A 110,664-nucleotide genomic window follows, 5' to 3' on the forward strand; every position below is an offset into this window, starting at 1 on the left:
GACGTCGACGGCGCCGTCGATCAGCAGGCCGGCCTCGCCGACGGGGATGTCGGGCGGTGAGAAGGCGACGGGGATCGTCACCTTCCCACTGCGCTCCACACGCACCGGCTGCCCCCCGGCCGGGACCATGCCCGGGGCCACGCCCACGTAGCGCTCGTCGCGGCCGTTGCGGCGCCAGTACAGAAAGCCAAGCAGCGGTGCGACCAACGCGGTCACACCCGTCGCCGCGCCCACGCCGATGGCCGTACGCCGGTTCTCGACCGTCGTGTTGGGCTCGAGCCGCGGCCCGGCCCCCGTGACGGCCCCCTTGGCGATCTTCACGCCGACCGACAGGTTCTGGTTCTGCGGCAGCGCGGCCTGCGTGAACGTCGCCCTGCCCCCGTCGCTCCTCTTCGACGTGCACGGCGTCTTGGACTGCACCGGCCCGGCGAAGCAGACGAGCTCCTTGGGCCCCTGCGGCACGGTGACCGTCGCGGAGACGTTGCTCATGGATGCCCGCCACTCGAAGCCGGTGACGTCCCAGTAGAGCTCGTCGTAGTCGGACGACTGGCGGGTCGCACCGTCGACCGTGTAGCGCAGCACATAGGTCTCGGTGCGGTCGACGTAGCGGTTCGGGTCGCCGACGCGGATCCGGAGCGTCGCGTCGGAGCCGTTGCGGGCCTGGGACGTCGAGTACATCGTCGGCGCCCCCGTCGGGCTGCTCACGGCGATGTCGCGGATCGCGTACACGGCGTCCTGCTCGTCGTCCCACCGCTCGCGGGTGACGAGGAAACGCTCCAGACCGTGGCTCGACGACGCGAACTCGTAGGTGATGGTCTCGGTGACGTCCATCGAACCGTCGGTGTTGACCGTGTACGCCGCGGCGAACGCGCTGATGCGGTCCCCAGTGGCGGCGAAGGCGGGCTGCGGCAGCGCGAGTCCGCCCGCGACGACGAGGACGAGTGCGGCCAGGAGCCTGGCGGCGCGTGCGAGCATGTCACTTCCTCCGCTGGCGAGCGGCCAGCGCGCGCTCGGTCTCGCGCACCGCGTCGCGCTTGCGGAGCGTCTCGCGCTTGTCGTACTCCTTCTTGCCCGTCGCCACCGCGATCTCGACCTTGGCGTACCCGTCGTTGAAGTAGAGCGACAGCGGCACGATCGTCACGCCCTTGTCCTGGAGCGCCTTCTCGAGCTTGCCGATCTCGCGGCGGTGGAGCAGGAGCTTGCGCGTACGCCGGGCCGTGTGGTTCGTCCAGGTGCCGTGCGAGTATTCGGGGATGTGGGCCTGGCGCAGCCAGACCTCCCCGTCGTCGACCGTCGCGAAGGCGTCGGTGAGGGTGCCGCGCCCCTGACGCAGCGACTTGACCTCGGTGCCCGTGAGGACCATCCCGGCCTCGAAGGTGTCATGGATGTGGTAGTCGTGCCGCGCCTTCTTGTTCTGCGCGATCAGCTTCTTACCGGTCTCCTTGGGCATGGCTCCACAATAGGGGGCCGCGCAACCGGATTGCCCACAACGCGGAACGGGCCTGGTGGAGCGGTCCTCAGCCCTTGTACCAGCTCATCGGGTTGGTGAGGTCGCCATCGAGCCAGACCATGTAGTGGAGGTGGCAGCCGGTCGAGTATCCGGTGGTGCCGACCTTGCCGATGACCTGCCCCCTCTTCACCCGGTCGCCGACGCCGACCGAATAGGAGATGGCGTGGTTCATGCTCGTCGTCACGTAGCGGCCGTCGACCTTGCCGTGATCGATGATCAGGCGGTTGCCGTAGCCGGCGTTGTAGTACCGCTCCTTCACCGTGCCGTCATAGGGCGCAATGATCGGCGTGCCGCAACCGGCGCCGAAGTCGGTGCCGTCATGCAGCTTCCAGTAGCCGAGGACCGGGTGGAGGCGCATGCCGAACTGCGATGTGATCGCCGAGCCGCTCGGATAGATGAAGCCGTGGTTCGCGGTGGCGCGCGAGGCGGTCATGTCAACCGGCGGGGCGGCCGGGGCCGGACCGGACTTGGGCGCAGGCGCCGGGGCGGGCACGGCCACCTTCGGCGCGGGGGCGGCGGCCTTCTTGTCGGCGGCCTGCTTCTCGGAGGCGGCCTTGTCGGCGGCCGACCTGGCCGCGGCGGCCTTGGCGGCCTCCGCCTTCGCGGCGGCCGCGGCGGCCTCGCGGGCCTTGCGCTCGGCGACCGCACGGGCGGCGTTCTCCGCCGCGATGCGGGCCTCCTCGGCTCGCTGGGCGGCAATGCGGTCGGAGATGCGCTTCTCGACCTCGTCGCGCTCCGACTGGAACCCGTGGACGGCGTTCTGGTCGGCGGCGACCTGGTTCTTGGCGGCGGCCTCCGCGGCCGAGTTGGCGTTCACCAGCGCTGCGACACGGTTGGCCTGGTTGCGGGCGGCCGACTCGAGCTGGGATTTCGTCGCCAGGTTCTGGGCCGCGGCCTCACGCTCGGCGGCGACCTGACGCTCGATCGAGGCCTGCTGTTCGCGGGCCTCTGTCAGCTTGCGCTGGGTCTCCTTGAGGCGGTCCATCTCGGCCTGGGTCGAGTCGAACATCGTGGTCGACCACTGCAGGCGGGTGCCGACCTGTCCGGTCGTCTCGCCGGTGAGCAGCATGCCCATGCCGACGAGACCGGTCTTCTGCTGGTACTGCTGGCGGACGACACGGCCCACCGTCGACTACTCCTCCGCAACGGCCTTCTCGGCCTCCGAGACGGCGGCCTTGGCCTTCTCGAGCTCGTTCTGGGCGGTCGCCAGCTTGTCGGCCATCTCGGTGTCGCGCTGCTTGGCGGCCGCCAGCTGCTGCTGCGTACGCGCCAGCTCGGAACGTGCGGCGGCCAGCTCGGACTGCGACTTCTGCAGCGCGTTCGCGGCGTCCTGAAGGGCCTTGTTCGAGGTATCGAGGTTGGTCCGCGACTGCTCGAGCTGGCGGTTCACGCGGTCCCGCTGGTCGTCGAGGTCGTCGGCGTTCGCCACGGGGGCGATGCCGACGAGGCCAACCGTCAGTACAGCCGCCGAGGCGACGAGTGCGCGCGTTCGCGTCCGGATGACGCTGGTGCGCGGGCCGCCGAAGGCGGAGGGAAGGTCCCGATGCACAGCTGGTCCCCAATCATGGTGGGAGAGTCTTACCTGCAGGTCAGACCCTCAGGTACTTACGAGTTGCGATCAACGTTGGGATTATTGACAGGAGCACGCCCACGACCGCAACCCACAACATGGCCCAACCCGCATGGGGCCAGCCGATCCAGGGTGAAGCCTTGAGCGAGACTTGAGCCTTTTCGATGATGAGGAAGTAGACCCCGGCGGCCAGAGTTCCGCAGGCCAGGGCGGCGCCGAACAGGGCCGCGACGAGCGACTCCAGCAGGAACGGCATCATGATGTAGAAGTTCCCTGCCCCCACGAGGCGCATGATGCCGATCTCCCGACGCCGGGCGAACGCGGCCATGCGGATCGTGTTTCCGATCTGGAGGGCCGCCGCCAGCAGCAGCAGCGCCGATGCCACGATCGTGCCCCATTTGAGGAATCCGAGCCACTCGAAGAGCTGGTCGAGCACCCGGTGGAGGTCCTGGACGGCCTGGACCCCCTGCATGCCCGACACCGCGGAGACGACGCCCTGGTATTCCTCGGGATTCTTCAGTTTCACCCGGAAGGATTCCTGCATCTGCTCGACCGTCAGCGAGTCCTGGATCGGGCTGCCCTCGTAGGCCTTGCGGAACTCGTCGAAGGCCATCTGCTTGGACTCGTAGAAGACGTCCTGGACCTCCGGGTTGGAGCGCAGGGTCTGCTCGATCGCCTGCTTCTGCGGCTCGGTCACGTCCTGGCCGGGGTCGCAGAAGTCGCCCTTGGTGTCCTTGGTGCACAGGAACACCGAGATCTCGATCTTGTCGTACCAGCGCCCCTTCATGAGGTCGACCTGCTGGGTGGCCAGCAGACCGGCCCCGAACAGGGACAAGGAGACCCACATCGTGACGATCACCGCGATCGTCATGGTGGTGTTCCGGCGCAGGCCGGACCAGGTCTCGGAGAAGATGTGACGCATTAGTCGGAGTCCCTCACTGATTCCCGTAGACGCCCTTGGTCTGGTCACGCACGATCTCGCCGTCGTCGAGCTCGATGACGCGCTTGCGCATCTGGTCGACGATCGTGGAGTCGTGGGTGGCCATGATGACCGTGGTGTCGGCGCGGTTGATCCGGTCGAAGAGCTTCATGATCCCCACGGAGGTCGCGGGGTCGAGGTTGCCCGTCGGCTCATCGGCGAGGATGAGCTTCGGACGGTTGACGAACGCGCGCGCGACCGCGACGCGCTGCTGCTCGCCGCCCGACAGCTCGTCGGGAAGGCGGTCCCCCTTGTTGCCGAGACCCACGAGGTCGAGGGTCTCGGGCACAGCCCGGCGGATGTGGCTGGTCGGCTTGCCGATCACCTGGAGCGCGAAGGCCACGTTCTCGTAGACGGTCTTGCCGGGGAGCAGGCGGAAGTCCTGGAACACGGTGCCGATCTGACGACGCAGCGCGGGGACCTTCCAGTTCGGCAGGCGGGACAGGTCCTTGCCTGCCACGTGGATCCGGCCCGTCGACGGGCGGTACTCACGCAGGATCAGCCGCGTGAAGGTCGACTTGCCCGAGCCCGAGGGGCCGACGAGGAAGACGAACTCGCCCTTGGCGATCTCGACGTCGATGTTCTTCAGCGCAGCGCGGCGCTGACCCTCGTAGGTCTTGGAGACATTCTCGAAACGAATCACTGGCGTCCACGGCCGAGCTCGACGTCACGCCCCCGGGGAAGAAAGGGGCATGCCCCCATCACGAGGACGCGCAGGGGAACGGCCTGCAGCGAGTCTAGGTGCCTGATACCACACCGCCCCGACATTTCCCGGCGGCGGGCGTGGCGCGGGATCAGGCCTCGGCGGTCTCGGACTGCTTGCGCCAGCGAATGCCGGAGTCGATGAACCCGTCGATGTCGCCGTCGAAGACGGCGTCGGGGTTGCCGACCTCGTGATCGGTGCGCAGATCCTTCACCATCTGGTAGGGGTGCAGCACGTACGAGCGCATCTGCGAGCCCCAGGAGTTGCCGCCGTCGCCCTTGAGGGCGTTCATCTCGGCCTCGCGCTCCTGACGGGCGCGCTCCAGCAGGCGGGCTTGGAGGACGCGCATGGCGGCGGCCTTGTTCTGGAGCTGGGACTTCTCGTTCTGGCACGACACGACCACACCGGTGGGCAGGTGGGTGATGCGTACGGCGGAGTCGGTGGTGTTGACCGACTGGCCGCCGGGGCCCGACGACCGGAACACGTCGATGCGCAGGTCGCCCTCGGGGATCTCGATGTGGTCGGCTTCTTCCACGACGGGCAGGACCTCGACGCCGGCGAACGACGTCTGGCGGCGGCCCTGGTTGTCGAACGGGGAGATGCGGACGAGGCGGTGCGTGCCAGACTCCACCGAGAGGGTGCCGTACGCGAACGGAGCCTTCACCGTGAAGGTCGCCGACTTGATGCCGGCCTCCTCTGCGTACGACGTGTCGTAGACCTCGGTCGGGTAGCCGTGGCGCTCGGCCCAGCGCAGGTACATGCGCATGAGCTTCTCGGCGAAGTCGGAGGCGTCGACGCCACCCGCCTCCGCACGGATGTTGACGACGGCGTCGCGCTCGTCGTATTCCCCCGACAGCAGGGTGCGGACCTCGAGGGCGTCGATGGCCGAGCGCAGGGAGCCCAGCTCCTTCTCGGCCTCGGCGACGGAGTCGGCGTCGCCCTCCTCCTCGGCCAGCTCGACGAGCACGTCGAGATCGTCCAGCCGCGACCGCAGGGACTCCACGCGCTCGAGGTCGTTCTGGAGGTGGGACAGCCGGGAGGTGACCTTCTGGGCGTTCTCCTGGTCGTTCCACAGATCGGGGGCGGCGGCCTGTTCCTCGAGCTCGGCGATCTCCTTGCGCTTGGCCTCGGGGTCGAGGACGGCCTCGATCGAGGTCAGGGCGCGGTCGAGGTCGGCGAGTTCGGAGGAGAAGTCAGTAGCCACGACGACGCACTCTACCCGTGGGACGCCTGTTCCCCCACCCCGAACACCACTAGGGTGCGTGCAGCGAACCCAGCGAGGAGACCATGTCACAGCCGGCGGCCACCCCCGAACCCACCCCATGGGTCCGCTCCCCCGCCGTGCGCACCGGCGTCTCCATCGGCATCGCCACGGGCCTGTACGCGATCAGCTTCGGCGCGCTCGGTGTGGCCAGCGGACTGTCGGTGCTGCAGACCGCGGCACTGAGCCTGCTCATGTTCACCGGCGGGTCCCAGTTCGCGTTCGTCGGTGTGGTCGCCGGCGGCGGCAGCGGGGGCGCGGCCACCGTCGCCGCGAGCCTGCTGGGTCTGCGCAACGGCGTCTACGGCATGCAGGTCAACGCGATGCTGCGACCACGCGGCCCGATCAAGATGCTCATGGCCCACCTCACCATCGACGAGTCGTCGGCCACCGCCGCGGCGCAGACGGAGCCCGACGAGCAGACCCGCGGCTTCTGGGGCGCCGGGCTGGCGGTGTTCGTCCTGTGGAACCTGTTCACCCTCGTGGGCGCGCTGGCCGGCAACGCCTTCGGCGACCCGAAGACGCTCGGGCTCGACGGCGCCGCCGTCGCAGCCTTCGTCGGGCTGCTGTGGCCACGGCTCCACGGGCGTGAGCCGGTCGCCATCGCCGTCGTGTGCGCCGTGATCACCGCAGCCGTCATCCCCGCGCTGCCGCCCGGCATCCCGATCATCGTCGCCGGCGCGGTCGCCGCGGTCTTCGGGTGGTTCGGGCGCGGGCCGGCCTCCGAGGGCCTCGAGCCGGATGTGGAGCTCCGATGAGCACCTGGACCTGGATCCTCGCCGCGTGCGGGATCGCGTACGCCACGAAGGGCGTCGGCTATCTGATCCCCCGACGGCTCCTCGAGCACGAGCGGATCATCCGCGTGGCGGGAACGATGACGATCGGGCTGCTGGCCGCCCTCGTGGTCATGAACACGTTCGCCACCGGGCGGCGGCTCACCATCGACGCCCGCGTGGTCTCGCTCGTCGTCGCGGTGGTCGCCTTCCGCCTCCGGGCACCGTTCCTCCTGGTCGTCGTGCTCGGCGCGGCCTCGGCGGCGCTCGTACGGCTCAGCGGGTGGGGCTGACCCTCACTCCGGCCGCGGAGCCGAGGCGAGGATCCCCCAGGCGCGTGCGCAGTCGGCCGCGATCTGCTCGATGAGGGCCTCGAGCCCCTCGAACCGCACGTTGCCGCGCAGGCGCTCCGCGAACGACACGGCGATCGGTACGCCGTAGAGCTCCAGATCGTCCCGATCGAGCACGTGGGCCTCGACCACGACCTCGGGTACGTCGTCGAACGTGGGGTTGGTGCCGACCGAGATGGCGGCGGGCCAGACCTCGGCGCCGGAGGTGTCGCGCCGCGTGACCCAGCCGGCGTACACGCCGTCGGCGGGTGCCGCGCGTCCGGCGGCCACCGGCAGGTTCGCGGTGGGGAACCCCATCTCGCGGCCCCGCTGATGGCCGACGACGACAGTCCCTGTGTAGTCGAACAGGCGGCCCAGGTGGCGTGCGGCCTCGGCCACGTCACCCTCGGCCAGCAGTCGACGGATGGTCGTGGAACTCGTCGCGTCGTCGTCGGTGGTGAGCAGTGGCAGCGCCGTGACCTCCCACGGCCCCAGCGCGGCGAGCGTGTCGGTGTCACCGGCGGCCCGGTGCCCGAAGCGGAAGTTCTCCCCCACCACGACGAAGCGCGGGTCGAGCGGCACGAGATGGGCCTCGACGAACTCCTCGGGGGTCTGCTCGGCCATCTCGGAGGTGAACTCGAGCACGACGACCTCGCCGGCGCCCGCCTCCTTCAGCAGGGCAACCCGGTCGTCGAGCGAGCACAACAGCTTCGGGGCCTTGTCGGGACGCACCACCGTCATCGGGTGGGGCCAGAACGTCATCACGACGAGGCGTACGTCGTCGGCGAGCCCCCGTGCGTACTCGATGACGGCGCGGTGCCCCCGGTGCACCCCGTCGAAGTTGCCGATGGCGACCACGGTGGGTCGGTTCACGTTCGTCCCTTTCGTCGACCGGGGCGATCGTAGCGCCGTACCCCCGCACCCCCGCATCGTAACGAGTGGGTAACGGACCGGTCTGGCGTGGACGGAGACCTGAGAGATCCCCAAGAATGCCCTCAGGACCCACAGAGGAGAGATGCCATGTCCCGCACGTCCCGGGCTGTCGGAGGTGCCCTCGTCGGCGCCTTCGCGCTGAGCCTGCTCACCCCGCTCGCGGCGCAGGCTGCCCCCAGCGGCACCGCGTCCGCCAAGCCCTCGGCCTCGGCCAAGGGCTCCAGCACGAACCCGTCGGCACGCCCGACCGCGACGTCGGGCCGGCCGGCGGCCACGCCGCAGGGGTCGGCCACCAGCTACGACGACCGCGTCATCTTCCAGTCGTTCTCACTGTTCCAGCCGAACGACGCCAAGATGTACAACAACTTCGCCGCCAACGCCCAGCAGCTCAACCAGTGGGGCATCACGGACATCTGGCTCCCGCCGCCCTACCGCTCGTTCGGCATGGCCCGCTACATGGAGGGCTACGCGATCGCCGACCGCTACGACCTCGGCGAGTTCGACATCAACGGCGACGGCAAGGTCGACCCGACGAAGTACGGCACCGCGACCGAGCTCAAGTCGCTCGTCGACCGATTGCACTCCAGCAACTTCCGGGTCCAGGTCGACCTGGTGCCAAACCAGATGATGGGCCTGTCCGGTCGCGAGGCCGTCGTCGGCACGCGTACCGACAACAACGGCAACCCCTTCGTCAACCGCGACGGACGCCGCACCGACTTCGTCGACCAGATCTACCTCCCCTACACCAAGGGCGGCGGCCCCGGCCAAGCCAAGTACGGCTCCATCAAGGAGTTCAACAAGAGCCACTGGAACGGCACGTCGCTGCAGCAGATCGGCTTCGGCGACACCCTCAAGGGCCCGGACGGCCGCCCCTACCGCGTCGACCAGCCCAACGCCGCCGACAACAACGTACCGGCCTGGCTGAACACCTCGCTCGGCCACAACACCGTCGACGGCTACCTGTCGGCCCACGACGCGTACGAGCTGTCCGCCGGGAACTGGCGCCCCTACCTCGTCAACGACCCGGCCTTCGTCACGTACGCGAAGGCGAAGTGCGGCTTCGCCGATGAGAACGCGGTGAAGAACGGCGCGGGCTCCACGTCGATCTGGGACTGCCGCGACGCCTTCGTCAACCGCCTGCAGGACTACCGTGCCAACCCCCAGGCGCTGCCCGGCACGAAGTACAACTACTGGGGCGAGGACCCGTCGCTGCAGAACATCGACAGCGGCATCGACGACCTCGACCAGGTGCGCTTCAAGGGCCACACCATCAACCAGGGCTTCGTCAAGAACGCCGAGTTCCTCGTCGGCAACGACTTCGACAACTCGAACCCGACCGTCCAGGCCGAGCAGCGCAACTGGGTGAAGTTCCTGCTCGACCAGTACAAGGTCGACGGCTTCCGCATCGACGCGGCCGGCCACTACGACACGAAGATCCTCGACATGATCTCCGCCGAGACCCGCGCGAAGTTCGGCGGCGACCCGGCGCGCTACATGGACTACCTGGAGACCTACCAGAACGCCCAGGGCAACCAGTACGTCGACGCCACCGGCAACCAGATCCTCCAGATGGACGCCTGGGGCTTCGCGGTCCTCCACGACTCGCTCAGCCGTGCCACCCATCCCGTGATGAACCTGTGGCGCTTCTCCGACGCTCAGCGCAGCGGTGACCGCACGAAGCCCGAGGGCGGCGACTTCCGTCCCAACTGGTCGTTCGTGAACAACCATGACCAGGAGAAGAACCTCGTCAACCGGGTTTTCATGGACCAGAACGGCATCCCCGCGAACACGCCGGGCTGCACCGGCGGCCCGACGAGGTGCCGGTCTTTCGACGCCGAGTGGACCAAGGAGAAGGAGAACCGCGCGATCCAGGTGTACAACGCCGACCTCGCCGCCCCCTCCTCCCAGAAGCGCTGGTCGCCGCGCAACGTCCCCGCGATGTATGCGGCCATCCTGACCAACAAGGCCACGACGCCGACCGTCTACTACGGCGACATGTTCCGCACCGACGGAGCGTACATGGCCGAGAAGACGCCCTACTACGACGAGATCGACGCGCTCCTCAAGGCCCGCAAGTCGTACGCCAAGGGTGAGCAGCGCGCGTACGAGTTCTCGGACAAGACGGCTGCCACCGTCCGTCTGGGCGCCGACCGCGCGACCGGGATGGCCACGGTCATCAGCACCGACCCCGCCGTCAACCAGACCGTCGTCGTCGACATGGGCCGCGACCACGCGAACCAGAAGTTCCGTGACGTGCTCGGCAAGTCGACCCAGGTCCTGACCACAGACGCCACCGGCAAGCTTGCTGTCCCCGTGCGCGGCTCGAACAACACCGCCGAGGTCAACGGCTACCTGGGTGTCTGGGCGCCGGTCGACAGCACGATCAACTTCCTGGTCCGTGGCGCCATCGAGGCCAAGTGGCAGACGGTCAGCGGCCAGCTCGGCGGCCCAACGACCCCGGAGTACTGCGGCATGCGCGACGGCGGCTGCTACCAGCACTTCCAGAACGGCTCGATCTATTGGTCGCCGGCCACCGGCGCCCACTTCGTGCGCGGCGCGATCTTCCAGAAGTGGGGGTCGCAGGACTGGGAGCGCGGATGGCTCGGCTACCCGATCACCGACGAGACCTGCGGGCTGAAGGACGGCGGCTGCTACCAGCACTTCCAGGGCGGCTCCATCTACTGGACGCCGGCCACCGGTGCCCGGTTCATCACCGGCATGATCAAGGACAAGTGGGCCTCCATGGGCTGGGAGAACTCCCGTCTGGGATATCCCGTCACCGATGAGTCCTGCGGGCTGAAGGGCGGCGGGTGCTACCAGCACTTCCAGGGCGGTTCCATCTATTGGTCGCCGGCCACCGGTGCCCACTTCGTCGTCGGCCTCATCAAGGACCGCTGGGCGTCGATGGGCTGGGAGAACTCCTTCCTCGGCTACCCGACCACCGACGAGTTCTGCACTCTGCGTGACGGCGGCTGCGGCCAGCACTACCAGGGCGGCTCCATCTACTGGTCGCCGGCCACCGGCGCCCGGGTCGTCACCGGCCTCATCAGGGATCACTGGGCCCGCAACGGCTGGGAGACCGGCCGCTACGGCTATCCGCTCGCCGCGGAGTCCTGCGGCACCGTGGGCGGCGCACGCCAGTGCACGCAGCCCTTCCAGGGCGGCACGATCACCTGGAACGCCAACCGCGGCACCTACTGATCCGTGCTCTGACCAGCACGACAGGTCGAGGGCCGGCATCCCGCACGGGGTGCCGGCCCTCGGTCCTTCCACGACCCTCGACGCCGGGTCGAGCGTTTGGTCACGGTTGGAGCACGGAGAGCGGTTTCCGTGCGGGGCGGGACAAGGATGTGAGCATCCACTGACCCGAGGAAAGACATGCGACTCCGTACCGCCCTGGCCCCCGTGGCACTGGCACTGGCGCTTCCCCTGCTGGGGTCGCCGGCCCACGCCGCGCCCACACAGACCCCGAGCCCGACCCCGGCGTCGACCGCCACACCCGGTCGCACGGCGACCCCGCGCGCCACCGCGACCACCACGACCACCACGCCGACCCCCACACCCACGGCGAGCACGGGTCTGCCGAAGGTCATCTGCTCGACGTGGAGGGGTCCTGTGGAGTCCACGAACTCGATCATCTGCAACATCACCGACGCGCAGGGTGTACGGGACAACGCCGACAGCTGGCTCACCCTCTACGAGATGCGTGCGGACGGACGCCTACTCAACGTCCCCGGGGCGACGACGACAAGCTCCCCCGACGGTTATCGCGTGACGTTCGCCGCTCTCGCCGGACGCAGGTACGTAGCCGTCGCCGTCTCCCACAACGTGCGATCCGAGACCGCGGAGATCACGGTCGAGGCCACCACCGATCCGGCGTTGCGCTGCCGCCCCGTGGACCACACGCCGCGGGCGACCGCGGTGGTCGGATGCGACGTGTTCGGCACCGGTGCGAGGGATCCCCGCCCCTTCTCGGTCAGGGACGAGGCGGGACGGGTCCTGGGCCAGGGCACCTCGACCCCCCAGGGGCAGGTCCTCGTCGAGTTCCCGACCGAAGGCCTGAGCGCCGCCCCCGCGCTCAGCATCTCGGCCGCGGACACCCCGCCGACTCCCATCGAGATGCGCCGGCTCGGCCCCGAGGGGTGGGCGGCACGGGTGACCTGCCAGCCGATCGTCGCCGGGGCCGATCGTCCAGCCGTGCTGAGCTGCCGTGTCACGGATGCAGCAGGTGCGGGGATCGGCGGCGTCCCCGTCCGTGCCGTCGGCGGCTTCCACACGCGTCGCCCGACGGTCGAGGACGTGGGGGAGGTCGGATTCGTCCCCAGGACGACGGATCCCGCTGGCTCGGTGCAGGTCCCGTTCCGGACGCCGATCCTCCCCGCGGGTGACTACCCGATCTGGGTCTCGGCCGGCAGCGGGACGCGGATCGCCCAGGGCCTCGCGCCCGCCCGCAGCACCAGTGACCTCTCGCCCCTCGGGCAGGCCACCAGGGCCGACGGGGACGGAGCCCCGCTGACGAACGAGATCTGCACGCCGACCCACTGCCGCCAGGACCTGGAGCAGGCCACCAACGTGGTGGTCGGCACGAGGTTCCATCGGCTCTCTGCTGTCGTCCGTGACCAGTGGTACGCCGCCGGTGGTGCAACCGGTCGGCTCGGGCTGCCGACCGAGACACGGCACTGCTACGGCGAACCCTGCACCCAGCGCTTCGAGGGCGGTTCCATCGCACAGCGCTTCTCCCCCAACCGGGCCGTGGCCGTCGTCGGCGCCATCCACACCCACTGGCAGGAGCTGGCCGCGGAGAAGGGCACGCTCGGGCAGCCCGAGGCCGGGGAACGTTGCGGTCTGAAGGACGCAGGTTGCTACCAGGACTTCACCGGCGGCCACGTGTACTGGTCGCCCGCCACCGGCGCCCACTTCGTGCGCGGCGCGATCTTCTCCCGGTGGGGAGCGCAGGGTTGGGAATGGGGGCCGGTGGGCTACCCGACGACCGGCGAGTTCTGCGGTCTTCCCGGAGGGGGGTGCGGGCAGCACTTCGAGCACGGCTCGATCTACTGGCACCACGAGGCCAGGGTCGTCGAAGGGGCGCTCCGCGACAGGTGGGCATCGCTCGGCTGGGAGCGGGGCTTCCTGGCCTACCCGCGCGGTGAGAAGTTCTGCGGTCTCAAGGACCTCGGCTGTGGGCAGCACTTCGAGGGCGGATCGCTCTACACGTCCCCGTCGACCGGCACCCGCTTCGTGCGCGGCGCGATCCACGACGCATGGGCCAGAGCCGACTGGGAACGTGGCCCGCTCGGGCTGCCGACGTCCGACGAGTTCTGCGGTCTGCGCGACGGTGGCTGTGCCCAGCGGTTCCAGGGAGGGCTCGCGTACTGGTCGCCCGGCAGCGGTGCCGCCCGCGTGTTCGGCGCCATCGGCGAGGCGTACGCCCAGCAGCGCTGGGAGATGGGCTTCCTCGGCTACCCGCTCGGCAATGAGCGCTGTCATCTGGTCGACGCCGGGTGCGTGCAGCGCTTCCAGGGCGGCACGATCTGGTGGTCACCGAGCACGGGGGCCCAGGTCGTGAGGGGCGCGATCCTCGAGAAGTACCTCTCCCAGGGCGGCGAGGCCGGTTCGCTGTGCTACCCGCGCGAGTGGGAACGGTGCGACGCGAACGGTTGCAGCCAGACGTTCGACTACGGGCGCATCGTGTGGAACCCGCGCGACGGCGCCCGGATCACCAGGCGCTGAGTCAGATGAAGACGGCCTCGGGCTTCGCCCCGGGGCCGTCCTCGCGTTCCGGCACGTAGAGGGCGAGGAAGCGGTCCTCGTGCATGATGGCGGTCAGACCGGTGATCTCGATGTCGAGGCGCTGCCCGTACGAGACCGCCTTCGCCGCGCGGTCGTCGACCGCGTACGTCGGGAAGCAGGCGGCTGCGACCTCGTCGATGCCGACCATGTCGACGGCATCGGTGTCGCCGTCGACGGGCTGTGCGCGTTCGAGGGTGAACGGCCCCACCGCGGTACGCCGCAGCGCGGTCAGGTGGCCGCCGGTCCCGAGGTCGCGGCCGATGTCGCGGGCCAGGGCACGGATGTAGGTGCCGGAGCTGCAGCGGACGCGCACGTCGGCGTCGACGACGCGTACGCCGTCGAGCTCGGCCTCGCGGACGTCGAGCAGCGTCAGCTCGTGGACCGTGACGGGCCGGGCCCTCAGCTCGACCTGCTCCCCCGCCCTGACCTTCGCGTACGCCCGCTCGCCGTTGACCTTGATGGCCGACACGGCCGTGGGGACCTGCTGGATGTCGCCCGTGTACGCCGGCATCGCCGCCGCGACCTGCTCGCGGGTCAGCGCGGGCGCACCGAGGGACTCCACGACCTCACCCTCGGCGTCGTCGGTGATCGTCGACCGGCCGAACCTGATGGTCGCGTCGTAGGCCTTCTCGGTCAGCATCAGGTGCCCGAGCAGGCGCGTGGCCCGGTTGACCCCGACCACGAGGACACCGGTGGCCATCGGGTCGAGCGTGCCGGCGTGCCCGACCTTCTTCGTGCCGAGCAGGCGTCGGCAGCGGCCCACGACCTGATGGGACGTCCAGCCGGGCTGCTTGTCGACGACGACGATGCCGGACGCGGTGGTCTGGTCGGCCACCGGGTCAGTCCTCGTCCGAGTCGTCCTGGTCGTCCTCGTCGTCGGCGAGCCCGTCCTCGTCCTTGTGACGGTAGGGGTCGGCCTCGCCTGCGGGCTTCGCGTCACGCGCCAGCGCGGCGAGCTCGGCGTCGTGGGCACGCGTGGCGGCGAGCAGCTCCTCGATCTGGCGGGCATTCTCGGGCATCGCGTCGGCCTGGAATGTGAGGATCGGGGTGAACTTCAGCCCGAGCTGCTTGCCGATCGTCGACCGGATCAGGCCCTTGGCCGAGTCGAGCGCGGCCTGGGTGGACGCCACGTCGGAGTCCTTGCCGAGGACGGTGTAGAAGATCGTGGCCTCCCGCGAGTCGCCGGTCACCTTCACGTCGGTGAGGGTGACGAAGCCGAGGCGGGGATCCTTGATCCGCCGCTCCAGCATCTGGGCGGTGATGACCTTGATCTGGTCGGCCAGCTTGAGGATGCGCGGGTTGCTCATGGGAACCCATCATTCCAGATCCGCGAAGGCTCCACCTCTCCGTGACCCAGGAGATACACCGGTTCCCACCGTCGACCGAACGGCGATGGCGCCCGCCCCCGACCGGGGACGGGCGCCGTCGCGTACGACCACCTCTATCAGCTGCGAGACTTCTCGCGCATCTCGAAGGTCTCGACGATGTCGCCGATCTGGATGTCGTTGTAGTTCGAGATCGTCAGGCCGCACTCGTAGCCCTCGCGGACCTCGGTCACGTCGTCCTTCTCACGACGCAGCGACGCGATGTCGGACTCGTAGACCACGACGCCGTCGCGGAGCAGACGCGCCTTGGCGTTGCGCCGTATGAGGCCGTCGATGACCATGCAGCCGGCGATCGTGCCGAATTTCGAGGAGCGGAAGATCTCGCGGATCTCCGCCTGACCCAGCTGGGCCTCCTCGTAGATCGGCTTGAGCATGCCCTTGAGAGCCGCCTCGATCTCGTCGATCGCGTCGTAGATGACCGAGTAGTAGCGGATGTCGACGTTCTCGCGGTCGGCCATCTCGGTCGCCTTGCCCTGGGCACGGACGTTGTATCCGATGATGACGGCACCCGAAGCAGCGGCCAGCGAGACGTTGGTCTCGGTGATCGCACCGACGCCACGGTCGATGACGCGCAGGGTGACCTCGTCGCCCACGTCGATCTTCGCCAGCGACTCCTCGAGGGCCTCGACCGAACCGGAGCCGTCGCCCTTGAGGATGAGCAAGAGCTCCTGGGTCTCGCCCTTCTCCAGCTGTTCGAACAGCTGGTCGAGGGTCTTGCGGCGGGCACCGATCGCCTGCATCGCGGCACGCTTGCGCGCCTCGCGCTGGTCGGCGATCTGTCGGGCCGTGCGGTCGTCGGGGACGACGAGCACGGAGTCACCGGCACCCGGCACCGAGGTCAGGCCGAGGACCTGAACCGGCATCGAGGGCGGCGCCTCGTCGACGTTGTCACCGCGGTCGTTGATCAGCGCGCGGACGCGGCCGTGGGCCGGACCGGCGACGATCGAGTCGCCGACCTTCAGGGTGCCGCGCTGGATCAGCATGGTCGAGACCGGGCCGCGGCCCTTGTCGAGGTGGGCCTCGATGGTCACGCCCTGGGCGTCCATGTCGGGGTTGGCACGCAGGTCGAGCGACGCGTCGGCCGTCAACACGATGGCCTCCAGCAGGTCGTCGAGACCCTGGCCGGTCACGGCGGAGACGTCGACGAACATCGTGTCGCCGCCGTACTCCTCGGCGACCAGACCGTATTCGGTGAGCTGACCGCGCACCTTCTGCGGGTCGGCCCCCTCCTTGTCGATCTTGTTGACCGCGACCACGACGGGGACCTCCGCGGCGAGCGCGTGGTTGAGGGCCTCGATCGTCTGGGGCATGACGCCGTCATCGGCGGCCACAACCAGAACCGCGATGTCAGTCGACTTGGCACCGCGGGCACGCATGGCGGTGAACGCCTCGTGGCCCGGTGTGTCGATGAACGTGATCTTGCGCTCGTTGCCGTCGACCTCGGTCTCGACCTGATAGGCGCCGATCGACTGTGTGATGCCGCCGGCCTCCTTGGCCTGGACGTTCGCCGAGCGGAGCTTGTCGAGCAGTCGGGTCTTGCCGTGGTCGACGTGGCCCATGACCGTGACGACCGGCGGACGCGGGGCGAGATCGTCCTCGTCGCCGTCGTCCTCACCGAACTCGAGGTCGAAGCGCTCGAGCAGCTCGCGGTCCTCGTCCTCGGGCGAGACGACCTCGATGTTGTAGTCGAGCTCGGCACCGAGCAGCTGGAGCGTGTCGTCGTTGATGGACTGGTTGGCCGTCACCATCTCGCCCAAGGCGAAGAGCACCTGGACCAGCGATGCGGCGTCTACGCCGATCTTCTCGGCCAGGTCGGTGATGGACGCGCCACGGCGCAGGCGGACGGTCTGGCCGTCGCCCTTGCGTACGCGGACGCCACCGGGTGCCGGAGCCTCCATCTGGTCGAACTCTTGACGACGCTGCTTCTTCGACTTGCGTCCACGGCGCTGCTGGCCGCCGCGACCGAAGGCACCCTGCGTGCCCGAGCCCCCGCGACCGCCACGGCCGCGGCCACCGCCACCACCGGGCGGACCGCCCATGGGGCCGCCGCCGAAGCCGGGGCGACCGGGGCCGCCGCCACCGGGACGGCCACGACCGCCGGTGCCGCCGCCGGGACGGCCACGGCCGCCCGGCGCGCCGAGCTGGGTCGACGAGTGCTTCGGCATCATCGCGGGGTTGGGGCGCGGCATGCCGGACAGGGCACCCGGACGCGGGCCCGGACGGGCACCGTCACCGGCGCCCTGACCGGCACCGGGGCGCGGCGCAGGACGCGGACCACCCGGACGGGCGTCGCCACCCTCGGGACGAGGACGGCGGGCCTGGGTGCCCATGCCCTGCGACGAGGAGAACGGGTTGTTGCCCGGACGCGGCGCGCCACCCGGACGGGGCGGGCGCGGTGAGGTGCCTGGCAGGCCACCGGTCGACCCGGGGCGGGGCGCCGGGCGCGGCCCGGGCGTGGGAGCACCGCCAGCCGCCGGCGAGGCCGGACGGGGCGACGACGCGGGACGCGTCTCGGGCTGGTTGGCCGTGCGGGGCTCAGGACGACCCGGACGCGCACCCGGACGCGTCGACTCGGTCGCACCGCCACCGGCGGCCTTGGGGACACGCGGGCCAGGTCGCGGACCCGGTGCGGGGGTGCCACCGGGCCGGGGCGCCGAGCCACCCGGCCTGGGGCCGGGCGTCCGGGAGGCCGGGGATGCCTGGGCGCCCGGCTTGGGGGCACCCGGCTTGGGTCCGGCCGTGGGCTTCGGCGTCGCCGGGCGCGTGGCGGGAGCCGGACGCGTCGACGGTGCCGACTCGGCGGGCTTCGCCGTCGACGTCGCGGGCTTGGGAGCCGCCGGTGCTGCCGGCTTGGCAGCGGGCTTGGAGTCGCCCGCCTTGTCGGCCTCGAGACGGTCACGCAGACGGCGTACCACCGGGGCTTCGATCGTGGACGATGCCGAACGGACGAACTCGCCCATGTCGTTCAGCGTCGCGAGAACCTGCTTGCTTTCGAGTCCGAGCTCCTTCGCGAGCTCGTAGACGCGGACCTTGGCCACTACTCTCCTTCAGGCCCGCGTGGATGCGCGGACCAGTTAGTTTTCGAACGTGCTCATTGCTGGTTACTCATCGAGTGGTCATGAGCGTCAGCCCACCTTCTGATCGATCCGCCCGGACGGGCGGAGTTGGTTGCCGGGCATGAGGACACGCCCGGAGCGCATCTGACAGTCTAACCCTTATCGCCGCTCTTCGCATGTGTGGCCACGCGCTCCGCGAGTCCGGCCTCCGGGACGGCGTCGGTGCGCAGCGCACGCTGGAGCGCACGCCGCTTGAGGGCGGTCTCCGCACAGCCGGCCACCGGGTGGAGGTACGCGCCTCGCCCCGGCCCCCGCGGGAACGCGTCCACGACGATCTCGCCGCCGCTCACGACCAGTCGGACGAGCTCGCCCTGAGCGGCCTTCCGGCGGCACCCCACACAGGTGCGGACGGGGTCGGCGTACGCGGGCTCGGGCTGCTGCTGCACTCCCCCAGCCAACCACAGCTGACACCGAACCACAGGTCGGGCACAGCGGCCCTCGAGCCTGCGGCGGCGTACTCCCGGAGCCGCAGGCACGGGCACAGCGGCCCTCGAGCCTGCGGCGGCGTACTCCCGGAGCCGCAGGCAGCGGCCCCCGCCGCCGGGGGCTCGTCTGCCGGGAAGCCGCGGCGGCGGCACAGGTCACGACAGCAGGCAGAACGCCTCGACGAGGTCGGTGCGGCCGGCGACGATGAGCTCGTCGCCCTGGTGGACGACGGTGTCCGCGCGGGCATAGGTGAAGTCCTCGTTGCGGCGCTTCATGCCGACGATCGTCACGTCGTAGCGCGAGCGGATGACCGACTCGGACAGCGGACGGTCCCAGGCCAGTTCGGGCGCCTCGGTGCGGGCCAGGGAGAACCCGTCGTCGAACTCGATGTAGTCGGCCATGTTGCCGGCGACCTGATGGGCCACGCGCTGCCCCATGGTCCGCTCGGGATAGATCACGTGGTGGGCGCCGACGCGCGCCAGGATCTCGCCGTGCTTGCGCGTGATGGCCTTGGCCCAGATGTCCTTCACCCCGGCCTGCGACAGCTCGAGGACCGTCATGATCGACGCCTCGATGTCGGTCCCGATCGCCACGATGGCCTGGTCGAACGTCGCCACGCCGATCTGGCGCAGCGCGTCCGGGTCGGTCGAGTCGAGCTGGATCACGTGGGTGATCTCGTTGGCGTACTTCTGCACGAGCGTCTCGGACTCGTCGACGGCCAGCACCTCCTGACCCATCCGGACGAGCTGGGAGGCGGCGGCGTAGCCGAACCGGCCGAGCCCGACGACCAGGACGGTGCCCGTGCGGGACTTCCTCTTCCTGTCACCCAACAATTGGTTGCTCCTCCGGGAGTCGATAGCGATGAGTGTGCCGCGTGACGGCCATGGCTGCCACCGCGGAGATCGGCCCGACACGGCCACAGAACATGAGGACCATCAGCGTGATCTTGGCCAGCGGCGGCATGAGCGGGGTGAGGTTCGCCGACAGACCAACCGTACCGAACGCCGAGATGGTCTCGAACAGCACCACGTCGAGACGGAAGTGGGTCGCGTGCAGGATGATGAACGTCCCCGAGGCGATCAGGCCGATCGCCAGCAGGGCGACCGACAGCGCCTGACGCATCGTCTCGCCGCAGATGCGGCGGTGCCCGACGACCACCTCCGACTCGCCGCGCACCTCCGACCAGATGACGTACGCGAGCAGGAAGAACGTGCCCACCTTGATGCCGCCCGCGGTGCCTGCGGAGCCGCCACCGATGAACATCAGCGCGTAATGGACCAGCAGCGTCTCGGGGCGCACCAGCGCGTAGTCGACGGTCTGGAATCCGGCCGTTCGCGGGAACACCGATCCGGCGACCGAGTTGAAGACCTTCTCCCAGACCGTCAGGTCGCCGATGGTCTGCGGGTTGCGCCACTCGACGAGCAGGAAGGCGACCCAGCCGGCCACCAGCAGGATCGCCGTACCGACGACCGTCAGGCGGGCGTGCACCGACCACGTCCGGAAGCGCAACAGCTTCCGGTGGCGTGTCAGCTCGAAGTACACGGGGAACCCGAGACCGCCGGCCGCCACGGCAAAGCACAGCGGCAGCAACACCATCGGGTCGTGGCGGAACGAGATCAGGTTGTCGCTGTACAGCGCGAAACCGGCGTTGTTGAACCCCGAGACCGCGTGGAAGATCCCGTGCCAGGCGGCGGTCCCCCAGTCAGGGGCGTACGCCCAGCGCAACCGCAGCGTCAGCAGGACCGCCACCACGGCCTCGGTGCCGAGCATGGCGACGGCGATGCGCTTCGGCATGGAGCGCACCTCGCCGAGGCTCGCGTGGGCCTCCGACGACGCGATGAGGCTCGTCGACAGCCCGACCCGGCGGCCGATGAGCAGCGCCACCAAGGTCGCCAGGGTCATCATCCCGAAGCCGCCCGCCTGGATCATCAGCAGGATCACGACCTTGCCGAAGGTGGTCCAGTGGGTCGGGGTGTCGACGGTCACGAGCCCCGTGACGCAGGTCGCGGACACCGCGGTGAACGCCGCATCGATCAGGTGGGTACGCCTTCCAGGCATCGTCGCCCACGGCAGCATCAGCAGGCACGTCCCCAGGGCGATCGCCGCCAGGAAGGCCAGCGGAACCACCCGCGCCGGGTGGGACAGTGACTTCACGAGTGGCCATGCTAGACCTGCGATCGCGCGGTCGTGCAAGTTCGGCAACCTACGCTGGAGGGGTGCTCAGCGAGATCTGGAACCGTGCGACCTCGGTGCAGCCCGTACCGTCATCGCAGCTGGTGGCCCTGCTCGGCCTCGTCGCCCTGGGCCTCGTCGTACTGGTCTGGCCGGTGACGCGCATGCTCGTCACGATCGTCCACGAGGCCGGCCACGCGCTGGTCGCGACGCTGACGGGACGACGCCTGACCGGGATCCGGCTCCACACCGACACCTCCGGCCTGACGGTCTCACGGGGCCCCGCCCGGGGCCCGGGCATGGTCGCGACGCTCCTCGCCGGATATGTCGCCCCTGGCCTGTTCGGGCTGGGGTCGGCGTGGCTGCTGTCGCGTGGCCACGCGATGGGGCTGCTGTGGGCCCTCGTCGTGCTGTTCGTGCTGATGCTGCTGAAGATCCGTAACTTCTACGGCCTGCTGGTCATGCTCGTGACGACCGCCGCGGTGGGCGCCGCGTCCTGGTATCTCGAGCCGGTGCACCAGTCCGCGGTGGCGTACCTGATCTGCTGGGTGTGGCTCCTGGCCGCGCCCCGACCGGTGCTGGAGCTGTGGCGACAGGGGACGAGGACGTCGGACGCCGGCCAGCTCGCCCGGTTGACGCACGTGCCGGCCGGCGTGTGGACGTTCCTGTTCGGGGCGGTGAACCTCGCCTGCCTGGTGGGCGGGTTCGCGCTCCTGGTCCCGGCAGTCCTCGCCTGAACGGCCCTCAGTCCTTCGAGGCGGGCTCGGTGTCGGGCTTGATGTCGATCCGCCAGCCGGTCAGGCGGGCGGCGAGGCGGGCGTTCTGGCCCTCCCGTCCGATCGCCAGAGACAGCTGGTAGTCAGGCACGACCACCCTGGCCGCGCGGGCGGCGGCGTCGACGACGGTGACGCTGGCGACCTTCGCGGGCGACAACGCCTGGCCGACGAACTTCGCCGGGTCCTCGGACCAGTCGATGATGTCGATCTTCTCCTCGTTGAGCTCGTGCATCACGGCGCGTACGCGCTGGCCCATCGGGCCGATGCAGGCGCCCTTGGCGGAGACGTCCTTGTTGTGGGAGACGACGGCGATCTTGGTGCGGTGGCCCGCCTCGCGGGCGACGGCCTTGATCTCGACGACACCCTGCTCGATCTCGGGGACCTCCATGGCGAACAGCTTGGTCACCAGGTTGGGGTGCGTACGCGAGACGACGACCAGCGGGCCGCGGAGCTCCTTGCGCACCGACACGACGTAGACGCGCAGGCGCTGCCCGTGGGTGTAGGTCTCGCCGGGGACCTGTTCGGCCGACGGCATGATTGCCTCGATCTCACCCAGGTCGACGCGGACGGTGCGCGCGTCGCGGTCCTGCTGGACGGTGCCGACGAGGATGTCGCCCTCGGCCGCGGAGAAGCGACCGTACTTGCGCTCGTCCTCGGCGTCACGCAGACGCTGGAAGATGACCTGACGGGCGGTGGAGGCGGCGACGCGGCCGAAGTCCTGGGGCGTGTCGTCGTACTCCCCGATGACGTTGCCCTCCTCGTCGGTCTCGGGGGCGAGCACCGTGACCTTGCCCGAACGGCGGTCGAGCTGGACGCGTGCACCCTTCACCGGGGCGTCGGTCTTGTCGTAGGCGTTGAGCAGCGCCTCCTCCAGTGCGGTGACGAGCACGTCGAGGGGGATCTCCTTGTCGCGCTCGATCGTGCGGAGCACGCTCATGTCGATGTCCATCAGTTGTCCTCCTCGGACTGGTCGTCGTCCTCGTCGACGACGTCGTCGTCGAGGTCCTCGTCGCCCGGGTCGTCGAGCTCGCCGGGCCTTGGCTTGCGGTTCATCTCCACCTGGACGAGGGCCTTGGTGATCTCGGCGTACGCGAGGGTCTCGCGGGTGTTGCCGCCGGACTTCTTGTCACGGGTGATCTCGAGGGTCACCGTCTCGTCGTCGCACGCGACGATGCGACCGGTGATCGGCTCGGTCTCGACGGTAGTGACCTTGACCAGACGCCCGTGGTTGCGACGGTAGTGCTTGGGTTCGGTCAGCGGGCGGGACGTGCCACGGCTCGACACCTCGAGGGTGTATGCCTGCTCGCCCATCGCGTCGGTCTCGTCGAGCTTCTCGGAGATGGCACGTGTGGCCTCGGAGATCTCGTCGAGGGTGGGGCCGTGGCCCTCGGGTCCGTCACCGTCGACGACAATGCGAAGCACCCGGCGGCGACCGGCCGGGACGTTGTCGAGCGCCTCGAGCTCGAGGTCGAACCGGGTCAGCAGCGGCTCCAGCAGCTCGGTGAGCGAGGAATCCTTCACGTGGCACCTCCGGGGGCCGATCCGATTGTGGGCTGAAGTTGTTCGCGCCAGTGTAGCCGGTGGGGTAGGTTTTCGGGGTGACCAGCCGCCGTCTCCTGCTCGCCGGGGGCGCCGCGTCCGCCCTGCTCGCGACCTCCGGGTGCTCGGTGTCCGACCCCCGGATGCGTGGGTTCGCGACCATCCCTCCCGTGGAGCCGACGCCCACGCCGATCCCCGGCCTCGCCGGTGTGGAGGCGGCGCTGTCCACCGAGGCCGAGCTGCAGGCCATGATGACCCAGCTCGCCGGCCGGAACCTCTCCCCCGCCGTCACAGCGACCGCCCAAGCGGCCGCCGCGGCTCACGGCGCCCACCTCCTGGCCCTGCGGGCACCCGATCCCGTCGTGCGCCCCACCGCCGAGCCGACCCCGGGGCGCGGCCAGACCGTGCGTCCCGCCCCCTCCCCATCGGTCCAGCTCCCCCGCGGGGACCGTGCCGCCGTGGTGCGTGCGGTCACCGACAAGCTGGCCGCCGCGGCCGGCGCCTACCGCAACTCGGCTGCGGCGGCCACGGGCTCGACCGCGCTGCTTTGGGCCTCGATGGCGGCGTACGCGTCGTCGACGGCGACCATCGTGGGCTCGGACGCCCCGCGCCCCGCCGCGCCGGCCGCCGCGAACCGGCCGCTGGAACCGTGGAGCGACGTCGAGGCCGCCCAGCAGGTCGTACGCCAGCTCCACGCGCTCGTCTATGGCTACCAGTCCGCCTACCCGGCGTTCCGGCGATCCGAGTCGGGCCAGATCTGGGACCTCCTCTACCGGCGCCGTGACCAGCGCGACCGGTTGACGGCCTGGCTGCGGGGCCGCGGCCAGAGCGTGCCGGCGGCCGAGCCGGCGTACGTGCTGCCGGTGCAGCCCACCGACCGCAGCCGCGCGGCCGAGCTGCTGGCGACGATGGAGCTGGCGTACCAGCCCTTCGCGGGCGCCTGGGTGGCCGCGGCGGCTGACCAGGTCCAGCGACGACAGGCGCTCGACGCGCTCGAGGAGGCGTGCCGGCTCGCGCTGCAGTTCGGCGGCCCAGCGCCGACGTGGCCGGGCTGGCCCGCCTGAGTCAGCAGGGGCCTGAGTCGGAGCAGGAGCGCCTGGGTCAGAGCAGCAGGATCGTGTCGTACCCGAGCTTGAGGACCAGCGCGCCGACGACGACCAGGAAGACGGTACGGACGAATCCGTTGCCGCGCTTGATGGCCGTACGCGCGCCCAGGAAGCCACCGCTCAGGTTCGCCGCCGCCATGAGCAGGCCGAGGGCGACGAGCAGCTCGCCGTGCAGGCCGAACACGACGATCGAGGCGACGTTGGTGGCGAGGTTGGCGATCTTGGCCTTGGCGCTGGCCTCGAGGAACCCGTAGCCCAGCACGGCCACCATGAGGATCACGAAGAACGAGCCGGTGCCGGGCCCCAGGAGGCCGTCGTACGCCCCGACCGAGACCCCGATGGCGGCCGCCGACCCGTAGTGCCGCAGCCCAGTGTGCCGGGGCTCGTGGACGAGGCCGAGCTCGGGTTTGAGCAGCGTGTAGGTGCCCACGACCAGGAGGGCGACGAGCACGATGGGGGTCAGCGCCGCCTTCGGGATCAGCCGGGCCAGCGAGGAGCCGATCGCCGAGCCGACGAAGGCGCTCACTACCAGGGGGACGACGGTACGCCAGTCCATCGCGACTCGCCGCGCGTAGGTGATCGTCGCCGTCAGGGTGCCGGCGGCCGACGAGATCTTGTTGGTTCCGAGCACGTACGGCGACGGCACGTCCTTCGGCAGCCCGATGAGCAGGCTCGGCAGCTGGATGAGCCCACCACCGCCCACCACGGCATCGACCCAGCCGGCGACGAAGGCCGCCACGACCAGGCCCGCCAGCACGTGGACCGGCACGGGTAGGGCGAACGGGTCGAGCTCCAGCAGGGTCAGCAGCACCCGGACAGTCTGACGCAGAACCGGTGGTCAGTCGCGCACGCGCCGCTGGATGGCACCCTCGATGGCCGCGGCGTACGCCGGGTCGGGCGGACGGGGGTGGAGCCTGCGCGCCGTGGTGACCGTGTACGCCGGACCGCCCTCGACGTCGGGCAGCCGCAGGACCGCGTCGTACTTGCCCCGCGTGCCGTCGGCCGACAGCGGCATCCCGGCTCGCCGGTGCTGCCCGGGCGCCAAGCCCTCGAGGCCCGGCCAGGCGCCGGCCACGAGGTTCTCGCTGGCGAAGATCGCGGCGAGGCCAGGCTCGTCGACGAGGTACGCGCGGCAGGCGGTCGTGACGCCGGCGGCCGGCGCGAGCCCGAGGAACGCGACGCCGCCGGCCCAGCGCCGGGAGCGGCCGCCGAACCAGCGGGGGTGGTCGAGGTCGAGCGGGTGGTGCGGGGGCGTGGGGCCGGGCAGGTGCCGGGCCAGCAGCGCCGGGTCGGTGTTCGACCCGTACGCCACGTACCACAGCCCGCTCAGGGCTGCACCGTCCCGCCCTGGTCCACGTCGGGGACGACGACCCGGCCGAGGGGGCCGGGGTTCCAGCAGACCTCCCACGCGAACCCGTCGGGATCGGTGAAGTAGCCGCTGTAGCCGCCCCAGACCCGGTGCTCGGCCGCGCGCACGTCGCGGGCCCCGGCCGCGCGGGCGGCCCCGAGGGCGGCGTCGACCTCCGCGGGCGTCCGCACGTTGTGGGCGAGGGTGATCGGGGGCGGGCCCTCGGCGGGGCGCGTACCGACCTCGGCGGCGAAGGCGTCGCGGTGCCAGAACGACAGCACGAGCCGCTCGCCCACCTGCACCATGACCACCTCGTCGCCGTCGTCGAAGGCGGCGCTCCAGCCGAGCCCGTCGAGATAGAACCGCCGGGTCGCGGCGAGGTCGGCGACCGCCAGGGTCACGAAGCTGAGACGCGGGTCCATGGGCACCATTCCAGCAGGTCGGGCGACCGGGGGGCGACCCGTTGGAGGGGGCGGGATCGTCGCCGGGCCAGACCCGGGGGGCCGCCCGCGCGAATCTTCCCGTCCGTCCCGGGAGGGTTTGTCGCTATGGTGCTCGCAGCCACCCCCGGCCCCCGGCGAAGGGACCCCCATGCTCAACCGTCTCGTGCTGCCTCGTGCTCACCGGCGCACCCGTCGGCCTGGCCACCGCGCTCGCGTTCGTGCCCACCCACGAGACGGCCGACGGCGGTTCGATCACCGCGCTCCCGGAGCGCGGCAGCTCCCTGCCCGCCACCGGCGGCCCGGTCGCGCGTGCCGGGGCCGTTCAGCCGCCGCCGAACCGGGCGGGGGTCAGCCAGGCGGCCCAGCGCGCCGGCCGGGCTCCGCAGTCCGCCGACCGGCCCTCGCAGGCAGCCGACCGGGCTCCGCAGGCCGCCGGCCCGGGGACCCAGCGGGCCGCGCAGGCGGCCCCGGGCGCCCCGGCCGCCCGTGAACCGCACACCCGCCAGCCGGACGCCCCGAGCAGCCCGGGCCAACGGGCTGGCGCACCCGCCCCGCAGGCCGCGACGACCCGCGCGTCCGCGCCCGCGGCCCGCGCGGCCGCCGCGAACGCCGACCCCGTCGACCCCGCCGGCTGGCGCCAGGACTTCTTCGACGGCTTCGACGCCCCGATCGAGTCCACCAGGTGGGGCCGCTACGGCTGGGACAACGGCCCGGTCGGCAACGGCGCCATGGGCACGCTGTCGGTGGACAACGTGTTCACCTCCGACGGCACGCTCAAGCTGCGCACGAAGTACGAGAACGGCCAGTGGACCTCGGGCGGCGTGTCGTCCGGCGACTTCTACGCGGTCTCGGGCGGACGGTGGGAGATCCGCGCCCGGTTACCACGGGCCAAGGGCATCGGCTACGTCTTCCTCCTCTACCCCAACGACGGCTCGTGGCCGCCCGAGATCGACATCGCCGAGGGCCGCGTCGACGGACCCCAGGTGATGGGGACCTACCACTGGGACGCCGACAACAAGCAGGAGTCCTGCTTCTTCGACAACCCCGACATGGGCGGGTGGCACACCTACGGCGTGACCATCGAGGGTGACCGGATCAGCTACACCTTCGACGGGAAGCCCTGGGGGGAGGTCCGCAACCCGAACGTCACCACGAAGAAGCTGTGGGTCGGCTTCCGGGCCGGGGCGATGGATCCCAACGGCTCGGCCAAGGCCTACGAGACGGTCGACGGGGGCAGGCCCAATGCCCTGACCCCCGCCGACAACGTCATCGAGATCGACCACGTGGCCCACTACACGCGGGCCTGACCGCACAGGCGCAGCTCACTCGCGGCCGGAGCTGATCCACCTCGGGTCGGTGGCGATGTTGCGGTCGCCGTGCACCAGGTCGGTGATCTGGTCCAGCCGCGCCACCGCGGCCTCGTCGAGCTCCAGCTCGGCCGCGGCGAGGTTCTCGCTCATCCGCTCGGCGCGCTTCGACCCCGGGATCGGCACGACGGGCAGGCCGAACGCCCGGCCCTTGGCGAGCAGCCAGGCGAGGACGACCTGCGCGTTCGTGGCGCCGACGCGCTCGGCGACCTCGGCGACGACGGCCAGCGCGGCCTGGTTGGCGTCCCAGCCCTCGCCGATCCGGCTCATGCGTCCGCGGGCATCGGCGGCCACCTGCTCGCGGGTCAGCGTCCCGGTGAGGAACCCGCGCCCCAGCGGCGAGTAGGGCACGAAGCCGACGCCGAGCTCGGCGCAGGCCGGCACGACGTTGGCCTCCACGTCGCGCGACCACACGCTCCACTCGCTCTGGACGGCGGCGATCGGGTGGATGGCGTGCGCGCGCCGCAGCTCGTCGGCGGTGACCTCGGAGAGGCCGAGGTGGCGCACCTTGCCCTGCTCGACGAGGGCGGCCATGGCGCCGATCGTGTCCTCCAGCGGCACCGTGGGGTCGGGCCGGTGCTGGTAGTAGAGGTCGATGGTCTCGACGCCGAGGCGGCGCAGCGACGCCTCGCAGGCCGACTGCACGTACGCCGGGTCGCCGTTCGTCGCCCGCCCGTCGGCCGGCTCGCGGCCGAAGCTCGTCGCGATGCCGAACTTCGTCGCGAGCTGGACCTCGTCGCGGTGCTGGGCGAGGAAGGGGGCGAGCATCTCCTCGTTCGTGCCGGCCGGTCCGGTCTCGCCGGGGCGCGGCTCGCCGTAGATGTCGGCGGTGTCGAGGAAGGTGATGCCGGCCGCGAGCGAGTCGGCGAGCGTACGCCGGGCCTCGTCGTCGGACGTGCCGCAGCCGTAGACGTGGGACAGGGCCATGCAGCCGAAGCCGATGGCGGAGGTGGTCAGTCCGGGCGCCAGGGTGGTCATGGGGATCTCCTTCGTGGTTGGGGAGGTTCGGGGGTCGGGGTGGGCAGGGGCGTCTCAGCCCTGCCACGTGCGCCGGACGCGGGCCAGCGTCGCCGCCAGCGGGTCGAGCTCGGCGAGGTCGGTGGGGTCGAGGGTGAGGTCGGCGGCCGCCAGGTTCTCCGCGAGGCGGTGGGGCTTCGAGGTGCCCGGGATCGGGACCACGTCCTCGCCGCGGGACAGCAGCCAGGCGAGCGCGACCTGGCCGGGCGTGGCGTCGTGGCGGCCCGCCACCGCGCGGACCACCTCGACGGCCGCGAGCGCGGACTCGAGGTTCGCCCGGCGCCAGCGCGGGAGGAACCGGCGGAAGTCGAACAGCGGCAGGTCGGTGGTGGCCTTCGGGTCGCCGGTGAGCATGCCGCGGCCCAGGGGGGCGTACGGGACGACGGCGGCGCCGACCTCGCGGGCCGCCTGCAGCGGGCCGCTCTCGATGCCACGCTCGAACAGCGACCACTCGCTCTGCAGCGCGGCGATCGGGTGGGTGGCCGCGGCCCGCCGCAGCTCGTCGGCGGTGCACTCGCTGATGCCCACCGCCCGCACCTTGCCGGCGGCGACCAGCTCGCCCATGGCGCCGATCGACTCCTCCACGGGCACCTTGGGGTCCACCCGGTGCAGGTAGTAGAGGTCGATCACGTCGGTCTGCAGCCGCCGCAGCGATCCCTCGACGTTGGTCCGGATGCTCGCGGGCCGGCCGTCGAGCCCGCGGGGCAGGCCGATCACCGGCCAGGTGGCGATGCCGGTCTTCGTGGCGATACGTACGCGGTCGCGGTGGGGCCTCAGCGCGTCGCCCACCAGCTCTTCGTTGGCGCCGCGGGCGTACATGTCGGCGGTGTCGAACAGGGTCACGCCCGCGTCCACGGCGGCGGCGAGCGTACGCCGCGCCGAGGCCTCGTCGGGGCGGCCGTACGCCATGGTCATGCCCATGCAGCCGAGCCCCATCGGGCCCACGGGCAGGTCGGCGATCCGTCGGTCTGTCATCGGTCCTCCTCGTTCTCGTCCCCGCGATGGACCTGCCCCGCGCGCGTGCGGTCGCTGAGGTGGCCGCCGTAGGTGGCGATCTTGTACTCCGTCGCCGCGAGCGACAGCTCGAGCTCGGCGATCTGGCGGCGGATGGTGTCACGGTGCTCGAACATCATGTCCAGCCGGTCGGGCACGGTCGCGTCGCCGCCCTCGATGAGCTCGACGTAGCGCTGCAGGTCCGCCATCCCCATGCCCGAGACGCGCATGCGCACCAGGAAGGTGAGGCGGCGCAGCGCCGCCGTGTCGTACGCCCGGTGGCCCTGCGCGTCGCGGCCGACCTCGACGAGGCCGAGCCGCTCGTAGTAACGGATGGCGTGGGCGCTGATGCCCAGCCGTTCGGCGACCTCGGCGATGCCGAGGGTGCCGGGCGTGGTCGGCTCGGGCAGCAGCGCGTTGACCTCTTCGATGGACAGCCGCCCCGACGCCAGGGCCAGGGCCATGTCGGCGACCTTCAGGTTCTCCATGTCCTCGACGCTAGGGGTTGGTGCGCGCTCGAACGCAAGCGTGGTCCACACCTTTTTTCCCGCGATCCCAGCGGCTCCTGCGACGGGGGGGGTCGGCCGGCCGCCGCGATGCCCGGGCCGCCGGCGTGCGACCATGCCCGCATGACGAGTGTCACCCTCACCGGCCCCGGCACCTCGCCTGGGCTCTCCGCGTACGTCGCGACGCCGTCCACCCCCGGCCCGTGGCCCGGGGTGGTCGTCATCCAGGAGGTCTGGGGAGTCGACGACGTCCTGCGTCGCCAGGTCGACCACCTGGCCTGCCTCGGGTATCTCGCGATCGCGCCGGACCTCTACGGCGACGGGGGCGGCCTGCGCTGCGTACGCGCGGTCTTCCGCGCCCTCACCGAGCGTCGCGGCCGGGCCTTCGCCGACATCGAGGCCGCGCGCCGCTGGCTCCTCGACGCCCGCGACTGCACCGGCCACGTGGGCGTCATCGGCTTCTGCATGGGCGGCGGCTTCGCGCTGGTGCTCGCAGGGCAGGGCGGGTACGCGGCGGCCGCGCCGAACTACGGGACCCTGCCGGACGACCTCGAGGTGCTGCGCGGCAGCTGCCCGGTCGTCGCCAGCTATGGCAGCAGGGACGTGGGCCTGCGCGGCTCGGCCCAGCGACTCGCGGGTGCGCTGGAGGAGTTCGGCGTCCCGTACGACGTCAAGGAGTACGCGCGGGCTGGGCACTCGTTCCTCAACGACCGCCCCAACGGTCCCCTGCCGCTGCGGCCGCTCGCGAAGCTGGTGGGCGTCGGTGCGGAGCCGGAGTCGGCGGCCGACGCGTGGGGTCGCATCGACGAGTTCTTCCACGTGCACCTGCGCGGGAGCGGGGTGACCGAGCCGGAACCCTCGTAGAGCCCTCCAGCTCGCGCCGGACCACGGGGCCAGGGTCCGCACGAACGGAGAAGTCCTGCCCGCCGCCCGCCCGCGACACTGGCGGCATGACCACACCGCAACCCGCCCCGGCCCGCCCGGTCGTCCGCGTCGCCGGCATGTTCGTCTCGCTCGACGGGTACGCCGCGGGCACGTTCGTCTCCCTCGAGCAGCCGTTCGGGGAGGCCATCGCCCTGACCCGGGGCTTCGACGGCCGCGCGATCCACGGGATCGACAAGGTGGACGACCTCACGTTCGACGACGCGATGACCAGCCTGTGGGGCCAGGGGATCGGCGTGGAGATCATGGGGCGCGGCAAGTTCGGGCCGCAGACGGGGCCCTGGACCGACGACGGCTGGCGCGGCTGGTGGGGCGACGAGCCGCCGTTCCAGACCCCGGTCATCGTGCTCACCCAAGACGAGCGCGCACCGATCGAGTTCGCGAACGGCACCACGTTCCACTTCCTCGACGCGTCGCCGGCCGAGGCGCTCGCCGAGGCCCACAGACTCGCGCCGGGCCGCGACGTCCGCATCGGCGGCGGGCCCACCACGGTTCGGGAATTTGTGGTCGCCGACCTCGTCGACACGATGCACCTCGTGGTCGTCCCCGTCACGATCGGCACCAGGAAGCGCCTGTTCGACGGCGACGTGGCGGCCGCGGGGTCCTTCGACATCGAGGCCGTGGTCTCGCCGACCGGCCGCACCCACCAGCTGTGGCGCCGCAGGCGGCCAACCCCTGCCCCGGCCGGCTGAACGGTGGGGGGTCGCTCCTTTGCCGCGATCCCCGGCCGCTGCGCCGACGGGCGGATACGCTCCGGGCATGCCTCCGCGTACCCTCTGGGCCCTCGTCGACCGCGCCGTGCGCCCCATCTCGGTCCAGCGCGCGGCCAGCTTCGTCCCAATGGGCACCTCGGGCGTCTGCGGTGCGCCGTGACGACGTCGCAACGCCCGGCCGCCCTGCTCATCGCCCTCACCTCCGTCGGGGTCGCCCCCCTCGCGATCGCGCGGCGGACCGCTCACCCGGGCGCCCGCGCGTCCAGCGCCAGTTGGTCGCCCCAGAAGACCGGCAGCCCGGGCCCGACCTCTAGGGCGACACGGCGCGCCAGCGCCCAGCCCCGGGCCACGTGCTCGTGCGGCAGATGCTCCTGCGTCCTCGGATCCCACCCCAGCGACTCGAAGGATTCCGCCCAGGCTGCAACCTCGTCCGCGAGGTCGGGGCTGAGCCCCAGCCGGTCCACGTCGACGAACTCGACGTCGTTCGCGCGCAGCAGCGTGAGGGGCGTGTAACCGGGGCTCACCAGCAGGCGGCTCCCAGGGCCGAAATCCTTCGCCATAACGACTCCTCTTGCCGGCCGAGCGCGGCGAAGTCCCGGTGCCTGTTGCACGGCGGTCAGCTTCGACTCCCTGCGCTCGCTCAGCCAACCATACGGCGCACCCCCGACGCGCCGACCCTGCTCGCCGACGCCTGGTTCGTCACGACCGCCGTGCTCGCCGCGCTGCTGCTGCGCGGACGCCGCGTCACGCCCGGCCGAACCCCCTGAGCACCGCCCGCACGTCGTCGTCGCCGGCCGTGGCGTCGCCCCCCAGGGCCTCCGCCGTCCGCCGGGCGAGCCGCAGTGCCGCGGGATCGGGTCCCGCCGAGTCGCCCGGCAGGTCCAGGTCGAGGTGGTGCACCGTCAGCTCGACCGCCCAGGTGGCGAGGAAGTCGCCCGTGGTCAGCACGTGGCCCTGGAACCGGACCGCCGCGTCCGGCATGGCCGCCGCGGCCCCCTCGAGCCCGGCGACCACCATGCCGAGGTGCTCCAGCACGTCGCGGGGGCGGGCGTACGCGCTCGCGGTCCGCCGGGTCCAGAGGATGCCGGGCACGGGGTCGTCGTCGGCGTCCGCGCCCCACGCCGTCCAGTAGGAGGCGGCGTCCACGGTGGGCCCGGCGTCGGTGAGCGCGGGCGTGCCGGCCAGCATCTCCTCCAGCCCGACGCGCACGTGCACGAGGCAGTCCAGCCGCGACCACCCGTACGCCCGGCTCGGGCCCAGCAGGGCGTGGTCGTCGAGCCGGTCGGCGGCGGCGAAGAAGGCGGCCAGCGCCCCAAGGAATGCCTTCCGGGCCTCGGTCAGGTCGACGGTGAGCACGTCAGCGCCCCACGACCACCACGGTCGCCTCGCCGTCGGGCACCAGCCGCACGGCCTCGTCCCCCGGCACGACGGTGTCGCGGAACCCCAGGTCCTCGTCCCCGAGCTGGACCCAGTCGCCCCCGTCGAACGACAGCCGAATCGCGCCGGTGACACGCATCAGCGTCCGGGCGACCCCGGGCAGGGAGCTGAACTCCCCCACGCCCTCGCAGGTCGCCATCGACAGCCGCCACCGGGGCTCGTCCCCGGCCGCCGGCGAGTCGACGAGCTCGCGGGTCAGTCCGCCGCCGTTGGCCCACGGCGTGGGCTCGACCTCGCTGCCGCGGACGATCCTCATGCCCGGACGATCCTCATGCCCGGCCGATCTCGGCCAGCACCTCGTCGACGGCGGAGTCGACGGAGACCTCACGCTTGTCGCCGGACTTCCGGTTGCGGACCTCCACGAGGCCGTCGGCCAGGCCGCGGCCCACGACGACCGACGTCGGCATGCCCAGCACCTCGGCGTCGGCGAACTTCACGCCCGGCGAGGCCTTGCGGTCGTCCAGGAGCACGCGTACGCCCTTCTCGACCAGCGCCTCGGCGATCTCGGTGGCCTTGGCCAGCACCTCGTCGCCCTTGCCGGTGGCGAGCACCTGCACGTCGTAGGGTGCGAGCTCGCGCGGCCAGCACAGGCCCTTGTCGTCGGCGGTGCCCTCGGCCACGCACGCGACGGCGCGGGAGACGCCGACGCCGTACGAGCCCATCGTCACCGTGACCTGCTTGCCGTTGGAGTCGAGCACCTTCAGCCCCAGCGCGTCGGCGTACTTGCGGCCGAGCTGGAAGATGTGGCCCATCTCGATGCCGCGGGCCAGCGTGAGCGGGCCGGAGCCGTCGGGGGCTGGGTCGCCCTCGCGGACCTCGGCGACGTCGAGGACGCCGTCGGGGGTGAAGTCGCGGCCGCAGACGAGGTCGAACACGTGCTTGCCGTGCTCGTTGGCGCCGGTGATCCAGCGGGTGCCCTCGACGACCCGCGGGTCGACGAGGTAGCGGACACGACTGGCGGCCTCGGGGCCCTCGAAGCCGGTCGTGCCGAGCGGGCCGGACGCGCCGGGGCCGAGGTAACCCTTGACCAGCAGCGGGTAGGCGTGGAAGTCCTCGTCGGTGAACGGCACGGCCTCGGCGGGCTCGACGGCGGCCGCGAGGCGCTTCGCATCGACCTCACGGTCGCCTGGTAGGCCCACGGCCAGCGGCTCACGCGTGCCGTCGGGGTGCTGCAGCATGAACAGCACGTTCTTCAGTGTGTCGGCACCGCTCCACCCGCGGTCAGGGAACTTCTCCTTGGCGACGGCGACCAGCGCCTCGATGGTCGGGGTGTCGGGGGTGTCCTCGACGTGGGCGGCGGGCGCGTCGTCGTACGCCACCGGCTGCGGCGCGGCGACCTCGACGGCCTCGACGTTCGCGGCGTACCCACCGGGTGAGCGCACGAACGTGTCCTCGCCGTTCTCGGCGACGGCGAGGAACTCCTCCGAGCGGGAACCGCCCATGGCGCCCGAGGTGGCCTTCACGATCACGTACTCGAAGCCGAGGCGGTCGAAGATCCTGACGTACGCCTCGCGGTGCTTCGCGTAGGAGGCATCGAGGCCGGCGTCGTCGACGTCGAATGAGTAGGAGTCCTTCATGACGAACTCACGGCCCCGCAGCAGGCCGGCGCGGGGACGGGCCTCGTCACGGTACTTCGTCTGGATCTGGTAGAGCGACAGCGGCAGATCCTTGTAGGACGAGTACAGGTCCTTGACGAGGAGGGTGAACATCTCCTCGTGGGTCGGGCCGAGCAGCATGTCGGCACCCTTGCGGTCCTGGAGGCGGAACAGGTTCGGGCCGTACTCGGTCCAGCGGTTCGTCGCCTCATAGGGCTCGCGCGGCAGCAGGGCGGGGAACGAGACCTCCTGGGCGCCGATGGCGTCCATCTCCTCGCGCACGATCCTCTCGACGTTCTGCAGCACCTGCAGGCCCAGCGGCAGCCACGAGTAGATGCCGGGCGCCACGCGGCGGATGTAGCCCGCGCGCACGAGCCAGCGGTGGCTCGGGACCTCGGCGTCCGCCGGGTCGTCACGCAGAGTGCGGACGAACAGCTGGGACATCCGGGCGAGCTGCCCGCTGGTGTGAGACACGACTGGCTCCTTGCGATCGAGGTACGCGCGTCACCCTAGCGCCCGGCCGGCGCCACCCGCATCAGCGCCCGTGGGCCGTCCCGCTCAGGCGAGGCGGTGGATCTCGACCGGTACACCGTCGGGATCGGTGACGACGAGCTTCTCGAGTGGCCCGTCGGCAGCGTACTCGGCCGCGAACCCGGCGGTTGCGAGGCGCTCGGCGACCGGCGCGAGGTCCCCGTCGGTCTGGAAACCGAGGTGGACCAGGGCCGGCGCCCCGACCGGCGACCGCTCGCCGTCGGCCTGCGGCGCACCCCACGGGGCGTGGAGACCGATCACACCACCGTCGGTGGGATCTTCCAGCGAGGCCCAGGCGTCGTCACCGTAAGTGCGCACGAAGCCGAAGCCCCCGAAGAACGCCTCGTCGGTGGCGAAGTCGGCCGACTCGCGGACGGCGACGACGTCGATCGGGTGCCGCTCGTACTCGGAGCCGCGATCGTCGGCGTCGCGCATCGACTCACGGACGAAGATGCCCCGGCCGGCCGGGTCCTGCAGCCCGCCCGATCGCTGCTCCCCCTCGTCGTCCCACACGACCATCCTGTGACCCAGGCCACCCAGGTGGTCGCGGGCCAGGTCGAGGTCGACGGTCTCGAAGCACAGCTGGGTCTGGCCCACCGGCGCGCGGCCGTCGCCCTGCTTGGCGTCGAACAGGGCCACCATGCCGCGGCGTCCCCACAGGATTGCGCTGCCGTCGGAGTCCCAGCGGACGGTCCGGTGGAGGCCCAGCGCCTCGAGGAACGCGAGCGTCTCGCTGAAGCGCCCGGTCGAGCGGTACAGGCAGAGCACGAAGTCAGGCGTGTTCACGGTTCCTCCTGGGATCGGCGTACGCGAAAGCCTAGCGAGTGGCTGCGCTCCGCCTCGAGGGCCTCAGTAGAGGATGGTCGCGAACTCGCCGACCTCGGCCATCCCGATGCGTCGATAGGTCGCGTGGGCGCGGGTGTTGAAGTCGTTGACGTAGAGGGAGACGGTCCCGAACTCCTCGCGGACCAGCTCGACCACCGCCGCCATAGCCGGCGCAGCCAGCCCCTGCCCGCGCAACTCCGGGTCGAGCCACACGCCCTGCACCTGGCCCACGCCCAGGCCGCAGGAACCGATGTCGCTCTTGTAGAGCACCCGCCGGCCGTCGTCGGAGACGATCCCGTACGCGTGGCCGTCGTCGATGAGGCGGGCGACGTAGGCGCGGTAGTGGGACTCGTCCCCGTTCGGGCACGGGCTGACCCCGACCTCCTCCTCGTACATCTTCACCGCCGCCACGAAGTAGGGCTCCAGCAGCGAGCGGTCGATTCGGCGTACGCGGGGGTCGGGTGCGACCGCCGGCGGGCCCTCGATCGCCATGACGGGCTGGCTGGCGCGCACCTCGCGCGCCCGGGAGAACGTCGCCCCCCAGCGATCCCCCAGCAGGCGGAACAGCTCGAGCGCCTGGGACGACTCCCCCACGATCGAGCCGCAGCGGCGTACGCCCTCGGCCTTGTCAACGAACGCGGCGAGGGCCTCGGCATGGGCGTTGACCGGCACCATGTTCGCGCCGGCATGGCAGATCGACTCCAGCTCGCGGCCGCGGAAGAAGCCCCAGATGGGACAGCCGAGCCGCCACCTCGACACGCCGTGCTGCAGCACGCGTGAGGCCACGAACACATTGGCGACGGGGTCGCCCATGAGCATCTCCAGGACCGCGTCGCGGTCCTGCTCGTCGAGCTGGCGTACGCGGGTGCGTCGCCCCAGCAGGGCCATCGTGGGCTCGATCCGGCGCTCAGGCCGTGACCGAGACCTCGGGCTCGCCGGACTCGGGCATCGTCTCGGCGATCCTCATGGCCTCCTCGATGAGCGTCTCGACTATGTCGGCCTCGGGCACGGTCTTGATGACCTCGCCCTTGACGAAGATCTGGCCCTTGCCGTTGCCGGAGGCGACGCCGAGGTCGGCCTCGCGGGCCTCGCCGGGGCCGTTGACGACGCAGCCCATGACGGCGACGCGGAGCGGGACCGTCAGCCCCTCGAGACCGGCGGTCACCTTCTCGGCCAGCGTGTAGACGTCGACCTGGGCGCGACCGCACGACGGGCACGAGACGATCTCAAGCTTGCGGGGCTTGAGGTTCAGCGACTCGAGGATCTTCGTGCCGACCTTGACCTCCTCGACGGGGTCGGCCGACAGCGACACGCGGATGGTGTCACCGATGCCCTGGCTCAGCAGCGCGCCGAAGGCCGTCGCCGACTTGATGGTGCCCTGGAACGCAGGACCGGCCTCGGTCACGCCGAGGTGGAGCGGCCAGTCGCCACGCTCGGCGAGGAGCTGGTAGGCGCGCACCATGACGACCGGATCGTTGTGCTTGACCGAGATCTTGAAGTCGTGGAAGTCGTGCTCCTCGAACAGGGAGGCCTCCCACACGGCCGACTCGACGAGCGCCTCGGGCGTGGCCTTGCCGTATTTCTCGAGCAGGCGCTTGTCGAGCGAGCCGGCGTTGACGCCGATGCGCAGCGACACCCCGGCGTCCTTGGCCGCCTTGGCGATCTCGCCGACCTTGTCGTCGAACGCCTTGATGTTGCCGGGGTTGACGCGCACGGCCGCACAGCCGGCGTCGATGGCGGCGAAGACGTACTTCGGCTGGAAGTGGATGTCGGCGATCACCGGGATCTGCGACTTCTTCGCGATGGCGGGCAGCGCCTCGGCGTCGTCCTGGCTCGGGCACGCCACGCGGACGATGTCGCAGCCGGCGGCGGTGAGCTGGGCGATCTGCTGCAGCGTGGAGTTGATGTCGGTCGTCTGCGTCGTCGTCATCGACTGCACCGAGATCGGGGCGTCGCCGCCAACGAGGACGTCACCCACGCGGATCTGGCGCGTCTTGCGGCGCGGGGCCAGGACGGGTGCGGGTGCCTCGGGCATTCCCAGGTCGGTCATGTGGCTCTTTCCTCTCTCAGAACAGCTTCACCGGGTCGATGAGGTCGGCCAGGATCAGGACGACACCCGACAGGGTGACGAACGCAAACACAACATAGGCGATGGGCAGCATCTTCGCGGTGTCGAGGGGGCCCGGGTCTGGCCTGCCGAACACCTTCGCCCCCACGCGACGCAACCACTCGGAGATCGCGCCGGCGATGTGACCGCCGTCGAGCGGCAGCAGTGGCACGAAGTTGAACAGGGCCACGAACAGGTTCACACCCCCGAGCAGGCTCATGAACGTGGCGACCTTGTCGGCAGCGGTGATCTGGTCGGTCGACGAGATCTCGCCGGCCGCACGGCTCGCGCCGACGATCGACATGGGGCCGTACGGGTCGCGCGGCTTGCCGCTGACCAGGTCAGCCGCGACGTTGTAGACCTTCACGGGGAACCGCGCCAGGGCGTACAACGACTGCTCGGTCATCGCGCCCATGTCCTTCAGCGTCGACACCGGCCCGCCGTGGACCTTCTCGGTCGTCGGTGTCATGCCGAGGAAGCCGGCCTGGACGCGCTTGCTCGGGTCGAGCTTGTCGGCGACGCCGGTGATGACGGTCTTCACCACGGGCAGCTCGACCCGCTGGCCGCCGCGCTCGACCACCATGCGGGCTTCGGCGTCGAGGTTGGCGCGGATGATCGTCTGCATCTGGGCCCAGTCGGTGACCTGCTGGCCGTTGAACGCCACGACGCGGTCGCCCGGCTGCAGGCCGGCCTGGAACGCCGGCGTCTTCGGGTCGGTGGGCTGGCACGTCTTCTCGTTGCGGTCGGCGGGGACCATGCACTCCTGCACCTGGGCGACGACCGGCTGGGGTCGCCACACGCCGTGGATGCTGGTGACACCCCACATGATGAAGAACGCCAGGACGAGGTTCATCACCGGGCCGCCGGCCATGATGATGAGCTTCTGCCAGGTCTTCTTCTGGTAGAACAGCCGCCCGTCGTCCTCGGGCCGGATGTCCTCCCACTCGGCCTCGCGAGAGGCGTCGATCATCGACGCCAAGACGTTGGACGAGCCGGACTTGACGTGGCCCTGCTTGTCGGGCGGATACATGCCGACGAGCTTCACGTAGCCGCCCAGCGGGATCCACTTGAAGCCGTACTCGGTCTCGCCGCGGCGCCACGAGCGGATCGTCCGGCCGAAGCCCACGAAGTACTGCGTGACCTTCACGTCGAACAGCTTCGCCGGGACCATGTGGCCGATCTCGTGGAGCGCGATCGAGGCCATGATGAGCGCGAAGAAGAGGATGGCGCCGGTCAAGTAGATGACGGTGTCCATGCGGTGCGGCTACTCCTGCGGCGTCGAGGCGAGCTGGGCGGCACGCGTACGCGCCCAGCGGTCGGCGGCCAGCACGTCGTCCATCGTGACGGCGTCGGGCCCGACCAGGACCGATCCTACGTCGCCGGTGGTAGCGCCCGACGCGTTCGCTTCGTGCTCGTCGACGACGCGGGCGATGGTGTCGACGATGTCGAGGAAGCCGATGGTGCCGGCGCAGAAGGCGTCGACGCAGGCCTCGTTGGCGGCGTTGTAGACGGCCGGGGCGGTTCCGCCGAGCTTGCCGACGCGGCGGGCCAGCGCCACGGCCGGGAAGGTCTCGTCGTCGAGCGGCTCGAAGGTCCAGGTCGCCGCCTTCGTCCAGTCGCAGGGGTACGCGGCGTTGCGCACGCGGTCGGGCCAGGTCAGGCCGAGCGCGATCGGCAGCTTCATGTCGGGCGGCGACGCCTGGGCGATGGTCGACCCGTCGTGGAACTCGACCATCGAGTGGATGACCGACTGCGGGTGGACCACGGGCACGATGTCGTCGAGGTCGATGTCGTAGAGCAGGCCCGCCTCCAGCAGCTCGAGGCCCTTGTTGACCAGCGTCGCGGAGTTGATGGTGATGACCCGGCCCATGTCCCACGTCGGGTGCTTCATCGCGTCCTCGGGGCGCTTGTCGACCAGTTGGTCGCGCGTCATGCCGCGGAACGGGCCGCCCGAGGCGGTGAGGATCACGCGGCGCACCTCATCTCGGCGGCCGGCGCGCAGGCATTGGGCGATCGCCGAGTGCTCCGAGTCGACCGCCACGACCTGGCCCTCGGCCGCGGCCTCGGTGACCAGGCGTCCGCCGATGACGAGCGACTCCTTGTTGGCCAGCGCCAGCGTGGTGCCGGCGGCGAGCGTGGCCATGGTGGCCTCGAGGCCCGCGGCGCCGGTGATGCCGTTGAGCACGACGTCGCAGTCCATCGCTGCGACCTCGGCCGCCGCGTCGGGCCCGGCGAGAATCTTCGGGAGGGTGACCTCGCCGGCGTTCCAGCCGCGTTCCTTGGCCTCGGCGTACAGGGCCAGCTGCAGGTCCTGGACGACGGTCGGGCGCGAGACCGCGACGACGGCCGGCTGGATGTCGAGCACCTGCCGGGCCAGCAGCGGGATGTTCCCACCGCCCGCGGCGAGCGCGACCACGCGGAAGTCGTCGGGCCGCGCGGCGGTCACCTCGAGGGCCTGGGTGCCGATGGAGCCGGTGCTGCCAAGGATCACGATGTCTCGCACCCGACCATCCTCTCAGGGCCGGGCCGGTTGGGGCGAACGTGCGCGCCCGGCTGCAGCCGCAGCCCTGGCGTTCCCAGCGGAAGACCTGCGACGGCCCCCAGGTGGACGACGGACGTGGTCTGCACGTGGCGCTCGAAGACCTGGCAGGACGCGGGCTCCCCAGCTCCCGTCGTCCCACGCTACGCCGCGGCGAGGCCGCGCGGGCCGGTCAGGTTCCCGCGGGAACCAGACGAGCAATGGGCATGGGATCCACGGCCGACGAGACCGATTCGCCGCGGGGGCGTACCTCGAGGTGGAGGTGGCACCCGTCGGGCGCGCCGAGGTCCCCGTTGTGGGCGACGGCGTCGCCCACCCGCACGCGCTGGCCGTCGCGCACGAGGACCTTCTCGACGTGGCCGAGCACGACGTCCCGGTCACCGGTGCGGATGCGGAAGGCCTTCGAGCCGTACGCCGACCCCAGGCCGCCCAGGACCACGGTCCCCTCGACCCCTGCCCTGAGCGGGACACCGCAGGGCATCGCCACGTCGACGCCGTGATGGAAGCCCTGCCGTCCGGGACATCGCGCGTCCGGCGCGTAGTACGGCGCGCTCGAGCAGCCGAAATCAATCATCGTGCGGTAGGCCCCGTCGTACCAGGGCGAGGTCACCGGCCGCTGCTCGCGGGCGAAGAACCGCCACCGCGGGCACGCCGCCGCAGGCACACAGCGGCAGCACCGCGACCAGGACCAGACCCGCGTACCTCATGCCCAGGAGCGTACGTGCCCACCGGACGAGTCTCGAACTTGAAAAATTGAACGCGTGTCGACGCTTCCGCCCGGCCACCGCGCATGGCTACTGTGCACCCACCATGTGAGGTGCCCAGCCATCGTCGGGCGCCCCTCACCGACGAGGAGATCGATGAAGTTCAACAACCTGCGCCGTGCCGGCGTCGTCGCCGCCGCTGCCGCCGTGATGGTGCTGCCGGCCGTCGCCGCCAACGCCTCCCCCAACGCCTCCACCCCGGTCCCGGTCGACATGTCCGACGGCCGCCTCATGAGCTACGTCGTCAACACCAAGGCCAACCCGGGCCAGGTGCGGCTCGCCGAGCGAGCCATCACGAAGTCCGGCGGCGCCGTCGTCCAGTCGTGGCCGCAGATCGGCGTAGTCATCGCCCACTCGACCAAGGCCGACTTCCTCAAGAAGGTCCGCGCCCAGAAGGCCGTCGAGTCGGCCGGCCCCACGCGTACCACCCCGGTCGTCGAGGGCACCCCCGGCCAGTCGAACGGCCACAAGGGTGGCGCGTCGGGCTACAAGAAGAAGGCCGAGATGCTCAACGGCGACGCCGAAGGCGCCGCCTCGCCCGCGGCCGCCGGCGACCCCATGGAAACCGAGCAATGGGACATGACGATGATCAAGGCCGACCAGGCCCACAAGATCACCGACGGCTCGCGCAATGTCCTCGTCGGTGTCCTCGACTCGGGCATCGACCCCGAGCACCCCGACCTCAAGCCGAACATCGATGTCGCCGCCTCGGTCAACTGCACCGGTGCCGGCCAGCCGTCGGCCAAGGGCTGGGAGCCCACCACCTCCGACCACGGCACCCACGTGGCCGGCACGATCGCCGCCGCCCGCAACGGCGTCGGGATGGTCGGCGTCGCCCCGAACGTCCGCATGGCATCGGTGAAGGTCGTCAGTGACGATGGCTTCATCTACCCCGAGTACGCCATCTGCGGCTTCGTCCAGGCGGCCGAGAAGAACATGGATGTGACGAACAACTCCTACTTCGTCGACCCGTTCGAGTTCTGGTGCGGCGACCAGGCCGATCAGGCCCCGGCCAAGGAGGCCGTGCGCCGTGCCGTGGCGTACTCGACCGGCAAGGGCGTCGTGCACGCCGCCGCCGCGGGCAACAACTACTACGACCTGGCCAACAAGACGACCGACGAGGGGTCGCCCAACGACTCCACGCCCGTCGAGCGCCAGATCAACAGCACCTGTCATGACATCCCCGCCGAGCTGCCGGGCGTCCTGACGGTGTCGGCGATCGACAAGTTCGGCGAGAAGGCTCCCTTCTCCAACTACGGCGAGGGCGTCATCGACGTCGGCGCCCCCGGCCGCGCGATCCTGTCGACCCTCCCCGGCGGCAAGTACGGCCCGAAGTCGGGCACGTCGATGGCCTCGCCGCACGCCGCCGGCGTGCTCGCGCTGCTCAAGTCGACCCACCCGGACGCCACCCCGGCCCAGCTGATCGACATGATCAAGAAGCAGGCGGACGACCACGCCTGCCCGACGGCCTACCCGACCGCCGACCAGCAGTGCACCGGCCCGGTCACCAACAACGGGTTCTACGGCGAGGGCATGATCGACGCCCTCGACGCCGTCACCCGATGACCTGACACCGTTCGCCGCGACGGCCCCGGGCTCCGGCCCGGGGCCGTCGCCGTCGGCGGGCCCCTGCGCTTGAATGGGTCCCATGACCCTCGAGATCGAGACCCTCGCGGCATTCGACCGCCACACCGCCACGGCGCGGTCGATGCACGGCTGGTTCGTCCAGTCGATCGACCTCACCGAGCGCACGACCGAGCTGGCCGACCTCGACGTCGCCGGCGCGGCGTTCCTGGGCTGCGACCTCGCCCCGGGGGTGGCGGAGACGCTGGCCGACCGCGGCGCGCTGCTGTTCCCCCGGATCCCCGACGTGCCGTTCGACCCCTACCGCGGCCACATCTACACCGCCGACGAGCTCTACGACGCGTTCCCCTACGAGCGCTCGCTCGACGCGCGCGTGTATGCGTGGACCCGCGCACAGGGGCGTACGCCGGGTGCGGCCGCCAGCCTCGCCACCGCCCTGCACGACCACGCGATCAGCGATGCCCTCGACGAGGTCGACGTCGACCACGGCCGGGTCGTCGGGATCATGGGCGGCCACGCGATGGCTCGCGACACCCCCGCGTACGCGAACGCCGCCCGCCTCGCCCAGCGCCTCGCCGCCGAGGGCCTGACGATCCTCACCGGCGGGGGTCCGGGTGCGATGGAGGCCGCGAACCTGGGTTCGTGGTTCGCCGGTCGCGATGGCCTGGACGAGGCGCTGGAGATTCTGGCCCGCGTGCCGTCGTTCCGCCCCGACATCGGGGCGTGGGCCGGTGCCGCCTTCGACGTGCGCCGGCGCTGGCCCGACGACCACGCGCCGGTGTCGCTGGCCGTGCCGACCTGGTTCTACGGCCACGAGCCGCCCAACGTGTTCGGCACCCACATCGCCAAGTACTTCGCGAACGCCCTGCGCGAGGACGTGCTGCTGCAGCGCTGCGGGGCCGGCATCGTCTACCTCGAGGGCGCCGCCGGGACCGTTCAGGAGGTGTTCCAGGCGATGACCCCGAACTACTATGCGAGCGACCCGGCCACGATCGTCCCGCTTGTGCTGGTGGGCCACGACCACTGGACACAGAAGCTGCCGGCGTGGCCACTGGTCCGGGCGCTCGCCGCCGGCAGGCCGGTCGAGCAGCACGTCCACCTCGTCGATTCCCTCGACGAGGTGGCCGACCTGCTGGCCCGCTGACCTACTTCTGCACCAGCCCGTCGGCGAGACCGAGCATCGTGATGATCTTCTCGGTGCGTGACTTCGCCTGTTTCAGACGGGCGGTGTCCCCCTTGCCCGCGGCAAGCTGCTCATTGACGAAGCCCACGCGAGCCGGCGACCCGGTGCTGTAGTGGGTGACCAGCGTCGGATACCACTCGGCCTCCTTCACCTCGAAGCCGCCGGTCGGCTTTTCGGCGAACACGAAGCGCGTCGTGATGCCCTCGTAGCCCATCGGCACATCGGTCTTGTGCTGGGCGACGAGGTTGCCCAGGCCATAGACCACCCACTTGCCGTTGACCTTGGTGATGGGCTGCACGACGTGCACGTGGTGGCCGTAGACGAGGTCCACGTCGGGTGAGGCGGTGAGCTTCTCGGCCAGCGACCTCTGCTGCTCGTTGGGCGCGTTCTGGTATTCCTCACCGCCGTGGACGGCGACCATCACGATGTCGGCGCCGCCCTGTCGGGCCTTCCTCGCCTGGCCGAGCAGATAGCTCGCCTCGATCGTCGGGACCGACCACTTCTTGTCGGTGGGGCGCGGGATGCCGTTGGTGTCGTAGGTGCCCTCGATGACGGCGATCTTCACGCCGGCCGCGGTCGTGAACACCGTGGGCGTGTCGGCCTCCTCCTTCGTCCGCGCAGTGCCCGCATGCCTCAGCCCACGCGCGTCCATCTGGTCGAGCGTGTTCTTCAGCCCGTCGAATCCCTTGTCGAGGCTGTGGTTGGAGGCCGTGGTGCACATGTCGTAGCCGATGGCCTTCACCGCGTCGAGCGTGTACGGGGGCGAGCTGAACGCCGGATAGCCCGAGTAGCTACCGCCCGGCTTCGACACCGGCACCTCGTTGTGGCAGATCGCGAGGTCCGCGCCCTCCACCACCGACCGGATGCCCGACAGCAGCGGCGTGAAATCGTAGTCGTCGGAGCCCCTGCGTCCCTGCCGAGCCGCGTCTTCCTTGGCCCCGAACCAGAGGGTGTTGTGCCACAGCAGGTCACCGTTCATCACCACCGACGCCGTACGCGGAGCCCGCGTGGGGGTCGGCGTCGGCGTGGCGACAGGTGCTGGGGCGGTCGACTTCGTGGCTCGACCCGTGGAGCGGGGCGCCGCCTCCTGCGTGGGGGTCGGCGTACCGCACCCACCGACCACCAGCACCGCTGCGAGCGCGGCGACGACGGGCTTCGTTCGGCCCATGAACAGTCCCCCTCCGGCGGGACTCCACGGATCCCGCCGCAGTGCATTGTGTTCGACGCAGGGTCACCGACCACCCATCAGGGGGTGTTGCTCAGATCACACCCATCGCCAAGACGGCGTCGGCCACCTTCGTGAAGCCGGCGATGTTGGCGCCCAGGACGTAGTTGCCCGGCTGGCCGTAGACGTCCGCGGTCTCCGCGCAGCGATCGTGGATGTCGACCATGATCTGGCGCAGGCGCTCCTCGGTGAACTCGAAGGCCCACGAGTCGCGCGAGGCGTTCTGCTGCATCTCCAGCGCCGAGGTGGCCACACCACCGGCGTTGGCGGCCTTGCCCGGGCCGAACAGGACGTCGGCCTCGTGCAGGATGGCGACCGCCTCCGGCGTGCAAGGCATGTTCGCCCCCTCGGCCACGGCTATGACGCCGTTGTCCACCAGCATCCGCGCGTGGTTCTCGTCGAGCTCGTTCTGGGTCGCGCACGGCAGCGCGATGTCACACGGCACGTCCCAGATCGAGCCCTCCGTCGCATGCTTCGCGTTGGGGCGGCGCTCGGCGTACACGCTCAGACGTGCCCGTTCGACCTCCTTGACCTGCTTGAGGAGCTCGAGGTCGATGCCGTCCTCGTCGACGACGAAGCCCTGGGAGTCGGAGCAGGCGACGACCTTTGCGCCGAGCTGCTGGGCCTTCTCGATGGCATAGATGGCGACGTTGCCCGAGCCCGACACCACGACGCGGCGGCCGTCGAGCTCCTCCCGGCGCGTACGCAGCATCTCGTTGGCGAAGATGACGGTGCCATAGCCGGTGGCCTCCGTGCGCACGAGGGAGCCGCCCCAGGTCAGGCCCTTGCCTGTCAGCACACCCGCCTCGTAGCGGTTGGTGATGCGCTTGTACTGGCCGAACAGGAACCCGATCTCACGACCACCCACGCCGATGTCGCCGGCGGGGACGTCGGTGTATTCGCCAAGATGGCGGTACAGCTCAGTCATGAACGACTGGCAGAAGCGCATGATCTCCCCGTCGGAGCGCCCCTTCGGGTCGAAGTCGGAGCCGCCCTTGCCACCGCCGATGGGCATGCCGGTCAGCGAATTCTTGAAGATCTGCTCGAAGCCGAGGAACTTCACGATGCCCAGGTAGACCGAGGGGTGGAAGCGGAGGCCGCCCTTGTAGGGGCCGAGCGCCGAGTTGAACTCGACGCGGAACCCGCGGTTGATCTGGACGCGGCCCTGATCGTCGGTCCACGGCACACGGAAGATGATCTGGCGCTCCGGCTCGCAGATGCGCTCGAGCACGGCGGCGTCGACGTACTGGGGATTGCGCTCGAGCACGGGGCCGAGCGATTCGAATACCTCGCGGACGGCCTGGTGGAACTCGGCCTCCCCGGGGTTGCGGTTGACGACGGTGTCAAAAGTGGTCTGCAGAGCGGCGTCCATCGCCAAACCCCCTTGGTGTTGTGTTTCTCGGGACGGAGTCGATCACCCGCGCTCGTCGGCGGCCAATTGTCCGCAGGCGCCGTCGATCTCCTGACCTCGCGTGTCGCGCACGGTGACGGGTACGCCGTGGGCCTCGAGGCGGCGTACGAATTCGCGCTCGTCGGCACGACGCGAGGCCGTCCAGATCGAGCCCGGCGTAGGGTTCAGCGGGATCAGGTTCACGTGGAACCAGCCCCAGTCTCCACGCTTCTTGAGCTCACGCGCCAGCAGGTCCGCCCTGTGGGCCTGGTCGTTGATGTCGCGGATCATGGCGTATTCGATCGACACGCGGCGCCGCGTCGTCGCTGCATACTCCCACGCGGCGTCGAGGACCTCGCCCACCCTCCAGCGGGTGTTGATCGGCACCAGGTCGTCGCGGAGCTCGTCGTCGGGGGCGTGCAGGCTGACGGCCAGCGTGACGGGTATCCCCTCGGTCGCGAGCTGCTTGATGCGGGGCACCAGACCGACGGTCGAGACCGTGATGCCACGGGCGGAGATGCCCAGCCCGTCCGGCTGCGGGGCGGTCAGCGTACGCACCGCACCGATGACCGCTGAGTAGTTGGCCATCGGCTCGCCCATGCCCATGAAGACGATGTTGTTGACCCGCCCAGGCCCGCCGCCGACCTCGCCGCGGGCGAGCGCGCGGAAGCCCGCCACGACCTGCTCCACGATCTCGGCGGTGGACATGTTCCGCTGCAACCCGCCCTGGCCGGTGGCGCAGAACGGGCACGCCATGCCGCAGCCGGCCTGGGACGAGACACACATCGTCGTACGCATGTGCCTCCCCTCTCCGGGTGTGCTGCCGTCGTCGTCGGCGAGGTCGTCGGGCGAGTCGCCGCGGCGGGCGTACCTCATCATGACCGACTCGACGGTCGCACCGTCATGGAGGCGCCACAGCGTCTTGACCGTCGTGTCCCCGTCGCAGGCGAGCGTGCGCACCGGGTCGAGCAGCTTCGGGAACAGCGTCTGGGCAAGCTGGTCGCGCATGGCCGCCGGGATGTCGGTCCAATCGACGGGGTCGGTGGTGAACCGTTCGAAGTAGTGCTTCGACAGCTGCTTGGCGCGGAACGGGGGCAGGCCGGCATCGGTGAGGGCGGCGGTGCGGTCGGCGGGCTCGAGGTCCGCCCAGTGGCGCGGCGGCTTGCCGCGTCGGGGGGCCTCGAACACCAGCGGCAGCGGCTTGTCGGTGAACTTGATCTTCTCGGTGATATCAGCCTCCGGGGACGAGTAGATAGAGGGCGAGCCAGGCGACGGGAGCGGCCACGAGCAAGGAGTCGAGCCGGTCCATCACCCCGCCGTGGCCGGGCAGGAACGACGACATGTCCTTGATGCCGATGTCGCGCTTGATGAGGGACTCGATGAGGTCGCCGCAGGCGCCGACGGCGACGAGCGCGGCGCCGAGCGGCAGCCCGCCCCACCACGCGACGCCGAACCCCCAGACGCAGAACCCGACGGCGGTGAGGATCCCGAACAGCATCGAGCCGGCGAAACCCTCCCAGGTCTTCTTGGGCGAGATACGCGGGGCCATCTTGTGCTTGCCGAACAGGACACCGGCGACGTAGCCACCGATGTCGCCCATGCACACCACCGCGATGAAGGTCACCACGCGCATGGTGCCCTCCTGCCCCGCCAGCATGAGGCTCACGAACGAGCCGAGCATCGGCAGGTAGGCGATGATCAGCATGCTGGCGGCCGCGTCGCGCACGAAACCGTCGGCGCCCCGTGGCATGCGCCAGATCAGAGTCACGAGCGCGGTGAGCCCGAGGAGGCCCAGCATGAGGGTGTTCGACGGGATGTCGATGCGGTGGTCGGCCTGGCCGGCGAAGTATGAGCCGGTGACGATGGCGATGGTGCCCAGGACGATCGGCACGATCTCCGCGTGCATCTCGAGCCGCTTGAGCGCCTTGTGGAGCTCAACCGAGCCGGCGGCGAGCGCGGCGGCCACCAGAAGCACGAAGCCCAGGTTCCACCAGGTCAGCGTGACCACGAGCGCGGCCGCCAGCGCGACGCCCACGCCGATGGCCGCCGGCAGGTTCCTGCCGGCGCGGCCATGCGTGGGCGCCGTCGTGGGGGTCGGTGTCCCGGTGGTCATGCGGACCTCTGCTCAGACCTCGAGCAGCTCGGCTTCCTTGTTCTTGAGGACGTCGTCAATCTGGTCGGTGTGCTTCTTGGTGGCGGCGTCGAGCTGCTTCTCGGCGCGGGTCACCTCGTCCTCGCCGACCTCCTTGTCCTTGACCAGCTTGTCCATCGCGTCCTTGGCGGTGCGGCGGGCATTGCGGACCGAGATGCGGGCGTCCTCGGCCTTGTTCTTGGCGAGCTTGGTGTATTCCTTGCGGCGGTCCTCGGTGAGCTCGGGCAGGGAGCAGCGGATCTGGTGACCGTCGGAGGCGGGGTTGACGCCCAGGTCCGCGTTGCGGATGCCCTTCTCGATGGCGGCCATCGTCGACTTGTCGAACGGCTGGATCATCACCATGCGGGCGTCGGCGACCTGGACGGTGGCGAGCTGCTGCAGCGGCATCGACTGGCCGTACGCCTCGACCATGATCTTGTTGAACATGCCGGGGTGGGCGCGGCCGGTGCGGATCGCGGCGAACTCCTCCTTCGCGTGCTCGACGGCGGCTTCCATCTTCATCTCGGCCTCGGCCATGATGTCGGCGATCAACGTGATCGTTCCTTCCGGGTGTTGCGCGGGGCTCCCCGCGGCGTGGTTGGCGGTCGTGCTGCGTGCGTCAGGCGTGAACCGTGGTACCGATCTTCTCACCCGCGACAACGCGGCCGATGTTGCCCTCGGTGTCGAGCGAGAAGAAGATCATCGGGAGGTCGTTGTCGCGGGCCATCGAGATGGCTGTCGCGTCGGCGACCTTGAGGTGACGGTTGAGGAACTCGTCGTAGGACAGGTCGTCGTATTTCTTCGCCTCGGGGTTGGTCTTCGGATCGGAGTCGTAGACACCGTCGGTGCCCTGCTTGCCCATCAGCAGCACCTCGGCGCCGATCTCGAGCGCGCGCTGCGCGGCGACGGTGTCGGTCGAGAAGTAGGGCATGCCCGAGCCCGCGCCAAAGATCACAACGCGGCCCTTCTCGAGGTGGCGCTCGGCCCGGCGCGGGATGTACGGCTCGGCTACCTGGCCCATCGTGATGGCGGTCTGGACGCGGGTGTCCAGACCGGCCTTCTCGCAGAAGTCCTGCAGGGCCAAGCAGTTCATCACGGTGCCGAGCATGCCCATGTAGTCGGCGCGGTCACGCTCCATGCCGCGCTGCTGCAGCTCCGCGCCGCGGAAGAAGTTGCCGCCGCCGACGACGATCGCGACCTGCACACCCTGGTTGACGACCTCGGCGATCTGTCTGGCGATCGAGGCGACGACATCGGGGTCGACTCCGATCTGACCACCACCGAAGGCCTCTCCGGAGAGCTTGAGGAGAACGCGCTTGTACGCCGGCATGGATTTCCTTCCGAGGGGCTTCAGTTGCTCAGACCATCATCCCGCACCTGCTGGGGATAGGCGAACCGGCGCTTCCGACGACGGCGAAGGGCGCCGCGGGGATCTCTCCCCGCGGCGCCCCGCGTACGTGTTCGGCGACCGATCAGGCGCCGGCCTCGAAGCGCGCGAAGCGCTTGACCTTGGCACCGGCGGCCTCGAGCTGCTGGCCGATGGACTTCTTGTCGTCGGTGATCGAGGCCTGGTCGACCAGGCAGACATCTTTGAAGAACGCGTTGACGCGACCCTCGACGATCTTCGGCAGGGCGGCCTCCGGCTTGCCCTCCTCGCGGGACTTGGCCTCGGCGACGCGGCGCTCGCCCTCGACGACATCGGCGGGGACCTCGTCGCGGGAAACGTACTGCGGACGCATCGACGCGATCTGGAGCGCGACCCCATGGAGCAGCTGCTCGTCGCCGCCCTCGGCCTCGACCAGGACACCGACCTGCGGCGGCAGGTCGGAGGCGCGGCGGTGGAGATAGAGCGTGGTCGGGCCTTCGAACCAGGCCGCGTCCTTCAGCTCGAGCTTCTCGCCGATCTTGACGGCCAGCTCGTGGACGGCCTCGGCGACGGTCTTGCCACCGTCGAGCTCGACCGCGTTGGCGGCCTCGACACCGTGCGCCTTGGCGGAGTCGACGGCCTTGGCGATGTCGTCGGCCAGCGCCATGAACTCGGCGTTCTTGGCGACGAAGTCGGTCTCGGCGGCGAGCTGGATCAGGGCGTTGCCCGAGGCGGCGACGAGGCCGTTGGAGGCCTCGCGGTCGGCGCGCTTGGCGGCCTTGGCCTGACCGCTCACGCGGAGGATCTCGACAGCCTTGTCGTAGTCGCCGTCGGCCTCGGTCAGGGCCTTCTTCGCGTCCATCATGCCTGCGCCGGTCGCGTCGCGGAGCTTCTTCACGTCAGCAGCGGTGATCGCCATCTGTGGTGTTCCTTGTCTGTGTTGCCTTCGCCAGAAGGTCGGTGAAATCTCGGTAGCGGTCAGGGACTGTGCCGCGGGCGGCATGGACTGGCCGCGGCCCGCGAGGGGCCGCGGCCGGGTGGATCAGTTGGCCTCGTCGGCCTTCGCCGCGGGCGCCTCGGGCGCCACCTTGCCAGCCTCGGCGGTGGCGTCGGCAGCCGGGGCCTCCTCGGCCCCCTCGGCCTTCTCGTCGGCCTCGGCCTCGTCAGCCTTGGGGGCCTCATCAGCCTTGGGGGCCTCGTCGGCCTTCGCCTGCTCGCCGCCGGCGAGGAGCTCGCGCTCCCACTCGGCCATCGGCTCGGCCTCGGCGGCCTGGCCCGACTCGCCGCCGCCGGAGCGGGCCAGAAGTCCCTCGGCCACGGCGTCGGCGAGGACGCGGGTCAGCAGCGCGACGGAACGGATCGCGTCGTCGTTGCCCGGGATCGCGAAGTCGACCTCGTCGGGATCGCAGTTGGTGTCGAGGATGCCGATGATCGGGATGCGCAGCTTGCGGGCCTCATCGACGGCGAGGTGCTCCTTCTTCGTGTCGACGATCCACACGGCCTGAGGCGTGCGGGCCATGTCACGGATGCCACCGAGGTCCTTCTCGAGCTTGATCTTCTCACGCTTGAGCATGAGGAGCTCCTTCTTCGTCAGGCCCGAACCGGCGACCTTGTCGAAGTCCATGGCCTCGAGCTCCTTGAGGCGCGAGATGCGCTTGGAGATCGTCTGGAAGTTGGTGAGCATGCCGCCCAGCCAGCGCTGGTTGACGTAGGGCATGCCGACGCGGGTGGCCTGCTCGGCGATGGCCTCCTGGGCCTGCTTCTTGGTGCCCACGAAGAGCACCTGGCCGCCCTTGGCGACGGTGTCCTTGACGAAGGCATACGCCTGGTCGATGTAGGTCAGCGACTGCTGCAGGTCGATGATGTAGATGCCGTTGCGCTCGGTGAAGATGAAGCGCTTCATCTTCGGGTTCCACCGACGGGTCTGGTGTCCGAAGTGGACGCCGCTCTCGAGCAGCTGGCGGGCGGTGACGACGGCCATGGCCGTTCCTCCTTCGGGCGCGCTCGCGCCCCTGTGGTTCTTCCGGCGCCGACCGTCGGCGCCGCCTGACGCAGTCGCCCCACGCACCGGATCACTCCGGACCACGCGCGGTGCCCCGCCCCCGGCGGGCATGACTGCATGCGAAGTCAGTCCGGATCGCCGGACTGCCGTCGGTCATCATACGTCGCGCGACGCCGCGAAGGCCAACCGAGAGATGTCCACAGGCCCGCTCGCCCCGGGTTGTCCACAGATCGCCTCCGCAGTGACCACCCGAGGGGTGTCACGGACCAATGTCGGGAGGTGATCCGACGAATCTTCTCCGTGTGCTGCGCCGCCGTGGCGCTCGTCGTCGCGCTCGTCGTCGCGACCGCACCGCCGGCGACGGCCACCGAGCTGCCGCCGTTGCCGCGGGGACGGCTGCCGATCATCGGCGGCGACGTGGTCCGGCCCTTCCAGCCACCGGCGAAGCGCTGGTTGTCGGGTCACCGCGGGGTCGACGTGTCCGGGCGCGCGGGCCAGATGGTGGTGGCCGCCGCCGACGGCGAGGTGGCGTACGCCGGCACGATCGCCGGGCGCCCCGTGATGGCCGTCGTCCATGGGGCGGTGCGCACGACCTACGAACCGGTCTCGGCGTCGGTGCCCGTCGGCACCCGGGTGCGCGCCGGCCAGGTCATCGGCGTCCTGGAGGGTGGCCACTGCCCCACCGCCGTGCTGCACGCGTGCCTCCACCTCGGTCTCCGTCTGGGCGACACCTACCTCGACCCGATGCTGCTGATCGGCGGCGGGGCCGGCGTACGCCTGCTGCCCGGGTCCGCGGAGGTGGGCGTCGCCGAACGGGTCCGCGAGCGGGCCGCTCCCCCACCGGAGCCGGCCGGCGACGGAACGTACGCGCGGGGCGGTCACGGGGCGGCGATCCCCGGCTCCGGACCCGTCACCTCGCGGTTCGGGATGCGGCTCCACCCTGTGTTGAAGGTGTGGAAGCTGCATGACGGCGTCGACTACGGCACCGGCTGCGGACAGCCGCTGCGCGCGATCCACGACGGGGTGGTCGAGGCGGCCTACTTCAACGCCGGCTACGGCAACCGGTTGATGGTCGACCACGGTGTCGTCGACGGCCACCGGGTGAAGAGCTCCTACAACCACGCCATTCGCTGGACGGCCTCCCCCGGCCAACGGATCACCAAGGGCCAGGTGATCGGGCTGTCGGGATCGACGGGCTATTCCACCGGCTGCCACCTGCACTTCATGCTGTGGATCGACGGCCGCCTCGTGGACCCGCTGACGTGGCTGGGCTGATCTCAGGCGCGCGGGTGGGCCTGCTCGAACGCGGCCCGCAGCCGTTCGTTGGTGACGTGCGTGTAGACCTGCGTGGTCGCCAGCGAGGCGTGCCCGAGCATCTCCTGCACGCTGCGCAGGTCGGCCCCACCCTCGAGGAGGTGTGTGGCCATGGCGTGGCGCAGCCCGTGCGGGCCGAGGTCGGGCGCCCCCTCGACGGCCCCGAGGGCGCGGTGGACGACGCGACGCACGACGCGCTGGTCGATGCGGCCGCCTCGCTCACCGAGGAACAGCGCGTTGCCGCTGGTGGCGACGACAAGCTCGGGGCGCAGCGCCAGGTAGGCCTCGAGCGCCTTCCATGCGGGGGCGCCCACGGGCACGGCGCGCTCCTTGTTCCCCTTGCCGACGACGCGCACGACCCGGCGGTCGTGGTCGAGGTCAGGCAGGTCGAGACCGCACAGCTCCGCGACGCGGATGCCGCTGGCATACAGCATCTCGAGCATCGCGACGTCGCGGCGCCCAACCGCACCGGGCGTCTCGGCGGCCCGGGCCAGCGCGCCGTCGAGCATCGCCGTCGCCTCGGCCCGCTCCAGCGTGGGCGGCAGGCGCTTGGCGAGCTTGGGCGACCTCAGAGTCTGGGCGGGGTTGGTCGGGATGCGCCCGGTGTCGCGGCACCAGGCGAAGAACACGCGTACCGCCGCGGCCCGGCGCTGCAGCGTGGTGCGCGCGGCACCGCGGGTCTGCTGGTTGGCCAGCCACGACCGGAGGGCGCGGACGTCGACCGACGACAGGTCGTCGTGGCCGAGCCGCTGCAGGTGGAGCAGCAGTCCCTCGAGGTCCCCCGTGTACGCGCGGATCGTATGCGCGGAAAGGTGGCGCTCGGCGTCGAGATGGCGCAGGTAGGTCGCGAGCAACGAGGCGTACGCCTCCCCCAGCCCCGCCTCGTCGTGATCCTCGGCCATGTCAACCATCATCTACGATGCTCGCATGACGACCGACATCGACGACCTGACCACGGGCGGCAAGGTCCGCCCGATCACCCGTTGGGGGACGCCGGTGATGCACAAGACCTGCGCGCCGGTCGAGAAGTTCGACGACGAGTTGCGCGACCTGGTCCGCGACATGTTCGCCACCCTCGATGCCGCCTCCGGCGTGGGCCTGGCGGCCAACCAGATCGGCGTCGACCTGTCGGTGTTCATCTACGACTGCCCGGACGACCAGGGCAACCACCACGTCGGCGTCATGTGCAACCCGACCGTCGAGCTGCCCGAGGGCAAGGACCGCCGTCTCGAGGCCGTCGACGAGGGCTGCCTCTCGCTGCCCGGCGCCTACCAGTCGCTGGCGCGTCCCGACCACGCGATCTGCCGCGGCCAGGACATCGACGGCAACGACGTCGAGATCGTCGGCACGGGGTTCTTCGCCCGCTGCCTCCAGCACGAGACCGACCATCTCCACGGCACGGTCTTCGGCGACCGGCTCTCGAAGCGCTCCCGCAAGCAGCTGTACGCACAGCACGAGGCGCTGGCCGAGCGCTACCTCGACGACTGGCCGATCACGCCGAAGCAGCCCGCCAGCTGAACCGCGCGGACGGGTCACGACTCAGCGCAGCGCATAGCACGCCACGGCCGCCGCGGCGGCGACGTTGAGCGAGTCGATGCCGGCCTGCATGGGGATCACGGCCACGTCGTCGGCGGCGCCGACCCACCGGTGGGACAGCCCGTCCCCTTCGGTGCCCAGCAGGATCGCCACCTTCTCGTCGGCCCCGATTTCGGCGGCCACCACGTGCAGCGGTCGGGCGTCGGGCGTCAGCGCGAGCGCCACGACTCGGAACCCGGCGCGCTGCAGCATCGCCACGGCGTCGGCCCAGTCGTCAAGCCGCGCCCAGGGCAGGGAGAACACCGCACCCATGGCGACCTTGATCGAGCGGCGGTAGAGCGGATCGGCCGCCCTCGGGGCGAGGAGCGCGCCGTCCCAGCCCAATCCCGCCGCACCGCGCAGGATCGCGCCCACATTCGTGTGGTCGACGATGTCCTCCAACACCACGAGACGGCGCAGCGCCAGCAGGTCGTCGACGGTGTGCCTGGTCTCGCGGTGCAGCGACGCGAGCGCCCCGCGGTGGACGTGGAAGCCGGTGACCTCCTCGGCGAGCGCCTCGGTGACGACGAAGACCGGCACGTCGGGCCAACGCTCGAGCACGTCGGCCAGCCCCGGCAGCCAGCGCTCGGCGAGCAGGAAGGACCGCGGGCGATAACCCGCCTCGAACGCGCGACGGATCACCTTCTCCCCCTCCGCGATGAACAGCCCGTGCTCGCTCTCGAGCGAACGGCGCAGGGAGGTGTCGCGCAGGCGTACGTAGTCGGCGAGCCGCGGGTCGCCCGCGGACGTGATGTCGACGCGCATCACTGCTGCATCAAGAAGTCGACGATGGCGATCACCCCGATGCCCACGATGACCACGCGGTAGACCACCGGCGGCAGGCGGCGGCCGACGCGCGCGCCGACCTGGGCGCCCACGATCGAGCCGAGGGCGATGGCGAGGGCCACCCACCAGTCGATCGGCGATCCCCCGCTGAACGCGACGACGACGAAGACGACGGCGGCGGTGCCGTTGACGACCGTCCCCAACCCGTTCTTGACCGCGTTGACGCGCGCCATGGACTCGTGCGGCAGGCCGATTCCGAGGATCGCCAGCAGGAGCACGCCCTGGGCCGCGCCGAAGTAGCCGCCGTACACGCCGGCACCGATCACGCTGGGGTAGGTCCACCAGGGCTCGCGGGGGTCGCCGCTTTGGTCCAGGGCCGCGTGCTGCGCGGCGACCTTCTTGGCCAGCCAGGGCTGCAGCACGACCAGCACGCAGCCCAGCCCGATCAGGATCGGGACGATGGCGTCGAACGCGGCCGACGGCAGCGTGAGCAGCAGGATCGCGCCGATCGTCCCGCCGATGAGCGAGCAGATGCCGAGCCGGATCATCCGCGCCTTCTGGGGGCGCAGCTCGGGCAGCATCGAAAAGGTGCCCGACAGGCCGCCCGCGGTCAGGCCGACGGAGTTCGACGTGTTCGCGACGACCGGGGGGATACCGAAGGCCAGCAGCGTCGGGAACGTCACCAACGTGCCCGAGCCGACGACCGTGTTGATCAAGCCGGCGGCAGCGCCCGCGAGGGCGATGACCAGGAACTCGACGACTCCCACGCGCTCAGCGGGCCGCGCGCGCCGACCAGCGGCCGGCGTCGTGGGTGATCGTGAGCGGCATGTCGAAGGTCTCCGACAACGTCTCGGAGGTGAGCGTTTCGGCGATCGGTCCGGCGTGGACGACCCGCCCCTCCTTGAGCAGGAGCGCGTGGGTCATGCCGGCCGGAATCTCCTCCACGTGGTGGGTGACGAGCACCGAGGCGGGGGCGTACGGGTCCTCCGCCAGCTCGGACAGAGTCGCGACGAGCGCCTCGCGCCCCGCGACGTCGAGACCGGCGGCGGGCTCGTCGAGCAGGAGCAGCTCGGGGTCGGTCATCAACGCGCGGGCGATCTGGACACGCTTGCGCTCGCCCTCGGACAGGGTTCCGAAGGTGCGGTCAGCCAGGTGGTCGACGCGCAGCTGCTGCATCAGCTCCAGAGCACGCTCGTGGTCCATGTCGTCGTACTCCTCGCGCCAGCGACCCATGACCGCGTACGCCGACGACACCACGACGTCGCGGACGGCCTCGCCCTTGGGGATGCGGTCGGCGAGAGCTGCAGAGGTGACGCCGATGCGCGGGCGCAGCTCGAACACGTCGACGGTGCCGAGCACCTCGCCCAGAAGCCCGGCGACGCCAGCGGTGGGGTGGATCTGGGCACCCAGCACCTGCAGGAGGGTGGTCTTGCCGGCGCCGTTGGGTCCGATCACCACCCAGCGGTCGGTCTCGTCCACCGTCCAGTTGATGCCGTCCAGCAGGGTGGCTCCCCCACGGACGATGCTGACATCGGCAAGATCAACGACTGCGGCCATGCGTTGCACACTACCGCTGGATACCTTGGGCGGGTGCCGGTACTCCCCGCGGTGCGGCTCACCGCCCACCTGAACTCCGTACGTCGTGCCCCCGCGAGCGCAGAGGTCGTCGCGCGCGCGGTCGTCGACGACGACGCCGCCCACCACGTCACCGACCCCGACGGGTTGGTCGGCCTCGACCCGATCCGTGCCAACGAGCTCGACCACGCGCTGGCCGCCGTGCTGCTGTTGCACCCCGGCGACTGGGTGCTGGCCCTCCCCCGCCCCGGGCACTTGCTGCCGCTCCGGGGGCCCGCCGTTCTCACCGCTGCCGCGCTGGAGGCCGGGGCCGCGGTCGTGCACGCCGACGGCGGGTTGGCCTGGGTGCCCCAGCGCGTCGGCCCCGCGATCCAGTGGCGCCTCCACCGGGCCGAGCGCCCCCTGCTGGCCACCACCCCGCAGGAGGCCGAGCGGCAGCTGTCCGAGACCGTGTTGCGCGCGACCCGAGCGCTCACCGAGCTCGACTTGGCCTCCGGGGCGCGGCCCGACCTCCCCGAGGCCGTGCTGCCGGCGGCGTACGGGGCTCGCGCCCAGCGCCTGGCCCATCGTGCGCTGCTGCTGCTCGAGGCGGCCGAGGCCGGCCTCGACGACGACACCGAGGTGCTCCACAGCCACGCGATCGGCGTACGCACGACGGCGCTGCGCGAGCTGCGCGACGCCGCCTCCGTCGCGCTGTGCGCGGTGGTGTCAGTCCTCACGCCCACCCACTAGTGTGGTCCCACCATGACCACCAAGAACTCTGGCCCGGGGGCCGTCTACGCCATCGGGGGCGCCGAGGCGAAGCTGCGCCGGCGTACCGTCCTCCGCTCGTTCCTGACCTCGGCGGGCGGGAAGAAGGCCCGCATCGTCGTCATCCCCACCGCCTCGTCGTTGGGCCACGAGGTGGTCGAGGTCTATCAGGCGGTGTTCACCCAGATCGGCGCCGCCGAGGTCGACTGGGTGCGGCCCGAGTCGCGCGAGGAGGCCGCCGACCCCGCCCTCGTGGCGAAGATCGAGAACGCGACGGGCGTGTTCATGACCGGCGGCAACCAGGTGAAGCTGTCGTCGATCATCACCGGCACCGCCGTCGGTGATGCCATCGTCGCCGCCCACCGACGCGGGGCGACCGTGGGCGGCACGTCGGCCGGCGCGTCGATCGTCGCCGACCACATGATCGCCTTCGGCGCGGCGGGCGCGACGCCCAAGCAGCGCATGAGCCACCTCTCGGTGGGCCTGGGCCTGGTGCGGGACGTGGTCGTCGACCAGCACTTCCAGCAGCGCAACCGCTACGGACGCCTTCTGGCGTTGGTCGCCCAGTCCCCGTCGCTGCTCGGCATCGGCGTCGACGAGGACACCGCCGCGGTCTTCCGCGACGGCATCATGTCGGTCGTCGGCCGCGGCAGCGTCACGGTCATCGATGGCCACGAGATGGTCTCCAACGCCCCCACGACCCACCAGGCCGCGCCACTCATGGTGTCGGGCGCCCGCCTCCACGTCTTCCCCGCGGGCGAGAAGTTCGACCTGACGACGCGCCGCCGTCACGTCGACGACGAGCCGCTGCCGGCCCACCAGCAGGAAGAGGTCGACCGCGCCAACGCCGACCTGCGCCAGCTGGCACGCGACATCAACTCCGAGGGCGCCAACCCGACGACCTACCGTCGCAACCAGCGACGCAGGAACCACTGACCTCCGCCCACCGGCTCCCCCAGGAGGACCGTATGACGCAGATCCCCACCACCGCGCAGGACGCGATCCGTCCCGACCTGACGATCATCTCCAGGCGCGTCCTGCGCGGCCCCAACGTCTGGCACTACAAGAAGGTGATCCAGCTCGTCGTCGACCTCGGCGTCCTCGAGCAGTACCCGACCAACCTCGTCCCCGGGCTCACCGACCAGCTCCTCGAGCTCGTGCCCGGGCTGATGAACCACACGTGCTCGCGCGGCCACCGCGGCGGCTTCGTCGAACGCCTCCACGAGGGCACGTGGCTCGGTCACGTCGCCGAGCACGTAGCCATCGCCCTGCAGCAGGTCGTCGGTCACGACGTACGCCGTGGCAAGACCCGCGAGCTCAAGGACCATCCCGGGCGCTACAACGTCATCTACGCGTACGCCGACGAGAACGTCGGCCTGGCCGCGGGCGACCTCGCGGTGCGCCTGCTCAACCACCTGATCTCGCCGGAGGACGGGTTCGACTTCGCCACCGAGCTCGAGCGCTTCATCGTGCGCGGCGAACGCACGGCCTTCGGCCCGTCCACCCAGGCGATCCTCGACGAGGCCGTCGCCCGTGACATCCCTTGGATCCGCCTCAACAACGCGTCGCTGATCCAGCTCGGCCAAGGTGTCAACCAGAAGCGCATCCGCGCCACCATGACGTCGAACACCTCGTCGGTCGCGGTCGACATCGCCTCCAACAAGGAGCTGACGCTGTCTCTGCTGTCGTCGGCGGGCCTGCCGGTGCCGAAGTCGGTGTCGGTGCGGACCGAGGACGACGCCGTGCGCACAGCCGACCGCCTCGGCTACCCGGTCGTCGTGAAGCCGCTCGACGGGAACCACGGCCGTGGGGTGTGCCTGAACCTCGGCTCGGAGGCCGAGGTGCGGGAGGCGTACGCCGTCGCCCACGCCGAGTCCCGACGCGGCGGGATCATCGTCGAGACGTTCGTGACCGGCAAGGACTACCGCTGCCTCGTCATCGACGGCAAGATCGCCGCGATCGCCGAGCGCGTCCCCGCCCATGTCGTCGGCGACGGGAGGCACACCGTCGCCGAGCTCGTCGAGGAGACCAACGCGGATCCCCGGCGCGGCGTGGGCCACGAGAAGGTGCTGACACGCATCAAGGTCGACCGCGCGGCCGTCGAGCTGGTGCGCGAGCAGGGCTACGCGATGGACGACGTGCCGCCGGCCGGCGAGATGGTGAAGCTGACCCTGACGGGCAACATGTCCACCGGTGGTGTCTCGATCGACCGCACGTTCGAGGCCCATCCCGAGAACATCGAGATCGCCGAAGAGGCCGCCCGCGTGGTGGGCCTCGACATCGCTGGCATCGACTTCATCGCCCCCGACATCACCCAGCCGGTCCGCGAGACCGGCGGCGGGATCGTCGAGGTGAACGCCGCGCCGGGCTTCCGCATGCACACACACCCGACGATCGGCGACCCGCAGTACATCGCCAAGCCAGTGGTGGACATGCTTTTCCCGCCGGGCACGCCGGCGCGCATCCCGATCGTCGCGGTGACGGGCACCAACGGCAAGACGACCACCAGCCGCATGATCTCGCACATCTTCAAGGGCATCGGCCGCAAGGTCGGCATGACCTCGACCGACGGCGTGCTCGTCGACGAGCGCCTCATCATCCGCGCCGACGCCTCGGGGCCGCGCTCGGCCAAGATGGTCCTGCAGAACCCGCGCGTCGACTTCGCGGTGTTCGAGGTCGCCCGCGGCGGCATCCTGCGTGAGGGCCTCGGCTACGAGCAGAACGACGTGGCAGTGGTGCTCAACGTCCAGCCCGACCACCTCGGGCTGGGCGGCATCGAGACCGTCTCCCAGCTCGCCGACGTGAAGCGTGTGGTCGTCGAGGCGGTCCCCCGCAACGGCTTCGCGGTACTCAACGCCGACGACCCGCTGGTGCGCCGAATGCGCCGCCACTGTGCCGGCCGCGTCGTGTGGTTCACCATGGCGAAGCCGGGCTCCGAGGTCCACGAGATGGTCGAGAACCACTGCCGCCAGGGTGGCCGGGCCGTCATGCTCGACTCGAGCGAGCTCGGCGACATGATCGTCGTCCGCGAGGGGCGGCGCTCCATGCAGATAGCCTGGACCCACCTGCTGCCGTCGACGTTCGGCGGGCGCGCGGTGATGAACGTCCAGAACGCCATGGCCGCCGCGGCGGCCGCGTTCGCCGCGGGAGCCTCCCTGCACGACATCCGCCAGGGCCTGCGTACGTTCTCCACGAACTACTACCTGGCGCCGGGCCGCCTCAACGAGATGCAGGTCGACGGCCGCACCGTGATCATCGACTACTGCCACAACCCGCCCGGGTTGCGGATGCTCGGCGACTTCGTCGACCGCACCGGCGAGCAGATGGACGCATCGACCGAGGTCGAGCGGGTCTCGCGCATCGGCGTGATCGCCTCGGCGGGTGATCGACGGGATGCCGACCTGGTGGAGATGGGCACCATCGCCGCACGCCACTTCGACACCGTCGTCCTCCGCGAGGACGCGAACCCGCGTGGTCGACGCCCGGGCGAGACGGCCGCGCTGTCGGAACGGGGCGTACGCGGGGCCATGGAGTCGGGTGAGGCACGCTGCCGCCAGGTCGAGGTGGTGCTCGACGAGCTCGAGGCCGTACGCCGAGCCATGGCCGTGTCGAACCCGGGCGACCTCGTCGTGCTGTGCGTCGACCAGCACGCGCAGGTCCAGTCGGCGCTGGAGAACTACTCGAAGCAGGCCCATCCCGGCGCCAACGAGGACGCCAGCGGCCTCGACAACCAGATCGCCGACCCGGATTTCAAGCCCGAGATCTGAGCCGCCGCGTCCGGCGAAGCCGCCCACGCACGACGCGGCCCCCGCCGGTTCGGACGGGGGCCGCGTGCGGGGCGATGGATCAGGCGTTCTGGACGTCGTCCTTCGCGTCCTGGGCGTGGGCCTGCACGTCCTGGGCGTGGGACTGGCCCTGCTCCTTCAGCGTGGTCGCCGAGTCGGCGGCCGAGTCCTTGACGTTGGCGACGGCCTGCTGCGCGGGCTCCTGCAGGTTCTCCTTCATCTCCTGCGCGACCTCCTGGGCCTGCTCCTTGGCCTGGTCGACGTACGGCTCGGCCCGGTCCTTCAGCTCGGCCACGGCACGGCGCTCGGGGCGCGTGGCCGGGGCGAGGCCACCGAGGAGCGCACCGACACCGAAGGCGATGAGGCCCGCGGCCAGCGGGTTGCCCTGCGTGCCGCGCCGGACCCTGCGCGGGGCGTCGGCGACCTGACGACGGGCGTCGTCCGCCGCGCGGTTCACCTGCTGGCGGGCGTCCTGGGCACGGTCACCCATCGACGGGCCCTGCGCGCCGACGCCCTGCTTGGCCCGCAGGTAGCCGGCGGCGTACTGGGCCTCGGCGGCGCGGTCGCGCCCGCGCCCCTGGTCATAGTCGTAGCTGTCGTCCGAGCCCATGATCTTCTCCTTCAGGTTCTGCGCGCCCTCGCGGATGCTGTCACCCGCCGAGGACACCTGACGCTTCGCGATGTTGCCGGGCTTGGCCTCGTCGGCGAGCGCGTTGACGTCGTCACTCAGGCTGGCGCGGGTGCGCTCGATGTCGCGACGGATCTCTTCGGGGTCGTTGCTGGTGGTCATGAGTTCTTGGCCTCCTCGCCCTTCAGGGCGTTCGGGATCTTGCCTACGGAATCAGCGGTGCGAGGAGCGCCCTCCACCTTGTCGAGATTGGACTTGCCCAAAGCGGCGAGGATGCCGGCGATGATCGCCCACACCACGGCCACGATGACGGCCGACCAGCCGAACATCGGCTTCTCGCCGTTCAGCAGGTGGGCGACGGCCCACCAAAGGGCGAACGACAGGAACAGCAGCACGAAATGTGCGGCCACGCCCGCGCCACCGAACATGCCGACGCCGGTGCCGGCCCGCTTCGCGGACTGGGCCACCTCGGCCTTGGCCAGGGCGACCTCCTGTCGCATGAGAGTCGAGACGTCGCGGCTGATGTCGCCCATCAGCGTGCCGAGGTCACGGTTGTCGCCCTCGGCCTGGCGCTCGTAGGAGCGGCCCGGCTCGTAGTTGACGCGCTCGCTCATCGACGGTCACCGAACCCGGGGGCCTGGTCGCCGTACGCGTCGCCCTGATGGTGCCAGGCCTGGCCCTGCGCGCCGGGCTCGGCCTGGTAGCCGGGGGCCGCCGCGGGGCGGTCGAACGACGATGCCTGACGCTCGTAGCCGGCCTGCGGGTAGCCACCCTGCGAATCGCTGCGGTAGCTGTCCTCGTATCCGAACGAACGGTCGTAGCCGCGAGGGTCGTAGCCCCGCTCGAAGCGGGCGTCGCGCCCGTAGAAGCCGCGCGGGTCGTCGCGGTCGTCGGAGGCCTCGGCCTGGAAGCCACGGGCAAAGCGGCCGACCAGCAGACCAGCCCCTGCGGCGATGGCGAGGAACGTCATGGGGTTGCGTGCGGCGTAGCGTTTCACGCTCTGGAGCATGTCCTCCGGTTCGTTGGCCTCGAGCCAGCGGGCGACGTCCTCGCCCCTGCTCGACAGCGTGCGGGCGACCTGCGAGGCCTGGCCCTGGTGCTGGCCGCCGTCGGCCATCTCGCCGACCTCGGCGGCGAAGGCACGTACGCCCTCGGCGATCCGCGACTGGCCGCCGCGGACCTGGCTGCGCGTCTCACCGAGCACGGTGTCCATGAGGCCACGGGCCTCCGCCTTGGCGTCATGCGCGACCCCGAGCGCCTCGGCCTTTGCCTGCTGACCGAGGTCCTGACCGGCTCCCACCGCGTGGTCCTTGAGATCGGCGGCGTGCTCCTTCGCTATCTCCTTGCGGTCGTCGCCGTGCGGGGTGTCGTGGGTGTTGCTCATCTCTGCTCCTGACTGTGGATGCGCCTACCCCTCCAACGTATCCATGTCGACTTTTCCAGCACCAGAGCAATCGACTTAGAACCTCGTGAAAAAAATCTCAGGAAGATAACGCGCGTGCGGGCGTACGCGCCCCGCCCCGCTCGAGAACCCTCAGCTCGTGGAACCGGGAACCACGAAGCCGTGAGCCAGAGCACCGTCGGCCACCAGCTCGCGCACCTGCTCCGGCGAGCACGGGCGTCCTCCCCGCCCCGCGACGTACGCCGTCATCTCCGCCTGCTGCTGATGGGTCATGAAGCCGATGACGTCCCCGGGCCGCGCCTGGGCGAGCAACGACTGCAGGCACGGCATCTCCGAGTCGTGGTACGCCGCCACCTGCTGGCCCGCCGCCGCGAGGCCGTGCGCGAACAGCTCGTTGATCTCGGACTGCTCACGCCCCCGCATGTACTGGTCCTTCTGGGCGACCTCGACGACCTCGCCGTTGAGGCCGGCCATCTCCCCCATGCGGACCGCGACCTCGTCCATCCGGTCGCCCGCCACCGCGATCTGCAGCAGCAGCCTCGCCCCGGGGTGCCGCAGGCCGTGGCAGATCTCGAGCATGGCGGCCAGACCGGCCTCGTTGTGGGCCATGTCGAACACGATCGTGACCCCGTCGAGCGTCCACAGGTTCATGCGACCGGGGTTGTCCCGCTCCGGGTCGAAGTCGATCAGGCCGGCGGCGACCTCGGCCGCGGTGAAGCCCAGCGCCAGCGCTGCCGACGAGGCGGCAAGCGCGTTCTCGACATTCGCCCGCGACAACCCGGCCAGCGTCATGGGCACGGCGGCGACCTCGACCACCGGGACCGGGTCGGCACCCGCGCCCTGCCAGCAGATCCACCCGTCGAGGACCGTGGTGAACCGGCCCCCCTCGTCCAGGACCATCCGCCCGTGCGGCGAGTCGGCGTCACGGCTGAACACCCACGCACGCGCCTTCGTCTGGCCGCGCATCGCGAACACCCGCGGGTCGTCGCCGTTGAGGACGCACCAGCCGTCGGCCCGCGTGATCGACGGCACGACGGCCTTGACCTCCGCGAGCTGGTCGAGGGTGTCGACACCGTCCATGCCGAGGTGGTCGGCGGTCACGTTGGTGACCACCGACACGTTGTTGTGGGTGACCCCGATCCCGCGGCGCAAGATGCCACCGCGCGCGGTCTCCAGCACCGCCAGATCGATCCCCCTCTCGGCCAGGACCATGCGGGCCCCACCGGGCCCGGAGTAGTCGCCGGCCTCCACGAGCTCCCCGTTGAGGAAGACTCCCGAGGTGGACGACCAGCCCACCGAGCGGCGGGCGGTGCGGGCGATGTGGCCGAGCATGCGTGACGCCGTCGTCTTGCCGTTGGTGCCCGTCACCGCGACCACGGGCACGCGGGGGCGCAGCACGCTCGGCGCCGCCCCACGCGGGGCCTCCGCGACCAGGCGTACGCCTTCCTCGATGGCCGTGACGACCCCTGCCGAATCTGCCGCGGCGTCGACGACGAGCCCCACCGCGGCCCCCAGTGCGCGTACGCGACCGCCGAAGCGCCAGGGAACGGCCACCACGAGCTGGTCGTCACCGGTGCCGAACCGTGCGCGGACGGCCAGCCGAGTCACCCCGGCGCCGCGCGCGATCAGGCGTACGGCGACCGAGACGACGCGTGCGGTGAAGCGCCGCCGCAGCTCCCCGCCCGGCTGGCCGGGGCGCGTCGAACGCAGCCCCAGCTCCGCGGCGAACGCCTTCGCCTGCGGCACCGACAGCGCCAGCAGCGCCGACGCGCCGATCGTCAGCTTGACCGCGGGGCGCGGGAAGTAGAGGTTCGGGCCTTCCAGGAACCGTGCCTCGACGCCCATCAGGCACCCATTGCGTGCAGGCCGCCGTCGACGTGGACCATCTCGCCGGTCGTCGCGGGGAACCAGTCGCTCAGCAGCGCGCACACGGCGCGGGCGGTGGGCCCAGCATCCGTCGGGTCCCAGCCGAGCGGCGCACGCTCCCCCCAGATGTCATTGAAGTCGGCCGCGCCCGGGATCGCCTTCTTCGCGAGCGTCTCCACGGGCCCGGCGGCGACCACGTTGGCGCGGATCCCCTCGGGACCCAGGTAGCGCGCCAGGTAGCGCGACGTCGACTCCAGCGCGGCCTTGGCCACGCCCATCCAGTCGTACGCGGGCCACGACACCCGGGCGTCGAACGTGAGCCCGACGACCGATGCGCCGGTTCCCATCAGCTCCTTGCAGGCCATCGTCAGCGAGGCCATCGAGTAGGCGGAGACCTGGACCGCCTTGGCGACGTCCTCCCACGGCGTGGTGAGGAAGTTGCCGCCCAGGGCGGTCTCGGGGTTGGCGAACGCGATGGAGTGGACGATGCCGTCCAGCCCGTCGACGTGCTCACGGATCTTCGCCGGCAGCCCCGCCAGGTGGCCGGGGTCGGTGACGTCGATCTCCAGCAGCGGCGGAACGGGATCGAGCTTCTGGATGACGCGGTTGGTCAGGCTCATCGCCCGGCCGAAGTTCGACACCAGTACCGTCGCACCTTCCTGCTGGGCGACACGGGCCACCGCGTACCCGATGGAGGTGTTCATGGTGACGCCGGCCACCAGGATGCGCTTGCCTTCGAGGATTCCCATGTCTTTTCTCCTGCTCTGCCGGGATGAGTCGTGTGCCGGCCGGGTCAGTGGCCCATGCCGAGGCCGCCGTCGACGGGGACCACGGCGCCGCTGATGTAGCCGGCCGCGTCGGAGGCCAGAAACTCCACCGCCGCGGCGATGTCGTCGACCTGGCCAAGGCGTCCGAGCGGGATCTGCGCCTGGTAGGCCTTGACCTGGTCCTCGGACAGCACGGCGGTCATGTCGGTCTCGATGAAACCCGGTGCGATGACGTTGGCCGTCACGTTGCGGGAGCCGAGCTCGCGGGCCAGCGAGCGGGCCATGCCGACCAGGCCGGCCTTCGAGGTCGCATAGTTGACCTGGCCGGCCGAGCCCAGCAGGCCGACGACCGAGGAGATGAACACGTAGCGGCCGAAACGCTTGCGCTGGAAGTTGCGTGCGGCGCGGCGGGCGACGTGGAACGAGCCCTTCAGGTTGGTGTCGACGACGCTGTCCCACGCCTCGTCCGGCATGCGGGCGATCAGGCCGTCGGCGGTGACGCCGGCGTTGGCGACGACGACCTCGACCGGGCCGAGCTTCTCCTCGACCTCGCCGAACGCACGGTCGACCGCCACCGCATCGGTCACGTCGCACTGCACGCCCAAGACACCCTCGGGCACGTCGCCGCTCCGGTAGGTCGCCGCCACCCGGTGGCCCGACGCCTGCAGGCGGGCGGCGATGGCACGCCCGATGCCCTTGCTGCCGCCGGTGATGAGGACGGTACGCGGGGTCTGGGTGGTCATGCGGGCTCCTGGTGCGGCTGGGTTCACGATGTGGCGGTCCTGCACCGCGCGAGGGCGAGCGGGGCGCGTGCGTTCACGTTACCGATTACCGATGAGTCACGAAAACACCGTCCGGGACGCGGCGTACACTGCCCGAATGGCAGTGTTCACGCGGACTCGGGCCGAAACCCCGGATGCCGTCATCACCACCGCCCGCCGCGGACGCTCGTCCGACCTGATGTCGCGGGAGGCGCGCTACGTGATGACGATGAGCATCCGCGTGCTCTGCTTCGTCGGGATGGCTCTGATCGGCGGGCCCTGGCGCTGGGTCCTGCTCGCCTGTGCCGCGTTCCTGCCCGGCATCGCGGTGCTGCTGGCCAACGCGATCGACAAGCGCGGCCAGATCACCCCGGTCGTCCACCACACGCCCTACCGGCCGGCGCTCGCATCCGAGCCGTCGCCCGGCCCGGACAGGCCGACGGTCCTCGACCACGAGGACTGACGCCGACGCCGATGTCGGCGATCAGCCGCCGATCGCCGACATCGGCCGGTCGGGCTGCAAAAAGCCTGGGTCGTCGATCCCGTGCCCCGGCAGCTTCACGGCCACCGCCCGCACCCACTGATCGGCGATCTCCGCATCGGACGCACCGGCACGCAGGGGCGTACGAAGATCGTTCTCGGTGCGCGAGAACAGGCAGTTGCGCAGCTGCCCGTCGGCGGTCAGGCGTACGCGGTCGCAGCTGCCGCAGAACGGGCGGGTGACCGAGGCGATCACGCCCACCCGGGCGTCGCCGCCGTCGACCCGGAACAGTTCCGCCGGCGCGCTCCCCCGCGCGTCGCGGTCGCCCGGCGCCTCGTCGAGCGTGAACCGCTCGCGCAACCGGGCAAAGATCTCATCGGCGGTGACCATGCCGTCGCGCGTCCAACCGTGCTGGGCGTCGAGCGGCATCTGCTCGATGAACCTGAGGTGGACGCCTTCGTCGATCGCCCACGCGAGCAGGCCGGCGGCCTCGTGGTCGTTCGTGCCGCGCATGAGGACGGAGTTGATCTTCACCGGGTCGAGACCGGCCGCACGGGCGGCCCGGACGCCCCCGAGCACGTCGGACAGGCGGTCGCGACGGGTCATCTGCTTGAACGTCGCGGGGTCGAGCGTGTCGAGCGAGATGTTGATGCGGTCGAGGCCGGCACGTGCGAGTTCGTCGGCGCGACGGGCCAGCCCGATGCCGTTGGTGGTCATCGCGATCTTGGGACGCGGCTCGAGCGCGGCGATATCACCGACGAGCCGGGGCAGGTCGGGGCGCAGCAGCGGCTCCCCGCCGGTCAGGCGCACGGTCGTGATCCCGAGGCTCTCGACGGCGATGCGGAGCAGCCGCAGGAGCTCGTCGTGGGTGAGCACGTCGTCGTGGGGCAGCCAAGTCAGCCCCTCGGCGGGCATGCAGTAGGTGCAGCGGAGGTTGCAGCGGTCGGTCAGCGAGACGCGGAGGTCGGTCGCGGTCCGGCCGTGCTTGTCCACGAGGGGCCGGGGCACCGGGCGCGCTCGGCGCGGATCGGGATCAGTCATGGGACGCCCAGTCTAGGCAGTGACGAGGGAGCCCGGTCCCCGGGGACCGGCGGGGCGGCCGACCACCGGTTGGGCGCCCGTGCGAGGATCGGGGGGCAGCCGACCCACGGAGGAACAGATGGCCACGGAGAACAAGACCCTGCCCGAGTGGCTGGAGGAGCTCTCGGGGACGATCGACACCGGCGGCTACCAGCTCGACGAGGACCAGATGCACATCCTGCTCGACCTCGCCCGCGACGCCGCCCAGAACGTCGTACGCCCCGCCGCCCCGCTCACCACGTTCCTCGTCGGGGTCGCCGTGGGCCGGGGCCAGTCCCTGGGCGCCGCTGCTGCACGCGCCACGGAGATCGCGCTCGCCAACGACGACGAGGTCGACGCGCCCTGATCCCCTCGCCCACCGCGTAGGGTGGACAGGTGCGAGGTCTGTGGAAGCGATGGGTCGCCCTAGTGGTCTTCATGGCCGTCCTCGGCGTCGTCATGATCAACCTCGGTGAGTGGCAGCTGCGCCGGCTCGACGAGCGACGTCACCGCAACGCCACGGTCGTCGCGAACCAGGCGCTCCCGCCGGCCTCATTCGCCGAGGTCTTCGGCGGCCCGATCAGCGACGACCAGCAGTGGCGACGCGTGACGGTCACCGGCGCTTACGACGCCCAGAACCAGTACCAGGTCCGCTATCGCTACAACAACGGCGTGCAGGGTTACGAGGTCGTCACCCCGCTGCGTACCGCCGACGGTCGCGCGGTTCTGGTCGACCGAGGATTCGTGGTGGTGCCGAGCGGTTCCCGCATACCCGACGTGCTGCCGGCCGCGCCCTCCGGCCAGGTGACGGTCACCGGCCACGTGCGCCGCAGCGAGCACGGCAAGCGCGGGGCGATCGACCCCAACAACTTCCAGGTGCGTTTGGTCAACGCGCCCGCGATCGGCAGGACGCTCCCCTATCCCGTGGTGGACGGCTACGTGTCGCTCACCGAGTCGTCGGTCCCGCAGGAAGGTGGGTTCGAACCGCTCGCGCTGCCCAAGCTCGACGAGGGCCCCCACTTCTCGTACGCGATGCAGTGGTTCCTGTTCACGATCGTCGGCATCGTCGGCGTGATCTTCTTCATCCGCGCCGACATCCGCGAGCGGCGCAAGGAGCGCGTGCTCCGCGCGGCCCGCGACGCCGCCGAAGCCGTCGAGCCCGCCAAGGCCGTCGAGCCCTCCGAAGCCGCCGGGGCCGGTACTGCTGGAGCGGACGACGCGGATGTCCCCGTGGAAACCGATCGTGATCGCTGACGTCGCCGACCTGCTGATCTGCCCGGCCTGCTCGGGCGATCTCGCTCTCGACGCCCGCACGCTCGGCTGCCCGGCCGGGCACCGGTACGACCTCGCCCGTCAGGGGCACGTGAACCTGCTCGGCCATGCCGCGCCTCGGCACGCCGACACCGCCGCCATGGTCGCGGCGCGGGTGGGCTTCCTCTCCCGCGGCCACTACCGGCCCGTCGACGACGCGCTCGTCGCCGCTGTCGGTCCCGCCGAGGTCGTCGTCGAGGCGGGCGCGGGTCCGGGGCTCCACCTGGAGCCCGTGATCACGGCCACCGGTGGTCGCGGTGTCGCGGGCGACGTCTCCGCGTACGCGTGCCGCCGCGCCGCACGCCTGCCCCGCATCGGTGCGGTGGTCGCCGACACGTGGGCCGGGCTGCCGATCCGCAGCGGCGTGGCCGATGCGGTGCTGGCGGTCTTCGCGCCGCGCAACATGGCGGAGTTCCGGCGGCTGCTCGCCCCGGGCGGCAGGGTCGTCGTGGTGACGCCGCGCGCCGAGCACCTCGCGTCGCTGCGCGCCGAGCTGGGGCTGCTGGACGTCGAGGCCGACAAGTTGGAGCGGCTCGACCTTTCCGCCGAGGGGCATCTGGAGCTGCGGTCCCGCGATGCCGTCGTCGCCGACCTCGATCTGTCGGCCGAAGACGTGCGCGACCTAGTGATGATGGGCCCGAACGCGTTCCACCGCGACGGCGAGGCGACCTGGCACCCGACGCGGACGCGGCTCGCGGTGGACGTCAGTGTGTACGCCTGATCAGCTTTTCTTCTTGCCGGACTTCTTCTTCTGGTCCTTCTTGGCGGACTTCTTCTGGTCCTTCTTGTGGGACTTCTTCGCGTCCTTGTCCGACTTCTTCTTGTCCGACTTCTCCCTCTTGTTCTCAGGGTCCTTGTTGCTCTTCGCGTCCTGGTCGTCCCTCTGATCGGATCTCTTCGCGTCCCTCTTGCCAGACTTCCCCGGCATCTCGGACTTCGCAGCCTTCCCGGCACCCTTCGCCCCGGTCCTCCGCGCCTGCTCGACCGTCTCGTCGACGGCCATGACGGGCGGATGGACCACGGGCGGGACGGGCTCTTCCACCTCCGGCCTCTCATTGCGCGGGAACTGGGCATCGGGCCCTACGACCACGGCGACCTCGTCGGCCGTCGCGCCCGTGCCGGTCTCACCGCTGCGGGCGGCGAGCTCGGCGCGTACCTTCTCGACCGCGGCCTCGGTGGCCTGACGGGCCGCGACCGCCTGGGCGCCCCGGGTGTCCCCGCCGCGGGTACGCAGCATCACGCCCGTCTCCTTCAGCAGCGCCTGGACGAAGCCGTACGAACGCCCCAGCTCGCCGGCCATGGACCGGATCGATCCCCCCGCCTCGTAGCGGGCGGTCAGCTCCGAGCTGAGCGCCTCACGGGCGGCGCCGGTGACGCGAGCACCCCGGGGAAGTCGTGCGGCCATGGAAGGTTCCCTTCGTCGATGCGTCAGGTTAACCCGTCAGAAGAACGTGGAGGTCCAAGGCACCCCGAGCGACTCGAACAGCGTGTCGGCCGTGGTCTGTGCGTCGGCCGAGGCCTCGATGCGGCCTGCGGCGACGAGCTGGCGCGCCGTGACCCCACCCAGCACCAGCGGCCCGAGCTCCTCGGCGGTGCAGCGGATGTCGGGGTGTTCGTCCGACAGCCGCACCGTGGCGGCCCCGCGTTCGACGGCAAGCTCCCAGATGCCCTCGGCGTGCCCCAGCGGGTCGGTCACGGCCAGCACGAGCCGCCCGGTGACCTCGGCGTACCCGCGCTCGGCCAGGAGACGCTGCGCATCGAGCACGCGCGTCCACAGCAGGTCCTTGCGACCGGTGACGCGGTAGCCGCGCGGGTCGGTGAGCACCCATGGCAAGACATCGTCGACAGGGGCAGCACCCCAGCGAACGCGCCGTGCCAGGTCGATCGAGGCGACGAGCTGCCACAGCGCGAGATAGGCGTCGGCGTCCAGCGCGAGGAACTCGTGGATCACCAGGGTCTCGCGGTTCTCGCCGTCGGGCCCGTACGCGACCCACCCGTCGACCTGCCCGTCGGTCCCCACGTGCACCGCGTTGCGGCGCCGGGTGTCGGGCTCGGAGGTCCGCGGGTCGATCTCGCCGGAGCACAGCTCGGCGTAGCGCGCCAGGCGGTCGATCGAGCCGAACCGCCGGGCGTGCAGGCGGGCGAACAGCTCGGTGCCGAGGCGGGTCGCGGTCGGCTGGTCCACTGCGTACGCGCGCCCGCCCGGCTCGTGACGCATGCCGAAACCATGGGAGGTGTCGACCTCGACCTGGTGGACATGGGTGGTGGGCCCGAAGCCGAAGCGCCCGTAGATGCTGCCCTCGGTGACGGTCAGCGCAGCGAGCACGTGGCCGCGGTCCTTGGCCTGGTGCAGCTCGTCGGTCATCATCGCGCGCAGCAGCCCACGGCGACGGTGCGTGGCGCGCACCGTGACATCGCTGATGCAGGTGACCGGCACCAGCGGCCCCACGTTCAGCGTCTTGTCGAACGTCACAAAGGTGGCCACGGGCTCGTCGAGTGCATACGCCGGGGCCTCGCTGTCACGCACTGCCCGCATGCGCCAGCCGTCGGCGTGTGCCTGCTCGAGGGCCAGCTGCGTCAAGCGCTGCGTCGGGGCGTCGGCGAGGAATCCTTGGCGCACCGCACGCAGCCAGGCGAGGGCCTCAGGGTTCTGTGCGGGGTCGGCGGACTGGACGGTGATCGTCTGATGCTCGAGGGTCACCCCTCGACCTTAGCCCCCGCCCCTCGACCTTGGCCCCGCCCGCCGGCGGAAGCGGGCAATCACCGCCCGACGGGTCAGGCGAGCGAGATGAGCTCGGCGTACTCGGGACCCCACAGGTCCTCCACGCCGTCGGGCAGGATCAGCACGCGGTCGGGGTCGAGTGCCTCGGCCGCGCCGTCGTCGTGCGTGACGAGGACGACGGCGCCGGCGTACGTCCGGATCGCCTCGAGTACCTCCGCGCGGGACGCGGGGTCGAGGTTGTTGGTGGGCTCGTCGAGCAGGAGCACGTTGGCGCCGGAGACCACCAGCATCGCCAGCGACAGGCGGGTCTTCTCGCCGCCCGACAGGACGCGGGCAGGCTTGTCGACGTCGTCGCCGGAGAACAGGAACGAACCGAGGATCTTGCGCACCTCGGTGTCGTTCATGTCGGGCGAGGCCGAGACCATGTTCTGCAGCACCGTGCGGTCGGTGTCGATGGTGTCGTGCTCCTGGGCGAAGTAGCCGATCCGCAGTCCGTGGCCGTGGATGACCTCGCCGGTGTCCGGGGTCTCGACGCCGGCAAGGATGCGCAGCAGCGTGGTCTTGCCCGCGCCGTTGAGGCCGATGATGATGACCTTCGAGCCCTTGTCGATGGCGAGGTCGACGGCCATGAACACCTCGAGCGAGCCGTACGACTTCGACAGGTCCTTCGCCATCAGCGGCGTCTTGCCGCACGGCTTGGGTTCAGGGAAGCGGATCGCGGCCACCTTGTCCTGGACGCGCTCCCCCTCGATGCCGGCGAGCAACTTCTCGGCGCGCTTGGCCATCTGCTGGGCGGCGACGGCCTTGGTCGCCTTGGCGCCCATCTTGGCTGCCTGGGTGAGGAGTTGGTCGGCCTTGCGCTCGGCGTTGAGGCGCTCGCGCCTGCGGCGCTTCTCGTCGGTCTCGCGCTGCTGGAGGTAGCGCTTCCAGCCCATCGAGTAGACGTCAAGCTCGGCACGGTTGGCGTCGAGGTGGAAGACCTTGTTGACGACGGCCTCCAGCAGCCCGGTGTCGTGGGAGATCATCACCACGGCGCCCGGATAGGTCTGGAGGAACCCGCGCAGCCAGTGGATCGAGTCGGCGTCGAGGTGGTTGGTCGGCTCATCGAGCAGCAGGGAGTCGGCGTCGGAGAACAAGATGCGCGCCAGCTCGACTCGGCGGCGCTGGCCGCCCGAGAGCGTACGCAGCGGCTGGGTGAGAATGCGGTCGGGCAGGTTCAGGTTCGACGAGATGCGGGCGGCCTCCGACTCGGCCGCATAGCCGCCGGCCGCCTCGAACTCGGCCTGCGCGCGGGAGTAGCGCTCCATCGCCTTCTCGCGTGCCGCCGGCTCGTCGGCGGTCATCTCGTCCTCGTAGCGCCGCATCCGCTGCACGATCTGGTCGAGCCCGCGCGCCGACAGGATGCGGTCCTTCGCGAGCTGTTCGAGGTCGCCGGTCTTCGGGTCCTGCGGCAGGTAGCCGATCTTGCCCGTACGCGTGATGTCACCGCCGGCGGGCTGGCCCTCGCCGGCGAGGATCCGGGTCATGGTGGTCTTGCCAGCGCCGTTGCGGCCCACCAGGCCGACCTTCTCGCCCGGCGACACCTGGAACGAGACCGGGGACAGCAACAGGCGCGCTCCCGCGCGCACTTCTAGGTCTCGGACACTCAGCACCCGGCCATGATTCCGTACGCGGACCCCGGGACCAAACCGGTGGCCGACCGGCTGGTTCCCGCGGGAACACCCGGAATGCCGGGACGACCGCCGACAGGACGACGGAAGGCGGTACGGCCGCCCGCGGGGGCTGGGGCGACAGGCGCCGACGAGACGCGAGCGGCGGGCGGCTCAGCCCAGTGGTTCTCCAGACCTCGGCGTCCGAGCTGCGTGCAGCGCGTCGACGCACTCCGCCAGGGAGAACCCGGCACCGCCACCGACCGGGGAGATCCGGTCGTCGTCCTGTGACGCACGGTCGAGCGCGCCGAGGAGCCCGAACAGCTGGCGCTCGTGGTCGACGGCCCACCAGCCGGGGTCACCCGGCGCGAGCACCGGCGTGCCGTCGGATCGCCGGAAGCGTCGGCCGCCCGGCGCCGCGGCGTCGTCCTCGACCGTCACACCACCCTCGTGGACACAGGTGTGGTGGAAACGGCACAGCAGCACGAGGTTGTCGAGGTCTGTCGGACCGCCCAGGCTCCACGGCACCACGTGGTGGGCGTCGAGCCGGTGGGTGACCGTGCAGCCGGGGTATTGGCACATGCCCTTCGCGCGCACGGTCAACGCCATGCGCTGACCCGCCGACACGAGTCGGCGGCGACGGCCGAACGAGAGCACCGCACCCGTGGAGTCGACGCGGGCACCCACGACCGATCCGTCGCACAGGAGCCTGGACGCCGTCGCCCCTTCGATCCGACCGCCCGCCTCCGCGTACGCGGTTCCCGCGGGAACATCGATGCTCGCGTCGGCCGACTCGAGGACCGCTGCATCCACGTGGACCACGACCAAAGACTCCGTGCGGACCGGGGACGGGCAGGGGCCGTGTGCTGCCCCGGGGCTTGTGGCCTCACCCGGATCTCGCCGGCCCGTGCCTTCGGCGCCGATCGCGCGCTCCGCGTCCGACCGGGAGGGCTCCGCCACCGCCCGACGGGCCACGTCGACGACGGCGAGCGCCCGGTCGGGCGCCTCCCCACCGGCGATCTGGTCGTCCACGGCGCCATCGATGGCGCCGCGGAGGATGGCAGCCTCGTCGGCGGGCAGGGCGACGCTCATGCGGACCATGCCGTCGGCGTCCTCGCGCCAGGTGAAGCGACGCGCGGCCTCCTGGGCCAGGCGGGTGCCGCGGTCGGCGCGGAACGCACGGACCGTTCGTGCGAGCTGGGCTGCGGTCATCGCGAGCGCCAGCTCGCACAGCCGGGACTCGTCGACGACGCCGGCCACGCGGCTCATCTCGCGCACCTTCGAGTAGGACAGCCGGCCCTCGGCCATCAGCCGTGATGTCTGTGGCATCAGACGGAGCGCGCGGGCCACGCGTACGTGCTCCCGGGCGGTCAACGGGGCCATCGAGCAGGCCCACGAGAGCCAGTGGGCGGTGTCGCGGATGTCGGCGAACCAGCGGGACCCCTCCCCCTCGTCGAACTCGGCCACCTTCAGCAGGAGCGCATGGTCGAGCTGGGCCTGAGCGGCCGCCTGTCCTGTGATGACCGCGGCGAGCGCCGTGGCGTCGTCCTCGGACAGGCGCATGGCACCGGAGTCGGTCTGGTCGGGCTGGTCGATCTGATCGATCTGGTCGATCTGGTCGATCTCCGCGGGGGCGGGCGGTACGGCGACGGACATGAGCGACTCCCTTCTATTCGAACGCGTGAACCATTCAATCGAAGGGGTCCGACATTTCTGTCACAGCGGCCCACAGACACCTATCCGCGAGGCGCGAGAATGGGCGCATGACGAGCTATCGCGCACGCAGGGTCCAGGACGAGGCGCGCCCCGACGACGGGTTCCGCGTGCTCGCCGACCGACTGTGGCCGCGAGGCGTGTCGAAGGAGCGCGCCGCCCTCGACCTGTGGGCCAAAGACGCCACGCCGAGCAACGAGCTCAGGAAGTGGTTCCATACCGCCGACGACGACGTGGCCGACGAGTTCCGCAACCGCTATCTCGCGGAGCTCGACGACTCCGGTGCGGCCAGGGCACTGGCCCGACAGCTGGAGGGCCACAAGGTGGCCACCCTGCTCACCGCGGTCAAGGACCCCGAGCACTGCCACCTGCAGGTGCTGATCGAGGCGCTCACCGAGGCCGGCTGACCGGCTCAGCCAGCCGGCGCACCTGCGCAGCGCCTGATCGCCTCGGTGAGGAACGGCTTGGGGCCGGCAGTGGGCAGGACGTCGGCCACCGCACGCACCGCGTCGTCGACGGCGAGGCCCCCCTGGCGCACCGCGTGGAGCGCGGCCACCGATGGCGTCGGGCTGCGCGCCTCGACGCAGTGCAGGAAGACCCGCTTGCCCTCTGAGCGCAGCTGGGCCACGGCCTCAGCCGCGTCGTGGAGCACGAAGTGGAGGTTGGGGTTGTTGGCAGGGTCGGCGTCGTCGACGAGGAAGACCTGGTCCCAGTCGCCGGCGGGCACCTGAGGTGCATCGACCGCGGCCACACGCGCCGGTGACACCACGGCGTCGACGCCGGGGCGACGGCGCAGGGCAGCGATGTTGCCGAGCACGACCCCCTCGTCGGTCGGGTCGGCGACCTGGACGGGCCGCCTGTCGTAGCCCTCGTAGTCGGGGTCACGCTCGGAGGCGGGGGCAGCCCCGACGGCCCGAACTCGTAGCCCGCACCGAGCGCGTCCCCCGCCGCCGTGGCGACCACGACCCCGGCCGCCCTGTCCTTCTGTGCCGTCCTCAACCGCATGTCCCGCTCCTTCGTCGACCTGTTCCCCGGACTAGGGAGCACCACCGACGACTCCCGCCGACCCGAAGGCCTCGACCCGACGTGCCACGTCGGCGAGCGCGTCGCCGAGCTCGGGCGGCGAGAGCGGTTCCAGCCCGGCGCCGAGGTCGAGGGCGGCCAGCGCGAGGTGTCGCGCGAGGGACGGCAGGTCGTCTGCACCCGCCGTCACGCGGGTCGACGCGTCCCCCTCAGCGACGCACGTGGCGTGGAAGCGGGGGATGCGCCGCTCGACCTGGTCGAGCGGGGCGGCGATGCGGACGACGGCGGTGACGGGCCACTGCGGGGTCGTACGCAGCCGCTGCTGGAGATGTGCCGCGGCGTCCGGCGCGGGCCGCGGGGAGAACCGGAACGTCGTGACGTGGAGGTCGGAGACGCGGTCGAGCCGGAAGGTGCGCCAGTCGTCGCGGTCGCGGTCGAACGCGAACAGGTACCAGACCCGGCCCGTGGTCAGCAGCCGGTGGGGCTCCACATGGCGTGCGCCGGCGCGCCCGTCACCGCTGCGGTACGCGAAGCGCACCCGTACCCGCCCGTGCGCGGCGCGCGCCAGGCCGGTGAGCACCTCGGGATCGATCTGGGGGCCGGAGCGGACGTCGAGCGCGGCGGTGGCGTCGTCGATGGCGCGCACGACCGGCACGAGCCTGGAGGGCAGCACCTGCTCGAGCTTGGCGAGTGCCCGGAGGGCGTCCTCCTCGATGCCGCCCAGCCCTCCCGCGGCGGCCTGTCGCAGTCCCACCGCGACCGCGACGGCCTCGTCGTCGTCGAGCACGAGCGGTGGCAGCCGCGTACCCCGCCCCAACCGGTAGCCGCCGTCGGCGCCGTGGTCGCCCTCGACCGGGTAGCCCAGCTCGCGGAGCCGGTCGACGTCGCGGCGCACGGTGCGGGTCGTGACCCCGAGCCGCTCGGCGAGCTCGGGGCCGGGCCACACCGCGCGGGCCTCCAGCAGGCTGAGCAGCGTGAGGGCGCGCTGCGTCGGTCCGGTCATGGGAAGAGGATGTCAGATCCTGCGGACAGGATCTGTCCTATATGCCCTTCAGAGTGAGGGACATGAGCGAACTCGACATCACCCGTGCCGCCCTCTTCCAGCTGCAGTGGCACTGGGAGAACCAGCTGCGTCCGCGCCTCGACGGCCTGACCGACGAGGAGTACCTGTGGGAACCGGTGCCCGGGGCGTGGAACATCCGCCCCGGCGAGCCGACCACCATCGACTTCGCCGTTCCCGAGCCCGATCCCGCGCCCGTCACGACGATCGCGTGGCGTCTCGGCCACGTCGTCGTGGGCGTGCTCGCGATGCGCAACGCGAACCACTTCGGCCGTCCCGCCGCCGACTACACGACGTGGTCGTGGGCCGCGACGGCCGACGAGGCGCTGCGCCAGCTCGACGAGCAGTACGCGGCGTGGGTCACCGGCGTCGCCGGCCTCGATGCGGCGGCGCTCGCCGAGCCGAACGGCGAGCCGGGCCCCTGGAGCGACCTGTCCATGCTCGACCTCGTGCTCCACATCCACCGCGAGGTCATCCACCACGGCGCCGAGGTCTCGCTGCTGCGCGACCTGTACGCCCACCGCTGACGACACCAGAACCGACCTTCCCGACACCCCGGGAAACAACCGAAGGAGATCCCATGCATCCCGCAGTCCTCACCGAGTCCGAGGTCCTCGTCGGCCACATCGCCGAGATGCTCGACGGCATCCGCAACTCGGCCCACGGCCTGGCCGACGAACAGGCCCGCTCCACCCCCTGCCGGTCGGAGCTGTCGATCTCCGGCATCGTCAAGCACTGCACGTGGGTCATGTCGGCCCAGACCGGCGGCCGCGAGAGCGAGCCCGGCTCGACCGAGGGCGCCGCCGAGTTCATGGGCAGCTTCCGCCCGACGCCCGACGAGACGATCGACGTGCTCCTCGAACGCTTCGACACCGTCCGTGACACCTACATCGAGTCGATGCGGGCCCTCGATCCCGCCGCCGAGATGATCGCCGCGCCCCAGCCGTGGGAGGGCATCCTCACCGAGAGCCGGCAGTCCACGCGCCTGCTGCTGGCCCACCACATCGACGAGTTCGCCCGTCACGCGGGTCACGCCGACATCATCCGCGAGCAGCTCGACGGCGCCGACGCCATGGCGCTGCGCTTCGCGGCCGAGGGGCGCGAGGGCAACGCGTACGTGCAGCCCTGGTCGCCGAGCTGAACCGTGGAGGAGGATCGTGCCAAGTCGCTGACGACCAGACCCCTCACCACCGAACGGTTCGACGACTTCGCCGACGTCGACGAGACGGACGCGGTGGCCCGCGGGCTCCCCCACCTGGTCATGCGCCGCACGGGCTGAACGCCGGACGGCGAGGCCTCAGTCCGGTCGCCGCAGCGACACCACCTCACCGAAGGTGACGTAACGGGAGCCGGACAACCGCGCGAGCGGGTCGAGCGCCGACTCGACCGGCCGGTCCCCGTCCATAGCCGTTTCTGCCACGGCCGCGTGCACGAGCGTGCCGAGCACCAGGTGGGAGTCACCCACCGGTATGACGCGTTCCCGCACGCACTCGAGCGCGGCGGGTGCGCCGGCGACGCGCGGCGGCCGCACTCGGACGGCGGGCTCTGCGGCCAGCCCGGCGTGGGCGAGCTCCGACTCACCGTGCGGGAGGGACGCCGCCGAGGCGTTCATCTGCTCCAGCTGGGCGCGCGAGGCCAGATTCACCACGAACTCGCCGGTCGCCTCGACGTTGATGAGGGTGTCCTTGCGGCCCACCGAGGTGAACTGGACGACCGGCGGATCGGCCGAGGCCACCGTGAAGAACGAGTGGGGCGCGAGGTTGGTGCGCCCCTGCTCGTCCACCGTGCTCACCCAGGCGATCGGGCGCGGGATGACCAGGCCGGTCAGCAGCCGGTACGGTACGCCTTCACCCAGCTCGGCGACGTCGATCTCGCGCATGTTCATGCCGCAAGGCTAGCGGCGCGGTAAGGCCCACCACGACTCGCGGGTCTCGTGCGTCAGCGCCAGCCCGGTGATCATCGTGAGGGCTGCGGCGACCAGGCTGGCGGTGAGAACGCGCTTGGGAGTTCGGGTTGTGGCCCGTGGTCAGGTGCGGCGGAACTTCTGCTGCATCGGTCACACGCTCTCCTGTCACTTTTTGCCGCTCATGCGGCCCGCACAGGCCAGGGCTTCACCGGCACTGCTCGGTTGTTCATGATGTGGCACATGTACGCGTCAGCCGATCAGCAGGCGTACGCCGAGCACGAGCATGATCAGCCCGATGACCAGGTCCAGGATGCGCCAGGCACGGGGGCGGGCGAAGACGCGGCTCAGGGCGCGGGCGCCGTAGCCCAGGCCCGTGAACCACAGGATGCTGCCGATGCCCGCGCCGACGGCGAAGGCCCACCGGTGACCCGGGTGGGAGTTTGCGACCGAGCCGAGGAGGACCACGGTGTCGAGGTAGACGTGCGGGTTGAGCCACGTGAAGGCGAGCACGGTGAGCACGGCCCGCCGCAGTGTCATGCCCGCACCACCGGTGTCTGTCTCGAGCCGCTCGCTCTGCAGCGCCCGGCGGAAAGCGAGGACCGCGTACACCAGAAGAAAGGCGGCGCCGCCGAAGCGGATGACCCAGATGAGCCACGGGATCTGGGAGATGAGCGCCCCCATGCCGGCGACACCGGCGACGATGAGGACGAGGTCGGACAGCGCGCAGATGGCCACGATCGGCAACACGTGCTCGCGTCGCAGGCCCTGCCTCAGGACGAAGGCGTTCTGGGCACCGATCGCCACGATGAGCGACAGTCCGAAGCCGAACCCGGCGAGGGCGGCGAGCACTGATTCGGTGGTCATGCGGCTGAACCTAGACGCCCGTCGCGATCCGCGCGAACTCAACTTACTTCATCGGGTTTAGCATCTCTTCATGACGATGCCCGATTCCACCCACCTCGCCACGCTCGTGGCCGTCGTCGACGAGGAGTCGTTCGAGGGGGCCGCGTACGTGATGGGCGTCTCGACGAGCGCCGTGTCGCAGCGCATCCGCGCACTGGAGGAGGCGGTCGGCCACACGGTCGTGCGCCGCACGAAGCCCGTGGAGCCGACGGCCTCGGGCCGCGTGCTGCTCCGGCTCGCCCGCCAGGAGGCGCTGCTGCGGGCCGACGCGCTCAGCGAGCTCGGCCACCACGCGGGCCGCACGGTCGTCTCGGTGGTCATCAACGCCGACTCGCTGGCGACGTGGGCCCTCGAACCGCTGCAGCGCGTGGCCGAACGGCTGCCGGTAACCTTCGACGTGCGGCGCGAGGACCAGGACAGCTCGACCGGCCCGCTGCGCGACGGCACGGCGATGGCCGCGGTCACGTCGGTCGCCGACCCGGTCCCCGGCTGCACGTCGACGCCGCTCGGCACGATGGCCTACCACCCGATGGCGTCGTGGGCGTTCATGACCCGACACTTTCCCGACGGCGTGACCGCCGACGCGCTGGCCGCGGCCCCCATGGTGAACTTCGACCGCTCGGACGACCTGCAGCTGCTCTGGGCGCGTCGGCACACGCCCGGCCGGATCGACCCGCCAGTGCACTACGTGCCCGAGTCGACGACATACGGTCAGGCCGTACGACTGGGGCTGGGCTGGGGCATGATCCCCGCGCTGCAGGCGACCGGCGACCTCGTTCCGCTGGCCGCGGGTGAGCAGGTCGACGTGCCGCTGTTCTGGCAGCGGTGGAAGCTCGACAGCCCCCTGCTCGACGCCGTCAGCGCCGCGTTCGCCGACGCCGCCCGTCAGGGGCTGCGCTGAGCACCAGCCGCCGCCTCCGCCGCCACCACTGGCGGCACCGCCGGGCAGGAGGACCCGATCCCCCCACCGCAGCACGGGGTCACCCCACAGGTGCTGCATGGGAACTCGGTGCCCTCGAGCGGCGCCTGCGCGGCGCGAGTCGATCAGCTGCTTGACACGCTGTTCCGTGGAGCGAGCTACGGGATCAGACGTTGAAGCCGAGCAACCGCAACTGGTCGCGGCCGTCGTCGGTGATCTTCTCGGGCGTCCACGGCGGCATCCAGACCCAGTTGATCGCCGAGCGAGAGGCGAGCCCGTCGAGCGCGGAGTCGACCTGTGCCTCGATGACGTCGGTCAGCGGGCACGCGGCCGAGGTCAGCGTCATGTCCACGGTGACGGCGTTGTCGTCGTCGACGTGGAGACCGTAGACGAGGCCCAGGTCGACGACGTTGATCCCGAGCTCGGGGTCGACGACGTCCTTGAGCGCCTCGGTGAGCTGCTCCATGTCGGGCTTGGCACCCGTGGCGGCCGTCGGCGGCTCCTGGTCGGGAAGGGTGTCCTTCACCAGGTCGCTGGGACGGGTCTCGTCGGCGCCGTCGGCCTGCGGGGCCGTCGCGGTCTCGGGCTGGGTGGCGTCGGTCATCTCAGGATTCCTTACCGTCGGTCTGGTCGGGTGACTGCGAGCGGAGGGCGGCGTCCTTGAACGCCGACCAGCCGAGCAGGGCGCACTTCACGCGTGCGGGGAACTTGGAGACGCCCACGAACGCGATGGCGTCCTCGAAGCGCTCCTCGTCGGGCTCGATGCGGCCCTTGGACTGCATCATCTCGAGGAACTCGTCGTGGAGCCCCAGCCCGTGGTCGACGCTGCGGCCGATCACGAGGTCGGTCATTACCGACGTCGAGGCCTGCGAGATCGAGCAGCCCACCCCGTCGTAGGAGACGTCGGCGACCTTGTCGCCGTCGAGGCGGACGCGGAGCGTGAGCTCGTCGCCACAGCTGGGGTTGACGTGGTGGACCTCGGCGTCGAACGGGTCACGCAGACCGCTGTGGTGCTTCTCGCGGTAGTGATCGAGGATGATCTCCTGGTACATCTCTTCGACGTTCATGGTCACCTCCCTCGGAAGAATCGGATCGTGTACGCCAACGCGTCGACGAGCGCGTCGATCTCGGCCGGCGTGGTGTACAGGTAGAACGAGGCACGCGTCGACGACTGGATGCCCAGACGCTCGTGGAGCGGACGCGCGCAGTGGTGGCCGCCACGGACGGCGACGAGCTTCGAGTCGAGCAGCTGCGACACGTCGTGGGGATGGATGTCATCGATGGTGAACGAGATCGCTCCCCCACGGTCGACCATCTCGATCGGCCCGAGGACGCGCAGGCCCTCCAGCGACTTCAGGCCCTCCAGCGCGTACGCGGTGATCTCCTGCTCGTGGGCGGCGACCGCCTCCATGCCGAGCCCCGTGAGGTAGTCGACCGCGGCCCCCAGGCCGGCGGCCTGGGCGATGGGCGGCGTACCGGCCTCGAAGCGGTGGGGCGGCGGGGCGTAGGTCGACCCCTCCATCTTGACGATCTCGATCATCTCGCCGCCGCCGAGGAACGGCGGCAGCTCGGCGAGCAGGTCGTAGCGGCCCCACAGGACGCCGATGCCGGTCGGACCGACCATCTTGTGGCCGGTGAACGCGACCAGGTCGGCCCCGAGCGCCGCCACATCGGTGGGCAGTTGCGGCACGGCCTGCGACGCGTCGACGACCATGGTGGCACCGACAGCGTGGGCGCGGTCGGCGATCGTACGCACGGGGTTGACCGTGCCGAGCACGTTCGACACCCACGTGACCGAGACGACCTTGGTGCGCTCGTTGATCAGCCCGTCGCGCTCGGCGGCCTCGAGGTCGAGGCGCCCCTCGGGGGTGATGTCGAACCACCGCAGGGTCGCGCCGGTGCGCTGGCACATCATCTGCCACGGCACGATGTTGGAGTGGTGCTCCATCACCGAGACGACGACCTCGTCACCGGGGCCGAGCGAGGCACCCAACGTCTGCGCACACAGGTTCAGCGCCTCGGACGCGTTCTTGGTGAAGACGATCTCCTCGGAGCGCGAGGCGCCGATGAAGGACGCCACCTTGGCGCGCCCGCCCTCGAACGCCTCCGTCGCCTCCGCACCCAGCAGGTGCATGGCACGCGCGACGTTCGCGTTGTGGTCGAGGTAGTGCTCCGCGATGGCGTCGACGACCTGGCGGGGCTTCTGCGACGTGTTCGCCGAGTCGAGGTAGACGACGGGGCGGTCCCCCTCGGTGCGCGACAGGATGGGGAAGTCGCGGCGTACGGCCTCGACGTCGAGCCCTCGGGGCGCGGGGGTGTCCGCGCCCTCGACCGGGACGGTCTCGGGGATCTCGACGTTGTCGGCCTGCGGGGCGTCAGGCATTCGCCTGCGCCGCCTTGACGTACTTGTCGTAGCCCTCGGCCTCGAGCTGGGCCGCGAGCTCCGGGCCGCCCTGCTCGGCCACGCGGCCGTCGACGAACACGTGGACGTAGGTCGGCTTGATGTAGTTCAGGATGCGCGTGTAGTGGGTGATCAGCAGCACGCCGCGGTCGCCCTGGTCGGAGAAGCGGTTCACACCCTCGGACACGATGCGCAGGGCGTCGATGTCGAGGCCCGAGTCGGTCTCGTCGAGCACGGCGAACTTCGGGTTCAGCAGCTCGAGCTGGGCGATCTCGTGGCGCTTCTTCTCGCCGCCGGAGAAGCCCTCGTTGACCGAGCGCTGGCCGAACGACTTGTCGAGGTTCATGCGGCCCAGCGAGTCGTTGACCTGCTTGACGAACTCGCGGACCTTCGGGGCCTCGCCGTCGATGGCGGTCTTGGCGGTGCGCAGGAAGTTCGACACCGACACGCCCGGCACCTCGACCGGGTACTGCATCGCGAGGAACAGGCCGGCGCGGGCCCGCTCGTCAACGGACATCTCGAGGATGTCCTCGCCGTCCATGAGCACCTGGCCCGACGTCACCGTGTATTTCGGGTGGCCGGCGATCGCGTACGCCAGCGTGGACTTGCCGGAGCCGTTCGGGCCCATGATCGCGTGGACTTCACCGGAGTTGATGGTGAGGTTGACGCCCTTGAGGATCTCCTTGGCGCCCTGTTCGGTGTCGACGGAGACGTGGAGGTCGATGATCTCGAGCTTGGTCATGGCTATCGGGCTTCCTGGTTGTTCTCGGTGGTGGGCGCGAGCGTCGGCGCGCCCACGGTGGTCTGGAGCTCGGCCTCGACGGCGGCGAGGAGTCGCTCCTCGACGGCCGGGACGCCGATGCGGCGGATGATGTCGGCGAAGAAGCCGTGGACGACGAGGCGGCGGGCCTCGGTCTCGTCGATGCCGCGGCTGCGCAGGTAGAAAAGCTGCTCGTCGTCGAAGCGGCCGGTCGTCGAGGAGTGGCCGGCGCCCTCGATCTCGCCGGTCTCGATCTCGAGGTTCGGCACCGAGTCGGCCTGGCAGCCGTCGGTCAGCACGAGGTTCTTGTTGGCCTCGTAGGTCTCGATGCCCTCGGCGACCTTGCGGATCAGCACGTCACCGATCCACACGGAGTGGGCGCCCTTGCCCTGCAGCGCGCCGCGGTAGTCGACGTTGGAGCGCGTACGCGGGGCGTTGTGGTCGACGAACAGGCGGTGCTCGATGTGCTGGCCCGCGTCGACGAAATAGAGGCCGTACTGCTCGATCGAGCCGCCGGGGCCGGCGTACTCGGCCGTCTCGGCGATGCGGACGAGGTCGCCGCCCAGCGAGACCGAGACGCTCTTCACGTTGGCGTCGCGGCCGACGGTGAAGGAGGTCTGGCCGGTGTGGACGGCGTCGTCGGCCCAGTCGGCGATCGAGACGAACGTGATCTCCGCGCCGTCGCCGACGACGACCTGGGTCAGGGCCGCGTACGTCGCCGAGCCGGAGTGGCGGACGGCGATCGTGGCCCGGGCATGGGTGCCCACGGTGATGACGGTGTGGGCGTGGACGACGTCGTCGACCGAGGCGCCGCGCAGGTCGATGACCACGGGGTCGGTGAGTTCGGTGTTCGCGGGCACGTCGAGACGCTGCACAGTGCCGGCGTGGCTGGCCGCCATGGCGGCGATGCGGTCACCGGGGGCGTGCCCGCAGAAGGAGCGGGCCTCGTCGGCCGGGATGTTGGTCAGGGTCACGCCCTGTGGCAGCTGGGCCTCGACCTTCAGGGTCGCGCCGGTACCGTCGGCCTCGAGGAGGCCGCGCAGGCGCCTCAGCGGGGTGAAGCGCCACACCTCCTCACGCCCGGCGGGCACCGGGTGGTCGGCGAGGTCGTAGGACGGCGTCGGGTGCAGGTGCGACGCGATGGCCGTCTCGACGGCGCCCGCGACGGCAGGCTGCGTCTGGGTGTCTGTGGTCACGTGTGGTTCTTTCCTTCGATCTGTGGAGAGGTGCGGGGGCCTACGCCGGCGTCAGCCGACCGCGCCCTCCATCTGCAGCTCGATGAGGCGGTTGAGCTCGAGCGCGTACTCCATCGGGAGCTCCTTGGCGATCGGCTCGACGAAACCGCGCACGATCATCGCCATCGCCTCGTCCTCCTCCATGCCGCGCGACATCAGGTAGAACAGCTGGTCGTCCGAGACCTTCGAGACGGTGGCCTCGTGGGCCATCGACACGTCGTCCTCGCGGACGTCGACGTAGGGGTAGGTGTCGGAGCGGGAGATCTGGTCGACCAGCAGCGCGTCGCACTTCACCGAGGACGCGGAGTGGTGGGCGCCCTCCTGGACCTGGACCAGGCCGCGGTAGGACGAGCGGCCGCCGCCGCGGGCCACCGACTTCGAGATGATCGAGCTCGAGGTGTGGGGCGCGGCGTGGACCATCTTGGAGCCGGCGTCCTGGTGCTGGCCCTCGCCGGCGAAGGCGATGGACAGCGTCTCCCCCCGGGCGTGCTCGCCCATCAGGTAGACGGCGGGGTACTTCATCGTCACCTTCGAGCCGATGTTGCCGTCGACCCACTCCATCGTCGCGCCCTCCTCGCAGACGGCGCGCTTGGTGACCAGGTTGTAGACGTTGTTCGACCAGTTCTGGATGGTCGTGTAGCGGCAGCGCGCGCCCTTCTTCACCACGATCTCGACGACGGCCGAGTGGAGCGAGTCGGACTTGTAGATCGGGGCCGTGCAGCCCTCGACGTAGTGCACGTACGCACCCTCGTCGACGATGATCAGCGTGCGCTCGAACTGGCCCATGTTCTCGGTGTTGATGCGGAAGTAGGCCTGCAGCGGGATCTCGACGTGGACACCCTTGGGCACGTAGATGAACGAGCCGCCCGACCAGACGGCGGTGTTCAGCGCGGCGAACTTGTTGTCACCGGCGGGGATGACCGTCGCGAAGTATTCCTGGAACAGCTCCGGGTGCTCCTTCAGCGCGGTGTCGGTGTCGAGGAAGATGACACCCTGGCGCTCGAGCTCCTCGTTGATCTGGTGGTAGACGACCTCGGACTCGTACTGGGCCGCGACACCGGCGACCAGACGGGCCTTCTCGGCCTCGGGGATGCCGAGCTTGTCGTAGGTGTTCTTGATGTCCTCGGGCAGGTCCTCCCAGGACTGCGCCTGGCGCTCGGTGGAGCGCACGAAGTATTTGATGTTGTCGAAGTCGATCTCGTCGAGGTCGGCGCCCCAGGTCGGCATCGGCTTGCGGCCGAAGAGCTTGAGGCCCTTCATGCGCAGGTCGAGCATCCACTGCGGCTCGGACTTGAGGTCGGAGATGTTCTGCACGACGGCCTCGTTGAGACCGCGCTTGGCCGCGGCACCGGCCGTGTCGGGGTCGTGCCAGCCCCACTCGTACTTGCTGAGGGCCTCCAGGTGTTCGTCCTGGGTGACCTCCGGGCGATCGATCTGGGTCATATCAGGCCTTCTTCCTGTGGTTCGTGCTTCGCGGATGGTTGGTCATGTCGATCTCGACGTCCGTGACGTGCGGGATGTGCGTGGTGCACACCCCGTCGCCGTGGGCGATGGTGGCGAGCCGCTGGACGTGGACGCCCAGGAGCTCGGAGAACAGCCGGGTCTCGGCCTCGCACAGCTGGGGGAACTGCTGGGCCACGTGGGCGACCGGGCAGTGGTGCTGACAGAGCTGTTCGCCCGCTCGCGCGGGGCGCGTCGAGGCCACGTAGCCGTCGGCGCTGAGCGCCTGGGCCAGGACCTCGACGGGGTTGCGCCCCGGGTCGGCCAAGCGCAGGCTGCGGTAGCGCTGCTCGACCTCGCGTACGCGGCCCCGCGCCAGCTCGGCGACGGCCTCGTCTCCCCCGGCCCGCGCCAGCTGGGCGAGCGCGGCGATGGCGAGGTCGTCGTAGGCCTGGTGGAACGAGGCACGGCCGGTGTCGGTGAGGACGAACACCTTGGCCGGGCGGCCGCGGCCGCGCGCGCCGTAGACGCGCTGCTCGCGCGCCGAGAGGTGGCCCTGCTCGATCAGCGTCGTCGTGTGGCGGCGGATGGCGGCAGGGGTGAGCCCCAGCCGATCAGCCAGCTCCGCGGCCGTGGACGGCCCGGACTGCATGATCGCCTGCATCACGCGCTGGCGCGTCGATGCGTCGTCGTGACCCGCATCGGCGGCCGGCACGCGCGGGGCGTCGGTCTCCTGCATGCTTTTCACAACGCCATTCTTGCGTTAATTGTTCCTCGGGTCCAACTTAGGTGAGCCTCACCCGCCGACACCCGGCACCAGGCAGCCATGCTCTGGGTTCCGAACCCTGGCCTCCTTGGACGCGAGGTTCGCGTTCGACGTGCGGGCGCTCATCGAGATGTGGAGCCCGCCCCACCTCGCCGATGCGGGAGCCGGCGACGGCGGCGGTCTTGACTGACCGGGTTCCTGACTGCGGTCTGCGGTCGAGCTGCACGAGACCCACCCGCCCAAAGGGACCCGTTGCCTTCAACCAGCCACGCCGGATAGGGTGAAGCCCACCCCCCACCCCCATGCGCTCAAGGACCACGATGAGAGCCTCTGTCGCGTTGCTGCCCCTTTCACTCCTCGTCGCTCTTACACTCTCCACCACACCTGCGGCTCATGCAGATGTGACCTCGCCGCCCAAGCGGGTGTCGAGGGATACCCCCCCACCTCGACCCCAGGTGAGTTCTGACCGCAGCCCGGATGCCACAGAAGGCCGCTTACGCAGCCCCAACCTCGGCTCCGGGGGGTGCCGATCAGGAGTCAGGGGGATCATTCTCTGCGCGACCAGCAAGAAGATCGCCGCCTCGAGAGGGGCTGGTCCGCCATGCGCGGCAGTCCCCAATACCGCGTACCGGTCGCGATTCGCATCCTGCTACTGGGACTTGGTCGACGTCCAAACCATCAACTCCGACACCGGACTAGTGATCAGGCACGCCGAATACACGGTCACCGTCGAAACTACCGTCGCCCATGACTCCCTGACAGCAACGAAGAAGATTCAGATCAGTCCGACGAGCGGGTCTGCTGGATATTCGATCGAGCCAGGCACCAGGCCGACCTCCTGATCCTTCGAGCAGACCGCATCAGTCAGACCCCCACCCCCTCGCAGCTGAACTCGCTCGGAGCCGGCTCCGCCGAGATGATCACGACCGGAACCGTGGGGATTTCCAATGAGTATGAAATCGTGGGCGTGGGACTGATATCCGACTTCAAGTGGCGCGACACCGAGACAGGGGACGAGTACAACTGGACTGCCGACGCCAACCCTATCCGCTGCGACGGCGGCGGTCACTTCGGAAAGGGCTATAAAGAGGGCTGCGTTCTACCGAAGGCGGTAGGAACATACCACATCCCGACCTATCACGCGGGAACCCCTTTTCCACAGTACGCCCGACACATCCGTTACGCCTTGGCCAGCGGACTCCCCGCACGGCTCACCCGTGCCACCAAAGACGTGGGGAACGCGAACCGCGCTGCAGCCTGCCCCAGGGGCCCCGTCAGCTGTGACGAGTACCCGTTCGCCTCCACGACCCAAGGGGCGGACTCAGGAACAGGGCCCGCCAGATCCTTCAACTGGTGCAACATGAACGACCCCCATAGAACCGGCCCTGGCAGCTTCAGCCGGTGCGCCATTCCCCTGGAGGAAAACAGTGCCGGAGGCGCGCACTTGAACACCAAAGGATACTATCCCCAACGGATACTCCCCGGAGACTCCTTTGACGTCAGCGTCGACCCAAGTGAGATCGACCTCAGATATCAAGAAATGGGCGCCGGATCATCATTTCTTGGCCAGCCGACGACTCAGGAACACTGCGGTCTCCGGGACAACGGGTGCTTCAAGCAATTTCAGCACGGCAGCCTCTACTACTCACCGGATTCAGGCGTCCACTCCATTGGCGGCACCATCAGGGAGAAATGGGGCGAGCTGGGCTGGGAGGGCGGCACACTCGGATACCCGGTGACCGACGAGGCCTGTGGGTTGCAGGAACAGGGCTGCTTCCAACACTTCCAGAGGGGGAGTATCTACTACTCACCGGGAACCGGCGCCCACGCCATATGGGGAGAGATTCGCACCAAATGGGCATCCTTGGGCTGGGAGAGGAGCCCATTGGGATTCCCCACAGAGGAGGAGAGATGCGGACTTCGCGACGGTGGCTGCGTGCAAGGATTCCAGCACGGCCTTCTCTACTTCTCTGCTTCCGCGGGGGCCCACCCGGTTTGGGGGGCGATTCTTGAGAAGTATGAAAGATTCGGCTGGGAGCGAGACATTGGATATCCCACCAGTGACGAGTTCTGCGGGCTCAGGGACGGCGGTTGCGGGCAGCATTTCAGCCAAGCCGCCTCGATCTACTGGGCACCACGAGTCGGTGGCGCATTCGTCGTTCGCGGAGCGATTCGCGACCGGTGGTCAGCGCGGGGGTGGGAGAACAGCACTTACGGCTACCCGCGATCTGACGAGACCCCTCGCGTAGACGGACCGACCGGCGAACGGTACGTCACAGGCTGGTTCGAAAGAGGCGCCATACACTTTCGATTCCGAACCTCGGAAATCATAGAAGCGCCCTGAGACACGACCACGAGAAGGACCGACTTTGATCAAGGAATGCACCGCCCCCACCGCATTCGGGGTCACGCTGCTCAGCGGACCCATCTCCGAGACCGACGTATACACGGCCCCCGTGAAGTTCGGTCCGGGCTTCGTCGCATTCGGAGCCCTGGACCAGCACGACCAAGCCCATGCCCACGTCCGCTGCCACATCGACGAACCCCCGGTCGACGACTTCGGCCCCAGCTCGGTCGACGAGACCGGATCAGTCGTCCTCGAAGGCACCGATGCCACCCCATGGGCGCACGAGATCATCTTCTGGGCCGTGAGCGTTCCCGCCAAGACCGTGCTGTTCTCCGGCATCGGCCGGTTCCCGTTCGACGTGCGGGTCCGACGCCACCAGGAGACCCGGGTGTGGCTCATCGAGATGTGGAGCGCGCCCCACCTCGCCGATGCGGGAACCGACGACGGCCGACCCGACCGACCGAACAGTACCTTCGATTCCGAACCCTGGAAGTCATAGAAGCCCCCTGAGACACCCCTGGAGGACCGACCTCGTGATCAAGGAATGCACCGTCCCCACCGCGTTCGGCTTCACACTGCTCAGCGGCCCCATCTCCGAGACCGACCTGTACCCCACCCCCGTGAAGTTCGGGCCCGGTTTCGTCGCATTCGGAGCCCTGGACCAGCACGACCAGACCCACACCCCCGTCCGCTGCCACATCGACGGACCCCCGGTCGACGACTTCGGCCCCAGCTCGGTCGACGAGACCGGATCGGTCGTCCTCCAAGGCATCGATGAGGCCCCGTGGGAGCACGAGATCATCTTCTGGGCTGTGGGCGTTCCCGCGAAGACCGTGCTGTTCTCCGGCATCGGCCGGTTCCCGTTCGACGTGCGGGTCCGACGCCACCAGCGGACCCGTCGATGGCTCATCGAGATGTGGAGCACACCCCACCCCACAGATGCGGGAACCGGCGATGACGGCGGTCTAGACTGACCGGGTGCCCGACTCCCCCGCCGCCCTCGAGCTGACCGGTGTACGCCTGGCCCTCGGGGGCCACCCGGTGCTCGACGGCCTCCACGTCCTCGCCGAGCCCGGCCGCGTGACCGCCCTGCTCGGCCCCAACGGCGCGGGCAAGACGACGACGATCCGCTGCTGCACCGGCCTGCTGGAACCCGACGAGGGTCGCGTACGCGTCCTGGGCCGCCCCCCGGCCGAGGCGACCGCGGCCGGGCTGCTGGGCGTCATGCCCCAGGCGACGGGCGCGTGGTCCGGCGTACGCCCGCTGGAGCTGCTCCACTACCTCGCCAAGCTGTACGCCACGCCCCTGCCCGTCGACGCCCTGGCCGCGGAGCTCGGCATCGACGGGTTCGCCCGCACGACCTATCGCCGCCTGTCCGGCGGCCAGAAGCAGCTGGTCAACCTCGCCGGCGCGATCGTGGGCCGCCCGAGCGTCGTCGTGCTCGACGAGCCGACCGCCGGCCTCGACCCCCACGTGCGCCACCGCGTCTGGGACCTCGTCGAGCGCCTGCGCGACGCGGGCGTGAGCGTGCTGCTCACCACCCACCACATGGACGAGGTCGAACGTCTGGCCGACGAGGTCGTCATCATCGACGCCGGCCGCGCGCTCGTCCACGGGCCCCTCACCGAGGTCACCGCTGGCCGCCGGCTCGAGGACGTCTTCCTCGAGCTGACCCGCCCCGGAAGGGCCGCATGAGCTCGCTCGACCTCTCCCCGTCCCCCGGCCCGGCCCCCCGCCCCCAGCGGGTCCGCGCCCACGCACTCACCGAGGCGACGCTGCTGGCGCGCAACGGAGAACAGATCCTCCTCGCCCTGGTCATCCCCGTCGCGATCCTCGTCGGCGGCCACTTCCTCGGCGCGCGCGTCGGGCTCCGCATCGACACGCTGGCCCCGTCGGTGCTCGGGCTTGCGCTGTGGTCGTCGGCGTTCACGTCCGTGGCGATCGCGACGGGGTTCGAGCGCAGCTACGGCGTGCTCGAGCGGCTCGCGGCCACCCCGCTGACGCGCAGCGGGCTCGTCGTCGGCAAGGCGCTCGGGCTCGGCCTGATCGCGCTCGGTCAGGTCGCGGTGCTGATCGTCGTGGCGCTGCTGCTCGGCTGGCGCCCCGGGTTCACGGCGGGGTCGCTGCTGGTGGCCCTCGTCGCCGCGGTCCTCGCGTCGGCCGCGTACGCCTCCCTCGCCCTCGCGATGGCGGGAGTCCTCAAGCCCGAGATCACCCTTGCCCTGGCCAACCTCGTCTACCTGGCCGGTCTCGCGCTGGGCGCGGTGATCTGGCCGACCGACGCCTACCCGCCGGTGCTGCACGGGGTGGTCGCCGCTCTGCCGACCGCCGCCCTCGGCGAGGCGTTTCGCGAGGGTGCCGCCGGGACCGCCGCGTGGTGGTCGCTCCCCATTCTCGCCATCTGGGCCGTCGTCGGCTCACTCGTCGCTCGAAAGGTGTTCCGATGGACGTCATGACCCAGGCCCCCGCCGCAGGCTCGACAGATGAGGAGGCCGGCTGGCGCCACATGCGCCTGTGGGCCGTCGGCAGCCTCGTCGGCAACATGGGCCTGATCCTCACCGGTGCACTTGTCCGCCTGACGAAGTCCGGCCTCGGCTGCCCGACCTGGCCCAAGTGCACCGACGAGTCGCTCATCCCGCAGGGCATGGGCCTGCACGGCGCCATCGAGTTCGGCAACCGCATGCTCACGTTCGTGCTCGTCGCGCTGGCGATCGGCACCTTCGTGGCGGCCATGCGCCTGCGCGACAAGGGCGAGCCGCGGCGCGACCTGCGGCGCCTGTCGTTCTGGGCGGCCATGGGCATCCCCGCCCAGGCACTCATCGGCGGCATCACCGTGCTGACCCAGCTCAACCCGTACGTCGTGGCGTCCCACCTGCTGGTGTCGATCGCCCTGATCGTGCTGCTGGTGCTGCTCGTGCGCCGGGCGTACCGCCTGACCCCCGAGTCCGTGGCGCCCGCGGGCGCGCTGTGGGCGAAGGTGGCCTTCTGGCTGATGATGGTCGCCGTCGTGCTCGGCACGCTGGTCACCGGCTCGGCACCCCACGGCGGCGACGCCGACGCCGTCCGCACCGGCTTCACCCTCGAGGTCGTCGCCAAGGCCCACGCCTGGTCGGTCTGGGCGGTCTGCGCCGCGCTGGCGCTGGCCTGGTGGAAGACCCGCTCGCGTGCGGCGGTGTGGCTCGCCCTCGCGACGGCCTTCCAGGCGCTCGTGGGCTACCTGCAGTACTTCAACGGCCTGCCGATCTGGATCGTCGCCCTGCACATGATCGGTGTCGCCGTCGTCACCGCACTGGCGGCGAACCTGCTGTGGGGCGTACGCGGGGTCGAGTCCCAGCGCTGAGCCGCTGCGCGCTCATGAACGCGTGATGAAACCGTCCTGGACCATCCAGTCGCAGGCCACCGGCTGGGCGGACGCGGCCTCTTGTCTGGAGGTCTGCGAGGTTCGGGTCAGTGGAAGATCAGCGGGTCGATCGCGGCGGCGAGGAAGATGACCGCGAGGTAGCTGTTGGAGAAGTGGAACAGGCGCATCGGCTTCAGCTCGGCGTCGAGCTTGCCTGCGCGGGCGCGGACCAGCAGCTGCCAGGACTCCCCCAGCAGCACCGCGCCGCCGACGGCTGCGACCGCCGGGTAGAGCCAGCCGGTCTGGGCCACCGGCCACAGAACCAGCGACGTCAGCACGGTCAGCACCGAGTAGACGAGGATGCGTACGGCGACCTTCGGCGCGGACATGACCACCGGCAGCATGGGTACGCCGACCTTGGCGTAGTCCTCGCGGTAGCGGAACGCCAGCGCCCAGGTGTGGGGCGGCGTCCAGAAGAAGACGATGGCGAACAGGATGAACGGCGCGAGCGACACCGAGTTGGCGACGGCCGTCCAGCCGATCAGCGGCGGGAAGCAGCCCGCGATGCCGCCCCAGACGATGTTCTGCGACATCGAGCGCTTGAGCCACATCGTGTAGACGAAGACGTAGAACGCGTTGGCCGCGAGCGCCAGCACCGCCGAGAGCGGGTTGACGAACAGCACGAACAGCACCGTCGACACGATGGCCAGCACCACACCGAACGCCGTGCCGGCCGCGGGAGACACCTGGTGGCGCGGCATCGGGCGACGACGCGTGCGCCGCATCTTCTCGTCGATGTCACGGTCGAGCACGCAATTGAACGTGTTGGCCGACGCCGCCGACAGGCAGCCCGCCAGCAGCGTCCACAGCACCAGCGCGAGGTCGGGGATGCCCTTCTGGGCGAGGAACATCGCGGGCGCGGTCGTGACCAGGAGCAGCTCGATGACCCGCGGCTTGGTCAGGGCGACGTACGCCTTGACCACGTCCAGCCACGTCGCGGCCCCGGCGGCGACGTCGGCCGACGTCGAGACGGTGGGCGCGGGATCGGCATGCAGACGCGACACGGGTCAGGTTCTCGATTCTGGTCAGGGACGTAATCAGACCCGAGTCTACGACGGATCGTGCGGAAATCCGCACTTCCCGCCCTGCAGCGGGGGTGGTCTGACTCCGCTGCTCGGTATCGTGCCCTCCATGCCCGTCGACCCCACGCCCCTCGACGCCGAGCGCTACGCCGCGGACCTCATGGCTCGAGCCCAGCGCATGTACGCCGACGCCACCTCCCGCTCCCACGAGCTGGCCTCCCTCGGCGTCACCGCCGAGCAGGGCGACGTCCGCGTACGCGTCTCCCCCGGCGGCGTGCTCGACGAGCTCGTCGTCGCCGACGGGGCCGCGGTGAACCCCGTCAGGCTGTCGCAGGACGCGACCACCGCCTACGAGGCGGCGCTGCGGGCCCTCACCTCCGCCGTCGCGAGCCGCTCCGGCGGGCTCGACGCCCAGATCATGGCGTACGCACCCGAAGAGCCGACCGAGCCCGTCCCTGGTGCCGGCGGCGTCGAGGTGACCGTCGACGAGGCCGAGGAGCTCCCCGAACTGCCGATCGACGCACAGTTCGAGTCGCTGCTGTCGATGCTCGACGACACCCCCGACGACCTCCAGCGCTTCGTCGACCACCCCGAGTTCCGCCGGCTGAGCCCCCAGGGCGACCCGACGACCTGGCAGCACGACCTGCAGGCGCAGGTGCAGGCGATCAGCGCCAACGCCGACGAGCTGGCCGAGGCGTCGCGGACGATCGTCGGCACCCACGAGACGCCCGAGCTGACCGTCGAGGTCGGCACCAGCGGCCGCGTCGAGCGCCTGCTGTTCAAGAACGCCGTGCGCCAGGTGCCCCCCGAGCGCGTGGGCGGGCTGGTGATGGAGGCGTACGCCGCCGCCCGCACCAAGGCCGAGCAGCGGCTGGCCGGGGTCGTCGACGACCTCGGCTACGCAGACGTCGCACGAGAGGACCGCCCATGAGCGCCGACGAGACGATCGACATCCAGCAGATCTCCCAGCACGCCGACACGATGGGCCAGCTCGCCTCGTCGGTCGGCGCGATCGTCGGCGCGGTGGCCAAGCCGCCCAACCCGACGATGTACGGCGTGCTGATGAGCCCGGTGCTGACCGGCGTGATGTCGCTGATCACCAAGGCGGGCGCCGACTACATCAACGGTGCCACGCACGCGGTCTCGACCACGGCCGAGGGTCTCGCCAAGACCCGCGACGCCTATCAGCAGACCGAGGACGACAACGTCGAGCTCGCCAGACGGGCGACGCCGGCCTGAGCCGTGCGGCTGATGGCGGGCATCGGCAGGCCTCAGCGGTGGAGCGGCGGCTGCCCCTGCTCCTGCACCAGGTCTGCCTGACCGATGCCCTCCTCGGCCTGGACGGAACGCAGATCGACGTCGGCCCACGGCGACGGCTCGAAGCGGTCGACGACCTCGGTCAGGTGCTCGAGGAGCTCGCGAGCTCGGGCCTCCTCCGGTCCCAGCTGCCAGTCCATCCCTGACGCGAGCTTGGCGGTGAGTGCGTCGGCGTAGAACCGGGCCCATTCGCTGTCGGACGCACGAAGGATCCCGTCACGCCACTGCCGGGTGCGAGAGACCAGGCGTGCTCCCGGCTCCCCCAGCGTGTCGAGGTGCTCGTAGAGCGCGTCGGCGGCACCGAGGATCGCTTTGACTCCCTGTCCACTCATCAGTCATCTCCCCACGGGTTGCTCTGGATCCACCAGCGATCGGGGTTGCCCAGATCAGACTTGGGGATCGTCCCCAGCGGGACGAAGACCTGCTCACCACCACCAGGCAGATGGACGAGGTTACCCGGGCCGGACCCCGTCGCCATCTGGGGCCCTGCCGGCCCCACCCAGACGTGGAGGTCCTCTGTCGGGGAGTAGGACACCAGGCCGTGGTCGCCGTTCCACTCGTTGAGTACCGCCAGGTCAGAACGCAGGTAGTCGTTGCTGAGCGGTGGCTCCTTGGTCCAGAACTGGCCACCGGGCCACTGGTTATCCCCCACCACGCGGTAGCGGGTCTCTCCCTTCGGCCAGATCTCCGGCCGCGGCGTCTCGCCGAACGTCTTGAGGTCCTTCTTGGTGAGCGGCTGCCAACCCTTCGGCGTCTCCGACGGGCCCTTGGCACCGATCGGACCGTCGGGCTTGCCGGGGATCCCCTGGGTCTCCGGGACGTCGCTGGTCGGTTTCAGGTAGGGATGGTCGCCGCTGTTGACGGGCGAGCCCGGGTCCGCGATGCGTTCCGGGTCGCCGAACGGCGGATGGCTCGCCGGTGTCGGCCCCTTGGGCGCGTCGGGCGAGTCCGGCGTGTCGACGGGCGGTGTGCCGCCCGGCGGGACGGAGCCACCAGCTTCGGGCTTGGGGGCGTCCGGGGCCGTGGGCGCATCGGGCGCTCCACCGGTGGGCGAGCCGGGCGCCCCACCCGTCGTCGGGTCCATCCCCGCGGAACTGGTGCCAGGAAGGTCCGGGGCATCCACGTCAGGGATCTTCGTGCCGTCGGGCATGCGACCGGCCGCCTTGAAGAACTTCGCGCCCATCTTCTCGAAGGCGGCTGCGGCCTTGGCGAACATGCGCGACAGCGGGCCGATCCTCGACGTCAGCTTCGACAGCTTGCCGAAGACCTTCGAGATGCCCATCGAGATCTTGCCCATGACGAGGCTGACCTTCGCCGACGCCCACGCCGTGTAGGCCGCCAGCGAAGACCCCAGCGAGGGGATGGCGGCGGCGGCCGCTATGACCGCGTTGGTGACCAGCGAGATCACCAGGTCCTTGACCATGCCCCAGATCAGCTCGCGCAGGACGGCCACGATGGTGCCGGCGACCTGAACGGCCTGGGCCATGGTCTGGGCCAGCTTCGCGCTCGCGACCAGTGCCCTGGAGACGTTGGCCTGCACCTGCAGGTAGGCGTCCCGGGCACCACCGGTCCAGCCCGGGATCTGCTCGGCGACGGCGCTCGAGTGCTGCTGGGCGATCTGTGCGAGGTGCTGGGAGGCCTGGCCCCACGTGCCCGCGTACCCCATGATCTCCGGCGGGTCGCCCAGCAGGAGGTCGAGCGGCTCCTTCACGAACGAGACGTTGGCGGCGACCCAGTCGAGCAGGGGGCCGAGCGCCGCTCCGACGAGCGCACCGGCGGGATCGAGGAAGGCGTTCAGTGCGGCCATGCCCAGGCCGACGACGCTGGTGGCGTCGTCGAGGCCGAGCTCGCCGTCGCCGAGGGCCTGGGCGGCCTCCATCGACTCCTGGATCACGGCCCCTCCTCTGCTGACGCGTGGCGTAACCCCGGAAAGGTAGCGGGACACGGGGCCATCACCCCGCCCGCCGCAGGGTGGGGCGTGCATGTCACGATCCCGCAACGGTAGGCTCGGACCCGTACACAGGACCCATCGAAAGGACAGTCCGTCACATGTCTGACGCCTCGCTCTACCCCGCCGGCTGGACCGATCTCGACTCCCGCGCCGTCGACACCGCCCGTGTCGTCGCCGCTGACGCCGTGCAGAAGGTGGGCAACGGACACCCCGGGACGGCGATGAGCCTTGCGCCGGCGGCGTACCTGCTGTTCCAGAAGGTCATGAACCACAACCCCGGTGACGTGCACTGGGCCGGCCGGGACCGCTTCGTTCTGTCGTGCGGCCACTCGTCGCTGACCCTGTACTGCCAGCTCTTCCTGGGTGGCTTCGGGCTCGAGATCGACGACCTCAAGGAGCTGCGTACCTGGGGCTCGCAGACGCCCGGTCACCCGGAATACCAGCACACCGACGGTGTGGAGACCACGACGGGCCCGCTGGGCAACGGCGTCGGCAACGCGGTCGGCATGGCCATGGCCGCCCGTCGCGAGCGCGGCCTGTTCGACCCCGAGGCCGCTCCGGGCGAGTCGATCTTCGACCACCAGATCTACTGCTTCGCCTCCGACGGTGACCTGCAGGAGGGCGTCTCCGCCGAGGCCTCGTCGCTGGCCGGCACGCAGCGCCTGGGCAACCTGACGCTCCTGTGGGACGACAACCGCATCTCCATCGAGGACGACACCAACATCGCTTTCACCGAGGACGTCGCCGCACGCTACGAGGCGTACGGCTGGCACGTCCAGACCGTGTCGTGGGTCAAGGATCGCGGCGCCGACGGCGAGCCCTCCGAGGGCGCGTACGAGGAGAACCTGAAGGCCCTCGCCGACGCGTTCGAGGCGGCGAAGAAGGTCACCGACAAGCCGTCATTCATCCAGCTCCGCACGATCATCGCCTGGCCCGCGCCGAAGCTGCAGGGCACGGGCAAGTCCCACGGCGCCGCCCTCGGTGACGAGGAGGTCGCGGCCACCAAGAAGATCATGGGCTTCGACCCCGAGAAGACCTTCGAGGTCTCCGACGAGGTCCTCGCCCACACCCGCGCGCTGCGCGACCGCGGCGCCGAGCTCCAGAAGGCGTGGGACAAGAAGTTCGCCGAATGGAAGCAGGCCAACCCCGAGCGCGCCGAACTCTTCGAGCGCATGGCGACGCGTACGCTCCCCCAGGGCTGGGACGCCGACCTGCCGGTCTACGACGCCGACGCCAAGGGCGTAGCCACCCGCTCCGCGTCGGGCGAGTTCCTCACCAAGGCCGCGCCGAAGCTGCCCGAGCTGTGGGGCGGCTCGGCCGACCTCGCCGGCTCGAACAACACCTCACCCAAGGGCGAGCCGAGCTTCCTGCCCGCCGACCGCCAGTCGGACATGTTCTCGGGCTCGGAGTACGGCCGCGTACTCCACTTCGGCATCCGCGAGCACGCCATGGGCTCGATCATGAACGGCATCACCCAGCACGGCGGCACCCGCGTCTACGGCGGCACCTTCATGGTGTTCTCCGACTACATGCGCCCCACCGCCCGCCTGGCTGCGCTGATGAAGCTGCCCGTCACCTACGTGTGGACCCACGACTCCATCGGCGTCGGTGAGGACGGCCCCACCCACCAGCCGATCGAGCACCTGTCGGCGCTGCGCGCCATCCCGGGCCTCGACGTCATTCGCCCTGCCGACGGCAACGAGACCGTCGAGGCGTGGAAGACGCTGCTCGGCCACACCGACCGACCGGCCGCGCTGGCCCTGACCCGCCAGAACGTCCCGACGTTCCCGCGCGGCACCGACGGCTTCGCGGAGGCCTCGGAGGTCGCGAAGGGCGGCTATGTCCTCAAGGACTGCGAGGGCAAGCCCGACGTCGTCCTCATCGCCACGGGCTCCGAAGTCCAGTACGCCGTGGCCGCGCAGGAGGAGCTGGCCGGCGAGGGCGTCAACGCCCGCGTCGTGTCGATGCCGTGCCGCGAGTGGTTCGACGAGCAGGACGACGCCTACCGCACGTCGGTCATCCCCGTCGACGTCAAGGCCCGGGTCTCGGTCGAGGCCAGCATCTCGATGTCCTGGCGCGACCTGCTCGGTGACGCCGGCCGTTCGGTCTCGATCGAGCACTACGGCGCGTCGGCCGCCGCCACCCTGCTGTTCGAGAAGTTCGGGTTCACCGCCGACGCCGTCGTCAGGGCCGCCAAGGAGTCGATCGCGGCGGCCAAGCAGCCGTCCGACGTGCTCCCCCGTGCCGCCTGCGGCCCGGTTGGGCCCGCCGACGCCGACGAGTTCGACGCCGCCGAGGCCGGTCGCTGACCGCCTCACCCGCAAGCCCTGTTCCACAACCGAAAGGCTTGATCATGAACGAACGCCTCAAGAAGCTCGCCGACGCGGGCGTCTCCATCTGGCTCGACGACCTCTCGCGCCAGCGCCTCACCTCCGGTGGCCTCGCCGAACTCGTCGCCGAGTCGTCGGTGACCGGCGTGACCACCAACCCGACGATCTTCGCCGCGGCCCTGGCCGACGGCGAGGCGTACGAGTCGCAGGTCAGCCAACTCAAGGCCCGGGGCTATGGCGTCGACGACGCCATCAAGGCCCTGACGACCGACGACGTCCGCAACGCCTGCGACGTGTTCTCGCAGGTCAACAAGGACACCGCCGGCGTCGACGGGCGCGTGTCCATCGAGGTCGAGCCGGGCCTGGCCCGCGACACCGAGGGCACCATCGCCCAGGCCAAGGAGCTGGCCGAGATGGTCGGCCGCGACAACGTGCTGATCAAGATCCCGGCGACGATGGAGGGCCTGCCTGCGATCACCGCCGTCATCGCCGAGGGTATCTCGGTCAACGTCACGCTGATCTTCTCGCTCGACCGCTACGCGAGGGTCATCGACGCCTACATCGAGGGCCTCGAGAAGGCGAAGGAGCGCGGTCACGACCTGACGAAACTCGTCTCGGTCGGCTCGTTCTTCGTCTCGCGCGTCGACTCCGAGGTCGACAGGCGCCTCGACGCCATCGGCACCGACGAGGCCATCGCGCTCAAGGGACGGGCGGCGATCGCCAACGCGCGCCTGGCGTACAAGCTCGCCATGGAGGAGTTCGACGGCCCGCGGTTCGCCGCTCTGAAGGCCGCCGGCGCCCAGATCCAGCGTCCGTTGTGGGCCTCGACCGGTGTGAAGAACACCGACTACGACGACACGATGTACGTCGTCGAGCTGGTCGCCCCGCAGACCGTCAACACGATGCCCGAGAAGACCATGCAGGCAGTGGCCGACCACGGTGAGGTGCGGGGTGACACGATCACGGGCTCGTACGCCGAGGCGCAGCAGACGATGGATGCGCTGGAGGCCGTGGGCGTCGACATGGACGACGTCGTGAAGGTCCTCGAGGACGAGGGTGTCGAGAAGTTCGACAAGTCCTGGGCCGAGCTGGTCGAGACCGTCCAGAAGGCCCTCGACCAGGCCTGATCCCTCCGGCGTGCGCCGCCACCGCGGCGCACGCCGGTCCCCACTCCCACCCGGACCCGAGGAGCGCCGTGATCGACCCCCGACACCCCAACCCGCTGCGGGACCCGCAGGACCGACGTCTCCCCCGGATCGCCGGGCCCTGCGTGCTGGTCATCTTCGGCGTCACCGGTGACCTGTCCCGCAAGAAGTTGATGCCGGCGGTCTACGACCTCGCCAACCGCGGCCTGCTGCCGCCGGGCTTCGGGCTCGTCGGCTTCGCCCGCCGCGACTGGGCCGACCAGGACTTCGAGAAGATCGTCCACGACTCGGTGCGCGAGCACGCGCGTACGCCGTTCCGCGAGGAGGTCTGGCGCCAGCTCGTCGAGGGCATCCGGTTCGTGCCGGGCGACCTGAACGACGACAACGCGTTCATCTCCCTGCGCGACACGATCCAGGAGCTCGACCAGATCCGCGGCACCGGTGGCAACCACGCGTTCTACCTGTCGCTGCCACCCGGGCTGTTCGACACCGTCGTCGGCCAGCTGCGCCGCCACGGTCTGGCGACCGAGCAGTCGGGTCGCTGGAACCGCGTCGTCATCGAGAAGCCTTTTGGCCACGACCTCGAGTCGGCCCAGGAGCTCGACCGCATCGTCTCGTCGGTCTTCCCGCCCCAGTCGGTGTTCCGGATCGACCACTACCTGGGCAAGGAGACGGTCCAGAACATGCTGGCGCTGCGGTTCGCCAACCAGCTGTTCGAGCCGATCTGGAACAACAACTACATCGACCACGTGCAGATCACGATGGCCGAGGACGTCGGCATCGGCGGCCGCGCCGGCTACTACGACGGCATCGGCGCCGCACGCGACGTCATCCAGAACCACCTGCTGCAGCTCCTCGCGCTGACGGCCATGGAGGAGCCCACCAACTTCGAGGCGGCCAACCTCCGCGCCGAGAAGCAGAAGGTCCTCGCGGCCGTGCGCCCGCCGTCGCCCGACGAGATGGACACCCACACCGCCCGCGGTCAGTACGCGCCCGCCTGGGCCGGTGGCGAGAAGGTCATCGGCTACCTCGACGAGGACGGGATCGACCAGAAGTCGATCACCGAGACGTACGCGGCGATCCGGCTGAGCGTGGAGAACCGTCGGTGGGCCGGGGTCCCGTTCTACCTGCGCACCGGCAAGCGGCTCCCCCGCCGCGTCACCGAGATCGCGCTCGGGTTCAAGAAAGCCCCCCACCTGCCGTTCACCGACACCGACACCGAGGAGCTCGGCCAGAACGCGCTCGTCATGCGCATCCAGCCCGACGAGGGCATCACGATGCAGTTCGGCGCCAAGGTGCCCGGCACGCAGATGGAGATCCGCCAGGTCAACATGGACTTCGCGTACGGCGGCTCGTTCACCGAGTCGAGCCCGGAGGCCTACGAGCGGCTGATCCTCGACGTGCTGCTCGGCGACCCGCCGCTGTTCCCGCAGCGCGAGGAGGTCGAGTTGTCCTGGAAGATCCTTGACCCGATCCTCGATCACTGGGCAGCGAGCGGCAAGCAGCCCGAGGCGTACGCCAGCGGCTCCTGGGGGCCCCAGGGCGCCATCGACATGCTCGCCCGCGACGGCCGCACCTGGCGCAGGCCCTGACCCGGAGGACGACAGATGATCATCGAGCTCAACGACACCACCGCGGCCAAGATCTCCTCGGCCCTCGTCAAGGCCCGACGCAGCGCAGGCAGCCCGGCGATGGGCATGGTCCTCACCATGGTCGTCGTCACCGACCAGCGCTCCTACAAGCGCGTACAGGAGGCCGCCATGACGGCCGGGCGCGAACACCCCTCGCGCATCCTCCTCGTGGTCACCGGCAGCGCGCGCAAGCCCGGCCTCGACGCCGAGGTCCGCATCGGCGAAGGGGTGCCGGGCGAGCTGATCATCCTGCGCATGACCGGCGAGCTGGCCGACCACCCCGACTCGGTGGTGCTGCCGCTGCTGCTACCCGACTCCCCCGTCGTCGTGTGGTGGCCCGGCGCCTCGCCCCTCAACCCGGGCGACGATCCCATCGGCCGCCTCGGGACGCGTCGCATCACCGACGCGATGGGGACCCGCTCGCCGTTGAAGGCGCTCGAGGAACGCGCCGCCCACCACCAGCCCGGCGACTCCGACCTCACGTGGACCCGCCTCACCCCGTGGCGCGCCCTGCTGGCGGCGGCCGTCGACCAGTACCCGTCGAAGTTCTCCGAGGCGACCGTCGTCGGCGCCCGCGACAACGCGCCGGCGAATCTGCTGGCCGCCTGGCTCGAGGACCGCCTCGGCGTCGAGGTCAACCGCCGCAACTCCAACGGCCCCGGCATCACGTCGGTCCACCTCACCACGCCGGCCGGTGACATCTCCGTCGAGCGCGAGGACGGCCTGATGGCGACCTACAGCGTGCCCGGGCAGCCGAAGCGTCTGGTGGCGCTCAAGCGGCGCGACATCAACGAGCTCATCACCGAGGAGCTCCGGCGCATGGATGCCGACGACATCTTCGAGGCCGCGACCGCCAAGCTCATCGAGCGCAGCCGCCGCGACGAGCAGCGCCGGGCCGCCGAGCCGGCCAAGAAGCAGGCCACGAAGAAGTCTGCCACCAAGAAGTCTGCGCCGAAGGCAACCGCAGCGAAGAAGGCGACCCCGGCCAAGAAGGCGACCACCAGGAAGGCCACCGCGAAACGAGCAGCCGCGGCACCGACGGAGGACAGGACGGAGGCATGAGTGAGGTCGTCGTCTGTCCCGACGGCGACGCCGTCGCGAAGGCCGTGGCCCGCAAGCTTCGCCTACGCATCGCGCAGATGCAGGAGGACCCCGAGCGCGTACCCCAGTTGTGCCTGACGGGGGGGCGCATCGCGAACCGCGTCTACGAACGCCTGGCCAACGACCAGGACGACACCACGGTCGACTGGGCGCGTGTGGAGTTCTGGTGGGGTGACGAACGGTTCGTGCCGACGGGCGACCCCCACCGGCACGCCGGCCAGTCGCTGGCGATCCTCGCCGCGACGATCCAGATGGACCCTGCGCGGGTCCACCCGATGCCTGCGGCCGACGGTGCCACGGCCGACATCGCCCAGGCTGCGGTCCAATACGCCAGCGAGCTCGGCGACACGACCTTCGACATCTGCCTGCTCGGGATCGGTGTGGATGGTCACGTGGCGTCGATCTTCCCCGGCCACTCGTCGTTCGGCCGTGGCGGCCGGGTCATCGGCGCCCAGAACTCCCCCAAGCCGCCGTCGGCGCGCCTCACCGTCACCATGCCGGTCATCACCGCCTCCGAGGAGGTCTGGTTCATCGCCTCCGGCGAGGAGAAGGCCGATGCCGTCGCCCGCGCGCTGGCGGGCGAACAGGGCCTTCCTGCCTCCGTCGCGCGCGGCACGAGCCGCACCGTGTGGTGCATCGACGAGGACGCGGCGCGCCTGATCTGACTCCTACGCGGATCAGTAGAGGATCTCGCCGGCCCTCCGACGCGCCTGGAGCGTCTCGAGCGCCTCGGCGAGGATGGCCTGGGCCTCTTGGTCGGAACGGCGCTCCTTCACGTACGCGAGGTGCGTCTTGTAGGGCTGCGTCTTCGGCGGCGGCGGCGGGTTCTCGGCGTCGAGGTTGGCCGGGAGACCGCAGCGCGGGCAGTCCCACGACTCCGGGACCTGTGCGTCGGCCGCGAAGGCCGGGCGGGTCTCGTGCGAGTTCGCGCAGAAGTACGACACGTACAGGCGGGGGGCCGCGTCGCCGCGCTCCGCCTCGCCCATGGGTCCGGCGCCGACACGGCTGCCGCGGATGGCGCTGCCACCGACCACGTTGGTTCTCCTCAGGAAAGATCCCCGGCCCGACGGCCGGTGATGAAGGGGGGGATGTGTTCGTCCAGGCTTACGGTCAGGACGCGAACCGGTACAGCACGAGCAGGCCGAGGATGCAGCCGAGCCAGATGACTCCGATGACGATCGTGAGGCGATCCAGGTTGCGCTCGGCGATCGAGGTGCCACCCAGCGAGGTGGACATACCGCCGCCGAAGAGGTCGGACATGCCGCCGCCTCGGCTCTTGTGGAGCAGGACCGTCAGGGCCAGGAGAACGCTGCAGATGATCAGGATGATCGACAGCGTCATGATGGGCCAGGTCATCAGGGGCACGAGAATCACGGCGCAACTGTAACCCCGCGTGGGGAGATCACCAAACCACCGATACCCCCGCCGAGCCGGGCATCAGACGCAGTCAGTACGCGATCGGACGGGGCTCAACGCGGCCGGCGCACCCACTCCCCCAACTCGGGCAGCTCCCCGGCGGACTCGATGCCCGTGGGGTCCTGCCGGGCCAGCCACCAGGCCAGCCGTGCGGCGCTGCCGCGTACCTCCTGGCCACCCGCGCCGAGGTCGTAGCGCGCCCCCGTGTCTGTCGCGACGAGGGTGACGTCGGCTTTCTCCCCCATGTCCCACACGAGGTCTTCGACCAGGCGGTCGACGAACGCGCGCGGCCAGTCCTCGGGGGCGTAGTCGACGTCGAGGTCGACGTGGTGCATCTCGATCTCCCGCTCGCGCAGCAGCGGCACGACGGCGACGGGGAACCGTACGCCACCCGGCGTACGCTCCAGCTCCGAGCCCCACACCTTGGCGTCGAGGCCGCGTACGACCGAGCGCCACCGCTTCTGTGAGCTTCCGCTCTCGGCCAGCAGCTCGGGGCCAGAGTGTTGCGACTGTTCGTCGATGGTCTGGTCGCGGGCCTCCGACGACGCGTAGACCGGTGTGAGGCGGCCCAGTGCCAGTCCCTCCAGCGCCCGGGCGAACCCGTTGGCGTTGTCGTTGAGGTGGGCGACGACGTGGGCCCGGGTCCAGCCGGGCAGGAGGCTGGGCTCACCGAAGCCATCGGCGTCGAGGCTGTCGAGGGAGTCGAAGAGGCGTTCGTACGCGGCGTCGATCGCGGCGAAGAGCTCGGGCGTGGGCTTGGTCGGTTCCATGGCTCCATTGAACCGAACACGAGGGCGCCCGGGAAGATCCCGGACGCCCTCGTGGATGCGAGCCGTGACTCAGACCGTCGATCAGCCGACCTGCGACGGCTCGTAGAACCGCGCGATGGCCGCGAAGTCGTCGACCTTCAGCGACGCGCCGCCGACCAGGCAGCCGTCGACATCGGGCTTCGCCATGATGTCGGCCACGTTGTCGGCCTTCACCGAGCCGCCGTACTGGATGCGTACGGAGTCGGCGGCCTCTTGGCCGTGCTGCTCGGCGACGGCCGCGCGGATCGCCCCGCAGACCTCCTGGGCGTCGTCCGGCGTGGCGACCTCACCTGTGCCGATGGCCCAGACCGGCTCGTACGCGATGACGGCCTTCCCGATCTCCTCGGCGGTGAGCCCGTCGGTCGAGCCCTTGACCTGCGCGAGCGTGTATTCGACCTGGTTGCCCTCCTTGCGGACATCGAGGCCCTCACCCACGCAGATGATCGGCGTCATGCCCCTGTCGATGACCTTGCGGGCCTTGCGGGCGATGAGCGCGTCGTCCTCGTTGTGGTATTGACGGCGCTCGGAGTGGCCGATGACCACGTAAGTGCAGCCCAGCTTGGCCAGCATGTCGGCCGACACCTCGCCGGTGAAGGCACCGGAGTCGTGCTCGGAGACGTCTTGGGCGCCGTACGCCAGCGGCAGTCGGTCACCCTCGACGAGGGTCTGGACCGTGCGCAGGTCGGTGAACGGCGGGACCACGACGACCTCGGACTTCTCGGGGTCGTGCTTGAGGTCCTTCAACGTCCAGGCGAGCTTCTGGACCAGGCCGTTGGCCTCGACGTGGTTGAGGTTCATCTTCCAGTTGCCGGCCATGATCGGAGTGCGTGCCATGGTGTTCACTTCCCTTCGAGAACAGCGAGACCCGGGAGCTCCTTGCCCTCCAGGTATTCCAGCGACGCGCCGCCGCCGGTCGAGATGTGGCCGAACTGGTCGTCGGAGAAGCCCAGGTGGCGCACGGCCGACGCGGAGTCGCCGCCGCCCACGACCGACAGGCCGTCGACCTTCGTCAGCGCCTCGGCGATGGTCTTGGTGCCCTTGGCGAACGCGTCCTTCTCGAACACACCCATGGGGCCGTTCCAGAAGACGGTCTTGGCCGCCTCGATCTCGGCAGCGAACGCCTTGGCCGTCTCGGGGCCGATGTCGAGACCCATCTCGTCGGCGGGGATCGCGTCGCCGGCTACCACGTGGGCACCGGCCTCGTCGCCGAACGTCGGCGTGACGACGATGTCGGTCGGCAGCAGGATCTTCTTGCCGGCCTTCTCCGCCTCGACGAGATAGTTCTTGCAGACCTCGACCTGGTCCTCCTCGAGAAGCGACGTGCCGACTTCGTAGCCCTGGGCCTTGAGGAATGTGAACGCCATGCCGCCCCCGATGACCAGGGTGTCGGCCTTCTTCAGCAGGTTGTCGATGACCTTGAGCTTGTCGGAAACCTTCGCGCCACCGAGCACCACGACGTAGGGGTGCTGCAGGTCGTCGGTGAGGCGCTTGAGCACTTGCACCTCGTTGGCCACGAGGTCGCCCGCCGCGTTCGGCAGCAACTTGGCGACGTCGTAGACCGACGCCTGCTTGCGGTGGACCACGCCGAAGCCGTCGGACACGAACAGGCCGTTGTCGCCGACCAGCGCGGCGTACTTCTTGGCGAGCTCGGTGCGCTCGGCCTCGTCCTTCGACTCCTCCGCCTTCTCGTAGCGGACGTTCTCGCACATCATGACCTGGCCGGGCTGGAGGTCGGCAGCCAGCTTCTGGGCCGACTCGCCCACGACGTCGCCGGCGAGCTGGACGTCGGTGCCGAGGAGCTCGCCGAGGCGCTTCGCGGCCGGGGCCAGCGAGAACTCGGGCTTGACCTCGCCCTTCGGTCGGCCGAGGTGGGCGGTGACGATGACGGCCGCACCGGCGCCCAGGAGCTTCTTCAGCGTCGGGACCGAGGCCTTGATGCGGCCGTCGTCGGTGATCTTGTCGCCGTCGAGCGGGACGTTGAGGTCACAGCGGATGAGGACCTTCTTGCCCTTCAGCTCGCCGAGGGTGTCAACGGACTTCATTGGTGTTGCCTTCCAGTGGGTGTACGCGGGTTGGGGTACGCGGGGTGAGGTGGGGCGAAAGCAGACGGGGCCGCCGCTTTACGCGTACGGCCCCGCCTGACTTCGTGGTGGCTCGGATCAGAGCTTCTCGCCGACCATCTTCGTGATGTTCACGAGCTGGTTGGAGTAACCCCACTCGTTGTCGTACCAGCCGACGACCTTGACGAGGTTGCCCGAGACCTTCGTGAGGCCGGCATCGAAGATGCAGGCGGCCGGGTCGGTCTCGATGTCCTTGGAGACAATCGGGTCCTCGGTGTAGGTCATGATGCCCTTGAGCGGGCCGGACTCGGCGGCCTTCTTGATGATCGCGTTGACCTCCTCGACGGTGGTCTCCTTGGCGGCCTCGAAGGTGAGGTCGGTGGCGGAGCCGGTCGGGGTCGGGACGCGCATGGCGTAGCCGTCGAGCTTGCCCTTGAGCTCGGGGAGCACGAGGGCGACGGCCTTGGCTGCACCCGTGGTGGTCGGGACCATGTTGAGGGCCGCGGCGCGCGAGCGACGCAGGTCCTTGTGGGGGCCGTCCTGCAGGTTCTGGTCCTGCGTGTAGGCGTGGATCGTGGTCATGAGGCCCTTGACGATGCCGAGGTCGTCGTTGAGGGCCTTCGCCATCGGCGCGAGGCAGTTGGTCGTGCAGGACGCGTTGGAGATGATCGTGTGCGCGGCCGGGTCGTACTGGTCGTCGTTGACGCCCATGACGATCGTGATGTCCTCATTCTTCGCCGGGGCGGAAATGATGACCTTCTTGGCGCCGGCCTCGATGTGGGCCTTGGCGGCGGTTGCGTCGGTGAAGCGGCCCGTCGACTCGATGACGATGTCGGCGCCCAGCTTGCCCCACGGCAGCTGGGTCGGGTCCTTCTCGGCCGTCGCAGCGAACTTCTTGCCGTTCGCGGTGATCGACTCGTCGTCGAACGTGACCTCGCCGTCGAAACGGCCGAGGATCGAGTCGTACTTGAGCAGGTGCGCCAGGGTCTTGTTGTCGGTCAGGTCGTTGACACCGACGATCTCGATGTCAGCGCCGGACTCGACCACGGCGCGGTAGAAGTTGCGGCCGATGCGGCCAAATCCATTGATGCCAACCTTGACGGTCATACTTGTTCCTGCTCCTTCGGAGACTTGTCGTACGCCCGGGGAACCGGACGATCTTCGGACGTAAGTCACTCTAGCGAGACCATTCCGAGACCTCG

The 110,664-nt window shown here is 70.4% G+C and carries 113 protein-coding genes (1 of these 113 cut by a window edge); 38 read left to right on the top strand and 75 right to left on the bottom strand.

Annotated elements, in window-relative coordinates; translation table 11 throughout:
* From ACYVGD_RS00480 to prfB, 7 genes are all read right to left on the bottom strand, one after another.
* Positions 1–975, bottom strand: the 5' portion of a protein-coding gene (locus ACYVGD_RS00480; protein WP_460740997.1) for a DUF2207 domain-containing protein. The gene continues 855 nt to the left of window position 1, outside the view; 975 of the gene's 1,830 nt are visible here — the first part of the coding sequence; its start codon is at positions 973–975; the stop codon falls past the left edge of the window.
* 1 nt (position 976) lies between these two features.
* Positions 977–1,450: an SsrA-binding protein SmpB gene (gene smpB / locus ACYVGD_RS00485; protein ID WP_460740998.1), complete on the bottom strand. Its 474-nt coding sequence runs from the start codon at positions 1,448–1,450 to the stop codon at positions 977–979.
* A gap of 67 nt (positions 1,451–1,517) precedes the next feature.
* Positions 1,518–2,636 carry a peptidoglycan DD-metalloendopeptidase family protein gene (locus tag ACYVGD_RS00490; RefSeq protein ID WP_460740999.1) on the bottom strand — a complete coding sequence of 373 codons (1,119 nt, stop codon included), beginning with the start codon at positions 2,634–2,636 and terminating at the stop codon, positions 1,518–1,520.
* 6 nt (positions 2,637–2,642) lie between these two features.
* Positions 2,643–3,059 carry a hypothetical protein gene (locus tag ACYVGD_RS00495; protein ID WP_460741000.1) on the bottom strand — a complete coding sequence of 139 codons (417 nt, stop codon included), beginning with the start codon at positions 3,057–3,059 and terminating at the stop codon, positions 2,643–2,645.
* A 40-nt stretch (positions 3,060–3,099) separates the two neighbouring features.
* Positions 3,100–4,002, bottom strand: a complete 903-nt coding sequence (ftsX, locus tag ACYVGD_RS00500) for a permease-like cell division protein FtsX (RefSeq protein ID WP_460741001.1) — start codon at positions 4,000–4,002, stop codon at positions 3,100–3,102.
* Positions 4,003–4,015: 13 nt separating this feature from the next.
* Positions 4,016–4,702 (bottom strand): cell division ATP-binding protein FtsE, encoded by a 687-nt coding sequence (gene ftsE, locus ACYVGD_RS00505; protein WP_460741002.1) that lies wholly within the window; start codon positions 4,700–4,702, stop codon positions 4,016–4,018.
* Between the two features lie 151 nt (positions 4,703–4,853).
* Positions 4,854–5,966: a peptide chain release factor 2 gene (prfB, locus tag ACYVGD_RS00510; RefSeq protein ID WP_460741003.1), complete on the bottom strand. Its 1,113-nt coding sequence runs from the start codon at positions 5,964–5,966 to the stop codon at positions 4,854–4,856.
* 83 nt (positions 5,967–6,049) lie between these two features.
* Between prfB and ACYVGD_RS00515 the strand changes: the two genes are divergently transcribed.
* On the top strand, positions 6,050–6,781 hold the full coding sequence (locus tag ACYVGD_RS00515; RefSeq protein ID WP_460741004.1) for an AzlC family ABC transporter permease: 732 nt from the start codon (positions 6,050–6,052) through the stop codon (positions 6,779–6,781).
* Complete coding sequence (locus ACYVGD_RS00520; protein WP_460741005.1) at positions 6,778–7,089, top strand: AzlD domain-containing protein; 312 nt, start codon at positions 6,778–6,780, stop codon at positions 7,087–7,089. The genes ACYVGD_RS00515 and ACYVGD_RS00520 overlap by 4 nt, the downstream gene beginning before the upstream one ends.
* Positions 7,090–7,092: 3 nt before the next feature.
* Here ACYVGD_RS00520 and ACYVGD_RS00525 read toward each other — a convergent pair whose 3' ends face one another.
* Positions 7,093–7,998: a bifunctional riboflavin kinase/FAD synthetase gene (locus ACYVGD_RS00525; protein ID WP_460741006.1), complete on the bottom strand. Its 906-nt coding sequence runs from the start codon at positions 7,996–7,998 to the stop codon at positions 7,093–7,095.
* Between the two features lie 147 nt (positions 7,999–8,145).
* Here ACYVGD_RS00525 and ACYVGD_RS00530 point away from each other — a divergent pair, with 147 nt between their 5' ends.
* Positions 8,146–11,259, top strand: a complete 3,114-nt coding sequence (locus ACYVGD_RS00530; protein ID WP_460741007.1) for a glycoside hydrolase family 70 protein — start codon at positions 8,146–8,148, stop codon at positions 11,257–11,259.
* 177 nt (positions 11,260–11,436) lie between these two features.
* The gene (locus tag ACYVGD_RS00535; protein ID WP_460741008.1) at positions 11,437–13,788 is read left to right on the top strand and encodes an LGFP repeat-containing protein; all 2,352 of its coding nucleotides are present in this window, start codon (positions 11,437–11,439) and stop codon (positions 13,786–13,788) included.
* A 1-nt stretch (position 13,789) separates the two neighbouring features.
* Here the strand turns inward: ACYVGD_RS00535 and truB are convergent, their stop codons facing one another.
* The 6 genes from truB to ACYVGD_RS00565 form a co-directional block, all read right to left on the bottom strand.
* Positions 13,790–14,683 (bottom strand): tRNA pseudouridine(55) synthase TruB, encoded by an 894-nt coding sequence (gene truB, locus ACYVGD_RS00540; protein ID WP_460741009.1) that lies wholly within the window; start codon positions 14,681–14,683, stop codon positions 13,790–13,792.
* Positions 14,684–14,687: 4 nt separating this feature from the next.
* Positions 14,688–15,155, bottom strand: coding sequence for a 30S ribosome-binding factor RbfA (gene rbfA / locus ACYVGD_RS00545; protein WP_460741010.1), 468 nt, complete (start codon positions 15,153–15,155; stop codon positions 14,688–14,690).
* Between the two features lie 137 nt (positions 15,156–15,292).
* Positions 15,293–18,271 carry a translation initiation factor IF-2 gene (gene infB / locus ACYVGD_RS00550; protein WP_460741011.1) on the bottom strand — a complete coding sequence of 993 codons (2,979 nt, stop codon included), beginning with the start codon at positions 18,269–18,271 and terminating at the stop codon, positions 15,293–15,295.
* A gap of 170 nt (positions 18,272–18,441) precedes the next feature.
* Positions 18,442–18,735, bottom strand: a complete 294-nt coding sequence (locus ACYVGD_RS00555; protein WP_460741012.1) for a YlxR family protein — start codon at positions 18,733–18,735, stop codon at positions 18,442–18,444.
* Between the two features lie 195 nt (positions 18,736–18,930).
* A complete protein-coding gene (locus tag ACYVGD_RS00560; protein WP_460741013.1) occupies positions 18,931–19,605 on the bottom strand; it encodes a potassium channel family protein in 675 nt (224 codons plus the stop codon).
* Complete coding sequence (locus tag ACYVGD_RS00565) at positions 19,598–20,929, bottom strand: TrkH family potassium uptake protein (protein ID WP_460741014.1); 1,332 nt, start codon at positions 20,927–20,929, stop codon at positions 19,598–19,600. Before ACYVGD_RS00565 ends, ACYVGD_RS00560 begins: the two co-directional genes overlap by 8 nt.
* Before the next feature lie 62 nt (positions 20,930–20,991).
* Between ACYVGD_RS00565 and ACYVGD_RS00570 the strand changes: the two genes are divergently transcribed.
* Positions 20,992–21,684: a M50 family metallopeptidase gene (locus ACYVGD_RS00570; protein ID WP_460741015.1), complete on the top strand. Its 693-nt coding sequence runs from the start codon at positions 20,992–20,994 to the stop codon at positions 21,682–21,684.
* A gap of 7 nt (positions 21,685–21,691) precedes the next feature.
* On the opposite strand, the gene nusA is transcribed toward ACYVGD_RS00570, so the two are convergent.
* Complete coding sequence (nusA, locus tag ACYVGD_RS00575; RefSeq protein WP_460741016.1) at positions 21,692–22,672, bottom strand: transcription termination factor NusA; 981 nt, start codon at positions 22,670–22,672, stop codon at positions 21,692–21,694.
* Positions 22,672–23,244 carry a ribosome maturation factor RimP gene (rimP, locus tag ACYVGD_RS00580; RefSeq protein WP_460741017.1) on the bottom strand — a complete coding sequence of 191 codons (573 nt, stop codon included), beginning with the start codon at positions 23,242–23,244 and terminating at the stop codon, positions 22,672–22,674. Before rimP ends, nusA begins: the two co-directional genes overlap by 1 nt.
* A gap of 77 nt (positions 23,245–23,321) precedes the next feature.
* Between rimP and ACYVGD_RS00585 the strand changes: the two genes are divergently transcribed.
* The gene (locus ACYVGD_RS00585; protein WP_460741018.1) at positions 23,322–24,326 is read left to right on the top strand and encodes a DUF4439 domain-containing protein; all 1,005 of its coding nucleotides are present in this window, start codon (positions 23,322–23,324) and stop codon (positions 24,324–24,326) included.
* A gap of 37 nt (positions 24,327–24,363) precedes the next feature.
* Here ACYVGD_RS00585 and ACYVGD_RS00590 read toward each other — a convergent pair whose 3' ends face one another.
* From ACYVGD_RS00590 to ACYVGD_RS00600, 3 genes are read right to left on the bottom strand one after another with little or no spacing between them, the layout of a single operon-like run.
* Positions 24,364–25,173, bottom strand: coding sequence for a sulfite exporter TauE/SafE family protein (locus tag ACYVGD_RS00590; RefSeq protein WP_460741119.1), 810 nt, complete (start codon positions 25,171–25,173; stop codon positions 24,364–24,366).
* Between the two features lie 33 nt (positions 25,174–25,206).
* Positions 25,207–25,680, bottom strand: coding sequence for a hypothetical protein (locus tag ACYVGD_RS00595; protein ID WP_460741019.1), 474 nt, complete (start codon positions 25,678–25,680; stop codon positions 25,207–25,209).
* Between the two features lie 14 nt (positions 25,681–25,694).
* On the bottom strand, positions 25,695–26,138 hold the full coding sequence (locus ACYVGD_RS00600) for a VOC family protein (protein WP_460741020.1): 444 nt from the start codon (positions 26,136–26,138) through the stop codon (positions 25,695–25,697).
* A gap of 194 nt (positions 26,139–26,332) precedes the next feature.
* Between ACYVGD_RS00600 and ACYVGD_RS00605 the strand changes: the two genes are divergently transcribed.
* Positions 26,333–27,466 (top strand): glycoside hydrolase family 16 protein, encoded by a 1,134-nt coding sequence (locus ACYVGD_RS00605; RefSeq protein ID WP_460741021.1) that lies wholly within the window; start codon positions 26,333–26,335, stop codon positions 27,464–27,466.
* Positions 27,467–27,481: 15 nt separating this feature from the next.
* Here the strand turns inward: ACYVGD_RS00605 and ACYVGD_RS00610 are convergent, their stop codons facing one another.
* Genes ACYVGD_RS00610 through ACYVGD_RS00620 form a run of 3 tightly spaced genes read right to left on the bottom strand, consistent with a single transcriptional unit; the run spans position 27,482 to position 30,024 of the window.
* Positions 27,482–28,504, bottom strand: a complete 1,023-nt coding sequence (locus tag ACYVGD_RS00610) for an aldo/keto reductase (protein WP_460741022.1) — start codon at positions 28,502–28,504, stop codon at positions 27,482–27,484.
* Between the two features lie 54 nt (positions 28,505–28,558).
* Positions 28,559–29,518: an aldo/keto reductase gene (locus ACYVGD_RS00615; RefSeq protein ID WP_460741023.1), complete on the bottom strand. Its 960-nt coding sequence runs from the start codon at positions 29,516–29,518 to the stop codon at positions 28,559–28,561.
* Entirely contained in the window at positions 29,515–30,024 is a 510-nt protein-coding gene (locus tag ACYVGD_RS00620; protein ID WP_460741024.1) for a MerR family transcriptional regulator, read from the bottom strand. Before ACYVGD_RS00620 ends, ACYVGD_RS00615 begins: the two co-directional genes overlap by 4 nt.
* Before the next feature lie 141 nt (positions 30,025–30,165).
* On the opposite strand from ACYVGD_RS00620, the gene ACYVGD_RS00625 reads away from it, so the two are divergent.
* On the top strand, positions 30,166–30,906 hold the full coding sequence (locus tag ACYVGD_RS00625) for a dienelactone hydrolase family protein (RefSeq protein ID WP_460741025.1): 741 nt from the start codon (positions 30,166–30,168) through the stop codon (positions 30,904–30,906).
* 86 nt (positions 30,907–30,992) lie between these two features.
* Complete coding sequence (locus tag ACYVGD_RS00630; RefSeq protein ID WP_460741026.1) at positions 30,993–31,676, top strand: dihydrofolate reductase family protein; 684 nt, start codon at positions 30,993–30,995, stop codon at positions 31,674–31,676.
* Positions 31,677–31,939: 263 nt separating this feature from the next.
* Here ACYVGD_RS00630 and ACYVGD_RS00635 read toward each other — a convergent pair whose 3' ends face one another.
* From ACYVGD_RS00635 to ACYVGD_RS00680, 10 genes are all read right to left on the bottom strand, one after another.
* Positions 31,940–32,257 carry a hypothetical protein gene (locus ACYVGD_RS00635; protein WP_460741027.1) on the bottom strand — a complete coding sequence of 106 codons (318 nt, stop codon included), beginning with the start codon at positions 32,255–32,257 and terminating at the stop codon, positions 31,940–31,942.
* 184 nt (positions 32,258–32,441) lie between these two features.
* Positions 32,442–33,053: a maleylpyruvate isomerase N-terminal domain-containing protein gene (locus ACYVGD_RS00640; protein WP_460741028.1), complete on the bottom strand. Its 612-nt coding sequence runs from the start codon at positions 33,051–33,053 to the stop codon at positions 32,442–32,444.
* A gap of 1 nt (position 33,054) precedes the next feature.
* Positions 33,055–33,390, bottom strand: coding sequence for a HutD family protein (locus tag ACYVGD_RS00645; protein WP_460741029.1), 336 nt, complete (start codon positions 33,388–33,390; stop codon positions 33,055–33,057).
* Between the two features lie 13 nt (positions 33,391–33,403).
* Positions 33,404–35,173 carry a proline--tRNA ligase gene (locus tag ACYVGD_RS00650; protein ID WP_460741120.1) on the bottom strand — a complete coding sequence of 590 codons (1,770 nt, stop codon included), beginning with the start codon at positions 35,171–35,173 and terminating at the stop codon, positions 33,404–33,406.
* 114 nt (positions 35,174–35,287) lie between these two features.
* Complete coding sequence (locus tag ACYVGD_RS00655) at positions 35,288–36,046, bottom strand: VOC family protein (RefSeq protein WP_460741030.1); 759 nt, start codon at positions 36,044–36,046, stop codon at positions 35,288–35,290.
* A gap of 63 nt (positions 36,047–36,109) precedes the next feature.
* Entirely contained in the window at positions 36,110–36,973 is an 864-nt protein-coding gene (locus ACYVGD_RS00660) for a GNAT family N-acetyltransferase (protein WP_460741031.1), read from the bottom strand.
* Between the two features lie 19 nt (positions 36,974–36,992).
* Positions 36,993–38,135 (bottom strand): flavodoxin-dependent (E)-4-hydroxy-3-methylbut-2-enyl-diphosphate synthase, encoded by a 1,143-nt coding sequence (ispG, locus tag ACYVGD_RS00665; protein ID WP_460741032.1) that lies wholly within the window; start codon positions 38,133–38,135, stop codon positions 36,993–36,995.
* Between the two features lie 16 nt (positions 38,136–38,151).
* On the bottom strand, positions 38,152–39,447 hold the full coding sequence (locus tag ACYVGD_RS00670) for a M50 family metallopeptidase (protein ID WP_460741033.1): 1,296 nt from the start codon (positions 39,445–39,447) through the stop codon (positions 38,152–38,154).
* Positions 39,448–39,456: 9 nt separating this feature from the next.
* Complete coding sequence (gene dxr / locus ACYVGD_RS00675; RefSeq protein WP_460741034.1) at positions 39,457–40,695, bottom strand: 1-deoxy-D-xylulose-5-phosphate reductoisomerase; 1,239 nt, start codon at positions 40,693–40,695, stop codon at positions 39,457–39,459.
* A 208-nt stretch (positions 40,696–40,903) separates the two neighbouring features.
* Positions 40,904–41,341, bottom strand: coding sequence for a M23 family metallopeptidase (locus ACYVGD_RS00680; RefSeq protein ID WP_460741035.1), 438 nt, complete (start codon positions 41,339–41,341; stop codon positions 40,904–40,906).
* 250 nt (positions 41,342–41,591) lie between these two features.
* Here ACYVGD_RS00680 and ACYVGD_RS00685 point away from each other — a divergent pair, with 250 nt between their 5' ends.
* Both ACYVGD_RS00685 and ACYVGD_RS00690 read left to right on the top strand, forming a co-directional pair.
* On the top strand, positions 41,592–43,061 hold the full coding sequence (locus ACYVGD_RS00685; RefSeq protein WP_460741036.1) for a S8 family peptidase: 1,470 nt from the start codon (positions 41,592–41,594) through the stop codon (positions 43,059–43,061).
* Positions 43,062–43,143: 82 nt separating this feature from the next.
* Complete coding sequence (locus ACYVGD_RS00690) at positions 43,144–44,223, top strand: LOG family protein (protein WP_460741037.1); 1,080 nt, start codon at positions 43,144–43,146, stop codon at positions 44,221–44,223.
* A gap of 1 nt (position 44,224) precedes the next feature.
* Here the strand turns inward: ACYVGD_RS00690 and ACYVGD_RS00695 are convergent, their stop codons facing one another.
* From ACYVGD_RS00695 to rpsB, 8 genes are all read right to left on the bottom strand, one after another.
* Positions 44,225–45,430: a CapA family protein gene (locus ACYVGD_RS00695; RefSeq protein WP_460741038.1), complete on the bottom strand. Its 1,206-nt coding sequence runs from the start codon at positions 45,428–45,430 to the stop codon at positions 44,225–44,227.
* Positions 45,431–45,521: 91 nt separating this feature from the next.
* Positions 45,522–46,859: an NADP-specific glutamate dehydrogenase gene (gdhA, locus tag ACYVGD_RS00700; protein ID WP_460741039.1), complete on the bottom strand. Its 1,338-nt coding sequence runs from the start codon at positions 46,857–46,859 to the stop codon at positions 45,522–45,524.
* 42 nt (positions 46,860–46,901) lie between these two features.
* Positions 46,902–48,131: a dual-specificity RNA methyltransferase RlmN gene (gene rlmN, locus ACYVGD_RS00705; protein WP_460741121.1), complete on the bottom strand. Its 1,230-nt coding sequence runs from the start codon at positions 48,129–48,131 to the stop codon at positions 46,902–46,904.
* Positions 48,109–48,990: a phosphatidate cytidylyltransferase gene (locus ACYVGD_RS00710; protein WP_460741040.1), complete on the bottom strand. Its 882-nt coding sequence runs from the start codon at positions 48,988–48,990 to the stop codon at positions 48,109–48,111. Before ACYVGD_RS00710 ends, rlmN begins: the two co-directional genes overlap by 23 nt.
* A gap of 12 nt (positions 48,991–49,002) precedes the next feature.
* Positions 49,003–49,545: a ribosome recycling factor gene (gene frr / locus ACYVGD_RS00715; RefSeq protein WP_460741122.1), complete on the bottom strand. Its 543-nt coding sequence runs from the start codon at positions 49,543–49,545 to the stop codon at positions 49,003–49,005.
* An 82-nt stretch (positions 49,546–49,627) separates the two neighbouring features.
* Positions 49,628–50,338, bottom strand: a complete 711-nt coding sequence (gene pyrH, locus ACYVGD_RS00720) for a UMP kinase (protein WP_460741041.1) — start codon at positions 50,336–50,338, stop codon at positions 49,628–49,630.
* Between the two features lie 142 nt (positions 50,339–50,480).
* Complete coding sequence (tsf, locus tag ACYVGD_RS00725; RefSeq protein WP_460741042.1) at positions 50,481–51,293, bottom strand: translation elongation factor Ts; 813 nt, start codon at positions 51,291–51,293, stop codon at positions 50,481–50,483.
* Between the two features lie 123 nt (positions 51,294–51,416).
* Complete coding sequence (gene rpsB / locus ACYVGD_RS00730; RefSeq protein WP_460741043.1) at positions 51,417–52,355, bottom strand: 30S ribosomal protein S2; 939 nt, start codon at positions 52,353–52,355, stop codon at positions 51,417–51,419.
* 300 nt (positions 52,356–52,655) lie between these two features.
* Here rpsB and ACYVGD_RS00735 point away from each other — a divergent pair, with 300 nt between their 5' ends.
* Entirely contained in the window at positions 52,656–53,651 is a 996-nt protein-coding gene (locus tag ACYVGD_RS00735; protein ID WP_460741044.1) for a peptidoglycan DD-metalloendopeptidase family protein, read from the top strand.
* Positions 53,652–53,653: 2 nt separating this feature from the next.
* Here the strand turns inward: ACYVGD_RS00735 and ACYVGD_RS00740 are convergent, their stop codons facing one another.
* Positions 53,654–54,592 (bottom strand): tyrosine recombinase XerC, encoded by a 939-nt coding sequence (locus tag ACYVGD_RS00740; RefSeq protein ID WP_460741045.1) that lies wholly within the window; start codon positions 54,590–54,592, stop codon positions 53,654–53,656.
* Between the two features lie 25 nt (positions 54,593–54,617).
* On the opposite strand from ACYVGD_RS00740, the gene def reads away from it, so the two are divergent.
* On the top strand, positions 54,618–55,208 hold the full coding sequence (gene def, locus ACYVGD_RS00745) for a peptide deformylase (protein ID WP_460741046.1): 591 nt from the start codon (positions 54,618–54,620) through the stop codon (positions 55,206–55,208).
* A 21-nt stretch (positions 55,209–55,229) separates the two neighbouring features.
* Here def and ACYVGD_RS00750 read toward each other — a convergent pair whose 3' ends face one another.
* Genes ACYVGD_RS00750 through ACYVGD_RS00760 form a run of 3 tightly spaced genes read right to left on the bottom strand, consistent with a single transcriptional unit; the run spans position 55,230 to position 57,608 of the window.
* Positions 55,230–56,030 (bottom strand): TrmH family RNA methyltransferase, encoded by an 801-nt coding sequence (locus ACYVGD_RS00750; protein ID WP_460741047.1) that lies wholly within the window; start codon positions 56,028–56,030, stop codon positions 55,230–55,232.
* Positions 56,030–56,818, bottom strand: coding sequence for a sulfite exporter TauE/SafE family protein (locus ACYVGD_RS00755; RefSeq protein WP_460741048.1), 789 nt, complete (start codon positions 56,816–56,818; stop codon positions 56,030–56,032). The genes ACYVGD_RS00750 and ACYVGD_RS00755 overlap by 1 nt, the downstream gene beginning before the upstream one ends.
* A 4-nt stretch (positions 56,819–56,822) precedes the next feature.
* A complete protein-coding gene (locus tag ACYVGD_RS00760; protein WP_460741049.1) occupies positions 56,823–57,608 on the bottom strand; it encodes an ABC transporter ATP-binding protein in 786 nt (261 codons plus the stop codon).
* Between the two features lie 33 nt (positions 57,609–57,641).
* Between ACYVGD_RS00760 and ACYVGD_RS00765 the strand changes: the two genes are divergently transcribed.
* Genes ACYVGD_RS00765 through cphA form a run of 3 tightly spaced genes read left to right on the top strand, consistent with a single transcriptional unit; the run spans position 57,642 to position 62,143 of the window.
* The gene (locus tag ACYVGD_RS00765; protein ID WP_460741050.1) at positions 57,642–58,358 is read left to right on the top strand and encodes a hypothetical protein; all 717 of its coding nucleotides are present in this window, start codon (positions 57,642–57,644) and stop codon (positions 58,356–58,358) included.
* Positions 58,359–58,370: 12 nt separating this feature from the next.
* Positions 58,371–59,312, top strand: coding sequence for a cyanophycinase (locus ACYVGD_RS00770; RefSeq protein ID WP_460741051.1), 942 nt, complete (start codon positions 58,371–58,373; stop codon positions 59,310–59,312).
* Between the two features lie 32 nt (positions 59,313–59,344).
* Positions 59,345–62,143 carry a cyanophycin synthetase gene (cphA, locus tag ACYVGD_RS00775; RefSeq protein ID WP_460741052.1) on the top strand — a complete coding sequence of 933 codons (2,799 nt, stop codon included), beginning with the start codon at positions 59,345–59,347 and terminating at the stop codon, positions 62,141–62,143.
* Between the two features lie 79 nt (positions 62,144–62,222).
* Here cphA and ACYVGD_RS00780 read toward each other — a convergent pair whose 3' ends face one another.
* From ACYVGD_RS00780 to fabG, 6 genes are all read right to left on the bottom strand, one after another.
* Positions 62,223–62,951, bottom strand: coding sequence for a DUF3618 domain-containing protein (locus ACYVGD_RS00780; protein WP_460741053.1), 729 nt, complete (start codon positions 62,949–62,951; stop codon positions 62,223–62,225).
* Positions 62,948–63,403: a phage holin family protein gene (locus ACYVGD_RS00785; protein ID WP_460741054.1), complete on the bottom strand. Its 456-nt coding sequence runs from the start codon at positions 63,401–63,403 to the stop codon at positions 62,948–62,950. The genes ACYVGD_RS00780 and ACYVGD_RS00785 overlap by 4 nt, the downstream gene beginning before the upstream one ends.
* The gene (locus ACYVGD_RS00790) at positions 63,400–64,173 is read right to left on the bottom strand and encodes a hypothetical protein (RefSeq protein WP_460741055.1); all 774 of its coding nucleotides are present in this window, start codon (positions 64,171–64,173) and stop codon (positions 63,400–63,402) included. Before ACYVGD_RS00790 ends, ACYVGD_RS00785 begins: the two co-directional genes overlap by 4 nt.
* 150 nt (positions 64,174–64,323) lie before the next feature.
* Positions 64,324–66,036 (bottom strand): Mur ligase family protein, encoded by a 1,713-nt coding sequence (locus ACYVGD_RS00795; protein ID WP_460741056.1) that lies wholly within the window; start codon positions 66,034–66,036, stop codon positions 64,324–64,326.
* Entirely contained in the window at positions 66,036–66,806 is a 771-nt protein-coding gene (gene fabI, locus ACYVGD_RS00800; RefSeq protein ID WP_460741057.1) for an enoyl-ACP reductase FabI, read from the bottom strand. The genes ACYVGD_RS00795 and fabI overlap by 1 nt, the downstream gene beginning before the upstream one ends.
* 44 nt (positions 66,807–66,850) lie before the next feature.
* Positions 66,851–67,567: a 3-oxoacyl-ACP reductase FabG gene (gene fabG / locus ACYVGD_RS00805; protein WP_460741058.1), complete on the bottom strand. Its 717-nt coding sequence runs from the start codon at positions 67,565–67,567 to the stop codon at positions 66,851–66,853.
* 136 nt (positions 67,568–67,703) lie between these two features.
* Between fabG and ACYVGD_RS00810 the strand changes: the two genes are divergently transcribed.
* Positions 67,704–68,048 (top strand): DUF3099 domain-containing protein, encoded by a 345-nt coding sequence (locus tag ACYVGD_RS00810; RefSeq protein WP_460741059.1) that lies wholly within the window; start codon positions 67,704–67,706, stop codon positions 68,046–68,048.
* Positions 68,049–68,069: 21 nt separating this feature from the next.
* Here ACYVGD_RS00810 and moaA read toward each other — a convergent pair whose 3' ends face one another.
* Positions 68,070–69,107 carry a GTP 3',8-cyclase MoaA gene (gene moaA, locus ACYVGD_RS00815; RefSeq protein ID WP_460741060.1) on the bottom strand — a complete coding sequence of 346 codons (1,038 nt, stop codon included), beginning with the start codon at positions 69,105–69,107 and terminating at the stop codon, positions 68,070–68,072.
* Between the two features lie 118 nt (positions 69,108–69,225).
* Between moaA and ACYVGD_RS00820 the strand changes: the two genes are divergently transcribed.
* Genes ACYVGD_RS00820 through ACYVGD_RS00830 form a run of 3 tightly spaced genes read left to right on the top strand, consistent with a single transcriptional unit; the run spans position 69,226 to position 71,157 of the window.
* The gene (locus ACYVGD_RS00820) at positions 69,226–69,492 is read left to right on the top strand and encodes a DUF6457 domain-containing protein (protein WP_460741061.1); all 267 of its coding nucleotides are present in this window, start codon (positions 69,226–69,228) and stop codon (positions 69,490–69,492) included.
* Between the two features lie 29 nt (positions 69,493–69,521).
* On the top strand, positions 69,522–70,379 hold the full coding sequence (locus ACYVGD_RS00825; RefSeq protein WP_460741062.1) for an SURF1 family cytochrome oxidase biogenesis protein: 858 nt from the start codon (positions 69,522–69,524) through the stop codon (positions 70,377–70,379).
* Positions 70,369–71,157, top strand: a complete 789-nt coding sequence (locus ACYVGD_RS00830; RefSeq protein WP_460741063.1) for a putative RNA methyltransferase — start codon at positions 70,369–70,371, stop codon at positions 71,155–71,157. The genes ACYVGD_RS00825 and ACYVGD_RS00830 overlap by 11 nt, the downstream gene beginning before the upstream one ends.
* Here the strand turns inward: ACYVGD_RS00830 and ACYVGD_RS00835 are convergent, their stop codons facing one another.
* The 4 genes from ACYVGD_RS00835 to ACYVGD_RS00850 form a co-directional block, all read right to left on the bottom strand.
* Complete coding sequence (locus tag ACYVGD_RS00835) at positions 71,158–71,841, bottom strand: helix-turn-helix domain-containing protein (protein WP_460741064.1); 684 nt, start codon at positions 71,839–71,841, stop codon at positions 71,158–71,160.
* A gap of 36 nt (positions 71,842–71,877) precedes the next feature.
* The gene (locus ACYVGD_RS00840; RefSeq protein ID WP_460741065.1) at positions 71,878–73,137 is read right to left on the bottom strand and encodes a GNAT family N-acetyltransferase; all 1,260 of its coding nucleotides are present in this window, start codon (positions 73,135–73,137) and stop codon (positions 71,878–71,880) included.
* A gap of 74 nt (positions 73,138–73,211) precedes the next feature.
* On the bottom strand, positions 73,212–74,810 hold the full coding sequence (abc-f, locus tag ACYVGD_RS00845) for a ribosomal protection-like ABC-F family protein (RefSeq protein WP_460741066.1): 1,599 nt from the start codon (positions 74,808–74,810) through the stop codon (positions 73,212–73,214).
* A 171-nt stretch (positions 74,811–74,981) separates the two neighbouring features.
* Complete coding sequence (locus tag ACYVGD_RS00850) at positions 74,982–76,463, bottom strand: HNH endonuclease (protein ID WP_460741067.1); 1,482 nt, start codon at positions 76,461–76,463, stop codon at positions 74,982–74,984.
* A gap of 107 nt (positions 76,464–76,570) precedes the next feature.
* Here ACYVGD_RS00850 and ACYVGD_RS00855 point away from each other — a divergent pair, with 107 nt between their 5' ends.
* Positions 76,571–76,927: a DUF488 domain-containing protein gene (locus ACYVGD_RS00855; protein WP_460741068.1), complete on the top strand. Its 357-nt coding sequence runs from the start codon at positions 76,571–76,573 to the stop codon at positions 76,925–76,927.
* A gap of 5 nt (positions 76,928–76,932) precedes the next feature.
* Here ACYVGD_RS00855 and ACYVGD_RS00860 read toward each other — a convergent pair whose 3' ends face one another.
* Together ACYVGD_RS00860 and ACYVGD_RS00865 are read right to left on the bottom strand one after the other, a co-directional pair.
* Positions 76,933–77,337, bottom strand: a complete 405-nt coding sequence (locus ACYVGD_RS00860) for a hypothetical protein (protein WP_460741069.1) — start codon at positions 77,335–77,337, stop codon at positions 76,933–76,935.
* 219 nt (positions 77,338–77,556) lie between these two features.
* Positions 77,557–78,546 (bottom strand): helix-turn-helix transcriptional regulator, encoded by a 990-nt coding sequence (locus ACYVGD_RS00865; RefSeq protein WP_460741070.1) that lies wholly within the window; start codon positions 78,544–78,546, stop codon positions 77,557–77,559.
* A 62-nt stretch (positions 78,547–78,608) separates the two neighbouring features.
* Between ACYVGD_RS00865 and ACYVGD_RS00870 the strand changes: the two genes are divergently transcribed.
* Genes ACYVGD_RS00870 through ACYVGD_RS00880 form a run of 3 tightly spaced genes read left to right on the top strand, consistent with a single transcriptional unit; the run spans position 78,609 to position 79,882 of the window.
* On the top strand, positions 78,609–79,130 hold the full coding sequence (locus ACYVGD_RS00870) for a DinB family protein (RefSeq protein ID WP_460741071.1): 522 nt from the start codon (positions 78,609–78,611) through the stop codon (positions 79,128–79,130).
* 53 nt (positions 79,131–79,183) lie between these two features.
* Positions 79,184–79,744, top strand: a complete 561-nt coding sequence (locus ACYVGD_RS00875; RefSeq protein WP_460741072.1) for a mycothiol transferase — start codon at positions 79,184–79,186, stop codon at positions 79,742–79,744.
* A gap of 3 nt (positions 79,745–79,747) precedes the next feature.
* The gene (locus ACYVGD_RS00880) at positions 79,748–79,882 is read left to right on the top strand and encodes a hypothetical protein (protein WP_460741073.1); all 135 of its coding nucleotides are present in this window, start codon (positions 79,748–79,750) and stop codon (positions 79,880–79,882) included.
* Between the two features lie 18 nt (positions 79,883–79,900).
* Here the strand turns inward: ACYVGD_RS00880 and ACYVGD_RS00885 are convergent, their stop codons facing one another.
* Both ACYVGD_RS00885 and ACYVGD_RS00890 read right to left on the bottom strand, forming a co-directional pair.
* A complete protein-coding gene (locus ACYVGD_RS00885) occupies positions 79,901–80,488 on the bottom strand; it encodes a flavin reductase family protein (protein WP_460741074.1) in 588 nt (195 codons plus the stop codon).
* 270 nt (positions 80,489–80,758) lie between these two features.
* Positions 80,759–81,373 carry a LysE/ArgO family amino acid transporter gene (locus ACYVGD_RS00890; protein ID WP_460741075.1) on the bottom strand — a complete coding sequence of 205 codons (615 nt, stop codon included), beginning with the start codon at positions 81,371–81,373 and terminating at the stop codon, positions 80,759–80,761.
* Positions 81,374–81,443: 70 nt separating this feature from the next.
* Here ACYVGD_RS00890 and ACYVGD_RS00895 point away from each other — a divergent pair, with 70 nt between their 5' ends.
* Positions 81,444–82,313, top strand: coding sequence for a LysR family transcriptional regulator ArgP (locus ACYVGD_RS00895; protein ID WP_460741076.1), 870 nt, complete (start codon positions 81,444–81,446; stop codon positions 82,311–82,313).
* Between the two features lie 184 nt (positions 82,314–82,497).
* Here ACYVGD_RS00895 and ACYVGD_RS00900 read toward each other — a convergent pair whose 3' ends face one another.
* The 7 genes from ACYVGD_RS00900 to ACYVGD_RS00930 are packed head-to-tail and all read right to left on the bottom strand — an operon-like array spanning position 82,498 to position 88,906.
* Positions 82,498–82,935 carry a metal-sulfur cluster assembly factor gene (locus ACYVGD_RS00900; protein ID WP_460741077.1) on the bottom strand — a complete coding sequence of 146 codons (438 nt, stop codon included), beginning with the start codon at positions 82,933–82,935 and terminating at the stop codon, positions 82,498–82,500.
* Between the two features lies 1 nt (position 82,936).
* Positions 82,937–83,398 carry a Fe-S cluster assembly sulfur transfer protein SufU gene (sufU, locus tag ACYVGD_RS00905; RefSeq protein WP_460741078.1) on the bottom strand — a complete coding sequence of 154 codons (462 nt, stop codon included), beginning with the start codon at positions 83,396–83,398 and terminating at the stop codon, positions 82,937–82,939.
* 2 nt (positions 83,399–83,400) lie between these two features.
* On the bottom strand, positions 83,401–84,714 hold the full coding sequence (locus tag ACYVGD_RS00910) for an aminotransferase class V-fold PLP-dependent enzyme (protein WP_460741079.1): 1,314 nt from the start codon (positions 84,712–84,714) through the stop codon (positions 83,401–83,403).
* Positions 84,707–85,474, bottom strand: coding sequence for a Fe-S cluster assembly ATPase SufC (gene sufC / locus ACYVGD_RS00915; protein ID WP_460741080.1), 768 nt, complete (start codon positions 85,472–85,474; stop codon positions 84,707–84,709). Before sufC ends, ACYVGD_RS00910 begins: the two co-directional genes overlap by 8 nt.
* A gap of 2 nt (positions 85,475–85,476) precedes the next feature.
* Positions 85,477–86,688: a Fe-S cluster assembly protein SufD gene (sufD, locus tag ACYVGD_RS00920; RefSeq protein ID WP_460741081.1), complete on the bottom strand. Its 1,212-nt coding sequence runs from the start codon at positions 86,686–86,688 to the stop codon at positions 85,477–85,479.
* Between the two features lie 51 nt (positions 86,689–86,739).
* Positions 86,740–88,170 carry a Fe-S cluster assembly protein SufB gene (gene sufB / locus ACYVGD_RS00925; RefSeq protein WP_460741082.1) on the bottom strand — a complete coding sequence of 477 codons (1,431 nt, stop codon included), beginning with the start codon at positions 88,168–88,170 and terminating at the stop codon, positions 86,740–86,742.
* Between the two features lies 1 nt (position 88,171).
* The gene (locus ACYVGD_RS00930) at positions 88,172–88,906 is read right to left on the bottom strand and encodes a helix-turn-helix transcriptional regulator (protein WP_460741123.1); all 735 of its coding nucleotides are present in this window, start codon (positions 88,904–88,906) and stop codon (positions 88,172–88,174) included.
* Between the two features lie 943 nt (positions 88,907–89,849).
* Between ACYVGD_RS00930 and ACYVGD_RS00935 the strand changes: the two genes are divergently transcribed.
* Genes ACYVGD_RS00935 through ACYVGD_RS00960 form a run of 6 tightly spaced genes read left to right on the top strand, consistent with a single transcriptional unit; the run spans position 89,850 to position 94,620 of the window.
* The gene (locus tag ACYVGD_RS00935) at positions 89,850–91,277 is read left to right on the top strand and encodes a NucA/NucB deoxyribonuclease domain-containing protein (RefSeq protein WP_460741083.1); all 1,428 of its coding nucleotides are present in this window, start codon (positions 89,850–89,852) and stop codon (positions 91,275–91,277) included.
* A gap of 25 nt (positions 91,278–91,302) precedes the next feature.
* The gene (locus ACYVGD_RS00940; RefSeq protein WP_460741084.1) at positions 91,303–91,779 is read left to right on the top strand and encodes a hypothetical protein; all 477 of its coding nucleotides are present in this window, start codon (positions 91,303–91,305) and stop codon (positions 91,777–91,779) included.
* A 34-nt stretch (positions 91,780–91,813) separates the two neighbouring features.
* The gene (locus tag ACYVGD_RS00945) at positions 91,814–92,254 is read left to right on the top strand and encodes a hypothetical protein (protein WP_460741085.1); all 441 of its coding nucleotides are present in this window, start codon (positions 91,814–91,816) and stop codon (positions 92,252–92,254) included.
* A 4-nt stretch (positions 92,255–92,258) separates the two neighbouring features.
* Positions 92,259–92,975 carry an ABC transporter ATP-binding protein gene (locus tag ACYVGD_RS00950; RefSeq protein ID WP_460741086.1) on the top strand — a complete coding sequence of 239 codons (717 nt, stop codon included), beginning with the start codon at positions 92,259–92,261 and terminating at the stop codon, positions 92,973–92,975.
* Positions 92,972–93,736, top strand: a complete 765-nt coding sequence (locus ACYVGD_RS00955) for an ABC transporter permease (protein WP_460741087.1) — start codon at positions 92,972–92,974, stop codon at positions 93,734–93,736. Before ACYVGD_RS00950 ends, ACYVGD_RS00955 begins: the two co-directional genes overlap by 4 nt.
* Complete coding sequence (locus ACYVGD_RS00960; protein WP_460741088.1) at positions 93,724–94,620, top strand: COX15/CtaA family protein; 897 nt, start codon at positions 93,724–93,726, stop codon at positions 94,618–94,620. Before ACYVGD_RS00955 ends, ACYVGD_RS00960 begins: the two co-directional genes overlap by 13 nt.
* 107 nt (positions 94,621–94,727) lie before the next feature.
* Here the strand turns inward: ACYVGD_RS00960 and ACYVGD_RS00965 are convergent, their stop codons facing one another.
* Positions 94,728–95,684 (bottom strand): heme o synthase, encoded by a 957-nt coding sequence (locus ACYVGD_RS00965; protein WP_460741089.1) that lies wholly within the window; start codon positions 95,682–95,684, stop codon positions 94,728–94,730.
* 127 nt (positions 95,685–95,811) lie between these two features.
* On the opposite strand from ACYVGD_RS00965, the gene ACYVGD_RS00970 reads away from it, so the two are divergent.
* Positions 95,812–96,633 carry a hypothetical protein gene (locus ACYVGD_RS00970; protein ID WP_460741090.1) on the top strand — a complete coding sequence of 274 codons (822 nt, stop codon included), beginning with the start codon at positions 95,812–95,814 and terminating at the stop codon, positions 96,631–96,633.
* Positions 96,630–96,941 (top strand): hypothetical protein, encoded by a 312-nt coding sequence (locus tag ACYVGD_RS00975; RefSeq protein ID WP_460741091.1) that lies wholly within the window; start codon positions 96,630–96,632, stop codon positions 96,939–96,941. Before ACYVGD_RS00970 ends, ACYVGD_RS00975 begins: the two co-directional genes overlap by 4 nt.
* 32 nt (positions 96,942–96,973) lie before the next feature.
* Here the strand turns inward: ACYVGD_RS00975 and ACYVGD_RS00980 are convergent, their stop codons facing one another.
* Both ACYVGD_RS00980 and ACYVGD_RS00985 read right to left on the bottom strand, forming a co-directional pair.
* Entirely contained in the window at positions 96,974–97,351 is a 378-nt protein-coding gene (locus ACYVGD_RS00980) for a hypothetical protein (protein WP_460741092.1), read from the bottom strand.
* Positions 97,351–98,913, bottom strand: coding sequence for a WXG100 family type VII secretion target (locus ACYVGD_RS00985; protein WP_460741093.1), 1,563 nt, complete (start codon positions 98,911–98,913; stop codon positions 97,351–97,353). Before ACYVGD_RS00985 ends, ACYVGD_RS00980 begins: the two co-directional genes overlap by 1 nt.
* A 155-nt stretch (positions 98,914–99,068) precedes the next feature.
* On the opposite strand from ACYVGD_RS00985, the gene tkt reads away from it, so the two are divergent.
* From tkt to pgl, 5 genes are all read left to right on the top strand, one after another.
* Entirely contained in the window at positions 99,069–101,279 is a 2,211-nt protein-coding gene (gene tkt, locus ACYVGD_RS00990) for a transketolase (RefSeq protein WP_460741094.1), read from the top strand.
* Between the two features lie 44 nt (positions 101,280–101,323).
* Complete coding sequence (gene tal, locus ACYVGD_RS00995; protein ID WP_460741095.1) at positions 101,324–102,427, top strand: transaldolase; 1,104 nt, start codon at positions 101,324–101,326, stop codon at positions 102,425–102,427.
* 68 nt (positions 102,428–102,495) lie between these two features.
* The gene (gene zwf, locus ACYVGD_RS01000) at positions 102,496–104,037 is read left to right on the top strand and encodes a glucose-6-phosphate dehydrogenase (protein WP_460741096.1); all 1,542 of its coding nucleotides are present in this window, start codon (positions 102,496–102,498) and stop codon (positions 104,035–104,037) included.
* A 15-nt stretch (positions 104,038–104,052) separates the two neighbouring features.
* The gene (locus ACYVGD_RS01005) at positions 104,053–105,138 is read left to right on the top strand and encodes a glucose-6-phosphate dehydrogenase assembly protein OpcA (RefSeq protein ID WP_460741097.1); all 1,086 of its coding nucleotides are present in this window, start codon (positions 104,053–104,055) and stop codon (positions 105,136–105,138) included.
* Entirely contained in the window at positions 105,135–105,842 is a 708-nt protein-coding gene (pgl, locus tag ACYVGD_RS01010) for a 6-phosphogluconolactonase (RefSeq protein ID WP_460741098.1), read from the top strand. The genes ACYVGD_RS01005 and pgl overlap by 4 nt, the downstream gene beginning before the upstream one ends.
* Before the next feature lie 12 nt (positions 105,843–105,854).
* Here pgl and ACYVGD_RS01015 read toward each other — a convergent pair whose 3' ends face one another.
* The 6 genes from ACYVGD_RS01015 to gap form a co-directional block, all read right to left on the bottom strand.
* Positions 105,855–106,211, bottom strand: a complete 357-nt coding sequence (locus ACYVGD_RS01015) for an RNA polymerase-binding protein RbpA (RefSeq protein ID WP_460741099.1) — start codon at positions 106,209–106,211, stop codon at positions 105,855–105,857.
* 76 nt (positions 106,212–106,287) lie between these two features.
* Complete coding sequence (gene secG, locus ACYVGD_RS01020) at positions 106,288–106,533, bottom strand: preprotein translocase subunit SecG (protein WP_460741124.1); 246 nt, start codon at positions 106,531–106,533, stop codon at positions 106,288–106,290.
* Positions 106,534–106,646: 113 nt separating this feature from the next.
* The gene (locus ACYVGD_RS01025; RefSeq protein WP_460741100.1) at positions 106,647–107,363 is read right to left on the bottom strand and encodes a maleylpyruvate isomerase family mycothiol-dependent enzyme; all 717 of its coding nucleotides are present in this window, start codon (positions 107,361–107,363) and stop codon (positions 106,647–106,649) included.
* 81 nt (positions 107,364–107,444) lie between these two features.
* Positions 107,445–108,236, bottom strand: a complete 792-nt coding sequence (gene tpiA, locus ACYVGD_RS01030; protein WP_460741101.1) for a triose-phosphate isomerase — start codon at positions 108,234–108,236, stop codon at positions 107,445–107,447.
* 5 nt (positions 108,237–108,241) lie between these two features.
* Positions 108,242–109,444 carry a phosphoglycerate kinase gene (locus ACYVGD_RS01035; protein ID WP_460741102.1) on the bottom strand — a complete coding sequence of 401 codons (1,203 nt, stop codon included), beginning with the start codon at positions 109,442–109,444 and terminating at the stop codon, positions 108,242–108,244.
* 117 nt (positions 109,445–109,561) lie between these two features.
* Positions 109,562–110,569 carry a type I glyceraldehyde-3-phosphate dehydrogenase gene (gap, locus tag ACYVGD_RS01040; protein ID WP_460741103.1) on the bottom strand — a complete coding sequence of 336 codons (1,008 nt, stop codon included), beginning with the start codon at positions 110,567–110,569 and terminating at the stop codon, positions 109,562–109,564.
* Positions 110,570–110,664: the final 95 nt, after the last annotated feature.

The sequence above is a fragment of the Mariniluteicoccus endophyticus genome (genome assembly GCF_054780035.1).

Excerpts from the sequence above, each read along its gene's own strand:
- ACYVGD_RS00930 (WP_460741123.1), bottom strand. The coding sequence starts at position 88,906 with ATGCAGGAGACCGACGCCCCGCGCGTGCCGGCCGCCGATGCGGGTCAC.
- fabG (WP_460741058.1), bottom strand. The coding sequence starts at position 67,567 with ATGACCACCCAGACCCCGCGTACCGTCCTCATCACCGGCGGCAGCAAG.
- ACYVGD_RS00980 (WP_460741092.1), bottom strand. The coding sequence starts at position 97,351 with ATGAGTGGACAGGGAGTCAAAGCGATCCTCGGTGCCGCCGACGCGCTC.
- ACYVGD_RS00820 (WP_460741061.1), top strand. The coding sequence starts at position 69,226 with ATGGCCACGGAGAACAAGACCCTGCCCGAGTGGCTGGAGGAGCTCTCG.
- ACYVGD_RS00760 (WP_460741049.1), bottom strand. The coding sequence starts at position 57,608 with ATGGCCGCAGTCGTTGATCTTGCCGATGTCAGCATCGTCCGTGGGGGA.
- ACYVGD_RS00935 (WP_460741083.1), top strand. The coding sequence starts at position 89,850 with ATGATCACGACCGGAACCGTGGGGATTTCCAATGAGTATGAAATCGTG.
- ACYVGD_RS00630 (WP_460741026.1), top strand. The coding sequence starts at position 30,993 with ATGACCACACCGCAACCCGCCCCGGCCCGCCCGGTCGTCCGCGTCGCC.
- ACYVGD_RS00895 (WP_460741076.1), top strand. The coding sequence starts at position 81,444 with ATGACGATGCCCGATTCCACCCACCTCGCCACGCTCGTGGCCGTCGTC.
- ACYVGD_RS01005 (WP_460741097.1), top strand. The coding sequence starts at position 104,053 with ATGATCATCGAGCTCAACGACACCACCGCGGCCAAGATCTCCTCGGCC.
- fabI (WP_460741057.1), bottom strand. The coding sequence starts at position 66,806 with ATGGGAATCCTCGAAGGCAAGCGCATCCTGGTGGCCGGCGTCACCATG.
- ACYVGD_RS00520 (WP_460741005.1), top strand. The coding sequence starts at position 6,778 with ATGAGCACCTGGACCTGGATCCTCGCCGCGTGCGGGATCGCGTACGCC.
- ACYVGD_RS00900 (WP_460741077.1), bottom strand. The coding sequence starts at position 82,935 with ATGACCGACGCCACCCAGCCCGAGACCGCGACGGCCCCGCAGGCCGAC.
- cphA (WP_460741052.1), top strand. The coding sequence starts at position 59,345 with ATGACGCAGATCCCCACCACCGCGCAGGACGCGATCCGTCCCGACCTG.
- ACYVGD_RS00625 (WP_460741025.1), top strand. The coding sequence starts at position 30,166 with ATGACGAGTGTCACCCTCACCGGCCCCGGCACCTCGCCTGGGCTCTCC.
- ACYVGD_RS00975 (WP_460741091.1), top strand. The coding sequence starts at position 96,630 with ATGAGCGCCGACGAGACGATCGACATCCAGCAGATCTCCCAGCACGCC.
- ACYVGD_RS00790 (WP_460741055.1), bottom strand. The coding sequence starts at position 64,173 with ATGAGCAACACCCACGACACCCCGCACGGCGACGACCGCAAGGAGATA.
- ACYVGD_RS00835 (WP_460741064.1), bottom strand. The coding sequence starts at position 71,841 with ATGGCCGCACGACTTCCCCGGGGTGCTCGCGTCACCGGCGCCGCCCGT.
- ACYVGD_RS00855 (WP_460741068.1), top strand. The coding sequence starts at position 76,571 with ATGACGAGCTATCGCGCACGCAGGGTCCAGGACGAGGCGCGCCCCGAC.
- ACYVGD_RS00695 (WP_460741038.1), bottom strand. The coding sequence starts at position 45,430 with ATGGGCCGAACGAAGCCCGTCGTCGCCGCGCTCGCAGCGGTGCTGGTG.
- nusA (WP_460741016.1), bottom strand. The coding sequence starts at position 22,672 with ATGGACATCGACATGAGCGTGCTCCGCACGATCGAGCGCGACAAGGAG.
- ACYVGD_RS00535 (WP_460741008.1), top strand. The coding sequence starts at position 11,437 with ATGCGACTCCGTACCGCCCTGGCCCCCGTGGCACTGGCACTGGCGCTT.
- ACYVGD_RS00685 (WP_460741036.1), top strand. The coding sequence starts at position 41,592 with ATGAAGTTCAACAACCTGCGCCGTGCCGGCGTCGTCGCCGCCGCTGCC.
- pgl (WP_460741098.1), top strand. The coding sequence starts at position 105,135 with ATGAGTGAGGTCGTCGTCTGTCCCGACGGCGACGCCGTCGCGAAGGCC.
- sufU (WP_460741078.1), bottom strand. The coding sequence starts at position 83,398 with ATGAACGTCGAAGAGATGTACCAGGAGATCATCCTCGATCACTACCGC.
- ACYVGD_RS00635 (WP_460741027.1), bottom strand. The coding sequence starts at position 32,257 with ATGGCGAAGGATTTCGGCCCTGGGAGCCGCCTGCTGGTGAGCCCCGGT.
- tal (WP_460741095.1), top strand. The coding sequence starts at position 101,324 with ATGAACGAACGCCTCAAGAAGCTCGCCGACGCGGGCGTCTCCATCTGG.
- ftsX (WP_460741001.1), bottom strand. The coding sequence starts at position 4,002 with ATGCGTCACATCTTCTCCGAGACCTGGTCCGGCCTGCGCCGGAACACC.
- gdhA (WP_460741039.1), bottom strand. The coding sequence starts at position 46,859 with ATGGACGCCGCTCTGCAGACCACTTTTGACACCGTCGTCAACCGCAAC.
- ACYVGD_RS00770 (WP_460741051.1), top strand. The coding sequence starts at position 58,371 with ATGACCACCAAGAACTCTGGCCCGGGGGCCGTCTACGCCATCGGGGGC.
- ACYVGD_RS00955 (WP_460741087.1), top strand. The coding sequence starts at position 92,972 with ATGAGCTCGCTCGACCTCTCCCCGTCCCCCGGCCCGGCCCCCCGCCCC.
- ACYVGD_RS00620 (WP_460741024.1), bottom strand. The coding sequence starts at position 30,024 with ATGGAGAACCTGAAGGTCGCCGACATGGCCCTGGCCCTGGCGTCGGGG.
- ACYVGD_RS00515 (WP_460741004.1), top strand. The coding sequence starts at position 6,050 with ATGTCACAGCCGGCGGCCACCCCCGAACCCACCCCATGGGTCCGCTCC.
- tkt (WP_460741094.1), top strand. The coding sequence starts at position 99,069 with ATGTCTGACGCCTCGCTCTACCCCGCCGGCTGGACCGATCTCGACTCC.
- moaA (WP_460741060.1), bottom strand. The coding sequence starts at position 69,107 with ATGACTGATCCCGATCCGCGCCGAGCGCGCCCGGTGCCCCGGCCCCTC.
- ispG (WP_460741032.1), bottom strand. The coding sequence starts at position 38,135 with ATGACCGACCTGGGAATGCCCGAGGCACCCGCACCCGTCCTGGCCCCG.
- ACYVGD_RS00645 (WP_460741029.1), bottom strand. The coding sequence starts at position 33,390 with ATGAGGATCGTCCGCGGCAGCGAGGTCGAGCCCACGCCGTGGGCCAAC.
- ACYVGD_RS00875 (WP_460741072.1), top strand. The coding sequence starts at position 79,184 with ATGCATCCCGCAGTCCTCACCGAGTCCGAGGTCCTCGTCGGCCACATC.
- smpB (WP_460740998.1), bottom strand. The coding sequence starts at position 1,450 with ATGCCCAAGGAGACCGGTAAGAAGCTGATCGCGCAGAACAAGAAGGCG.
- ACYVGD_RS00650 (WP_460741120.1), bottom strand. The coding sequence starts at position 35,173 with ATGTCCCAGCTGTTCGTCCGCACTCTGCGTGACGACCCGGCGGACGCC.
- ACYVGD_RS00870 (WP_460741071.1), top strand. The coding sequence starts at position 78,609 with ATGAGCGAACTCGACATCACCCGTGCCGCCCTCTTCCAGCTGCAGTGG.
- ACYVGD_RS00740 (WP_460741045.1), bottom strand. The coding sequence starts at position 54,592 with ATGGCCGAGGATCACGACGAGGCGGGGCTGGGGGAGGCGTACGCCTCG.
- rpsB (WP_460741043.1), bottom strand. The coding sequence starts at position 52,355 with ATGGCCGTCGTCACCGCCCGCCAGCTGCTCGAGAGCGGCGTCCACTTC.
- ACYVGD_RS01035 (WP_460741102.1), bottom strand. The coding sequence starts at position 109,444 with ATGAAGTCCGTTGACACCCTCGGCGAGCTGAAGGGCAAGAAGGTCCTC.
- ACYVGD_RS00670 (WP_460741033.1), bottom strand. The coding sequence starts at position 39,447 with ATGGACACCGTCATCTACTTGACCGGCGCCATCCTCTTCTTCGCGCTC.
- ACYVGD_RS00865 (WP_460741070.1), bottom strand. The coding sequence starts at position 78,546 with ATGACCGGACCGACGCAGCGCGCCCTCACGCTGCTCAGCCTGCTGGAG.
- ACYVGD_RS00615 (WP_460741023.1), bottom strand. The coding sequence starts at position 29,518 with ATGACAGACCGACGGATCGCCGACCTGCCCGTGGGCCCGATGGGGCTC.
- ACYVGD_RS00850 (WP_460741067.1), bottom strand. The coding sequence starts at position 76,463 with ATGTCCGTCGCCGTACCGCCCGCCCCCGCGGAGATCGACCAGATCGAC.
- ACYVGD_RS00750 (WP_460741047.1), bottom strand. The coding sequence starts at position 56,030 with ATGCGCGTCGACATCACGTCCGCGGGCGACCCGCGGCTCGCCGACTAC.
- ACYVGD_RS00530 (WP_460741007.1), top strand. The coding sequence starts at position 8,146 with ATGTCCCGCACGTCCCGGGCTGTCGGAGGTGCCCTCGTCGGCGCCTTC.
- ACYVGD_RS00780 (WP_460741053.1), bottom strand. The coding sequence starts at position 62,951 with ATGACCACCAGCAACGACCCCGAAGAGATCCGTCGCGACATCGAGCGC.
- frr (WP_460741122.1), bottom strand. The coding sequence starts at position 49,545 with ATGGCCGAGGCCGAGATGAAGATGGAAGCCGCCGTCGAGCACGCGAAG.
- gap (WP_460741103.1), bottom strand. The coding sequence starts at position 110,569 with ATGACCGTCAAGGTTGGCATCAATGGATTTGGCCGCATCGGCCGCAAC.
- ACYVGD_RS01025 (WP_460741100.1), bottom strand. The coding sequence starts at position 107,363 with ATGGAACCGACCAAGCCCACGCCCGAGCTCTTCGCCGCGATCGACGCC.
- ACYVGD_RS00710 (WP_460741040.1), bottom strand. The coding sequence starts at position 48,990 with ATGACCACCGGGACACCGACCCCCACGACGGCGCCCACGCATGGCCGC.
- ACYVGD_RS00660 (WP_460741031.1), bottom strand. The coding sequence starts at position 36,973 with ATGGCCCTGCTGGGGCGACGCACCCGCGTACGCCAGCTCGACGAGCAG.
- ACYVGD_RS00600 (WP_460741020.1), bottom strand. The coding sequence starts at position 26,138 with ATGGACCCGCGTCTCAGCTTCGTGACCCTGGCGGTCGCCGACCTCGCC.
- sufC (WP_460741080.1), bottom strand. The coding sequence starts at position 85,474 with ATGACCAAGCTCGAGATCATCGACCTCCACGTCTCCGTCGACACCGAA.
- tpiA (WP_460741101.1), bottom strand. The coding sequence starts at position 108,236 with ATGGCACGCACTCCGATCATGGCCGGCAACTGGAAGATGAACCTCAAC.
- ACYVGD_RS00960 (WP_460741088.1), top strand. The coding sequence starts at position 93,724 with ATGGACGTCATGACCCAGGCCCCCGCCGCAGGCTCGACAGATGAGGAG.
- tsf (WP_460741042.1), bottom strand. The coding sequence starts at position 51,293 with ATGGCGATCACCGCTGCTGACGTGAAGAAGCTCCGCGACGCGACCGGC.
- ACYVGD_RS00690 (WP_460741037.1), top strand. The coding sequence starts at position 43,144 with ATGACCCTCGAGATCGAGACCCTCGCGGCATTCGACCGCCACACCGCC.
- sufB (WP_460741082.1), bottom strand. The coding sequence starts at position 88,170 with ATGACCCAGATCGATCGCCCGGAGGTCACCCAGGACGAACACCTGGAG.
- ACYVGD_RS00885 (WP_460741074.1), bottom strand. The coding sequence starts at position 80,488 with ATGAACATGCGCGAGATCGACGTCGCCGAGCTGGGTGAAGGCGTACCG.
- ACYVGD_RS00890 (WP_460741075.1), bottom strand. The coding sequence starts at position 81,373 with ATGACCACCGAATCAGTGCTCGCCGCCCTCGCCGGGTTCGGCTTCGGA.
- ACYVGD_RS00970 (WP_460741090.1), top strand. The coding sequence starts at position 95,812 with ATGCCCGTCGACCCCACGCCCCTCGACGCCGAGCGCTACGCCGCGGAC.
- ACYVGD_RS00910 (WP_460741079.1), bottom strand. The coding sequence starts at position 84,714 with ATGCCTGACGCCCCGCAGGCCGACAACGTCGAGATCCCCGAGACCGTC.
- ACYVGD_RS00785 (WP_460741054.1), bottom strand. The coding sequence starts at position 63,403 with ATGAGCGAGCGCGTCAACTACGAGCCGGGCCGCTCCTACGAGCGCCAG.
- ACYVGD_RS00795 (WP_460741056.1), bottom strand. The coding sequence starts at position 66,036 with ATGGGCGTCGAGGCACGGTTCCTGGAAGGCCCGAACCTCTACTTCCCG.
- ACYVGD_RS00610 (WP_460741022.1), bottom strand. The coding sequence starts at position 28,504 with ATGACCACCCTGGCGCCCGGACTGACCACCTCCGCCATCGGCTTCGGC.
- rbfA (WP_460741010.1), bottom strand. The coding sequence starts at position 15,155 with ATGAGCAACCCGCGCATCCTCAAGCTGGCCGACCAGATCAAGGTCATC.
- pyrH (WP_460741041.1), bottom strand. The coding sequence starts at position 50,338 with ATGCCGGCGTACAAGCGCGTTCTCCTCAAGCTCTCCGGAGAGGCCTTC.
- secG (WP_460741124.1), bottom strand. The coding sequence starts at position 106,533 with ATGACCTGGCCCATCATGACGCTGTCGATCATCCTGATCATCTGCAGC.
- def (WP_460741046.1), top strand. The coding sequence starts at position 54,618 with ATGACGACCGACATCGACGACCTGACCACGGGCGGCAAGGTCCGCCCG.
- ACYVGD_RS00810 (WP_460741059.1), top strand. The coding sequence starts at position 67,704 with ATGGCAGTGTTCACGCGGACTCGGGCCGAAACCCCGGATGCCGTCATC.